Origin of the sequence: Pyxidicoccus trucidator (assembly GCF_010894435.1) — a bacterium.
Classification (GTDB): Bacteria; Myxococcota; Myxococcia; order Myxococcales; family Myxococcaceae; genus Myxococcus; species Myxococcus trucidator.
On the sequence record NZ_JAAIXZ010000016.1, the window covers coordinates 1 to 115,343 of the forward strand.

The 115,343-nt window shown below is 70.7% G+C and carries 71 protein-coding genes (1 of these 71 running past the window's edge); 33 read left to right on the forward strand and 38 right to left on the reverse strand.

What is annotated here, in order from left to right:
* Positions 1–426: 426 nt before the first annotated feature.
* From G4D85_RS35120 to G4D85_RS35130, 3 genes are all read right to left on the reverse strand, one after another.
* Positions 427–5,331, reverse strand: a complete 4,905-nt coding sequence (locus G4D85_RS35120) for a hypothetical protein (protein ID WP_240359678.1) — start codon at positions 5,329–5,331, stop codon at positions 427–429.
* Positions 5,332–5,544: 213 nt separating this feature from the next.
* Positions 5,545–6,807, reverse strand: coding sequence for a saccharopine dehydrogenase family protein (locus G4D85_RS35125; RefSeq protein WP_164018461.1), 1,263 nt, complete (start codon positions 6,805–6,807; stop codon positions 5,545–5,547).
* Between the two features lie 235 nt (positions 6,808–7,042).
* Positions 7,043–7,189: a hypothetical protein gene (locus G4D85_RS35130; RefSeq protein WP_164018462.1), complete on the reverse strand. Its 147-nt coding sequence runs from the start codon at positions 7,187–7,189 to the stop codon at positions 7,043–7,045.
* A gap of 249 nt (positions 7,190–7,438) precedes the next feature.
* On the opposite strand from G4D85_RS35130, the gene G4D85_RS35135 reads away from it, so the two are divergent.
* The 4 genes from G4D85_RS35135 to G4D85_RS35150 all read left to right on the forward strand — a co-directional run bounded on the left by G4D85_RS35135 (position 7,439) and on the right by G4D85_RS35150 (position 13,128).
* Positions 7,439–8,719, forward strand: coding sequence for a lanthionine synthetase C family protein (locus G4D85_RS35135; RefSeq protein ID WP_164018463.1), 1,281 nt, complete (start codon positions 7,439–7,441; stop codon positions 8,717–8,719).
* Positions 8,716–11,895 (forward strand): lantibiotic dehydratase, encoded by a 3,180-nt coding sequence (locus tag G4D85_RS35140; protein WP_164018464.1) that lies wholly within the window; start codon positions 8,716–8,718, stop codon positions 11,893–11,895. Before G4D85_RS35135 ends, G4D85_RS35140 begins: the two co-directional genes overlap by 4 nt.
* A gap of 135 nt (positions 11,896–12,030) precedes the next feature.
* Positions 12,031–12,606 carry a hypothetical protein gene (locus tag G4D85_RS35145; RefSeq protein WP_164018465.1) on the forward strand — a complete coding sequence of 192 codons (576 nt, stop codon included), beginning with the start codon at positions 12,031–12,033 and terminating at the stop codon, positions 12,604–12,606.
* Positions 12,607–13,128, forward strand: coding sequence for a hypothetical protein (locus G4D85_RS35150; protein WP_240359679.1), 522 nt, complete (start codon positions 12,607–12,609; stop codon positions 13,126–13,128). It begins immediately after the preceding gene.
* A gap of 26 nt (positions 13,129–13,154) precedes the next feature.
* On the opposite strand, the gene G4D85_RS35155 is transcribed toward G4D85_RS35150, so the two are convergent.
* Genes G4D85_RS35155 through G4D85_RS35165 form a run of 3 tightly spaced genes read right to left on the reverse strand, consistent with a single transcriptional unit; the run spans position 13,155 to position 24,927 of the window.
* Positions 13,155–17,834, reverse strand: coding sequence for a MupA/Atu3671 family FMN-dependent luciferase-like monooxygenase (locus G4D85_RS35155; RefSeq protein ID WP_164018466.1), 4,680 nt, complete (start codon positions 17,832–17,834; stop codon positions 13,155–13,157).
* A 35-nt stretch (positions 17,835–17,869) separates the two neighbouring features.
* Complete coding sequence (locus G4D85_RS35160; RefSeq protein WP_240359680.1) at positions 17,870–18,694, reverse strand: alpha/beta hydrolase; 825 nt, start codon at positions 18,692–18,694, stop codon at positions 17,870–17,872.
* The gene (locus G4D85_RS35165; RefSeq protein WP_164018467.1) at positions 18,691–24,927 is read right to left on the reverse strand and encodes a type I polyketide synthase; all 6,237 of its coding nucleotides are present in this window, start codon (positions 24,925–24,927) and stop codon (positions 18,691–18,693) included. Before G4D85_RS35165 ends, G4D85_RS35160 begins: the two co-directional genes overlap by 4 nt.
* Before the next feature lie 445 nt (positions 24,928–25,372).
* On the opposite strand from G4D85_RS35165, the gene G4D85_RS35170 reads away from it, so the two are divergent.
* From G4D85_RS35170 to G4D85_RS35185, 4 genes are all read left to right on the forward strand, one after another.
* Positions 25,373–26,455, forward strand: coding sequence for an acyl-CoA desaturase (locus G4D85_RS35170; RefSeq protein ID WP_240359681.1), 1,083 nt, complete (start codon positions 25,373–25,375; stop codon positions 26,453–26,455).
* A gap of 151 nt (positions 26,456–26,606) precedes the next feature.
* Positions 26,607–28,799: a S8 family serine peptidase gene (locus G4D85_RS35175; RefSeq protein WP_164018469.1), complete on the forward strand. Its 2,193-nt coding sequence runs from the start codon at positions 26,607–26,609 to the stop codon at positions 28,797–28,799.
* A gap of 184 nt (positions 28,800–28,983) precedes the next feature.
* The gene (locus G4D85_RS35180; protein WP_240359682.1) at positions 28,984–30,450 is read left to right on the forward strand and encodes a glycoside hydrolase family 6 protein; all 1,467 of its coding nucleotides are present in this window, start codon (positions 28,984–28,986) and stop codon (positions 30,448–30,450) included.
* Between the two features lie 145 nt (positions 30,451–30,595).
* Entirely contained in the window at positions 30,596–32,659 is a 2,064-nt protein-coding gene (locus G4D85_RS35185; protein WP_164018471.1) for a glycosyl hydrolase family 28-related protein, read from the forward strand.
* 119 nt (positions 32,660–32,778) lie between these two features.
* On the opposite strand, the gene G4D85_RS35190 is transcribed toward G4D85_RS35185, so the two are convergent.
* Entirely contained in the window at positions 32,779–33,516 is a 738-nt protein-coding gene (locus G4D85_RS35190; RefSeq protein WP_164018472.1) for an SDR family oxidoreductase, read from the reverse strand.
* 186 nt (positions 33,517–33,702) lie between these two features.
* Here G4D85_RS35190 and G4D85_RS35195 point away from each other — a divergent pair, with 186 nt between their 5' ends.
* Positions 33,703–34,653, forward strand: a complete 951-nt coding sequence (locus tag G4D85_RS35195) for an AraC family transcriptional regulator (RefSeq protein WP_275900340.1) — start codon at positions 33,703–33,705, stop codon at positions 34,651–34,653.
* A 13-nt stretch (positions 34,654–34,666) separates the two neighbouring features.
* Here the strand turns inward: G4D85_RS35195 and G4D85_RS35200 are convergent, their stop codons facing one another.
* The 3 genes from G4D85_RS35200 to G4D85_RS35210 form a co-directional block, all read right to left on the reverse strand.
* Complete coding sequence (locus tag G4D85_RS35200) at positions 34,667–35,455, reverse strand: SDR family NAD(P)-dependent oxidoreductase (RefSeq protein WP_164018474.1); 789 nt, start codon at positions 35,453–35,455, stop codon at positions 34,667–34,669.
* A gap of 173 nt (positions 35,456–35,628) precedes the next feature.
* Positions 35,629–35,832: a YbdD/YjiX family protein gene (locus tag G4D85_RS35205; RefSeq protein ID WP_164018475.1), complete on the reverse strand. Its 204-nt coding sequence runs from the start codon at positions 35,830–35,832 to the stop codon at positions 35,629–35,631.
* Position 35,833: 1 nt separating this feature from the next.
* Complete coding sequence (locus G4D85_RS35210) at positions 35,834–37,897, reverse strand: carbon starvation CstA family protein (RefSeq protein ID WP_164018476.1); 2,064 nt, start codon at positions 37,895–37,897, stop codon at positions 35,834–35,836.
* Positions 37,898–38,395: 498 nt separating this feature from the next.
* On the opposite strand from G4D85_RS35210, the gene G4D85_RS35215 reads away from it, so the two are divergent.
* Positions 38,396–40,447 (forward strand): fused MFS/spermidine synthase, encoded by a 2,052-nt coding sequence (locus G4D85_RS35215; RefSeq protein WP_240359683.1) that lies wholly within the window; start codon positions 38,396–38,398, stop codon positions 40,445–40,447.
* Positions 40,448–40,457: 10 nt separating this feature from the next.
* Here the strand turns inward: G4D85_RS35215 and G4D85_RS35220 are convergent, their stop codons facing one another.
* Positions 40,458–40,790, reverse strand: a complete 333-nt coding sequence (locus G4D85_RS35220) for a MazG nucleotide pyrophosphohydrolase domain-containing protein (RefSeq protein WP_164018478.1) — start codon at positions 40,788–40,790, stop codon at positions 40,458–40,460.
* 275 nt (positions 40,791–41,065) lie between these two features.
* Here G4D85_RS35220 and G4D85_RS35225 point away from each other — a divergent pair, with 275 nt between their 5' ends.
* From G4D85_RS35225 to G4D85_RS35240, 4 genes are all read left to right on the forward strand, one after another.
* Positions 41,066–41,251, forward strand: coding sequence for a DUF6229 family protein (locus G4D85_RS35225; protein ID WP_164018479.1), 186 nt, complete (start codon positions 41,066–41,068; stop codon positions 41,249–41,251).
* Between the two features lie 6 nt (positions 41,252–41,257).
* Positions 41,258–44,143: a type 2 lanthipeptide synthetase LanM family protein gene (locus tag G4D85_RS35230; RefSeq protein WP_164018480.1), complete on the forward strand. Its 2,886-nt coding sequence runs from the start codon at positions 41,258–41,260 to the stop codon at positions 44,141–44,143.
* Between the two features lie 101 nt (positions 44,144–44,244).
* Positions 44,245–46,032, forward strand: a complete 1,788-nt coding sequence (locus tag G4D85_RS35235) for an ABC transporter ATP-binding protein (RefSeq protein WP_164018481.1) — start codon at positions 44,245–44,247, stop codon at positions 46,030–46,032.
* Between the two features lie 2 nt (positions 46,033–46,034).
* Complete coding sequence (locus tag G4D85_RS35240) at positions 46,035–47,477, forward strand: FAD-binding oxidoreductase (RefSeq protein ID WP_240359685.1); 1,443 nt, start codon at positions 46,035–46,037, stop codon at positions 47,475–47,477.
* Positions 47,478–47,526: 49 nt separating this feature from the next.
* Here G4D85_RS35240 and G4D85_RS35245 read toward each other — a convergent pair whose 3' ends face one another.
* The 3 genes from G4D85_RS35245 to G4D85_RS35255 form a co-directional block, all read right to left on the reverse strand.
* The gene (locus G4D85_RS35245) at positions 47,527–48,762 is read right to left on the reverse strand and encodes an SGNH/GDSL hydrolase family protein (RefSeq protein ID WP_164018482.1); all 1,236 of its coding nucleotides are present in this window, start codon (positions 48,760–48,762) and stop codon (positions 47,527–47,529) included.
* 153 nt (positions 48,763–48,915) lie between these two features.
* Entirely contained in the window at positions 48,916–50,814 is a 1,899-nt protein-coding gene (locus G4D85_RS35250) for a DUF4091 domain-containing protein (protein WP_164018483.1), read from the reverse strand.
* Positions 50,815–51,108: 294 nt separating this feature from the next.
* Complete coding sequence (locus tag G4D85_RS35255) at positions 51,109–51,309, reverse strand: hypothetical protein (protein WP_240359686.1); 201 nt, start codon at positions 51,307–51,309, stop codon at positions 51,109–51,111.
* Positions 51,310–51,646: 337 nt separating this feature from the next.
* Here G4D85_RS35255 and G4D85_RS35260 point away from each other — a divergent pair, with 337 nt between their 5' ends.
* From G4D85_RS35260 to G4D85_RS35270, 3 genes are all read left to right on the forward strand, one after another.
* Entirely contained in the window at positions 51,647–52,531 is an 885-nt protein-coding gene (locus G4D85_RS35260; protein WP_164018485.1) for an oxidoreductase, read from the forward strand.
* A gap of 1 nt (position 52,532) precedes the next feature.
* Complete coding sequence (locus G4D85_RS35265; protein ID WP_164018486.1) at positions 52,533–53,537, forward strand: AraC family transcriptional regulator; 1,005 nt, start codon at positions 52,533–52,535, stop codon at positions 53,535–53,537.
* A 71-nt stretch (positions 53,538–53,608) separates the two neighbouring features.
* Positions 53,609–55,027 carry an APC family permease gene (locus tag G4D85_RS35270; protein WP_164018487.1) on the forward strand — a complete coding sequence of 473 codons (1,419 nt, stop codon included), beginning with the start codon at positions 53,609–53,611 and terminating at the stop codon, positions 55,025–55,027.
* 68 nt (positions 55,028–55,095) lie between these two features.
* On the opposite strand, the gene G4D85_RS35275 is transcribed toward G4D85_RS35270, so the two are convergent.
* Positions 55,096–56,253, reverse strand: coding sequence for a hypothetical protein (locus G4D85_RS35275; RefSeq protein ID WP_164018488.1), 1,158 nt, complete (start codon positions 56,251–56,253; stop codon positions 55,096–55,098).
* A 90-nt stretch (positions 56,254–56,343) separates the two neighbouring features.
* Entirely contained in the window at positions 56,344–57,183 is an 840-nt protein-coding gene (locus tag G4D85_RS35280) for a tetratricopeptide repeat protein (protein WP_205525841.1), read from the reverse strand.
* Positions 57,184–57,353: 170 nt separating this feature from the next.
* On the opposite strand from G4D85_RS35280, the gene G4D85_RS35285 reads away from it, so the two are divergent.
* Entirely contained in the window at positions 57,354–58,379 is a 1,026-nt protein-coding gene (locus G4D85_RS35285) for a helix-hairpin-helix domain-containing protein (RefSeq protein WP_164018490.1), read from the forward strand.
* 105 nt (positions 58,380–58,484) lie between these two features.
* On the opposite strand, the gene G4D85_RS35290 is transcribed toward G4D85_RS35285, so the two are convergent.
* Positions 58,485–58,844: a hypothetical protein gene (locus G4D85_RS35290; protein ID WP_164018491.1), complete on the reverse strand. Its 360-nt coding sequence runs from the start codon at positions 58,842–58,844 to the stop codon at positions 58,485–58,487.
* A 447-nt stretch (positions 58,845–59,291) separates the two neighbouring features.
* On the opposite strand from G4D85_RS35290, the gene G4D85_RS35295 reads away from it, so the two are divergent.
* Complete coding sequence (locus G4D85_RS35295) at positions 59,292–61,523, forward strand: zinc-dependent metalloprotease (RefSeq protein ID WP_164018492.1); 2,232 nt, start codon at positions 59,292–59,294, stop codon at positions 61,521–61,523.
* Between the two features lie 127 nt (positions 61,524–61,650).
* Here G4D85_RS35295 and G4D85_RS35300 read toward each other — a convergent pair whose 3' ends face one another.
* The 5 genes from G4D85_RS35300 to G4D85_RS35320 form a co-directional block, all read right to left on the reverse strand.
* Complete coding sequence (locus G4D85_RS35300; RefSeq protein WP_164018493.1) at positions 61,651–62,295, reverse strand: LysM peptidoglycan-binding domain-containing protein; 645 nt, start codon at positions 62,293–62,295, stop codon at positions 61,651–61,653.
* A gap of 166 nt (positions 62,296–62,461) precedes the next feature.
* Entirely contained in the window at positions 62,462–63,604 is a 1,143-nt protein-coding gene (locus G4D85_RS35305; protein ID WP_164018494.1) for an acyl-CoA dehydrogenase family protein, read from the reverse strand.
* 11 nt (positions 63,605–63,615) lie between these two features.
* Positions 63,616–64,821: an acyl-CoA dehydrogenase family protein gene (locus tag G4D85_RS35310; protein WP_164018495.1), complete on the reverse strand. Its 1,206-nt coding sequence runs from the start codon at positions 64,819–64,821 to the stop codon at positions 63,616–63,618.
* A gap of 2 nt (positions 64,822–64,823) precedes the next feature.
* The gene (locus tag G4D85_RS35315; protein ID WP_164018496.1) at positions 64,824–66,002 is read right to left on the reverse strand and encodes an acetyl-CoA C-acyltransferase; all 1,179 of its coding nucleotides are present in this window, start codon (positions 66,000–66,002) and stop codon (positions 64,824–64,826) included.
* Positions 66,003–66,020: 18 nt separating this feature from the next.
* Positions 66,021–68,111 (reverse strand): 3-hydroxyacyl-CoA dehydrogenase NAD-binding domain-containing protein, encoded by a 2,091-nt coding sequence (locus tag G4D85_RS35320; protein WP_164018497.1) that lies wholly within the window; start codon positions 68,109–68,111, stop codon positions 66,021–66,023.
* Positions 68,112–68,262: 151 nt separating this feature from the next.
* Between G4D85_RS35320 and G4D85_RS35325 the strand changes: the two genes are divergently transcribed.
* The 3 genes from G4D85_RS35325 to G4D85_RS35335 all read left to right on the forward strand — a co-directional run bounded on the left by G4D85_RS35325 (position 68,263) and on the right by G4D85_RS35335 (position 73,164).
* Complete coding sequence (locus G4D85_RS35325; RefSeq protein WP_205525842.1) at positions 68,263–68,874, forward strand: QsdR family transcriptional regulator; 612 nt, start codon at positions 68,263–68,265, stop codon at positions 68,872–68,874.
* A gap of 208 nt (positions 68,875–69,082) precedes the next feature.
* Positions 69,083–70,690, forward strand: a complete 1,608-nt coding sequence (locus tag G4D85_RS35330) for a patatin-like phospholipase family protein (RefSeq protein ID WP_164018499.1) — start codon at positions 69,083–69,085, stop codon at positions 70,688–70,690.
* A gap of 176 nt (positions 70,691–70,866) precedes the next feature.
* Entirely contained in the window at positions 70,867–73,164 is a 2,298-nt protein-coding gene (locus G4D85_RS35335) for a zinc-dependent metalloprotease (RefSeq protein ID WP_164018500.1), read from the forward strand.
* Positions 73,165–73,222: 58 nt separating this feature from the next.
* On the opposite strand, the gene G4D85_RS35340 is transcribed toward G4D85_RS35335, so the two are convergent.
* Positions 73,223–73,771: a YceI family protein gene (locus tag G4D85_RS35340; protein WP_164018501.1), complete on the reverse strand. Its 549-nt coding sequence runs from the start codon at positions 73,769–73,771 to the stop codon at positions 73,223–73,225.
* A gap of 128 nt (positions 73,772–73,899) precedes the next feature.
* On the opposite strand from G4D85_RS35340, the gene G4D85_RS35345 reads away from it, so the two are divergent.
* A complete protein-coding gene (locus G4D85_RS35345) occupies positions 73,900–74,820 on the forward strand; it encodes a LysR family transcriptional regulator (RefSeq protein ID WP_164018502.1) in 921 nt (306 codons plus the stop codon).
* A gap of 26 nt (positions 74,821–74,846) precedes the next feature.
* Here the strand turns inward: G4D85_RS35345 and G4D85_RS35350 are convergent, their stop codons facing one another.
* Together G4D85_RS35350 and G4D85_RS35355 are read right to left on the reverse strand one after the other, a co-directional pair.
* Entirely contained in the window at positions 74,847–75,683 is an 837-nt protein-coding gene (locus G4D85_RS35350; RefSeq protein WP_240359687.1) for a LytR/AlgR family response regulator transcription factor, read from the reverse strand.
* On the reverse strand, positions 75,676–76,830 hold the full coding sequence (locus G4D85_RS35355; protein WP_164018504.1) for a sensor histidine kinase: 1,155 nt from the start codon (positions 76,828–76,830) through the stop codon (positions 75,676–75,678). The genes G4D85_RS35350 and G4D85_RS35355 overlap by 8 nt, the downstream gene beginning before the upstream one ends.
* A 99-nt stretch (positions 76,831–76,929) precedes the next feature.
* Here G4D85_RS35355 and G4D85_RS35360 point away from each other — a divergent pair, with 99 nt between their 5' ends.
* On the forward strand, positions 76,930–77,745 hold the full coding sequence (locus G4D85_RS35360) for a hypothetical protein (RefSeq protein WP_164018505.1): 816 nt from the start codon (positions 76,930–76,932) through the stop codon (positions 77,743–77,745).
* Positions 77,742–79,163, forward strand: a complete 1,422-nt coding sequence (locus G4D85_RS35365) for a FlgO family outer membrane protein (protein WP_164018506.1) — start codon at positions 77,742–77,744, stop codon at positions 79,161–79,163. Before G4D85_RS35360 ends, G4D85_RS35365 begins: the two co-directional genes overlap by 4 nt.
* Positions 79,164–79,211: 48 nt before the next feature.
* On the opposite strand, the gene G4D85_RS35370 is transcribed toward G4D85_RS35365, so the two are convergent.
* On the reverse strand, positions 79,212–81,068 hold the full coding sequence (locus tag G4D85_RS35370) for an SBBP repeat-containing protein (protein ID WP_164018507.1): 1,857 nt from the start codon (positions 81,066–81,068) through the stop codon (positions 79,212–79,214).
* Positions 81,069–81,395: 327 nt separating this feature from the next.
* Between G4D85_RS35370 and G4D85_RS35375 the strand changes: the two genes are divergently transcribed.
* The 4 genes from G4D85_RS35375 (at position 81,396) to G4D85_RS35390 (ending at position 87,284) form a co-directional block, all read left to right on the forward strand.
* On the forward strand, positions 81,396–82,757 hold the full coding sequence (locus tag G4D85_RS35375) for a hypothetical protein (RefSeq protein ID WP_164018508.1): 1,362 nt from the start codon (positions 81,396–81,398) through the stop codon (positions 82,755–82,757).
* A 110-nt stretch (positions 82,758–82,867) separates the two neighbouring features.
* Positions 82,868–83,458 (forward strand): class I SAM-dependent methyltransferase, encoded by a 591-nt coding sequence (locus tag G4D85_RS35380; RefSeq protein WP_240359688.1) that lies wholly within the window; start codon positions 82,868–82,870, stop codon positions 83,456–83,458.
* A gap of 313 nt (positions 83,459–83,771) precedes the next feature.
* On the forward strand, positions 83,772–85,490 hold the full coding sequence (locus G4D85_RS35385) for a B12-binding domain-containing radical SAM protein (RefSeq protein ID WP_164018510.1): 1,719 nt from the start codon (positions 83,772–83,774) through the stop codon (positions 85,488–85,490).
* 186 nt (positions 85,491–85,676) lie between these two features.
* The gene (locus G4D85_RS35390; RefSeq protein ID WP_164018511.1) at positions 85,677–87,284 is read left to right on the forward strand and encodes a golvesin C-terminal-like domain-containing protein; all 1,608 of its coding nucleotides are present in this window, start codon (positions 85,677–85,679) and stop codon (positions 87,282–87,284) included.
* Between the two features lie 61 nt (positions 87,285–87,345).
* On the opposite strand, the gene G4D85_RS35395 is transcribed toward G4D85_RS35390, so the two are convergent.
* The gene (locus G4D85_RS35395; RefSeq protein WP_240359689.1) at positions 87,346–87,837 is read right to left on the reverse strand and encodes a hypothetical protein; all 492 of its coding nucleotides are present in this window, start codon (positions 87,835–87,837) and stop codon (positions 87,346–87,348) included.
* A gap of 611 nt (positions 87,838–88,448) precedes the next feature.
* Between G4D85_RS35395 and G4D85_RS35400 the strand changes: the two genes are divergently transcribed.
* Both G4D85_RS35400 and G4D85_RS35405 read left to right on the forward strand, forming a co-directional pair.
* Positions 88,449–90,470, forward strand: a complete 2,022-nt coding sequence (locus tag G4D85_RS35400) for an Ig-like domain-containing protein (protein WP_164018512.1) — start codon at positions 88,449–88,451, stop codon at positions 90,468–90,470.
* A 195-nt stretch (positions 90,471–90,665) separates the two neighbouring features.
* Entirely contained in the window at positions 90,666–91,988 is a 1,323-nt protein-coding gene (locus G4D85_RS35405) for a metal-dependent hydrolase family protein (RefSeq protein ID WP_164018513.1), read from the forward strand.
* A gap of 9 nt (positions 91,989–91,997) precedes the next feature.
* On the opposite strand, the gene G4D85_RS35410 is transcribed toward G4D85_RS35405, so the two are convergent.
* The 8 genes from G4D85_RS35410 to G4D85_RS35445 form a co-directional block, all read right to left on the reverse strand.
* The gene (locus G4D85_RS35410) at positions 91,998–93,740 is read right to left on the reverse strand and encodes an acyl-CoA dehydrogenase family protein (RefSeq protein WP_164018514.1); all 1,743 of its coding nucleotides are present in this window, start codon (positions 93,738–93,740) and stop codon (positions 91,998–92,000) included.
* Positions 93,737–94,510, reverse strand: coding sequence for a thioesterase II family protein (locus tag G4D85_RS35415; RefSeq protein WP_164018515.1), 774 nt, complete (start codon positions 94,508–94,510; stop codon positions 93,737–93,739). Before G4D85_RS35415 ends, G4D85_RS35410 begins: the two co-directional genes overlap by 4 nt.
* 2 nt (positions 94,511–94,512) lie before the next feature.
* Positions 94,513–97,548, reverse strand: a complete 3,036-nt coding sequence (locus tag G4D85_RS35420; RefSeq protein WP_164018516.1) for a type I polyketide synthase — start codon at positions 97,546–97,548, stop codon at positions 94,513–94,515.
* A complete protein-coding gene (locus G4D85_RS35425) occupies positions 97,545–102,644 on the reverse strand; it encodes a non-ribosomal peptide synthetase (protein WP_164018517.1) in 5,100 nt (1,699 codons plus the stop codon). Before G4D85_RS35425 ends, G4D85_RS35420 begins: the two co-directional genes overlap by 4 nt.
* Before the next feature lie 90 nt (positions 102,645–102,734).
* Complete coding sequence (locus G4D85_RS35430) at positions 102,735–105,578, reverse strand: hypothetical protein (RefSeq protein ID WP_164018518.1); 2,844 nt, start codon at positions 105,576–105,578, stop codon at positions 102,735–102,737.
* The gene (locus G4D85_RS35435) at positions 105,575–106,417 is read right to left on the reverse strand and encodes a hypothetical protein (protein ID WP_164018519.1); all 843 of its coding nucleotides are present in this window, start codon (positions 106,415–106,417) and stop codon (positions 105,575–105,577) included. Before G4D85_RS35435 ends, G4D85_RS35430 begins: the two co-directional genes overlap by 4 nt.
* Positions 106,414–106,785 (reverse strand): hypothetical protein, encoded by a 372-nt coding sequence (locus G4D85_RS35440; protein WP_205525843.1) that lies wholly within the window; start codon positions 106,783–106,785, stop codon positions 106,414–106,416. The genes G4D85_RS35435 and G4D85_RS35440 overlap by 4 nt, the downstream gene beginning before the upstream one ends.
* Positions 106,786–106,925: 140 nt before the next feature.
* Entirely contained in the window at positions 106,926–107,363 is a 438-nt protein-coding gene (locus G4D85_RS35445) for a hypothetical protein (protein WP_164018521.1), read from the reverse strand.
* Between the two features lie 59 nt (positions 107,364–107,422).
* On the opposite strand from G4D85_RS35445, the gene G4D85_RS35450 reads away from it, so the two are divergent.
* Positions 107,423–108,250, forward strand: a complete 828-nt coding sequence (locus G4D85_RS35450) for an AraC family transcriptional regulator (RefSeq protein WP_164018522.1) — start codon at positions 107,423–107,425, stop codon at positions 108,248–108,250.
* Between the two features lie 11 nt (positions 108,251–108,261).
* Here G4D85_RS35450 and G4D85_RS35455 read toward each other — a convergent pair whose 3' ends face one another.
* The 3 genes from G4D85_RS35455 to G4D85_RS35470 all read right to left on the reverse strand — a co-directional run bounded on the left by G4D85_RS35455 (position 108,262) and on the right by G4D85_RS35470 (position 114,136).
* A complete protein-coding gene (locus tag G4D85_RS35455; RefSeq protein ID WP_164018523.1) occupies positions 108,262–109,626 on the reverse strand; it encodes a hypothetical protein in 1,365 nt (454 codons plus the stop codon).
* Between the two features lie 541 nt (positions 109,627–110,167).
* Positions 110,168–113,242, reverse strand: a complete 3,075-nt coding sequence (locus G4D85_RS35465; RefSeq protein WP_164018525.1) for a tetratricopeptide repeat protein — start codon at positions 113,240–113,242, stop codon at positions 110,168–110,170.
* Positions 113,243–113,251: 9 nt separating this feature from the next.
* Positions 113,252–114,136 carry a sigma-70 family RNA polymerase sigma factor gene (locus G4D85_RS35470; RefSeq protein ID WP_164018526.1) on the reverse strand — a complete coding sequence of 295 codons (885 nt, stop codon included), beginning with the start codon at positions 114,134–114,136 and terminating at the stop codon, positions 113,252–113,254.
* 425 nt (positions 114,137–114,561) lie between these two features.
* Here G4D85_RS35470 and G4D85_RS35475 point away from each other — a divergent pair, with 425 nt between their 5' ends.
* Positions 114,562–115,343: the start of a right-handed parallel beta-helix repeat-containing protein gene (locus G4D85_RS35475; RefSeq protein WP_240359690.1), read on the forward strand. Its footprint extends 1,096 nt past the window's final position; 782 of the gene's 1,878 nt are visible here — the first part of the coding sequence; its start codon is at positions 114,562–114,564; its stop codon lies off the right edge, out of view.

Here is a 115,343-nt window from a genome sequence, read left to right on the forward strand (position 1 = left end):
CTACCCGCCGCCCGTGCTGCCCCGTACCGCCGTGCTGCCCGCCCTACCCGCCGCCCGTGCTGCCCCGTACCGCCGTGCTGCCCCGCCCTACCCGCCGCCCGTGCTGCCCACCGCCGATGCTGCCGTCCTGCCCCGTCCTGCACCGTCCAACCCGCCGCCCGTACCGCCCTGCCCCCTACCGCGCCGTGCTTCTGCACCACTCCATAGCAGAGCGCGTGCCAAGCCTTGGACGTGACAAAAGCCAAGCATTTCCAGGCACTTGAGGGCAGCCCGCGAGCCTCGTGACTCGCGGCCCGGTAAAAACTCCGGTGCGTCCGTTTCAGCGCAGCGAGCCCAGTACCGCGGCAGGGACGCCCCGGACACCCGCCTCCATGGCGCCCGCGCGAAGAAGCGGGCGACGCTCGCTTGTCGCACCCGAGCGCCGGCTCAATCCCAGTCACGCAGTCCGACGCGCACCCTCCGGACCATCAACTCCCATTCCTGGCGTCGCAGCGTGGCCAGCACCCGCGCGCTGACGATTGCGAGCCCGGTGAGCGTCATCACCAGGAAGCCGACGCGGTGGTCCCTCAGGCCCGCGTTGAGCAGGTTGGCCACCACGTCCAGCGTGAGGAAGAGCGTCCCCAGCGCGAGATAGGCGCGAATCTGCAGGGCCATTCCCACCGCCACGCCGAGCAGGCAGACACCGCCGAAGACGAGCGCGTACGTCCCGTCCGCCGACTCCCCCACCCGCATCGCCAGCTTCGCGGCCGCGGGCACGTACAGCAGCAGTCCTCCGACGACGCGCACCGCGTTACGCGCCGCCTGGGGCAGGCTCGACGTGAACAACTGGCTCAGCATCAGCAGCAGCAATCCGAGCGGCGCCAGGTACACCTCCAGCCCCTCCAGGCCATACGCGAGCGCCGCGACGAGCAACGCCACGTTGCACGCCGCCGCGGCGAAGGCGCCGAACATGCGGCTGCGCTCCACCGCGCCCAGCGCCGCGTACAGCAGGCCCGAGCCCCCCGCGAGCAGCGCCGCCTCGCCTGTCGCGTCTCCGGGAAGCACCAGCGCCACGCCGATGGGCAGCAGCGCCGCGAACCGCCGTGTCGCCGCCTCCACCGGGCGCACCCCGGCCCGCCGCGCCAGCACCGTCACGCCCACCAGCACGAAGCCCAGCGCCAGCGCGAAGAGGGCGTCGTGCTCGGCTCGCAGGCCGGGCGCGTACAGGCCGCGCACCAGCGCGTAGACGCCCACCACCGCCACCTGCACGAAGTAGACGTGCCGGCCCGTGTGCGCGCGCCACGCGCAGTGCAGCGACACCAGCACCGAGAGCCCGATGGCGGAGATGGCCAGCGGCAGCGCCTCCTCCGACGCCCGGCCGCTCGTGGCGACGATGGCCAGCAGCAGCCCGCCCAGCACCAGCCACCCGTCACGCGCCCACCCCAGCCCGTCCGCCACGTCCTCCCGGCCTCGCTGCGTCCCCAGCCACGCCAGGTGCAGGGCGAGGACACTGCCCGCCGTGGCGAGCGCCAGCGCCGCGCCATGCGTCGTGAAGAGCTCCGCGTAGCCCGGCGACACATCCGTGCCGCTCGCTCGCATCACGATGAAGGCCATGAGCGAGGAGAGCACGGCGCTCCCCGCCACGCTGGACGCGCCCCAGGCGACGAGGCCCGCGAAGGCGCCCCGCCACTGGAAGGCCGCCACGAACGACGTCGTGGCGACGAGGGCCAACGTCACCGGGAGCGCGGCGGAGTCCATCCACGAACCGCCCAGGCCCAGCAGCATCCTCCACAACAGGGTGGGCACGGCCAGCACGGGCGATGTCGCCCCCGTCACCGCCAGCGCGTACACCAGCGCGACCACGGAGTAGCCCAGCGCGACCTGGTGCACGCGTACGCGCGTCACGCTCGGGTCCACACCCCGCCGCCTCGTCACCCAGGGACCGAGCACCACCACCGCGAGCCCCACCAGCGCCAGCACGGGGCCCGGCCACGACTCCAGGAAGGACACCCGGTGGGTCTGCGCAAGCACGAGCAGGAAGATGCCCACGCCCAGGACGGCACGTCCCTGCGAGCGAGCCCCTCCCGCGAAGAGCAGCGCGCCCGTCGCGAAGGCGAGCCCGGCCGCCGGCAACCCCGGCTGGAAGAACGCGGCGGCACAGACCAGCCCCACGGCGAAGACGGACCACCGGCGCAGGGCGTGCCTCAAGGGCTCGTGCCGCACCCCGAACACGGCGCCCGCATAGACGAGTCCCGCGGCGGCGACGCCCGCGAACGCGCGCTGCCAGAGGAGGAAGAGCGTGTCTCCCGGCACGAGCCACGTCTCGGGCTGGAGCCAGTCCAGGGCCTGGGACGAGGCGAGCACCGCCGCGGCTGGCACCCACTGCCCGTCAGGAGGAAGCAGCGCGACCAGCCCCGGGCCGAACAGGTCCTGCCTCGCGGCCAGGAGCGCGGCGCCGGGCAGTCCCAGCAGCAGCCCCCATTGCACGATGAGCACCGAGCGGAAGGACCACGCCAGCAGCAGCGACAGCAGCGCCGCGCCCAGCAGCGTGAGCGGCGGCACCACCGCGAGCGCGCGAGAAGGGTCCGGCGCCCCGACACCCAGCGCGCTCTTCAGTTGGACGAGGACCAGCGCGGCCACGCCCGCATGCGGCACCGCATGGTAGAGCCGGCCGTGGGTCGGGTTCTCCAAGAGCCTGCCCAGCGCGGGCCCGAAGCGCCGCGTCGCCAGCGCGAGCCCCCACAGCGCGATGCCAATGAGCGGCATGCGCCACGCGGACAGGTCGGGCGGAAGCGGCCGGCCCGCGCGGTTGAGGACCGCGGTGAGGGCGATGAAGCCGCCCCCCAGGGCCAGCGTCACCACCGAGCCGCGCAGGCGCCACGCGACGAAGCCTCGCGACACGAACGCCACCAGCGCGCTGGCCGTGAGCAGCGCTCCCGCGAGCAGCACCTGGGGCCGCTCGGCGTCATCCGGTACGGGCAGCCAGCTCACGAGGGCGAGCGTCGCGGCCACCACCTGCAAGAACACGGCGCCGGAGAAGCCATCCGTGAAGAGGTTGAGGCCCCGCGCGCCGAGAGGCAGCGGGAGGAAGCCGAGCAGCGTCCGCCCACGGGCACGGGCCACGGGCGTCCCCTCCGGAGGCTGCGCCGGAACAGGACGGCGCAGCGCCGCGAAGACCGCGAAGCCGAGACCCACGGACGCGGAGACCAGCGCGGCTCGCGCCGAGCCGGGCTCGGACACGGTGTCCAGGAACTGCGCCACGACCAGCGCGAGGCCCGAGGCCGCGAGGAAGGCGACCAGCCGGCTCCCGTCCCTTCGAACGCGCAGCAGCAGCAACGTCGACGCCAGCGCCGTGGGTACGCAGGCCAGCCCACCGCTCCAGCGCTCCGCGAAGGGAGCCAGCGCCTCGGGCAGCACCGGCATCACGCCCACGGACAGCGCCACGCCCAGCGACGCCATCGCCAGGGACAGGTCATCCAGGGGCCGCAGCGCGTTGGCGTGCCCTTCGGGGTGGGCCCACGTCCCATGCGCGAGCCCGGCGAGGCCATAGAGCCCTCCCGCCAGCGCGAGGACGGCCAGGCTCGACGCGCTGCCAGCGAGCGCCGGCATGCCCGCGACGTACGTGAGCGCACCAAACAGCATGGCGACGCCGCCCAGATAGTGCAGGCCCCGCCAGCGCCAGCCTCCCGCCACGTGGGCCGCCGCCGCGATGACCAGCCCCGTCAGCGCCTGGGGCCACACACCCTCGAAGGACCAGCCCCACGCCGCGCCCGTGACGACGGGCATGGCCAGGAGCGAGCCGACGACGCCCCACGCCAGCAGCCGGATGCGCGTGCCCTGGGGCACCGTCACCCGCGCCGCGAGCAACAGGCCCGCGCACACCGCCGCGCCCCCGAAGGCCCACCATGCGGGGCCCTCGGGCGCCTGCGTGCGTGAGAGCAGCACGCCCGCCAGCATCGCGGCCATCACCGCGGGATGGACCAGCGCCCGGCGCCGGGGCTCCAGCAGGAAGAAGACGCCCGCGGCCACCACCGGGGCGAGCGCCGAGGCCAGGTCCACCCAGAGGTCACCCACCGGCGCGGAGAACGCGCCCAGCGCGCCAGCGAGCGCACCGCTGGCCACCACCGCGTGCGCCAGCGTCTCCACCACCGGGCCCGCGCGCGGATGCGCGTCCCGCACCGTGTCCGAAGTCGCCGCCGCCACCACCGAGGCCAGCGCTACCGCCCACAGCGTCATGCCCGCGAACAGCGGAGTGCCCGCCTCCAGCGCATCGAAGCCGGACGGCGCGCTGGCCACGCAGAACAAAGCCAGACAGAGCGCCCCATAGAGCGCCGCGCCCACACCGACGAGCGAGGCCAGCCCAGGGCCCGCCGCCCGAGCGCGCCAGGCCGAGACGCCCACCGCCACCACCCCAGCGGACGCACAGAGCGCGCGCAGCCACGGCTCTTCCTGCAAGCCCATCAGCGGCAACCCGGCCAGCAGCGAGGGCCACAGCGCCACCGCCAGCGAAGCACCCGACAGCCCGTGCAGCAGACGTCCCGCCGCCCTCAGCGGAATGAGCCCTACCGCGGCGACGCCGAGCGCGACACCCACGCCCAGGAGCGGCAACAGCGCCACCAGCGCGGACAGCGCGACGAACACCACCGGCAGCAGCGCGAGGCCGATGCCCGCCAGGATGCGTCCGGCCGACAGCGAGCGCCGCGACAGGAAGACACCCAGGCCGATGAAGGCCGCGTGGTAGCCGAAGAGCGCGCCCGTGACGAGGAGCTGCCTCGGCACGCCGCCCAGCGCCCGCCACGCCTCGCGCACGCCCATGAGCGAGCCGCCCAGCACCAGCACCGCGCCGAGGAACCACCAGATGTAGTCGTTCAGGCGGGGCGTGTTCGTGGGGCCGCCGTCGTCCAGCGCCACCACCGCCTCCAGCCCGCCCCCCAGCCCGCCCGTGTGTCCCTGCGCGAAGAGCGCCTGCCCCGAGCCCAGCGCCGCGCCGAGGCCCACCTCGCTGGCGTCCTCCTCGGAGTCGTGCCCGCCATGGGCTCGCGCGCGCTTCCGGGCCGCCAGCTCCCGCTCCGCCTTCGCGGCCTCGTCCAGCGAGTGCGCCAGCGCCGTGCCCCAGCCGGGGCGCCACCCCGCCGCGCGGCGCAGGGAGCCGGCGACGTCATCCGCCCAGGCCTCCACACGGACGGCCTGGGCCTCCGGTGCCGGCTCCAGTGTCGGACTGACGGCCTGTGGCAGGTCGAGCTGGGCCACCGGAGCTTCGTCGAGCGACTGTTCCAGCCGGCCCGCCGTGAGGTCATCGACGAGCCCGTCGTGGCGCCAGCGTTGGACGCGCTGTCGCAGCGTCTTCCGCACGAGGTCTTCGACGTGTGGCCTCGTGGGAGGAACGAGCGCGGTGCCGCACTCCGGACACGCGCCCCCCGGTTCTTCGGCGCGAACCCACGCGCAGCTTGGGCAGATCATGATGGCCCCAGCATAGCGCCTACGGCCCCTCTTCAGCCCGGGGGGCCCCAATCACCTCCGACTCCGCCCATGGGCCGCCCCCCGTTTGTCGGGCCTTCCCCCGTCTCAGGCGCCCTGCTCTTGCACCTCAAACGTCATGCCCGCCTTGCGCAGGCGCTCGACGAGCCGCAGGCCCATGCACGAGGCAGGGGTGAGCACTCCGCCCTGGGTGGGAATCGCGTCGAACGCGAGGCTGAGCGCGGACTCGGCGAGCATGCGTGCCGTGGCCGCGTAGCCCGGGTCTCCCTTCGCCGCCACCTTGCCCTTCAGCCGCACCTCGCTCCCGGTGCGCGGCGAAGTGCCCTCGCCCAGCAGCCGCGCCACGAAGTAGCCCCGCTCCCGCTCCTCCGTGGAAGGCCCCTCACCCGGCGCCGGCAGCACCTTCGCCTCCAGCAGCTTGCGCAGCGGCTTCACCTGCAGCGCGAGGAAGGCGCCACCCAGGCCCGCCGTCATGCTCGTGGCGCGCGCCAGCCCCCTCACCCCGGTGCCGTAGCCCGCCACCTCCGTGTAGCGGAAGTCGCGGCCCCAGGGATAGCCGAGCAGCGCATGGCTGCGCCTCACCACGCGCGTGTTCACCGCGGCCATGACGAAGGGCCCCGTCCATTGCCCCGCCTCCTGGCTGTAGCGCACCGTCGCCACGTCGCGCTCCGCCGGGTTGCGCGGCTGGCGCGGGTCCGGGTCCAGCGCCCGGGGGTTCCCCAGGATTCTGCGCACCGAGGGGTCCGCCGCCACCTCCTCCATCGCCTGCACCACGCTGGCCACCGTGCCGCCACTGGCGCCACCGCGCATCGGGCCCATGTAGAGGCGCACCGAGCCCAGGTGCCCGCCGTGCTTCTCGCGCATGTGCTCCTGCATCATCAGCACGCCCAGGTCCGACGGAATCGAGTCGAAGCCGCAGGTGTGGACGATGCGCGCGCCGCTGGCCCGCGCCTGCTCGTGGTGGGCGTCAATCATGCGCCGCATCCACTGCACCTCGCCCGTCAGGTCGCAGTAGTCCGTGCCCGCGCGGGCGCACGCCGCCACCAGCTCGTTGCCATAGCGCGCGTAGGGGCCCACCGTGGTGCACACCACGCGCGTGCGCGTCACCAGCGCGTCCAGCGAGGCGGGGTCCTTCGCGTCCGCCACCAGCAGCGGCAGCTCCGCGCACGAGGGCGTCAGCGAGGCCAGGCCCCGGCGCACCTCCTCCAGCTTCTTGAGGTCCCGCCCCGCCAGCGCCCAGCGCGCACGGTGGGCATCCTGGTTCCGGGCGAGGTATTCGGCGACGAGGCGTCCGGTGAAGCCGGTGGCACCCCAGACGATGACGTCGAATTCTGCGGAGGACTTGCTCATGGGCCCGGCACTCTGGCCGCGCGTCCCTGCCACCGCAACCCCGGCGTAGCCCCACTGCCGACAAGGATTCACGAGCGGGTCAGGAGGTGGCGGAGCGGTGCTTCCGGCTCGACTCCTGATTCCGCGGGCCACAATCGCTGGCGGCCGGGTCCCTCCAGGAATCAGGCACCCCACCGGATGAGGACTGCGTTTCCCACCCGGTGAGGTTCACCGGCCTATCGGCCGGTCAGGCGTTTCACAGCTCGCAGCGAGGACCGTACTCGGTGCAGACGGGCGTGGTGGCCTCCTTCTTGGCGGGAGAAGCTTCCACGTTCGAGAGGATGCGGACCGTCTCACGGCTCAGGCTCAGCTTCTTGGGCTGCTTGTTGTCGTGCGGGTTCATGGCGTCGCGCTCCCTGATGAGGTTGTGAATCACCGCCAATGAGCGGCCCTCAAATCTTGCAACCCCGTCCAGGGCACCTCATCGCGTTCTCCGCATTCACATACCAATCGTCCAATTCACGACACTGAATTATTACACTCTCCATGCAATGACAGTCAGCGACTGAGAGCGATTTTCGATCCCATCGCGACGCCGACCTGCAAGATGGTTGTCTGGATTCGCGGCAAAAACGGAAGCGAGGAAGACGGCATGCGGAGGACGGTGAGCTGGAGGCCCCTGCTGGAGGGCGCGGAGCGCGAGGCCGCCCTGCGGGCCCTGGGGCACATCCTCGAGGACCTTCCCCGCTTCGCGACCCGGGAGCCCCTGGCCACCTCCCTCGCCCAGGGAAAGACGGGCATGGCGGTCCTGTTCGCCTACCACGCGAGCGTCTGGCCGGACTCCCCTTCCGACGCGAGGGCGGACGCGCTGCTGGACGAGGTCACCGACGCGCTCGCCACCACGACGCTGCTGCCTGACCTGTACGACGGCTTTCCCGGCATCGCCTGGGCCGTCCAGCACGCCCAGGGAACGCCCGAGTCGCCCGACGAGGACCCGCTGACGGACATCGACGCCGCGCTCGCGGACTACCTCCAGACGCACCCCTGGCCCCACCGCTATGACCTCGTGAGCGGGCTGGTGGGGCTGGGCGTCTACATGCTGGAGCGCCTTCCCCGTCCCGGGGCCCGCCAGTGCCTGGAGCACGTGGTGGCACGGCTGGGCGAGCTCGCGGAGCCCGTGGGCGAGGGCCTTCGCTGGAAGACGCCTCCCCACCACATCGAGGCCAGGTCCCGGGAGCGCTTTCCGCGGGGCTGCTACAACCTGGGCGTCGCGCATGGAGTCCCCGGCGTGCTGGCCGTGCTGGCGGGGGCCGTGGCCCACGGCGTCGCGGAGTCCTCCGCGCGGACCCTGCTCCAGGGTGGCTGGACGTGGCTGATGAAGCAGCGCGCGCCCGACTCCGCCACCGCGCGCTTTCCCACGCGGCTGGACGCCAGCGAAGAGCCACGCCACTGGCCGAGCCGTCCCGCGTGGTGCTACGGGGACCCCGGCGTGGCGCTCATCCTCCATGGCATCGCCCGCGCCGTGGGTGACGCCGACTGGGAGCGGGAGGCCCTCGCGCTCTGCCGCGAGACGGTGGCCCGCTGGAGCAGCCCCGAGCTCGTGAGGGACGCGGGCCTCTGCCATGGCGCGGCCGGCCTCGCGCACCTGTACAACCGGCTCTTCCAGGCCACGGGCGAGAGCCTCTTCGCGGACGCCGCGCGCCGCTGGTTCCGCCATGCCCTCTCACTCCGGCGGCCGGGCGTGGGCGTGGGCGGGTTCCAGACGCTGGAGTTCCTCCCCGAGGGCGGCGAGGCCTGGACGGACCAGCCAGGGCTGCTCGCGGGCGCCACCGGCATCGCCCTGGCACTGCTGGCGGCGACGTCCTCGGTGGAGCCCCGGTGGGACCGCCTGCTCCTCATGTCCCTGCGCTCCAGCCCCTCGCTTCAGTCATGACCGCCCCGCTCGCGTCCCTGCCCGGCTACACGACGTCGGGGTTCTTCGTCCTCCGCTCTCCGCTGCTGCCCTTCGACACGCTCCTCGCCTGGAGCGAGAGCGCCGGGGAGGACCGGGCCCTGCTTCGACGTCGCCTCGCGGCCGGGCTCGCGGGCGGAGAGCTTCGCGAGGCCCTGTTCCTCGCCTCGCCCTCGTTGGACGAGGGCATCTCCGAGTGGCTCCGCGCGCCCGACGGCGAGTGGGGACAGAAGCTCGAGCGCTCGCTGGTGCGGTACTGGCAGCGCATGGCCGCGCGCGCCACGCCGTTCGGCCTCTTCGCGGGCGGCTCCGTGGGCCTGCTGGGCCCGAGCACCCGCCTCACCCTGAAGCCCCGGGACACGTACCGCCGCCACACGCGGCTGGACATGGACTACGTCAGCGCGCTGACGGAGCGGCTCGCCCGGGAGCCCGCGCTGCGCGACGTCCTCGACTACCGGCCCAACTCCAGCCTCTACCGGAGCGCCGGGAAGCTGCGCTACGCCGAGTCCCACATGACGGGGCGCACGCGCGCGTACCACCTGGTCGCCGTGGAGCCCACGGACTACCTGGAGGCCACCCTGGAGCGCGCCCGCCCGGGAGCACGCCTCTCCGAGCTGGTCCAGGCCCTCACCCACGCGGACCCCGACGTGTCCCGCGAGGAGGCCGCGGACTATGTCGGCATGCTGGTGGACCACCAGCTCCTCGTCCCCGAGCTGCCGCCCCGGGTGACGGGCCCCGAGCCCCTCGACGAGCTGCTCGCGCGCCTGGCCACCGTGCCTTCCATGGCCGGCTACCACCGGCGCCTGGAGCTGGTGCAGGGCGCGCTCGCGGACCTGGACGCCTCGCCGCTCGGGACGGCGCCGTCGCACTACCGGGTCATCGCGCGCGGGCTGGAGGCGCTGCCCACTCCCGTCGAGGTGAGCCGCCTCTTCCAGGTGGACCTGGTGAAGCCCGGCGCGGAGCTCACGCTGGGGCCCCGGGTGGTGGAGGAGCTGGCCCGGGGCGCGGCCCTCCTCCACCGCATCAGCCCCGCGGCCGAGTCCCCTTCCCTGCGGCGCTTCTGCGAGGCCTTCGTGCGCCGCTACGAGGGGCGCGAAGTCCCGCTGGTGGAGGCGCTGGACGAGGACGTGGGCATCGGCTTCGAGGTGAGCAACCCCATCACCGCCGAGGCCAGTCCGCTGCTGCGGGGGCTCGCCTTTCCCTCCGACGCCGCGCCGGAGCGCCAGCCCTGGGGCCCAGGACAGGCCCACCTGCAGCACCGGTTGACGGAGCTGCTGCGCAAGGGTGGGCAGCAGCTGGAGCTGGACGAGAGCGACCTGTCAGCGCTGGAGAATCCCCGGACGGACCCGCTGCCGGACGCCTTCTCCGTCATGGCGAGCGTGGTGGCCGCCTCCCCGGAGGACATCGACGCGGGGCGGTTCCAGGTGGTGGTGGAGTCGGTGATGGGGCCCTCGGGCGCGCCGCTGCTGGGGCGCTTCTGTCACGTGGACCCGGAGCTGCATCAGCACGTGGCGGAGCACCTGCGCGCGGAGGAGGCGCTGCGCCCGGACGCACTCTTCGCGGAGCTGGTCCACCTTCCCGAGGGGCGCGTGGGCAACGTCCTCTGCCGCCCCGTCCTCAGAGACCATGAGCTCGTGTACCTCGGGCACTCGGGCGCGCCTCAGGCGAAGCAGGTTCCCATCACCGACCTGCGCATCTCCGTCCAGGGCCGGCGCATCGTCCTGCGGTCCGCGAGCCAGGGGCGCGAAGTCCTGCCCCGGATGACCAACGTCCACGACTTCGGCAGGGCCCACCTGCGGCCCTACACCTTCCTGGCCACGCTCCAGCAGCAGGGCGTCTCGCCGGGCCTGCGCTGGTGGTGGGGCCCGCTCGCGGACAGCGCGTTCCTCCCCCGCGTCACCGCCGGCAAGCTCATCCTCTTCCGCGCCCGCTGGCGCCTGCGGGTCCCCACGCTCCGCGCGCTGGGTGCCACGCCCGAGGCGGAGCGCTTCCAGGCCGCGCAGCGCCTCCGCGCCGAGCTGCGGCTGCCGCGCTTCGTGGGCGTCGAGGACCGGGACAACGTGCTGCCAGTGGACCTGGACAACGCGCTGAGCGTCGACACCTTCGTCCACCTGGTGAAGGACCGGCCCCACGTGGTGCTGGTGGAGCTGCTCACCGAGGGGCTCTGCGTCCAGGGTCCCGAGGGACGCTTCGTCCACGAGCTGCTGGTGCCCTTCGTGCGCTCCGCTCCGGCGACCCGGCCGGCCGCGCGCACCTCGCCCAGGCGCGCCGTTCCCATCACCCGCTCCTTCGCGCCGGGCTCGGAGTGGCTCTACCTCAAGCTCTACACGGGCACGGCCACGGCGGACGCCGTCCTGCGGGACGTCGTGGCCCCGGTGGCGCGCGATGCGCTGGCGTCCGGCGCGGCGACGCAATGGTTCTTCCTCCGCTTCGGGGACCCGGACTGGCACGTGCGGGTGCGCTTCCAGGGAGACCCGGTGCGACTCCGCATGGAGGTGCTGGAGCGCCTTCACGGCGCGCTGGCGGCGACGCAGGCCGGGCTCGTCCACCGCGTCCAGCTCGACACCTACGAGCGCGAGGTGGAGCGCTACGGCGGGGACGAAGCCATGCTGCTCGCCGAGCACCTCTTCCACGCGGACAGCGAGGCCGTGCTGGAGCTGCTCGACACGTGCGTGGGTGACGAGGGCGCGGACGCGCGCTGGCGGCTCACGCTGCGCGGCATCGACGCGCTCCTCGATGACTTGGGCCTGGACCTGGAGGCCCGACGCCAGCTCCTCGCGGGGCTGCGAGAGTCCCATGGGCAGGAGTTCCAGGTGGACGGCGCCTTCGAGCGGCAGCTCGGCGAGCGCTTCCGCACCCACCGCCACGAGTTGGAGGCGCTCCTCTGGAACCCTCCGGCCCCCGAAGATCCGCTAGCTCCCGGGCTGGCCGTGCTGCGGCGGCGCTCGGAGCGACACGCGCCGATGATGGAGCGGCTGAGGGCGCTCTCCGCCCAGGGGGCACTGGGGCAGGCCCTTCCCCACCTGGCCGCGAGCCTGGTCCACATGCATACCAACCGGATGCTGCGGGCGGCGGCGCGGGCACAGGAGCTGGTGCTGTACGACTTCCTGCACCGGCTCTACGAGTCCCGGGCCGCCCGCCAGCGCCAGGGGGCCTGACACCGGAGTCACGATTTCCTCCGGGGGCGCGCGTGGCTCCCTCGGGGCGTCGGTGGCACATGGGTTGCTCTGGTCGGGGCCGCACTCCGGCCGTGGCCAGGACGTCCGGACCGGCTTCGAGCGATGATGCCCCCCATGCGCCCCTCCCCTTCCCCCACGCCCTCCCCCTCCCGTCTCCGCCGCCATGCGGCGACCCTCGTCCTGGTGGTGGCCTGCCTCGGCACCGTGGCCACGTCCCCACCGCGTTCCCCGCCCGCCACCGCGACCATCGGCTCTACCCTGCGCCTGACGCAGGACACGCCCAGGAGCACGCGCGGCTTCGTCATCCGGGTCTCCGCAAGGGACTCGTCCGAAGACGTGAGGGGGGAGGTGAATGGGCTCCTGACCGCACGCTGGATGCCGGCTGGCCCCACCACTTCGCCAGCCCCCACGCTCCGGGCGCGGCTGGCCCGGGTTGACGATACCCAGGAGACGGGCCGGACCTTTACCCTCGATACGCCCGGCGCTTCGCAGGAATGGTATGCGGGCAGCGCCTACTTCGACACGTGCACGCTCAAGAAGGGGTGTGAGCTGGAGGTGGAGCTGGACTTCGAGGCCCAGGGCGAGCTCGGCGAGGGCACTGTCGAAGTGGACTGGAAGGTGAACGCCGAGGCGTACACCTTTACGGACGACGCTCCGAAGGGCTTCACCGTGGAAATTCAGGAGCGCTGAGTGTCCGCCTCCGAGCCACGTCCGCCGGAGCCGTTTCCCGGCAGCGCGCTGCTGCACCCGCTGGTGCTTGGCGCGGTGGCGCTGCTCATCCTCAACGACCACGTCTTCAAGGCCCGGTGGCCTTCGTGGTGGACGGGGAAGCTGTCGGACCTGGCCGGACTGGTGATGTTCCCCCTGCTCCTCCAGGCGCTCTGGGAGCAGGCCCGCGCGTGGGGCGGACGCGGCTTCCGTCCTTCCCGCTCCGTGCTGGTGACGTGCGTGCTCCTGACGGGGCTGTGCTTCTCCGCGACGAAGCTCTCCGTGCTCGCGGGCGATGGCTGGCGCTGGGCACTGGGCTTCCTCCAGTGGCCCTTGCGCATGGGCGGAGCGCTGCTCCAGGGACGTGACGTTCCGTCGCTCGTGCCCGTCGCCCACGTGGTGGACATCACCGACCTGCTCACGCTGCCGGGGCTCCTCGTCGCCCTCGCGGTGGGCTGGAAGCGCGCGGCGGTGTCGTCCTGCTGGCCGGGCGCCCGGGTATGACTTCCGGGCGCCCTCCGTCGTGAGCGCTACCGGCGACGACGCTGCGTCATGGCGCGCCGGGCCGCCGCGCGAGCCTCACCGCGCGCCGCGACTTCCTTGAGCGCCTCTTCCTCGCCGCTGTCGCCGGAGAGGAAGCTGGAGAGGGCGCGGATGGTGGGGTAGCGGAACAGGTCCACCAGCGTGAGCGGCTTCTCCACCTTCGCCTTGAGCTTGTCGAGCACCTGCACCATCAGCAGCGAGTGCCCACCCAGGTCGGCGAACTTGTCGTCCACGCCCACCGACTCGAGCTTGAGCACCTCCTGCCAGACGCTGGCGAGCATCGTCTCCGTCTCGCTCTCCGGCTTGGTGAAGGCGCCACGCGCCTGGGCCTGCTCCGGCGGCGGCAGGGCCTTGCGGTCCACCTTCTTGTTCGGCGTCTGCGGGAAGGTGCTCAGCGTGACGAAGGCCTGCGGCACCATGTACTCGGGCAGCCGCGAGCGCAGGAAGTCGCGCAGCGCATCCGCCGCAGGCGGCTCGCCCGGCTTCGCGATGAGGTACGCCACCAGGCGCTTGTCGCCAGGGATGTCCTCGCGCACCACCACCACCGTCTCGCGCACCGCGGGGTGCTCGCCCAGCCGGGCCTCGATTTCGCCCAGCTCGATGCGGAAGCCACGCACCTTCACCTGATGGTCCAGGCGGCCGATGAACTCCACCATGCCGTCCTGCCGCCAGCGCGCGGCGTCACCGGTGCGGTACATCCGCGCGCCCGGCTGCGAGGAGAACGGGTCCGCCACGAAGCGCTCGCGATCCAGCTCCGGCCGGTTGTGGTAGCCGCGCACCACACCCGCGCCGCCGATGTACAGCTCGCCCACCGCGCCGATGGGCATGGGCCGCTGCTGCGCGTCCAGCACGTAGAGCTGCGTGTTGGCGATGGGCGTGCCGATGGGCACCCCGTCTCCCACATTCTTCACCGGGTACGTCGAGGACCAGATGGTCGTCTCCGTGGGCCCGTACATGTTGAGCACGTCGCCGGAGACTGTCTCGGAGAGCTGCCGCGCCAGCGGCACCGGGAAGGCCTCGCCGCCCACCATCATCTTCTTCAGCCGCGTGAGGCCCGCGCGGGCGCGCTCCTCGGCCAGCAGCATGCTCGCCTGGGACGGCGTGCACTGGAGGTGCGTCACCGGGTGGCGCTCCAGCAGCGCGGGCACGGAGCCGTCCAGCTCCTCGCCCTCCACCGGCTTCACGCCCACGCTGGCGTTGGCGCGCTTGAGCACCTGGGCCAGCAGGGGAAGGTGCTCCATCACCAGCGCCGTCGGCACGCCGAAGTCCACGAGGCAGGCCACCTCGTCCACGTCCATGCCCTTCAGCTTGTCGACGAAGGCGACGCAGGTGTCCACGCTGCCGAAGAGGCTGGACGTCTGGAAGTAGCGCTCGAAGGAGAAGTCCAGCAGCGCGTCCATCTCCTCGGGGGAGAGGTTGTCCGTGCCGAAGTTGCCGTTGGACAGGGTCGTCTGCGCCTTGAAGGCCGGGAAGCTCCAGGCGGCCTCCTTGATGAGGCTCACCGAGGACTTGAGGTACGACTTCATCGGCCCGCGCACCACTTCCTTCACGGTGGCTTCGGACTCACCGACGAAGGTGTGCAGCATCAGCGTCACGGTGCCCTTGCCAGGGTGGCCGGCCTTGCGCCACGCCTCGCGGTAGATGGAAATCTTCTGCGCCACCTCCTCGGGCGTCTGGCCGAGCAGGTGCGTGAGCAGGTGGCAGCCCGCGCGCGCGGCCTCCTCGAAAGTCTCGGGGTTGCCGGCGGTGGTGACCCAGATGGGCAGCTCCTTCTGCACCGGGCGCGGCAGGGTGCGCAGCTTCACCGTCGCGCCGCTGCCGCCCTTCGCCTCCAGCGTCTCGCCGCGCCACAGCTTCCGCACGTCCTCAATCTGCTGGAACATGATGCGCTTGCGGTCCGCGAAGTTCTCCGGCCGCAGGGCGAAGTCGTTGGGCTGCCAGCCCGCCGCGAAGGAGATGCCGACGCGGCCGTGGGAGATGTTGTCCACCACGGACCAGTCCTCGGCGATGCGCAGCGTGGGGTGCAGCGGCGACACGAGGCTGCCCGCGCGCAGCTGGACGTTGCGAGTCACCGCCGCCAGCGCGGCCGAGGTGAGGGCCGGGTTGGGGAACAGGCCGCCAAAGGCGTGGAAGTGCCGCTCCGGCGTCCACACGGCGCAGAAGCCGTTCGTGTCCGCGAAGCGCGCGCTCTCCATCAGCAGGTCGTAGCGCCCCTCGGGCCGCTCGCCTTCGTCGCTGGAGAAGTAGAAGAGGCTGAAGTCCATGGCGCGCGTGGCGTGCTTGCCCTCCTGCGCGCCGCCCTGCCGCTCCGCGTGGATGACCACCGTGAAGCCACGGGTGAGCGTCCACAACAGCTCCAGCACGGAGATGTCGAAGTTGAGGCTGGTGACGGCGAGCCACGTGCCGCGCTCCGTGCCCAGGCGCTCGTCCATGCCGAGGCCGAAGTTCACGAAGTTGCGGTGCTCAATCATCACCCCCTTGGGCTTGCCCGTGCTGCCGGAGGTGTAGATGACGTAGGCGAGGCTCTCCGGGGCGCCCGGGGGCGTCTGCGCGTCCGCCGAGGCGGCGATGCGCTCCCACGCCGAGTCCACGGCGAGCACCTGCCGGGCGGCGCCGGGCACGCGCGCGAGCAGCCGCTCCTGCGTGAGCACCAGGTGGCAGCCCGCATCCTCCACCATGAAGGCGATGCGCTCGGCCGGGTACGCCGGGTCCAACGGGACGTAGCAGCCGCCCGCCTTGTGCGTCGCCAGCACGCCCACCATCATCTCCAGCGAGCGCTCCATGAAGATGCCCACGCGCACGTCGCGGCCCACACCCGCGCCGCGCAGGTGACGCGCCAGCACGTCGCTGCGCTCATCCAGCTCGCGGTACGTCAGCGAGGCCCCGCGACAGACGAGCGCGGTGGCGTCCGGGGTGCGCTGCACCTGCGCCCGGAAGAGGCCGTGGAGCGTGGCGTCCGCAGGCAGCTCGCGGCGGGTGTCGTTCCACAGCGCGAGCAGCTTGCGCTCCTCCACGCCCAGCAGGTCGTGCTCGCCCACCGGCTTGGAGGGGGCCTCCTGGAGGGACGCGAGGAACGCGGAGAGCTGGCGCGACAGCTCGGAGACGCGGCCCTTGTCCACCCGGGCGGCATCGAAGATGAGGTGCGCCTTCGCGCCGTCCGCGTCCACGGAGACCGTCAGGGCCGCGCCGGGGACGAGGTGGCCCAGCTCGCCCGGTGCGGAGAGGCGCAAGGCGACGGGGTACGCCACCTCGCCCATGTGGCGAGGCAGGCCGGAGAGCTGCGGCGAGCGGCCGAGCACGTCGCGGGCCATGACGGCCTTCTCGCGAAGCTGCGCCAGCCCCTTGCGGAAGGCCGCGGCGGCGGCGGCCGGCGCGTCCTTCATGGGCAGCTCCAGCCGGAGCGGGAGCTGCGAGGCGTAGAAGCCCTCAACATCCTTGATGCGGGCGCGCGTACCGGCGTCGCTGAAACCCACGTCGAAGCGCGGCTCGGGGGACAGGCGCGACAGGAAGGCCGCGGCGGTGAAGAGCAGCCGCTCATCGGGCGGCAGGTCGCTGGCCCAGCCGGCGGCGAGGTCGCTGGCCGCCAGCGTCAGCGAGTGCGTCCCCTCCTCCTTGGCGCTGCCGCCCAGGAACGGCAGGTCCGGAGGCGCGAGCGTCTCCAGCCGGCCGAGGAAGAAGGCCTCCGCCCTGCCCGCCAGCGGGCCCACCTCGCCCAGGCGCGCACGCAGCTCCGGAGCGGCCGGCGAGAGCGCATCCCCCACCGCGAGGTTGCGCGAGCCCAGCAACTCCGCCCACGACAGCGGCGCACCGCACAGCCCCTTGGGGCCCTTCAGCGTGAGGTCGCCGCCCTGGAACGCCAGCGTCAGCGCGTCGCCTTCGATGGAGACGATGGTGCCGGGGCTCGCGTCGGAGCCCTCCTCCCCCCTGCGCGCCTCGGAGATGGCCACCGGCGCGCTGCCCAGCCACAGCTTGGCGAAGGCGAGCGGGTTGGGATAGCCACCGTAGTCGAGCGCCGCCACCAGCGCGCGCGCGTCCTCCACGTCGCCGTGCAGGTCCACCAGCGCCGCGGCGTCCGGGCGCTGGGCGAGGCCGAAGTAGCTGCGCTGGGCGAAGTCCTGCTCGACGGGCTCGACGCGGCCTTCCACCAGCTCCGCCGCGAGCTCGGCGAAGGTCTCCATGCCCAGCGTGTAGCAGCGCGCGTTGAGGCTGAAGGCCGTCTCGTTGGGGGCGACGTCGAAGAGGCGCTGCTTGAGGATGCGGCCCTTGTCCGCGCCCGACGTCATCTCGTGCCACGTGACGCCGTGCTGCGCCTCGCGGTGCAGCAGCGCCCACGAGGTGACGTTGAGGCCGGCATAGCGGGGCAGCGGCCCGTCATGGAAGTTGATGGCCATGCGGCGGGGCAGCCGCAGCACCTCGTCCTTCACCAGGCTCAGGTTGACGATGCTGAAGAGCCAGTCGAAGGGCCTGGCGGAGAGGAAGGGCAGCACCTTCTCCCCGGGCGGCACGTGGGGAATTCCCTGCTCCTCCGCCCACTTCTGGAGGGAGGGCTCGCGCGTGACGAGGCCGAGAATCCCGACGCCCCGCTCCTGGAGCGCCTGGGCACAGGGGACGACGAGGGTGCCCTCGCCGATGATGAAGCAGGTGGGCGACTCGACTGTCGCGGTCATACGGTGCCTCCGGTCGCTGGCAGCAGCCAGCTGAATTACGGTTCCAATGCCGCGCGCGCCTCGGCGAGGGCGTCGGGATGCTTCAGCAGTTCCGCGTGCCCCACCCCTGGAAAGGTCTGGAACGGCGCCCCCAGCCTGCGGGCAAGTTCCTCTCCATGGGAAGGGGGCAGTGCCGAGTCCGCCTGCCCGTGCAGCACACGGACGGGCGGCAGACCTTCGGCGACGAGCGACAGGTTGTCGTACCGGTCCGGGGTCCGCAGCCGGCCGCGAAGCCCCTTGTCCGTCACGTCCATGCGGGTGAAGGGCGCCAGGAGGACCACGCTCCGCGCCTTGACGCCGTCCCGCGCCAGCGTGTGCGCCGCCGTCAGCGCCGCGTTGCTCCCCATGGAGAAGCCCACGAGGTGGATGGCCTCCGGGCCCGGCCGGTGCGTGGCGACGAGCCAGCGCACCGCGGCCTCGGTCCCGGAGCGCAGGGCCTCCGGCGACGGCCTCCCAGGGGAGCCATCGAAGCCCGGCGGCGCCACCGCGGCCAGCCCGAGCCCGCGTCCGGCGTCCAGCGACTCCAGCACCGAGCGCGCCTCCTCGAGGTAGCCCGGGCCGTTGCCCCCGAAGAAGACCACCCAGCGCGTCTCGCCCGGCGCGGGAGGCCGCGTCAGCGCCCGCTGGCGGTAGGGCCCCTCGACGTTGCCGAGGGTCCACCCACCTGCCTCCAGCCGCGCCGCCGCCTCGGAGGCCAGGGGCGCGCCGTCATAGGGGAAGGGCCCCGGGACCTCCGCCTTCCTGTCCAGCCAGCCGAGCTTCAGCACCGCTGCCCCCAGCGCGCCTGCGAGCGCCATGACGACCAGAGCCTTCCGCGTCACTTCCCGCTCACCTGCTGGGCCTCATCCAGGGCCGCGCGCAGCATGCGCCCCAGGACGTGGACGTTGGGCTCGCGCACCAGGCTGTCATGGTCCCCGGGCACCTCGCGGATGCGCAGCGTCGGCACCAGCGGCTCCCAGCCCAGCGTCTTTCCCATGTGCGAGTAGACGAGGCTGATTTCCTGCGCGCGGAACAGCGTCACCGGCCCGGTATACGGGCGCGGGCTGTAGCGGCTCGCGAGGTACTGGAAACGCGCGGTGAGCTGGAGGTCTCTCAGCTCGATGGGAGGCGCTTCGCCACGCTGCTCGTACCAGCGCAGCTTCAGCTGGCTGATGAGCCGGTTGCCGTCGCGCTCCACCTTCTGGCGCAGCTTGTTGGTGACGTAGGCCGGGCCCTCCTCGCGAATCGCCCGCAGCCGCTCGTTGAAGGACAGCCGCCGCTCCTGGGTGCTGGGGTGGAAGGTGTCCAGGAAGGCGACGAGCGACACCTCCTCGCCCATGGCCCGCAGCCGCTGCGCCATCTCGTAGGCGACCACGCCGCCGCCGGAGTAGCCGCCGAGCATGTAGGGCCCCTTGGGCCGCACCTGCCGGATGCCATCCAGGTAGATGGTGGCCATCTCCTCGATGCTCTCCGCGGGCGGCAGCTTGCCGTCCACGCCTCGCGCCTGCAGGCCGTAGAAGGGCTGGTCCTTGCCGAGCGTCCCCGCCAGCTCGCGGAAGTTGAGGACGTTGCCTCCCGCGCCGTGCACGCAGAAGAAGGGAGTGCCGGAGCCGCCCTTCTGGATGGCGACGAGCGGCGTCCACTCTCTTGGCTGCGCCTTCCCTGGAGTCGCCGTGGCGGCCGGGGCCGCCTCGCCCGGAGCGGCGTCCGGCGTGAAGGGAATGCCGGCGGCCTCGCGCACCAGCGCCGCGCACTGCTCCAGCGTGGGAGCCTCGAACAGCGTGGCCAGCGTCAGGTCCGCGCCCAGCGTCTTCTTGATGCGCGCGAACAGGCGCACCGCGATGAGCGAGTGTCCGCCCAGGTCGAAGAAGCTGTCCTTCAGCCCCACCCGGGGCACGCCGAGCAGCTGCTGCCACAGCTCCGCCAGCTTGCGCTCCACGTCGTCGCGCGGAGAGTCCGCCGCCGCCTGGGCCGGAGCCGCGCCCGGCTGCGGGGCCGCGGAGGCCGCGGGCTTCGCCGCTTCCTGCTGCGGGCGCAGGCGTGCCGCCAGCCCGTGCAGGTCCATGGAGCTGACGAAGAGCGCATTCGTGCCGGACAGGGACAGCGCGCGCAGGAAGGCCTCCTGGCCCTCCGCCGGCTTGATGCCCAGCGGCAGCCACGTCTCCAGCAGCGAGCCCTTCTTCTGCGGTGAGCGGCCGAACCGCTTCGCCTCGACGGAGGCGACGAGGTAGCCCTCGATGGCGCAGAACACGCGACCGTCGGCGTCACAGAGGGTGACGTCGAGCAGCGCCCCGCGTCCCTCCTCCTGGCGCACGCGCACGTGGCTCAGCGCCACCTCGGGCCAGGGGCCCCACACCCGCAGGTGCCGGTAGGAGACGGGCACGTGCAGCTTCCCGGGCTGGCCCGCGTCGGGCAGCAGCGAGAAGGCGAAGCCGGAGGCGATGTCCAGGAGCCCCGGCGGCAGCGCGTACGTCGCCACGTCTCCGAGGAACGCACGCGGCAGCTCCAGCCGGCCCAGGGCCTCGGACGCGCCGAAGCCCGCGGTGCGCAGCACCTTCCAGCGAGGCCCGAAGGCCAGGAGCGAGTCCTGCGGCAGCGACTGCTCGCCCTCGCCGAAGGTGAGCGACCGCGCCGTGCAGCGCGCGCGCACGGCCGCCACGTCCAGGGGCGCGGGAGGCCCGCCCGCCGCCGGGCCGAGCCGCGCGGTGGCGTGCTCCACCCAGGCGCTGCTGGCCGCCCGGCTCGACACGCGGAAGGTGAAGCCGTCGCCCTCGGACGCCAGCACCACCTCCACCTCGCGCACCTCGCCGTCCGGCACGTCGAGCGGCGCCACGAATGACAGGTGGTCCACGTCCAGCGGAGTGCCGGGGCGCACCGTCTCCCAGGCCGCCCGCGCCAGCTCCACGTAGCCCGTGCCTGGAAGCACCGGCCCGCCGCCACGCGTGCGGTGCTCGTCCAGCACCCACAGCGCCTTCGCGTCGTAGATGGCGCGGAAGACGTGCTGGCCCGACGGGGCCTCCACGCGCCGCTGCAGCAGCGGATGGGCCACCGGCTCGCCCGGAGGCAGCCGTGGCGCCACCTGCGCGGCGGCCATGCCCACCTCCTGCCAGACACCCCACCCCAGCGCGAGCGCGCGCTTCGCGGTGCCGGACGCCTCCAGCCGGGCCGCCTGGGCCAGGAGGAACGCGTTGGCCGCGACGTAGTCCACCTGCCCCGGAGGGCCCAGGTGCGCGCTCGTCGAGGAGAAGCTGACGAAGAAGTCGAGCTGCGTGCCGTGCAGCGCCTGCTCCAGCGCGAGCGCGCCGAGCGCCTTGGGCGCCAGCACCCGCAGCGCCGAGTCGCGCGTCTTCGCCTCCAGGGGCCCGTCCTCCAGGCCACCCGCGGCGTGCACCACGCCGTGCAGCGCCCCGAAGCGGGCCTTCACCTCGGCGATGGCGGCCGTGAGCTGGACCGCGTCCGAGGTGTCCGCCTTGAGCAACAGCACCTGCGCGCCCAGACCCTCCAGCATGCGCTGGAGCTCCGCGTGCGAGGGGCTGGCCGCCGACCGGGACACGAGCGCCAGCCGCGCCTTCGCCTTGCGCGCGAACAGCTCCGCCAGCGTCCGGCCGATGCCGCCCAGGCCGCCGGTGATGAGGTACACGCCCTGCTCGCGCAGCGGCGTCGGCGCCTCCTGCAGCGCGGCCCGCTCCAGCACCTGCACCCAGCGGTGCCCGCCGCGCAGCGCCACCGGAGCGTCCACGTCCGGCCGCAGCAGCTCATCCGCCAGCTCGCGGGCCTGCGTCGCCGGGGCAGCGCCCGCCTCGACGTCCACCGCGCGCGCCGACAGCTCGGGGAGCTCCTTCGGGGCCACCAGCACGGGGCCGAGCGCGAGCGCCTGCTCCGGCGACCGCGCGGGCCCGTCCACGCCCATGCCGCCCCGCATCACCCGCACGTAGCGCAGCCCCTGGGGCAGCGACTCGGCGGTGAGGGACTGCATCAGCGCGAGCGGCGCCAGGAAGTGCCGCGACACCGCGCGCTCCCAGCCGCCCTCCGCCGCGTCCAGGCCCGGCAGGTCCACGAGCCTCGGAGGCACGCGCCCGTCCGCGCCCAGCGCGTCCCAGAGCGCCTCCCAGTCCTCGCGCGCGTCGGGCCGCAGGGTGAAGGCGCCATCCGGCCGGCGGCCGAACGTGCCCCCCGGCAGCACGCGCTGCACCAGCGCGCCCCGGGCGCCCAGCTCGCGGGACAGCTCCTCGGCGAGAGGCTCCTCGTCCGCCAGCAGCAGCCAGCGCTCATTCGCGGCCGGAGCCTCCGGCTTCGGACCCGGCTGCTCGCGGAAGCGCGGCGCGTAGCCCCAGCGGGACACGTCCTCCTCGCGCACCAGCGGGCGGTCGCTCTCGCGCCGGGCCATGAAGGTGCCCGCGCCCGGCTCCACCCAGTGGCGCTCGCGCTCGAAGGCGTAGGTGGGCAGGCCGATGCGGCGCCGCTTCTGGCCCTCGAAGAGCACGGCCGCGTCCAGGTTGACGCCCGCCGCCCACAGGCGGCCGAGCGCGAGCTGGAAGAAGGCCAGGTCCGCGACGGTGTCGTTCGGGTGCCGCAGCGACGGCACCAGTCCCTCGGCCGCCGGCTTCTCGACCTGGGCGCGCAGAAGGGAGATGAGCGTCTGCCCGGGACCGACCTCCAGGTAGACGCGCGCCTTGTCCGCCAGCAGCACGCCAGCGCCCTCGGCGAAGCGCACCGGCTGGCGCAGGTGGCGCACCCAGTAGTCGGGCGACGTCGCCTCCTCGGGCGTAATCCACGTGCCGGTGACGTTGGAGACCCACGGCGCCGTGGGCGCGGAGAAGCGCACCTTCGCCAGGTACTCGCGGAACGGCGCGAGGATGGGCTCCAGCATGCGCGAGTGCGCGGCGACGCGGATGTGCAGGCGCCGGGCCTCCACCTCGCGCTCCTTGAGCTGCGCCTCCAGCGCGTCGATGGCCGCCACCTCACCGGAGACGAGGCACAGGCTCGGCGCGTTGTGCGCCCCGAGGTCCAACCCCGGCCCCAGCAGCGGCCTCAGCTCCGCCTCCGGCAGCTCCACGCTGAGCATGGCGCCCGCGGGGAGCTGGTCGAAGAGCCGGCCGCGGCAGGCGACGATGCCCAGCGCATCCTTTATAGAGAGGACACCCAGAATCTGGGCGCAGGCGTACTCGCCCATGCTGTGACCCAGGCACGCCGCGGGCGTCAGGCCGCGCGACTTCCACAGCGCGGCCAGCGACAGCTCCACGGACAGCAGCGCGGGCAGCGCGTACGTGGCCTGCTCCAATTGCGTGCGCGCCTCGGCCTCCTTGCCGGCCTCGGGGAACAGCAGCGGGCGGAGCTGGAGCGACTCGTGCTGCTCCAGCAGCTTGAGGCACTCGTCCAGCGAGCGGCGGAACACGGGCTCCTGCTCGTAGAGCCCCTTCGCCATGCCGGGGTACTGCGCCCCGCCCCCGGGGAAGAGGAACACCACCGAGCGACCCTCGGCCTCGGTGTGGGCCTGCGCGGTGCGCGCCGGCTCGGGCTGCTCCAGCAGACGGATGGCGTCCTCGCGCGAGGACACCACCACCGCGCGGCGGTGCGCGAAGCGGCGGCGGCCGGCCAGCAGGGTGAAGGACGTGTCCCCCAGGTTGGGGGCGTTCTCCTCGCCCAGCCGCTGGGCGAGCCGGCGGCATGCGCGCTCCAGCGCGGCGGGAGACCGAGCGGACAGCCACAGCGTCTCGAAGGGCCGGGCCGCGGACGTCTGCGGCTGCGCCGGAGCCTCCTCCAGGATGACGTGCGCGTTGGTGCCGCCCACGCCCAGCGAGTTCACCGCGGCGCGGCGGGGACGACCGCCCTTCGCGGTCCACTCGCGCAGGGTGGCGTTCACCGCGAACGGCGTGCGGGCGAAGTCGATTTGCGGGTTCGGCTTCTCGTAGTTGAGGCTCGGCGCCATCTGCTTGTGGCGCAGCATCTGGACGACCTTGATGAAGCTCGCCACACCGGCGGCGGTGTCCAGGTGGCCGATGTTCGTCTTCACCGAGCCGATGCGGCAGAACCCGCTCTTCTGCGTCTGGGTGCGGAAGGCCTGGGTGAGGGCGGTGATTTCAATCGGGTCGCCCACCGGAGTGCCGGTGCCGTGGCACTCGATGTAGTCGATGCTGTCCGCCGGGACGCCGGAGACGTTGAGCGCCTCCACCACGGCGTCCGCCTGGCCATCCACGGACGGCGCGAGGTAGCCCACCTTGCGCGCGCCGTCGTTGTTCACCGCGCTGCCCTTCACCACCGCGTAGATGGTGTCCCCATCCGCCAGGGCGTCCTCCAGCCGGCGCAGCGCCACCACGCCCACGCCGCTGCCGAAGAGCGTCCCCTGCGAGCGGTGGTCGAAGGCGCGGCAGTGCCCGTCCGGGGAGAGAATCTCTCCCTCCTGGTACAGGTAGCCCCGGTAGTGCGGCATCTCCAGCGTGACGCCGCCCGCCAGCGCCAGGTCACACTCGCGCGAGAGCAGGCTCTGCACCGCCGAGTGGATGGCGACCAGCGACGTGGAGCACGCCGTCTGCACGTTGAGGCTGGGGCCGCGCAGGTCCAGGCAGTACGAGACGCGGGTGGTGAGGAAGTCCTTGTCGTTGCCCGTGTGCCGCACGAGGAACAGGCCCACCTGCTCCATCAACTGCGGGTTGGTGAAGAGGTTGTACGGCATGTACGCGTTCATGCCGGAGCCGCCGAACACGCCGATGGGGCCCTTGAAGGACTCGGGCGGGTGCCCGCAGTGCTCCAGCGCTTCCCAGCACACCTCCAGGAAGTGCCGGTGCTGGGGGTCCATGATGGACGCCTCGCGCGGGCTGAAGCCGAAGAAGCCGGCGTCGAAGTCCTCCAGCCCCTCGTACACCATGCCGGCCTTCACATAGTTCGGGTCCCTCAGCAGGGACGGGTCCACGCCCGCGCTCAGCAGCTGCGCGTCGGTGAACCACGTAATCGACCCCACGCCGTCGCGCACGCGACGCCAGTAGGTGTCCACGTCCCGCGCTCCAGGCAGCCGGGCGGACATCCCCACCACCGCGATGTCTGGAGACTCCGAAAAACCCTCAACTTCGTCCGTCATGGCAGTAGCTCTTCAACCCAGCGTCTTGGGGAAAACCTATTTCAACACACTCGGGGGAGTGGGGTCGTATGCACCCCGGATCCAGGAGGTGAATCCCCTGCCTGCCCCCCGGGCAGCTGTTCGTCTCGGGCCCCCCCGGCGGGCATCTACGACAAGACGAACGACCTCAGATTCCTTGAAGAACCCGGTGCGATTCCGCAGCCCGTCTTCATCGCATCTCCGACATCGTTTAGCCAACTAGTTGAGGATTTACTCACGGAGGGACGTGGCCTCCTCCGCAAGTGCGGGCTCCGCGGCGACAGCGAGGAGCAATCGAGGCGCCTCGGGATGATGCTCGGAAGGGAGCTGGAACCGTGGCTCGCCTGTGAGCACGCACTTCGCCTGGTGACGCGTCTCCGGGTCCCGTTTCGTGTTGCCCGGCAGGCTCGGCGATGATGGAGGCGTCTTGTCCAGCGCACCCTCATCACCCCTCCCTTCCGCTTCCAGCGCGTCCGGTGTCACGGCCGTCTCCATTCCCACTTCGGCCATGGGGCTCGGAGCCACCGACGCGCCCCTGAGCGGAGCCCGGCGGGCCCTGGTGCTGCTGGTGATGCAGGGGCTGCCCTTCCTCGGCCTGTGCGCGGGCGCATGGCTCTTCGTCCAGGAGGGCATCCGCGCGCTGGACGTCGCGCTGCTGGTGGGGATGTACCTGCTCACCATGACGGGCATCGAGCTGGGCTTCCACCGCCACTTCGCGCACCGGACCTTCGAGACGACACGCCCCCTGCGCGCCCTGCTCCTCGTCCTCGGCTCCATGGCGGGCCAGGGCTCCGCGCTGCTGTGGAGCGGCGTGCACCGCCTGCACCACGCGCACACGGACATGCCGGGGGACCCGCACTCCCCCACGCTCGGCCGGCGCGGCGCGTGGCAACGGGTGCGGGGGCTCTTCTGGGCCCAGTTCCTCTGGTACCTGGATGCGCCAGCCATCCCCCGCTTCGGGCGCTTCCTGGAACGCCACCGCGCATCCCCCGCGAGCGTCCACGCGCAGGAAGAGGACAGCCAGGAGCAACGCCTTGCCCGCACCATTCCGGACCTGCTGCGGGATGACGCCCTGCTGCGGCTGAACCAACGCTACGGCCTCTGGGTGCTGCTCGGCCTCGCGTTGCCGGCCGCCGTGGGTGGACTTGCTACCGGCACGTGGGGCGGCGCGCTGCGGGGGCTCGTGTGGGGCGGCTTCGTCCGCTACTTCCTGGTCCAGCAGGTCACCTTCGCCATCAACTCGGTGACGCACATGGTGGGGACACGGCCCCTGGAGACACGGGACGACAGCCGCAACAACGGGGTGATGGCGGTGCTGACGCTCGGCGCCGGGTGGCACAACAACCACCACGCCTTCCCCGGCTCGGCCTTCACGGGCTTCCGCTGGTGGCAGGTGGACCCGCTGGGCCAGGTCATCCGCCTGCTGGCGCGGCTGGGCTGGGCCTGGGACGTGCGGGTGCCGTCTCCGGAGGCCATCGCCGCGCGCACGCGACGCTCAGCGGCGCCATGAAGTCACAAGGAGGCGCCTGAAGGGTCCAGGAGGTAACGGACGTCCCGACCCGCGTCCCGGCTGTCCTGGCGCGGCGAGTGGCCATGGTCCCCCCGGCACGTCCGCGCCCCGCGCCTGACGAAGCGCCGTGCCGGCACGAGGGGAACCACGGATGCGCAGACTTCTCGCCCTGGGGCTGCTGAGCCTCGCCGCGTGTTCCTCGGAGACCCCGGAGCCCCAACCTCCGCCAACACCCCAGCAGCAACAGGTGACGGGTCGGGTGCAGGGCCAGCTCACCCCGTTCCAGGGCGCGGGCCAGCAGTCCACGCGCCTCCGCGCCTCGCCGCTTCCCGGAGGCCCGTCGCTCCAGGAGCTGTCACGCCTCGTGTCGCGCGCACGGCCCCCGAGACGCGCACGGCCTCCGCTCCCTTCGGCGCTGGCGGCGCCCCTGCCTGGCCCCATCGGTCGTCCCATCGAAGCGGGCGACATCCCCGGCGAGGTCATCTTCCGCTTCGACGAGCCGAACCTGACGCCCGAGCAGGTCCTCCAGCGGGTGGCAACCTCCGGCTACCACGCCGTGCACCGGGGCTATGCGAGCGAGCACCTGCACCTCGTCGCCTTCGAGCGCCTCGACGGGAGCCGCGCGAAGGCCACCGTGGCGGACACGGGCCGGCTGGTGTCGCAGCTGGCCTCCCTGCCCGGGGTGCGCTTCGCGGAGCCCAACCGGCGGGTGAGGCCGCTCGCCGTGCCGGATGACTTCGGCTACTCCTTCCAGTGGCACTACGCCGCGCTCAACCTGCCTGCCGCCTGGGACGTGCAGCTGGGGAACCCGGGCCTGGTGGTGGCCGTCATCGACACGGGCATCGTCTTCCACCCGGACCTCAGCGCGCGCGTGCTGCCGGGCATCGACATGATTTCCGACCCGGAGAACGCCGCGGACGGAGACGGACGCGACGACGACCCGACGGACCCGGGTGGAGACCTGCCCGGCGGCCGCTCCTCCTGGCATGGCACGCACGTGGCGGGGACACTCGGCGCGCTCACGGACAATGGCGTGGGCGTGGCGGGCGTGACGTGGGGAGCGCTGCTGCTGCCCGTGCGCGTCCTCGGCGAGCAGGGCGCGTCCAGCTTCGACATCGCCGCGGCCATGCAGTGGGCCTCCGGAGGCCTCGTCCCGGGCCTGCGGCCCAACCCCACGCCGGCGCGCATCATCAACCTGAGCCTCGGAGGAAGCTCGCCGCCGCAGCGGGTCTACCAGGACGTCATCGACGAGCGCGTGGTGGCCTCCGGAGTCATGTTCGTCATCGCCGCGGGCAACGAGGCCCAGGACGCGGCGGGCTCGTCGCCGTGCAACCAGCAGAGCGTCATCTGCGTGGGCGCCACGTCGCTGGTGGGTCGGCGCAGCAGCTTCTCCAACTTCGGCCTGCCAGTGGACGTGATGGCGCCCGGCGGCGAGCTCCAGGAGGACCTCAACGGGGACGGCTATCCGGACGGCGTGCTGTCCACCGCGCTCGATGCGGCGGGCCTGCCGGGCTACCGCTTCTACGAGGGCACCAGCATGGCCGCGCCCCACGTGACGGGCGTGCTGGCCCTCATGACCTCGCTGCGGCCGGACCTGATGCCCCTGGACGCGGAGCGCATCCTCAGGGAGACCGCCGTGCCCGCGGGCCGGTGCGCCGAGGGCTGTGGCGCGGGGCTCGTCAACGCGCAGGCCGCGCTGCGCGCCCTGCAGGGAGGCCCCGGCGCCGAGCCGCCACGGCTGGAGGTGAACACGCCGAGCCTCTTCTTCCCCGGTGACGCCACCCTTCCGTTGCTCGTCTACAACGAGGGCGGCGGCGAGCTCCTGGTGACGGCCAGCGTCGCCGGCCCCCAGGCGGCCCAGGTGGCCTTCCCCGGAGGAAACACGCTGCTCGTGCCCGCGCTGAGCGCCCGGCCGCTGCAGGTGGCGGTGACGCTGGCCGGACTGCCTCCGGGGGACTACACGGTGCCGCTCACCCTCGCCAGCGCACAGGGCACCGACACGGTGGCGCTGCGGCTGCGCGTGGGAGCGCCCTCCGAGCGCGACGCCCTCGTCGTCTTCGTCTACCAGGACTCGCTGGGCGAATGGCATACGGCGCCGGAGCTGGCGACCGTGGCCCCGGCGGCGGACGCGTACCGCTACGCCATCGACCTGCCTCCGAGGACCTACTACGCGACGGCCGCCATCGACGACAACCAGAACGGCCAGTACTTCGAGGACGGGGAGCGCATCGGCTTCTGGCGCAACCAGGACAGCGTGGAGCCCATCGTGGTGCGCGCGGGCGAGGTGGTGCCGGGCATCGACTTCGACCTCGTCCCGTACATCCCCGTGGAGGCCTCGCCATAGAAAACCCCCAGGCGCACGAAGCGCCGGGCGGTAAGAGTTTGCGGTCACTGCAATACTTGTAAAACGCGAACTCCCTGCCACCATGAAGCGGAGCGACAGACAGGCACCGTCCGTCGAGCTCGACAGGCCCGCGCCAGTCCAGGCGTCACTTCCTGACGTCGGGTCGCGGGTGGAGGTCCGCTTCGTGTCCCTGCATCGAACTGAAAGCCCGCTGTCCCTCCGCCTCCTCGCCTCGTCCGCACTGACGCTCACCACGGCCCTATTCGCCGCGTGTGGCACGGCGCCAACTCCGTCCGTGGATGGGCCCGAAGGCGTCACGGCCTCATCGCTGACGGAGCTCGTCGTCAACGGGACGTTCAGCAGCACCACGACGGCGCCCTGGTGGAGCGGGCCCAACACCGCCTCGCGCGTGGACACGGGCAGGCTGCGCGTCGACGTGGCGGGCGGCACCGTCAATCCGTGGGACGCCCTCATCGGCCAGGACGGAATCACCCTGGTGAACGGACAGGCGTACACCCTGGCCTTTACCGCCTCGGCCACGGCGAGCACCGCGGTGCGCGCGACGGTGCAGCTCGGGAGCGCGCCGTACACCGCGCCGCTGGACCAGCACATCACCCTGGACGGCACGCCCCGGCGCTTCTCGTTCCCCTTCACCTCGTCCCTGTCCACCTCGGGTGGGCAGGTGACCTTCCAGCTCGGCGGCCGGGCCAGCGCCGTCACGGTGTTCCTCGACGACATCTCGCTCAGCACGGGGAGCAGCACCGGCTCCGGACCGCTGGGGATGACGAGCGGCTTCTACGTCGACCCGAACTCCAATCCCGCCGCCTGGGTGCGCGCCAACAGCGGTGACTCGCGCGCTGCGCGCATCCAGTCGGCCATCGCCAGCAGGCCAGGGGCTCGCTGGTTCGGCAACTGGAGCGGGGACATCGCCTCGGCCGTCTCCAGCTTCGTCGCCGCGGCGGACGCGGCTGACAAGCTGCCGGTGCTCGTGGCCTACAACATCCCCGGTCGCGACTGTGGCAGCCACTCCGGTGGTGGCGCGGGCAGCCCCGAGGCCTACCGCACGTGGATAACCGCCTTCGCGTCGGGCCTGGGCAGCCGCCCCGCCATCGTCATCATCGAGCCGGACGCCGTCGCGCAGCTGGACTGCCTGCCGAGCGACACCGAGCGTCAGACGCGACTGGGCCTGCTGCGCTACGCCACGGAGCGGCTGCGAGACCTCGCGCCGAACACGTGGGCCTACCTCGACGGCGGCAACGCCCGGTGGATTGCCGCCGACACCATGGCGCAGCGACTGGAGTCCGCGGGCGTGCGCAACGTGCGGGGCTTCGCCCTCAACGTGTCGAACTTCTACACCACCGCCGAGTCCGCCTCGTACGGCTCGGCCGTCAACACCGCGCTGAACAACCGGTACGGCTACACCCGCGCCTTCGTGGTGGACACCAGCCGCAACGGCAATGGCTCCAACGGGGAGTGGTGCAACCCTGGCGGCCGCAAGCTCGGCACACCGTCGCAGGTGGGCGGCGGCGCGGAGCTGCTGCTGTGGGTGAAGGTGCCGGGGGACTCGGATGGCCAGTGCGGCATCGCCCCGGGCACGCCGGCGGGACAGTTCAGCCCCGACCTGGCCATCCGCCTCATCGACGGCACCTGAGCGCGGTGAGGACGGGGGCCGCCCGTGCCCCCGTCCTGGAGCTTCATCCCGCCGCAGCCGCAGCCGCTGCAGCTCCAGCCCGCCCTGAAGCCATGGCGGCGCGCAGGCCGTGCGGGTTCAACCTGTCTTCCTGGAGGTACTCATCATGACCGTGAGCATGAGCCTGCGTTCGCTGTGTGTCTGGCTGGGAATCGTGCTGGCCTGGGGCAGCCCGGGGCCCGCCGACGCGGCCTGGAGGAGCGTGCTGTACCCGTCCACCTGGACACCGGGCTACACGCAGCCAGGCAACCCCGCCCGGTTCCTGCACGACTTCTCCTACGCCGGCTATCGCATGCGGCAGGTGGAGCCGCCCGTCCGGACGGACCGCGTCCTCGACGTGACGGCGGCGCCGTACTTCGCGGACAACACGGGCACTTCGGACGTCACGGCCATCCTCCAGCAGGCCATCGACGACGCGGGGGCCGTGAGCGGAGGCGGGGTGGTGCTGCTGCCCTCGGGGACGTACCGGGTGGCGCCGCCGACGGGCAAGGCCCAGGCCCTGCTGCTGAACAAGAGCAACGTCGTGCTCCGGGGGCATGGGCCCACCGCCACGTTCCTCTACAACTCGGCGACGAACATGCGGGCCAGGGCCGTCATCCGCGTCGCGCCCCAGGGCTCGTCCCTCAGCTGGAACTCGGGAGCCACCTCCACCGTCTCCATCACCGCGGACCTGCCCGTCCTCGCGACGCGAATCCCCGTGTCCAGCGTGACGGGCTACAGCGTGGGCCACTGGGTGGTGGTGCGCGCGGACCTGACGGCGGCCCTGAGCGAGGAATACAACATGGGCACCACGTGGACCTCGCTGCCCGGGCCGGCGTTCTACCGGAAGGTCACCGCGGTGGACTCCGTGGCGAAGACGCTCACCGTGGACGTGCCGCTGCGGCTGGGCCTGAAGACGCGGGACAACGCGCGCGTGTACAAAATCCCCGCGCACCTGTCCGAGGTCGGCGTGGAGAACCTGGCCATCGGCATGCGGGAGAACGTGACTCCGGGCACGGGGGAGTCGGACTACGCAGTCGCGGGCACCGGGGCCTACGAGATGCACGACGCCTCCGCCATCACGATGAACCACACCGTGGACGGCTGGATTGTCAACGTCAGCTCCTACCGCCCGCCCTCCAACACGCGAGACCTCCACCTGCTGTCCAACGGCTTCGACCTGCTCTACTCCCGGAACATCACCGTGGAGGGCTGCGAGCTGGGCAAGCCCCAGTACAGGGGCGGTGGAGGCAATGGCTACCTGTACTCGATTCGGGGCAGTGACAGCCTCATCAAGGACAGCGTGGCGTACCAGGGGCGGCACAACTTCGACTTCCGCTCCATCCACGCCACGGGCAACGTCCTGTTCAGCAACCGGGCCTCGGACGGGACGCTGGTCTCCGACTTCCACATGCACCTGAGCGCCGCCAACCTGCTGGACAACCTCACCCTGTACCAGGAGAAGTTCGAGGCGGCGGACCGCACGCCCTACGGGACGGTCAGCCATGGCCTCACCACCACCCAGAGCGTGTTCTGGAACACGCACGGGGCGAAGTACCGCTCGGGGACCAGCGCCATCATCCGCTCCCAGCAGTATGGCGAGGGCTATGTGATTGGCGTGCGCGGAGGCGCCACCGGAGTGGAACTCCCGAGCGCCACGAAGACGGCGCCGACCGACTTCGCGGAGACGGCCTCCCCGGGCGAGGAGCTGGTGCCCCAGTCGCTCTACGTCGACCAGCTCAAGCGGAGGCTGGGCAGTACCGTGGAGCATGACGGCAACGTGCTCGTCTACCAGGCGGAGAACCTCAAGCCCTCGAACGCGGGCCAGCGGTCCTCCACGAACATCGAGACCTCCGCCGACAACGGGAGCCTCCGGTACCACAACGGGAGCGCCGTGGGCGACGCGGTCTCCTACACCCTCTACCCGAGGACGGTGGGGACGTTCAGCGTGCGGGTGCGGACGAAGAAGCTGGGAAGCCGCGGGCAGTACCAGCTGGACATCAACGGGGTGAATCAGGGCCCGGTGCGGGACGAGTACTCCAGCACCGCGGTGTTCGCGGAGTCGGACCTGGGGACGGTGACCTTCACGGACCTCGAGGCGAAGACGTTCACCTTCACCGTCGTGGGCAGGAACGCCGCCAGCAGCGGCTACAACGTCGCCGTCGACTCCATCAAGCTCGTCCGGCAATAAGGAGGAAGCCAGACCCGGGCGGGGACATGAAGCCCTTGCGCTTTAGACAAGCGCTTCTATTACCTCCTCATGAAGGGAGGGGCGCCACCGACCCGCGCGAGCGCAGCGCCCTTCCCTCTTCAGTACGGACTGGCCGTTGGCCTGACGATGATTTCACTGACGTCCACATCATCGGGCTGCTCGATGGAGAACAGGATGGCCCGGGCGATGGCGTCGGCGGGAATCGAGATGCGCCGGAACTCCTTCATCCCCTGCTGCGCCGCGGGGTCGCTGATGCTCTCCGCGAGCTCCGACTCGGTGACACCGGGGGAAATCACCGTCACCCGGATGTCGCCACCGACTTCCTGGCGAAGCCCCTCGGAGATGGCCATGACGGCGAACTTGGTGGCGCAGTAGACGGCGGCCGTGGGTGACACCGCGTGGCCTCCGATGGAGGACACGTTGATGAACTGCCCGCGTCCCTGCTGCTTCATCACCGGCAGGCCCGCCGCGATGCCATGCAGAACGCCCCGGATGTTCACATCAATCATCCGGTTCCACTCGTCGACCTTCAGCGCCTCCAGCTTCGACAACGGCATCACGCCAGCGTTGTTGAGGATGACGTCCACGCGGCCGAATTCGGTCCGCGCGTAGCCGATGAACGCCTCCATGTCCTCCAGGCGCGTCACGTCGAGCTTCCGGTAGTGCGCCGAGCCCCCCGCGTCGCGGAGCTCCCCCACGAGCGCCTCCAGCCGGTCCGTGCGCCGGGCGCCCAGCACCACACGCGCGCCGCGTCGGGCCAACAGCCGAGCCGTCGCCTCTCCGATGCCGCTGCTGGCCCCCGTGATTGCGACGACCTTCCCTTCGATTCCAGACATACGTGCTCCCGGTTCCTGGGTCCGGGGCGTGAGTGCCCCGAGGCCTGAGCAGATGTAGAGGCGGGGGTGCCGACGTCGGTAGACCATTCCTGGCGGGTTCTTGCCTGTTCCTGCAAGCGCCCTCGAATCCCGGGCCATGCCCAGGGGCTGGGAGTAGTCTGATACTCCATGGGAACGAGCGTGAGGGTGAAGTCCCCAGGCGGGGTGGGTGGAAGGGGAGTCAGCCAGGAGCTCGCCGGGCGACTGGCCGAGCTGGCCTCGATGATGAAGCGCCTCACCCCGGGTGACGGCATCCACGCGACGGCCCTGGAGCGCGTGGTGCTCATCCGCTCCTCGCGCCCGGGCGAGCCCCTCCGCGCCCTGCATCAGCCCGCGCTCTGCCTCATCGCCCAGGGCGCCAAGCGGGTGATGCTGGGCGAGGAGGTCTACCCCTACGAGGCCTCGAATCATCTCGTGGTGTCGGTGGACCTTCCCGTCACCGGGCAGGTGACGCAAGCCACGTCCCAGGCGCCCTATCTCTGCTTCCGCCTCGACCTGGACCCGGGAGAAATCGCCGACCTGCTGCTGCACGCGAAGCTGCCGGCGTCACCCCAGCGGAGCCCTTCCCGGGGCCTGTTCCTCGATGAGACCACCCCGGCCCTGCTGGATGCGGTGCTCCGTCTGGTGCGCCTGTTGGATTCCCCCGAGGACATCCCCGCGCTGGCCCCGCTGGCCACGCGCGAGATTGTCTACCGGTTGCTCAAGGGGGAGCACGGCTGGCGGCTGAACCAGATAGCCACGGCCAACAGCCAGGCCTGGCGCATCGCCCGGGCCATTGGCTGGCTCAAGGCGCGCTTCGCCGAGCCGCTGCGCATCGAGGACCTCGCGCGCGAGGTCCACATGAGCACGTCCTCGCTGCACCACCACTTCAAGGCCGTCACCGCCATGAGCCCGCTGCAGTACCAGAAGCAACTGCGGCTCCAGGAGGCCCGCCGGCTCCTGCTCAGCGAGGATGTCGACGTGGCGACGGCGGGCTTCCGCGTGGGCTACGAGAGCCCCTCTCAGTTCGGACGCGAGTACAGCCGCCTGTTCGGGGCGTCGCCCGGACGCGACTCGCAACGGCTGCGCCAGCTCCCGGAAGTCCCCGCCGCCACCTGACGCGTCCGGAGCCTTAGAACACGCTGCGGACGAGTCCTCCGTCGATGCGGAGGGCGGCCCCGTTGATGGCCGAGGCGCGCGGGCTGCTCACATAGGTGACGAAGTCGGCAATCTCCTTCGGGTCGATGAGCCGCTCGATGAGCGAGGTGGGACGGTTCTCGCGCATGAAGCGCTGCTCCGCCTCCGCGAGGGGCACGCCGGGGAAGACGTCCTGGACGAGCTTCGCCACGCCTTCCGTCCGCGTCGAGCCCGGCATGATGGTGTTGACGGTGACGGCCGTGCCCTTGGTCAGCTCGGCGAGGCTGCGCGACACGGAGAGCTGCATCGTCTTCGTCGCGCTGTAGTGGGCCATCTCAGGGGAAGGACTGATGGCGGCCTCGCTGGCGATGAAGAGCACGCGGCCCGTCTTCTTCGCCAGCATGCCCTTGAGGTAGTGCCGGGCGAGGCGCACGCCGCTCAGGATGTTGACCTCGAACAGGCGCCGCCAGGCCTCGTCCGTCTCGTCGAAGAAGCCCACGGCCTCGTAGATGCCGAGGTTGTTGATGAGGATGTCCACCTCGGGGAACCGGCGGAGCGTCTCCGCGGCGCCCTCGGCGGTGCCGTTGTCGGAGGCCAGCGCCTCGAGCTTCGCGCCCGGCACCCGCGCGCGGACGTCGGCGATGGCGGACTCCACGCTCGCCGCCGTGCGTCCGTTGATGATGACCCTGGCGCCCTCCCGGGCGAGGGCGGTGGCGATTTCCTTGCCGATGCCGCCGGTGGAGGCGGTGACGAGGGCAAGCTTGTCGTCGAGCTGGAGATTCATGAGAGGGCTGTCCCCGAAGGGAGGTGGGCTTCGGGGCTTCCGCGCCCGGACACTAGAACAACGCGCGTCTTCAGAGCCCCCGAGCCAGGGCCCACCGCCAGCCAGCGGACACCGCCGTGACGACAGGGGCTCACCCTGGTCCTCGCTCCCGGCGTGGCGAGCCGTCCCGACGCTCAGCAGCAGCGCCCTCCGCCCCCCCGGTAGCGAGCCTGGAGCCGCTCGTCGAAGAAGCGGGCGTAGCTCATCACCTCCCGCTCCGGGTGGTGACGGCGCATGTGCTCGACGTAGGTGTCGTAGTCGGGCACGCCAATCATCAGCCGGGCGGTCTGCACCGCGCGGCGCCAGCAGCGCTCCAGCCAGTTCATCGCGGCGGACATGTCAGCGAGCCTCCACGGCGCGTGGCACGTGAGGGGTCTCCTGCGCCGTGGGCACCGGCGAGCGGAGGGCCGCCAGCGCGGCACGGAGGCCGAACAGGACGGTGGCCACCACCAGCAGCATGAAGAGCGCGGTGAGCGTCGCATCCAGGTAGTCGTTGCTGATGATGCGCTCCATCTCCTCCACGGACTTCGCGGGAGCCATCACCCGCCCCTCGGCCAGCGCGGCGGAGAACGCGCGTGCATGGGCGACGAAGGAGACGCGCACGTCGCCCCCGAAGACCTTCTGCCAGCCGGCGGTCAGCGTGCAGATGACCAGCCACACGGCGGGAATCGCGGGCACCCAGGCGTAGCGCTCGCGCTTCATCTTCACCAGCACCACGGAGGCCAGGGTGAGCGCAATCGCCGCCAGCATCTGGTTGGCGATGCCGAACAGCGGCCACAGCGTGTTGATGCCGCCCAGCGGGTCCACGACGCCCTGGTAGAGGAAGTAGCCCCAGGCCGCGACGCACAGGGCGGTGGCCACCATGTTGGCCGCCCAGGACTCCGTCCGCTTCAGGGGCGCGTACACGAGCCCGGCCAGCTCCTGAATCATGAAGCGGCCCACCCGCGTGCCCGCGTCCACGGTGGTGAGGATGAACAGGGCCTCGAAGAGGATGGCGTAGTGGTACCAGAAGGCCATCATCCCCTCGCCGGAGAACAGGCCATGGAGGATCTGCGCCATGCCCACCGCCAGCGTCGGAGCACCACCCGCGCGGGACAGGATGGAGGACTCGCCGATGTCGCGGGCCGTCTGGCTGAGCACCTCCGGGGTGATGACGAAGCCCCAGTCGCTGATGACGCGCGAGGCGTCCAGCACGGTGGTGCCAATCACCGACGGCGGCGAGTTCATGGCGAAGTACACGCCCGGGTCCAGCACCGAGGCGGCGATGAGCGCCATGACGGCGACGAAGGACTCCATCAGCATCGCGCCATAGCCCACCACGCGCGCGTCACCCTCGCTGTCCAGCATCTTCGGCGTGGTGCCCGAGGCGATGAGCGAGTGCCAGCCGGACACCGCGCCGCAGGCGATGGTGATGAACAGGAACGGGAACAGCCCCCCGGAGAACACCGGCCCGCTGCCGTCCACGAAGCGGGTGATGGCCGGCATCCGCAGCTCCGGCGCGACCAGGATGATGCCCACCGCCAGCAGCAGCACGGTGCCAATCTTGAGGAACGTGGACAGGTAGTCGCGCGGGGCGAGCAGCAGCCATACCGGCAGCACGGAGGCACAGAAGCCGTAGGCGATGAGCATCCACGCCAGGGCCTTGCTGTCGTAGTCGAAGAGCGGGCCCCAGAAGGCGTGCTCGGCGACCCGGCCGCCCAGCCAGATGGACAGCATCAGCAGCACGAAGCCGGCGACGGAGACCTCCAGCACCCGTCCCGGACGGACGTAGCGCAGATACACGCCCATCAGCACGGCGATGGGAATCGTCATCGCCACGGTGAAGGTGCCCCAGGGGCTGTGCGTCAGCGCCTTCACCACCACCAGCGCCAGCACGGCGAGGATGATCATCATGATCATCAGCACGCCCACCATCGCCGTCACGCCCGCGGCCGGCCCCAGCTCCATGCGGACCATGTCGCCCAGGGACTTGCCGTCGCGGCGGACGGACAGGAACAGGATGACGAAGTCCTGCACCGCTCCGGCCAGCACCGCGCCGGAGAGAATCCACAGCGTGCCGGGCAGGTAGCCCATCTGCGCGGCCAGGACAGGGCCTACCAGCGGGCCCGCTCCGGCGATGGCGGCGAAGTGGTGGCCGAAGAGCACCCACCGGTCCGTGGGCACGTAGTCCAGCCCGTCGTTGCGGCGGTGCCCCGGGGTGGCGCGCGTGGGGTCCACGCCCAGCGCCGTGTGTGCCACGAAGCGGCCATAGAAGCGGTAGCCGATAAGGAAGACGGAGACGGACGCCACCACCAGCCAGATGGCGTTGATGCGCTCGCCCCGCTGAAGCGCCACCGTCCCCAGGCTGACCGCGCCTGCGATGGCGAGCAGCCCCCACCCCAGCTTCCGAACGACTCCACCCATGAGTCCTCCCCTGGCCGCGCCCGAGCTGCCTACCCGCGCGGCGGGAGCGGGCCCGACCGGGACGGCCATGGCCCGAGCCTCCTCCGCCCCGGGGACAAAAGGGGTGGCGCGGAGGGCGTCCGCCAACTTCCTGACTCAAGCGGTGGGGCAACGGCGCGGCCCCTGTCCGGAGGGTGCCTATCCTCCGTTCCCTTCCACACGGAAGCCCGGCAGGGCTCGAACGGCGCTACGTCGTGGTGGGAATGTCTGTCTTCAGACCCAAGACGAAAGCCAGGGAGAGGTCATTCCAAGGTCTTCCGTCTTTCGATGGGAAAACGAGGCCCCGTCAGACCTGTCGCATTTCCCGCCGGAATTCGAGGCCGTGAAGGACCTTTACCGACAGTCCGGCCTCTCCGCACCACGCGAACGGGAAGTCCGCTGGCCGTGGGAGGCGGGCCTCTGTCATCGTCCCGCCCACGCATGAACGCGCCCCCCCGCCGTCCGACACCGCAGTTGAGCATGCGCTTCCAGCTGTTCGTCTTCCTGGGCTCGTTCCTGCTGTTCCAGGTGGAGCTCATCGTCGCGCGCCTGCTGCTGCCCGCGTACGGGAGCAGCGCGGCGGTGTGGACGACGTGCATGATGTTCTACCAGGGCGTCCTGCTGCTCGGTTACCTGTATGCGGGCCGGCTGTCGCCCCGCGTGCTGGCGGGGCGCTACCGCTGGGCCCACCTGGCCTTCGTGCTGCTCCCGGTGGTGACGTTCCCCTTCCACCTGAGGAGCGTGGAGCTTCCCCCCATCGCCGCCATCATCGTCACGCTGGCGCTCTCGCTCGGCTGGCCCTTCCTGGCGCTGTCCACCACCAGCCTCATGGCCCAGGGCTGGCTGACGCGCACCGAGCACCCGTCCCGGAACGACCCGACCTTCCTCTACGGCACGTCCAACGCCGGCGCGCTGCTGGCGCTGCTGACCTTCCCCTTCCTGGTGGAGCCGGCGCTCGACACGCGCACGCAGCTCGGCCTCTGGTACGTCGCCTACGCCGCCTTCGTGGTGCTCACCGTGCTGTGCATCCGGGCGGTGCGGCCCGCGGACGCGGCCCCCCCCGACGCCTCCCCCGTGACACCCGCCAGCGCGCCCGTCCCGGCATCCCGGGCGAGCGGCACCGCGAGGCTCGCCTGGCTCCTGCTCGCCGCGAGCGCCAACGCGTTGCTGATGGCGGTGACGAACGTCCTCACGCTGGACGCGTCCATGCCCCTGCTGTGGATTGTCCCGCTCACGCTCTACCTGCTCACCCTCATCCTGTGCTTCGCGCGGCGGCCGCTGACGCCCGAGGGGCTCAACCGCCTGTGCGTGGCGGGACTGCTGGTGGCGGCGGCGGCGGCGGTGGCGGCGCTCGCGCGGGTGCAGTCGGTGCTCCCCTCCCTCGCGCTCCACGGCGCGGTGCTCTGGGTGGGCTGCCTGCTGCTGCACGCGAGCCTGGCGCGGTGCCGGCCGGAGGAGCCGCGCCTGCTGGGCTCGTACTACCTGCACCTCTCCGTGGGCGGCTGGCTGGGCACGGCGCTCATCGTCCTGGGCATTCCGCTGCTGCTGGGCTCGCTGGCCATGGCGTACGTGGACTACGGCGTGGCGGGGCTGCTGGTGCTGGCGGCGCTCTTCGCCCGGGACGTGGCGCTGCGAGAGCGGGGAGAGCCCCGGCACCGGCTCGCGCCGCTGCTGGCGGGCGGCGCGGCGGTGGCCATGGCCGCAATCCTGGCGCTCGCGGCGGTGAAGCTCCTGCACAGCCGGGTCGATGGCTCGCGGACGTTCTACGGCCTCTACACCGTGAAGGACGTGGACGGGCTGCGCCTCTTCCAGCATGGCAGCACGGTGCACGGGGTGGAGCGGCGCGCGGAGGAGGCGCTGGGCGAGCCCCTCCTGTACTACCACCGTGGCTCTCCCGTGGGCCGGGTGCTGACTGAGTCCCCGTCGCGAGCGCGCGTGGCTGTGGTGGGGCTGGGCATCGGCAGCCTCGCCGCGTACGGCCGCGGAGGCGAGCGGTGGGACTTCTACGAGTTGGACCCGGAGGTGGAGCGGCTCGCGCGCAGCCACTTCACGCTGCTGGGGCGCAGCGCCGCCGAGGTGCGCGTCGTCACCGGAGACGCGCGGCTGCGCCTCCATGAGGCGGAGGAGCAGGCGTACGACGTCATCATCCTGGATGCCTTCTCCAGCGACTTCGTGCCCACGCACCTGCTCACGCAGGAGGCCATCGACCTGTACCTGCGCAAGCTGCGGCCCGAGGGGCTCCTGCTCTTCCACATCTCCAGCCGGCTGTTCGACCTGGCGCCGGTGCTCACCCGCCTGGGCGCGGCGCTCGGACTGCAATGCGCGGTCAGCGGGGCCGAGTCGCTGAGCGAAGCGGAGCTGGCGCAGGGCCAGTCCCCGAGCCGCTGGTTCGCCCTCACCGCGAGCCCGATTCAGGCCCGGTGGCTGGACGAGCACCTGGGGTGGGACCAGGTGCGTGCCTCCGAGGACCTCCTGTCACGTCGGGTGTGGACGGACGACTACGTCAACCTGCTCCAGGCCCTGCGCTGGTAGCGGCGTCCGGTCAGCCCCAGGTCCGCTGCTGGTTGCGCGCGTTCTTCTCGCGGAACGCCTGCTCCAGGTCCACGTCCACGCGGTTGGCGATGGCCAGGAGGTAGTTGAAGACGTCCACCAGCTCCTCGGCGAGCTGCGCGCGGGCGGCCTCTGGCGGCGTGCCCTCGCCCTCGTCGAAGAGCTTGTTGTAGCGGCGCACCGCCTTGAATACCTCGCCCATCTCCTCGCCCATGAGGAAGCAGTTGTGGACCAGGTCCACCTTCAGCCAGCCATGCAGCGCCTCCAACTCGTGGATGTAGCGCTGGTAGTCCTTCATCGACGCGCCTTCGGGGAGTGAAATCATGGCCCTCCTCCTCGGTGAGGAGCGCCGGCCCTGTCAACGCCTGGAGCCGCCGATGGGCTGGTGGGACAACACAGGCTGGCGGTTCGATTCGCGCGTACACGGTATTTTGAGCTGCATTGATTTACCGGAATGCCGTCGCTATCATCACCATTGTGTTGCAGGAGTGACGCATCAGGGCGGCGTGGACTCATGCAGTTCGAGCAGGTCGGTCGGCGTTCACCCAGGCGCGTTCATCCCTACGGCACGTTCGTCAACCCGAGCCAGAGGAGTGCGTTATGGACAATGTTCAGGGAATCGATCTCGTTGAGCAGTGGCGCAACGACGCTGACATGGACAACCCCGCGGGCCCGCTGTTCATCGGTGGCGAGTTCACCGAGGCGGACATCATCTGTGAGACCACCACCATCAGCGGTCGCTGTGGTACGGGCTGCACGGGCTCGCGGACCCTGATGTGTTGCTAAGTCGTGATGGCGTCTGACACAGGCGCCAGTAACTTCGACGCATCCCTGGGTTGCCTGCTCCTGCCCGCGATGGGGGAGCTGGCAACCTGGCTTGAGCGGGTTACTGGGTTATCATCTGGCGAACGCGACATCGTCGTCGCCGCGACGCGCGAATCGCTCTCCTCTGTTCTCACCCGGAAGCTGACGCGCCTGCTCGTCCTCGAGCTGAACGCCGCGCGCGTGACGGGGCGTCTCACCGGCGAGGACGCGGCCCAGCGTTGGGCTCAGTTCCTGGAGCTCTCCTCCCAGCGTGCCTTCTGGGACGGCCTCGCGAGCCCCTATCCGACGCTGCTGCCCCGCGTCGACCGCATCATCCGCAACCGCTGCACCGCCTCACTGCGCTTCGCCGAGCGCTGGGCCGCCGACCGCGCCCGCCTCGACGTGTTGTGCGGAGGCGCGCCCGGTGAGCTGGAGAGCCTCAGCTTCGGCGCGGGAGACAGTCACTGCGGCGGACAGACAGTCTCGCTGCTCCAGTGCCAGGGCGGGCGGCTGGTCTACAAGCCGCGCTCGCTGGCCATCGACGTGGCCCTGCGCGACTTCATCATCGGGCTGGCCCGGCATCACGACGGTGCCCTGCCCCTCCGGATTCCCAGGGTGGTGGAGATGGGAGAGGCCCACGGCTGGGCCGAGTTCGTCCCGCACCGCTACGCCTCCGGAACGGAGGAGCTGGTCAGCTTCTACCGTGGCATCGGCCACCTGCTCGCCATCATGCGGCTGCTCGGCGGCAGCGACCTGCACGCGGAGAACCTCATCGCCCACGGGGGCAGTCCCGTCGTCGTGGACTGCGAGACGCTGTTCACGCCGAAGCCCCCGCCCTCCCCCTCGGGGCTGGGCCAGGCGCTGGACCATGCGGCCCAGCTGGTGAGTGGCACCGTGCTGTCCATCGGCCTGCTGCCGGGACGCGGCGACGGCCTGGGGTGGCGCGGGGTGGACAGCTCCGCCGTGGGAATGCTCCCCGGACAGCAGCCTCGCCTGCAGCAGCCGGGCGTCGTCAAGGCCGGCACCGACGAAGCGCACATCGGCGCAACCCAGGTCGACGCGCCGGTCTCCCAGAACCATCCCAGCCCGGAGCCCGCCCTGGCCCGGTACTGGCCCGAGGTCCTCGCCAGCTTCGACGAGATGACCGGAACGCTGCACCAGCTGGATTCGACGGGACAGCTGCGGGGCCTGCTGGAGGGCTTCGGGGCCTGCCGCATCCGCGTGGTGACGCGGGCGACCGAGGTCTACTCCGAGCTGGCCCGCATGCTGTGGCACCCGGTGTCCCTGCACAAGGATGCCCCTCCGCGCCAGCGCGCGAAGGACCTGCTGGCAAAGATGGCCGCCAACGTCTCGACCGCGCCTGGAGACGCGGCGGTGATTGAGGCCGAGGTCGAGGAGCTGCTCGACGGCGACATCCCCATCTTCACCACCGTGGCCGGCCACGGACAGCTGGAGGGCCCCCGTGGCACCTCCTGGCTGCCACGCCGGAACCTGGTGGACGCCGCGCTGGAGCACTGGCGCGTCGCGGACTTCAAGCTGGAGCGGAACGTCATCCAGTCCGCGCTGGTCAGCGCCTACATCAACGATGGGTGGAGGCCCGACGAGGTAGCGCGCCGGCCCGAGCGGGTGCGGACGGACGACCTCGACCTTCGCCGTCGGCGCATCGCGGCGCGCATCATGGGGGACCTCAGCTCCACCGCCATTCGCGGCGGGGACGGCACCGTCACCTGGATTGCCCCCATCTTCCGGCCCACCGGCTGGTCCGTGCTGCCGCTGGAGCAGGACCTGTACGGAGGTGCCTCCGGGGTGGCGCTCCTCGTTGGCGCGTACCTGCGCGAGGCCGCGGCCGGCCGGGCCGACCCGGTGGAGGGCCTGGAGGAGCTGCTCGCGGCCACGCTGCGCACGCTGGACCTGGCCGAGGCCCGGCCCGCTGCGCAGCGGTCCCGTGGCGTCAAGCTCCGGCCCCAGGCGCCGGGCGCCTATATCGGCCTGGGTTCGCAGCTCTGGACGCATCTCGTCCTCGCCGGCTGGGGGCTGGACCGGGGCGACGGCGTGGCGCGTGCCGCCGCGCTCGCGGAAGGCATTCCCGAGGCCGCCGCGGCCGACGACATCCACGACGTGCTCACGGGCAAGGCCGGCGCCATCGCGCCCCTCCTCGCGCTGGCTCGCAAGACGGGGGAGAAGCGTCACCTCGAGATGGCCAGCGAGCTGGGCGACAAGCTGTGCGACCTGGCGCAGCGCAAGGGCGACGGCGCCTACTGGGTGCATCAGAGCTGGCCGGAGGGCGTGGGCGGCTTCGCGCACGGCGTCACCGGCATCGGCTGGGCGCTGACGCGGCTCGCCCGGGTGACGGGCGTTCCCCGCCATGCGGAGACTGCGCGCGCCGCCTTCGCATTCGAGGAGTCCCTCTTCGATGAAGGCGAGCAGAACTGGCTGGACCTGCGCCTGCTGGAAGGACTGAAGTCGGCGGCCGCGTGGTGTCATGGCTCGGTGGGCATCGGTCTGGCGCATGCAGACCTCGACCCGAGGCTGGAGAGTCCGCAGACCCGGCTGATTCTGCGCCGGGCCTCCGCGGCGACGTGGCGCATGGGCTTCGGCTGGAACCACTCCGCCTGCCATGGCGACCTGGGCGCGTGGGAGTTGATGAACCGGGCGATTGCCGCCGGTGAGGGCCCCGAGGGACTGACGCGGGAGCACCTGCTGGCCACGATTCTGACCAGCATCGAGGAACAGGGCCCGTCCTGCGGAATGGCGCGGGATGCCTTCGTCCCGGGCCTGCTGCCCGGCCTGGGCGGCGTCGTCTACCAGTTGCTCCGGGCCCACCCGGAGAACGCCCTGCCCTCGATGCTGATGGTCGGGGGTGGGGACCTCTGAGCACGGAAGCAGGCCAGGTCGAGCTTGAGAGACCGTACTGGCGCCTCGACGGGGCGGCACAGCCGGAGCACGGGCTATGGGCGCTCATCCGGCGCGTCGGGATGTCCGTCCAGCCGGTGCTGTCCGTGCTGCGCCGCGCCGCGCCCCGGGCCGCGCTCGTCGTCATCGCCTGCCAGCTGGTCGCCGGAGCGGCCACCACGTGGGGCCTGCTGCTGACCACGAGTGTGCTCGGACAGCTCCTGTCCGGAGGCTCGGGTGCGGAGCGGCTGGAGGCAGCCCTCCCCGCCCTGCTCCTGCTGGGCGGCGTGCAGGCGGTACGGATGGGCATGGAGACGGCCACCTCCGTGTCCCGCGCGTACCTGATCCCCCGCGTGTTCCGGGCCGCCGAGGAGGACCTCCTCCGGGTCAGCCTCCAGGCGGACCTGGCGTCCTTCGACGACCCCGGCTTCTACGACCGGCTGCACCGCGCTCGCGACCGGGGCGTCATGCATCTGGAGGGCGCCACGACATGCCTCGTCGAGGCGCTCCGGGCCGCGTTCTCGGTGTGCGGCGCGGTCCTCGCGCTGCTCTGGCTCCACCCGCTGCTGCTGCCCCTCCTGGGGGTCGCCCTGCTGCCACAGGGCTGGGCGGTGCTCCACGCGGCGAGGCTGCAGTACTCCGGCATGGCGATGACTGTCTCGCTCACGCGCCAGGTCCACATGATGGCGGAGCTCGCGACCCAGCGGGAGTCCGCGCCGGAGATTCGCACCAACCAGGCCCAGGACTACGTGCTCGCCGAGTACCAGCACAGCGCCGTGGCGCTGCAGGACCACCTGGTCCGCCTGGGCATCGCCGAGGCGAGGTCCACCGCGTTCGGGCAGATGCTGTCCGGCATCGGCCTGGTCGCGACCTTCGTCGCGCTGGGGATGATGCTGCAAGCGCGGTGGCTGGAGCTGGCCGTCGCCGGCACGGCGGTCATCGCGGTCCGGAGCGCGAGCGCGGCGCTCACCCTGTTCATGCAGATGGCGCACAGCCTGTTCGAGAAGGGCCTGTACATCAGCGACTACCGCGAGTTCATCGAGCAGTCCTCGCAGCGGGCCCGCCCCGTCACCGGGGTGAAGGCTCCGGAGAACCCGGGGCGCATCGAGCTGCACGGCGTCGGCTTCCACTATCCGGGCCAGGAGGGCCGGCAGGCACTCCGCGACGTCTCCCTCACCATCGAAGCCGGCCAGAGCATCGCCCTCGTCGGGGAGAATGGCTCGGGCAAGACGACGCTGGCCAAGCTGATAGCCGGGCTCTACCCGCCGACCTCGGGCCGCATCACCTGGGATGGCATCGACCTGCGGGAGATGTCACCCGACAGCCTCGCCGACCGGGTGGTCATGGTGCTGCAGGACCCCATTCGCTGGCCTCGCAGCGCCCGGGACAACGTCCGTCTTGGCCGTCACCAGCGGGTGGACCCCGATTCCCGCTTCCTGCTCCAGTCCGCCGAGCAGTCGCGCGCCCTCGAAGTCGTGGAGAGCCTGCCCCAGGGCTGGGACACCCTCCTCTCGCGCCAGTTCCGGGGCGGCCTGGACCTCTCTGGCGGGCAGTGGCAGCGGCTCGCCGTGGCGCGTGGCCTGTACCGGGATGCTCCGCTGGTCATCTGGGACGAGCCGACGGCGCCCCTCGACGCCAGGGCCGAGCATGCCGTCTACGAGTCGCTGCGGCAGCTGGCCCGCAACCGCACCGTGCTGCTCATCACCCACCGGCTGGCCAGCGTCCGCAACGCCGACCGCATCTACTTCCTGGAGCGCGGGTCCGTGGTCGAGCAGGGGCGCCACGAGGAGCTGATGAAGCTGGACGGGCGCTATGCCGAGCTCTATCGCCTCCAGACGCGGCTGCATGGATTGGATGAAGAACCCCACTGACGATGAAGACCTCGACTGAAGCCGAAGCGCGCAGCCAGGACGTGGACTGGGCCCCGCTCCGAGGGGCCCTCCGGGGCGCGGTGATTCTTCCGGGGGATGAGCGACTGCTCCTGGCGAGCAAGCAGTTCGCGGCCGGACGACCGTTGGCGCCTCCCCAGGCCCTGGTGTGCTGCCAGGACACCGCGGACGTCCAACGCACGCTGGAGTTCCTCCTCCGGCACGAGCTGCCCTTCTCGGTGCGAAGCGGAGGGCACTGCTTCGCCGACCTGTCCACCAGCGCGGCGGTCGTCGTCGACCTCTCGGAGCTCAACCCGGTCGAGCCCCGCGAGGGCGTCACCGTGGTTGGCCCGGGCGCCCGCTCCTGCGACGTCAGCAAGCGCCTGGCCTCCGTGGGCCGTGTCGTGCCCACCGGCGGCTGTCCCTGGGTCGCCATCGGCGGCCTCGCGCTCGTCGGGGGCTTCGGCTTCCTCGGGCGCCGCCACGGGCTCACCACCGACCAGGTTGAGCGCATGCGGGTGGTCTGCGCCGACGGCCGCGTGCTCCAGGTCAGCGCGGACGAGGCGCCGGACCTCTTCTGGGCGCTTCGCGGCGCCGGCACCGGCGGCTTCGGCATCGTCACCGAGCTGACGCTGCGCACGGCTCCCCTGGAGGCGCTCACCGTCGTCAACGGCAGGTGGGCGCTGACAGAGGCCGCCGCGTTGATGGAGCTCTGGCAACGGCACGCCCCCGAGGCGGAGGCAGACGTCAATCTGGAGCTTGGCCTCGTCGCGCCGGACGACCCGGAGCTGCCGTGCGGCGTGGAGCTCTTCGGCGTCATCCTCGGCGACGAGGCGAGCGCCGCGAACCACCTGTCGGCGCTGGAGCGCCACCTTGGGCCGCTGGCCTCGGGCCTGCGCACGTGGCGCCTTCCGCCAGCGGAGGCGGCAGACTACCTCGTCGGACTCCTCGACCACGAGACGGCCCCGGCGTGGCTGCCCAGCCTTCCCTACAGACAAACGGGCTACCAGTTCACCCGCTCCAACTTCTTCGATGAGCCCCTGGGCCCGGAGGCCATCCGGGCGTGCGTCGAGCAGTTCCAGGCGGACCGCCGCTATGCGCAGCACCGCGAGCTCGAGCTCATCCCCTGGGGAGGCGCGTATGCGCGCGCCAACGGGCGCTCCAGCTTCATCCACCGGAAGGCGCGCATGATGATTCGCCACACCACGGTGGTGGGCGCCCGGTCGTCGGAAGAGCTGCGCGAGCATGCACGCGAGTGGGTGGATGGCTCGCAGGCCACGGTGCGCCGTCACGCCAATGGCCATGTCTACCAGGGCTACGCGGACCTGCGGCTGGACGACCCGCACCGCGCCTATTACGGGGACAGCCTTCCGCGCCTGCAGCGCCTCAAGCACCAGTACGACCCGCGCAACGTCTTCCGTCACGCCCAGAGCCTCCCCGTTCCGTGACAGCCCCCTGACGCAGCTCGCGCAGGACGGCGCTCGGGCCGGCGGGCCCTCAGCGAAGCACTGTCTCCCGGAGGAACCGCGTCAACGCCTCCGCCATCTTCTGGTGCGTGGAGGCCGACGGATGCCAGTCCTCACCGACGCCATCGACCTCGGGAAGCTGCACGGCCATCAGGTGGCGATAGACGCGGGCATCCCCCGCGCGATTGCGCTCCGCCACCAACTCGGTAATCCACTCGCCGACGTGCACGGACGTCACGGCGCCATTCTGTTCCTGCTGCTTGTAGCCGTCCGTCATGCTGCCCAGGGTGCACACGATGCGTGCGCTCGGGTGCAGTGCACGAAGCCTCGCGAGGAACCTCCGGTACTCCGTCTTGAACGCCGTCTCGTCGGGGAGGAACCCGGCGGTGCCGCTGCCGGCGAAGGCGTCGTTGGTACCGGCGTTGATGACAATTACATCGGGCGAGTAGCGCGCGAAGTCCCAGGCGACGGGATGCCCTGGCACCGCGAGCTCGTAGAGCGCTGGCAGCAACTCCGACGTCGACATGTCCAGGTTGCGGTACACCCCGTGCCCCGAATAACAGACGGTCACCAGCTCCGCGCCCAGGCTCCTGGCCGTGAGCCAGCCATAGCTCAGCCGGGGGTTCTCGTTCTTCGACGTGAAGACCGGCGCCATCCAGGAGGGTGAATCCGGGATGAGCGAAACCTCGCTGCCGTAGCCGCAGGTGATGGAGTCGCCGACCATCTCCATCCGCAGTCCGGGCCTCGGCGGCGGGTCTTCGAGCTGTCCATGGACCTCCAGCGCCACGAACTCGCTGTGGCCCACGGAGGTCTCCGTGCGCTTGACGATTTCGAGCGTGTGGCTGCCCACCGCGAGCCCCGTGGCCAGCGTGTAGAGGGGCTGGCTGCTCCGGACCGCGAGCGGCGTCGGCGGCCCGCCGTCGATGCTCACGTCGAAGTAGTTCGTGGTCGCGTCGCCACCGGCCCCAGCGTCATTGAGCCGCATCCGCACCGCGTCGCCCCGGAAACGGGCGCGAATCGTCACGCCGGGATGGGAGAACACGACTCCGGCGCCGGAGCGGTACAGCCGCCCCGTGTATTGCAGCCGCGAGTCGGACGCCGGCACAGTCACCCACATCAGCGCGTCCTCGGACGGATTCCCGGCATCGCGGGAGGCGCTCGGTACCCCGTTGGCGTCGGCGCTGCCTTCCGGTGAGCGCAGGGGCGCCCTGCATGCCGTCATCGACACGCAGAGTCCGAAGCCGAGTACCGCTTTCCACCAGTTCATGCTCGTTCCTCGTCCAGGCGCGTGACTCGCTCGGAGGAGTGGCTGGAGCCAGGAGACATATCAGGCCCCCCGCGTGGGTTGCAGGCGGCGAACGCGGCGCTCAGGTGCTCCTTCCCGAGCGCCTTCTCCTTGAGCGCCTTTCGAGCCCGGCGACTACCGACCCCGCCGCGCACGGACTGGCACGCGCGCACGGCGGGACGACCTGAACGCGACGCCCAGGAGCCCCAGCATCCCGGCCAGCGCCGTGGGGCCACCGCCCGTGCTGCACCCGCCCTTCGCCGCGGCTTCGGAGTCGACTCCCGCGGCCACGGGCGCCTCCTCCGGCGGAGGCAGCTCGGGCCGCGACTCAGGCGGCGGCCCGGCCACGTCCGAATCCTCCTCCGTGCCACCGGTCAGCTCCAGGTAGCGCTGAATCAGCTTGAGCCGTGCGGCCTCGAAGGCCGCACCATCATCCGAGACGCGCGAGGCGGCCGGAATGAGCTCCCGCGCCACCCGCCGCGCGAAGTCCGGGTCTCCCGCATCGCTCACGGCCTTCAGCCACTCGAAGTCCTGCACGCCCAGGCGGATGAGCTTCAGGCGCAGCGACGCCACCGGCACGTCCGTGCTCCCGCCAATCCTCGCGGGCGTCCCCGGATAGAAGAGCGTCCCGTCGCCGTTGCCGTTGAAGCGGAACTGGTCCGTCCACGCCGACGTGAGCATCCCCACCGTCTGGTAGTACAGCTCGCCCGTCCCACCTGCCAGGAACGTCACCCACTCCATCGCGCGCGCCTTCGCCGCCGAGCGGTCCACCATGTACGAGGGCCAACCTACCCCCGGCTTGTTCTCCGGCGCGTTGGTGCCATACGCGCAGCCGTGACTCATGCAGCTCTGGTACAGCCACAGGTCCGCGCCGGGCCGCTTCAGGAAGTCCGCGTACGCCGTCCGCTGGTCTCCCTTGAACGGCCCTTCCGCACCGTCCATGTGGTTGACCAGTGGCACCGCCAGGTCGATGAGCCCCTCCAACTCGTGCCGCTTCAGCTCACGCGCGTTCGTCGTCACCAGCGTGCGCAACCCCGGAGCCGCCTGCCGCGCCAGCTCCGCGCGCGAGCGCACCTCCGCGAAGGGCGTGCCGTACGGCGGCTCGTCGCCCACGTAGTCATACGCCCGCTCGAGCCACCCACGAGCGCGCAGGTGCGCGGCGAAGTCCGCCAACCCCTCCGCCGTGGGCGGCCCCACATACTGGATGCTCGTCATGCGCGCGCCGGGCAGGCGCGACTCCACGCTGCCGTCCAGGTACGGGCCCCACGTCGCCTCGAAGGCCTTCCAGTCCGGCGGCCACGGGCTGCGAGGAAAGAGGCTCGACAGGGTGATGCGATGCTCCAGCGCCATCAGCTGATAGCGGGTCAGCAGCGGCTCCAGCTCGGCAGGAGTGCAGTCCTCGCGTCCGAAGTGCGCGCGACACACATGCGGAGGCCATAGCAGGAAGGCCGTGGCCAGAGACGGCGTGCTCGGCAACTCCGCGTCCACCACCGTGAGGCGCACGGCCACCTGGGCGCGGAAGCCCCCATCCGCCTCCACCGCCACGGTGCCCACGTAGTCCCCCGGCGGGCTGACGTCGGGCACGTGCACGTCCACCCAGATGGCGCGGGCCTCGCCAGGCGTGACGTCGAAGGGGAAGGCCCGCCGAGCCTCGCCCGCCACCTCATCCGTATCCGGAACCAGTGCGTCCGGCCAGCGCCCCAGCTGGGCTTCCGGAACGGAGCGGCGCGTGGTGGTGAGGAAGTCCTGGCGGTACAGCGTCACGTCCGTGCCGCCGATGCTCGCGGGGCCCTCCAGACCGGGCAGCGACGCGCGCACCCCACGAAGCCCCGAGGCCCCACCGTGCAGCGCCACCTGGAAGGACACGAACTCATTGCGTGCCGCGGTGAGGTGGACCTCGGCCTGGGTGCGCGGCTCGGCGTCCGGACGCACCTTCACCATGGCCCCCTCTCCCCAGACGGTGGGCTCGGCTGCGAAGGCCGGTACGGCAAGCAGCACCAGGAGGCGCACGAAGCTTCGGAAGGCGGAGAGCATGCGGGTGAAACTGGCTACACACCGGCATGGCATCCCGTACGGCCCTCGCGGCCATTGAACGCCTGTCCGTGGCCCGAGCAACCAGCCGCCGCTTGCCACTGTGACAACGCCCACCCACCGGGCGAGCAGGCACGGCCCCCCGTGCGACTCCGGACCGCTAATTCATCATCGCCCCGCAGGAGATGAGATGTCGACCTTCTCCTGTCAGCGATGGGAATGAAGAAAGGCCCCTGGTTCCGCGAGGAACCCGGGGCCTTGAATCCAGGCGAAGTGCTCCTGCCTTCTGCTGCAACGCTAGAAACAGACGCTGTTACAGTACGGCGCGCCGTTGGGCTGCGTGCAGCAGGTCTGGGTGGTGAACTGGCAGGTGCCGTTGACGCAACTGGGACGGCAAAGGCCCTCGTTCGGGTCATCCGGGAAGTAGGCGCAGGTCGTGGTGCCAGGGCAGTAGCCGGTGCCCGTCACACAGGCGAGCCCCTGACGGCGGGTCTCCAACCCTTCGTCGACCTCGACGGACTCCGTACCGCAAGCCGTGAGCCCCACACACAGAGCCACAACACTCAGAAGTCGCAACAAGGGAACCTCCAGTTTGGTCAGGCGGGAAATCCCGGGTTCTTGCAGCTGCAACAAGTGACGGCAATCCCGCCTCTCCAACCACTGTTCAGAACGCGAGAGCCATCCGCGCTTCGTCGGACGGCCCGGCACCCTCCCAGTCCCATGACCCGGAGGTGGCGCAATCCGATGATTCTTTGGCGCCATCCGATTGGCACGGCGGCGCGCCGCTCGTGACTCTTGGCGTGCCGGAGTTCCGGCACGTCAAAGGATGGTTCCCATGTCGAAGGTCTGGTTCATCACTGGAAGCTCTCGCGGTCTCGGTCGCGACCTCTCGAAGGCCGTGCTGGCAGCCGGCCACCGTCTCATCGCCACGGCACGCAAGCCGGAGCAACTGCGAGAGCTCATCGAGCAATACGGCGAGCGGGTACTCCCGGTCGCGCTCGATGTGACTGACGCCGCCGCCGCGCGTGCGGCCGTCGCCAGGGCCGTCTCCGTCTTCGGTCGCATCGACGTCGTCGTCAACAACGCGGGCTACGCGAACCTGAGCTCCATCGAGGACGTGGCGGAGGACGACTTCCGCGAGCAGTTCGAGACGAACTTCTTCGGGGTCATGAACGTCACGCGCGCGGTGCTGCCCGTGCTGCGTGCCCAGCGCGACGGGCACATCCTCCAGGTCTCCTCCATCGGCGGGCGCACGGGGAGCCCCGGGCTCGCGTCCTACCAGGCCGCGAAGTGGGCCGTGGAGGGCTTCTCGGAGGTCCTCGCGAAAGAGGTCGCTCCGCTCGGCATCCGGGTGACCATCATCGAGCCCGGCGGCTTCCGCACCGACTGGGCGGGCGCGTCGATGCGCGTGGACACGGTCAGCGACGCGTACAAGCCGACCGTCGGTGCGTTCATGGAGAATGTCCGCAAGCACGCCGACGCCATTCGCGGCGACCCCGCGAAGGCCGCGCGGGCCATCCTCCAGCTTGCGTCGGAGCCGCAGCCCCCGCTCCGGCTCCTCCTCGGCTCCGACGCCGTGTTCCTCGCGGAAGTCGTCGCCGCGCAGCGCGCGGAGGAAGATGCCCGGTGGAAGACGCTCAGCCAGTCGACGGACTACGATGGCCTGGTGGACTTCGCCGAAACCCCCGTCGCCAGGATGCTGCTCACGAAGAGGAGTTGACGTGCGCGCCGACCTCGTCCCCGTACCGAGCGGCCTGATTGACCGCTTCGCGGCGCTCGGCATCGACATCGAGCGTCTACTGCGGCATGCCGGCATCCTGCTCTCGCGGTTCCAGGAGCCCAAGGCGCACCTGACCACCCGCGAGTTCATGGCGTTCTGGCATGCCGTGGAAGCCGTCGGGGGCGGGCGAGACGTCGGCCTGCGGGTGGGTTCCGAGGCACGGTCGCACCAGTACGACGTCGCGTCGATGGCCGCGCTCCACTCGCCGACCTTCGGAGAGGCGATGAAGAAGTTCGCACGGTACAAGCGCGTCGTCTGCCCGGAAGAAGTCACCGTCGAGGTCGACAAGGGCGAGGCGCGGCTCCGCTTCCATTGGGTGCTGGCCGAAGGCCCATTGCCGATGTTCCTGGTGGATGCCACGTTCGCCTCGACGCTCACGCTCGCCCGCCGTGGCACGGGCAAGCCGCTCGTCCCGCGGCGTCTCGAGCTCGCGAGGCGTCACTCCGACGCGGCGCTGCTCACCCGCCACTTCGGGTGCGGCGTCCGCTTCGACGCGCCCGTCGACCTCCTCGTCTTCGACGCGCAAGCACTGGACGAACCGTTCGTGACCCACAACGCGGACCTGCTGACGCTCCTCGTGCCAGGGCTCGAGGCCGCGCTGAACGAGCGACTGGGACACCGTACGCTGGCGGATGACGTCCGGGCGGCGCTCCGTCGGGGCATGAGTGGCGGACGCCCCTCCGTGGACAAGCTGGCCAGGGAGCTGCACCTGAGCCCCCGCACGCTCCAGCGCCGGCTCGGGGAAGGAGGGACGACCTATCAAGGACTGCTCGACGAGGTGCGCCACGAGTCCGCGCGTCGGCTTCTCGCGAGCACCGACCTCGACGCCAGCGAAGTTGCGTTCCTGCTGGGCTACGAGGAGCTGAACTCGTTCGTCCGTGCGTTCCACGGGTGGGAGGGCACGACGCCTGGCCGCTGGCGTGGGGCCGAGCGCAGTCGAGCCTGAACACGCCAGACCCACCGAGCAACGAGCCACGGAGCAACGGGCCACCGTCGGCGGGCTATGCTCGGCGGCCCATGCGCCCTTCCCCTCCTACGGATGAAGCCGGAGCCCGGCCAGGCGAGTCGCGTGACGGCTATGCGCGGCGCGTCGGCCTCTTCTCGGGTGTGATGCTCGTCATCGGCGGCATCATCGGCTCGGGCATCTTCCTCAACCCCGCCATCGTCGCGCAGCGCGTGCACACGCCGGGACTCACCCTGGGCGTGTGGTTGCTCGGAGGCGGGGTGGCGCTCATCGGGGCCTTCGTCTACGGAGAGCTGGGGCAGCGCATTCCGAAGGCGGGAGGCAGCTACGTCTACCTGCGCGACGCCTTCGGCCCGCTGCCGGCCTTCCTCAACGCCTGGGGAATGATGCTCATGATTGCCACCGGGGCCATCGCCGCGGTGGCCGTGACGTTCGCCAACTACACCCTCGCGCTGACGGGCCTCGGGCCCGACTACCGGTTCCCGCTCGCCGTCGGAGCCATCGTCCTGCTCTCCGGAGTGAACTACTTCGGCGTGCGCCCCGGGGCACTCACGCAGAACGTCTTCACCGTGCTCAAGCTGGTGGCGCTCGCCGTGCTCGTGGGCGCGGGCCTGTTGATGACCGTGCCCGTTCCCGCGGTGGTGGAGGCAGTCTCCGCCCCGGAGGCCCCTGACTCCATCGTGCTCGCCATGGGCGCGGCGCTCGTCCCAGTGCTGTTCAGCTACGGCGGGTGGCAGCAGACGAACTTCGTGGCCGAGGAGATGGTCAACCCGGAGAGAAACCTGCCACGCGCGCTCCTGCTGGGGGTCATCGGAGTGGTGGCGGTGTACCTGCTGGCGAACCTCACCTACCTGCGCACGCTCGGCGCGGCGGGGCTCGCGGCGAGCAGCGCCCCGGCGGCGGACGCGCTCGGCCAGCTCCTGGGCCCCGGCGGGCGCACGTTCATCACGGCGGGCGTGGCCCTCTCCACCTTCGGGTTCCTCAACCTCGTCATCCTCGTCTCGCCGCGCGTCTATCAGGCCATGGCCTCGGACGGGCTGTTCTTCCCCCAGCTCGCCCGGCTGCACCCGCGCTACCGCACGCCCACCACGGCCATCCTCTTCCAGGCCGTCTGGGCCATCCTCCTCACCGGCACGGGGACCTACGGAGAGCTGCTCGACTACGTCGTCTTCGCCGACTGGCTCGTCTTCGGCGCCACGGCCGCCACGCTCTTCGTCTATCGCGCCCGCGAGCGGCAGGGGCTCGTGCCCCGGGTTGCGTACCGGGTGCCCGGCTACCCCGTCACTCCGCTCCTCTTCATCGCGGCGGCGCTGTACGTCGTGCTGGGCTCGGCGGCCTCCAACCCTCTCAACGCGCTCAAGGGCACGCTGCTGCTCGGTGCGGGCGTGCCCGTGTTCCTGTACTGGCGTCGCCGCAAGGGCGAACGGGCCGAGACCCCGGCAGTGAGCGTGAAGGCCGTGGGAGAGCCGTAGCGCACCAGCCGGACCTGGCACGGGGCGCGATGTCGAAGGGGCCCGCCGTCATCCAGGCCCCGCGTGTTTCACGGCCGGGCCTTCAGCTCGAACCAGCGGGCCTCGTTGTAGAACCCGACCCAGAACCCCTTGCCGTCCGACGGGGCGATGACCGCGTAGGGCGGGTCCTTCAGCTCCCACGTTCCTCGCAGCGAGCCATCGAAGCCGTACCGCCGGACCCGCCCGACATCCGACCCGCCCGTCTCCGGCGTCACCCGCTCGGCCAGCAGGAAGCCTTCCCCATCCGCGGTGGGCTCCACGATGGCGGCGCCAATCCAGGACAGGCCCTTGAAGAACACCGCGGCCTCGCCCGTGGCTACGTTCCGGATGTCCAGCAGGTCGTCCGGCCGGCCGTCCTGCGTCGTCCCCTGGTCGATGCAGGCGAGGTGTCGACCGTCGGGGAAGAACGACACGGACTCGATGTCGCGGCCCGGAGCGACGTTCATCGTGGAGCGACCGAGCTCGTCCGGCGGCCACGCCTCCAGGCCGTACCGGGCGAGCACCACCTGCCCGCCTCCCTTGTCATCGACGTCCTGGACGCAGGCGACGAGTAGCTCCGTGCGCGTCTCCACGACGTCACACTTCTCGCGCTCCACTGGGAGTGGCATGGCGACCTGACGGCCCGCCGCCAGATCAATGACCTCCAGCTTGTCGAACACCGGGAAGTCCGGCCACGCGTAGATCCTCCCGGTGGTGACGCCCACGTGGACGCGCACGCCGCCGCGCCTTGCGCTCAGCAGGTAGCTGTCCGGCGGCACCCTGCCCTTCAGCGGGATGCCCTCCTGGCGCTCGAGGTCGAGGACACACGAGGCGGTAACGCTCCGGCCCGCATGGCCGAACAGGTCGAAGCCCCCCATATTGCTCTGCTTCGAGAACACGACCGCCCGCGTGCCACCGGAGAAGAGCTCGAAGACCTGCGAATAGGAGAGGCTCCGCTCCGGGATGCAGCCGAAGCGCGCCAGCGGGATGCGCTGCTCCACTTCCCCCTGCCTTCTCACCAGGTCAGTGCCGTGCAGGTAGACCAGCGTGGTCCGGCCCGCATCCGCCCTCAGCAAGCCATCCGACAGCTTGAGCCTGGGCGCGCAGCCGGCCACCGCGAACAGCAGCAGCAGCGACAGTCCCTCCCTCGCTCCCGCGCGTGCGAGTCGCCGGAACAGGGAGGAACGAGGCGAGGGAGCTGGACCCATGTGTCCGAGCCTGGAACGACGGCACGGCCAGGGCAAGAGCCCCACTGCTCGGTCTCCCATCACGCGGCGGCGCCGCGACGCGTGCCGTGCTCAGGGCATGTGGGCGAGAATCGCCAGGGCCAGGATCCAGTCGAGGCCCAGCTCCACCATCATGTACGTGGAGCCCAAGCGCGAGCCTCCCACGGCGACGCCCAGATGCCCCAGCGGCCCGGAGAAGAGCTTCATCCCCGCCTCCACTCCGACGTTGAACCGTGCGCCCCTGGAGTTCAGCTGAGGTCCCGAGAGCAACCGCGCGTAGGGCGCCGCCCAGTCCGACACGAAGTACTGGTAGCCGACGAACCCGTTCAGGTCCACTCGTGACGAGTATGTGGTCGACACCGTCATGTTCACGCCCACGTTGAGGCGCCGCGCGAGGAACGCCATGGGCTGCACGTTCACGTCCATCGCGACGCCACTGCCACCCCCCATCCCGAAGCGGTACCCCAGGACGAGCTCCACCACGGACTTGTCGATGGAGAGCGCATCGTCACGCAGGCGGGCCGCGCCCGCGTCGTCACCTCGCGCCAGCTGGAGGTCCGCCAGGGCGTACGCGCCCTCCTGCATGTTGTCGTCGTAGGACTTGCGCAGCGGCGGCTCCGCTCCGTCCAGGTCGCCGTGCTCCATCCGCAGCCGGCCTTCCGTCAGACAGGCCCTCGTGTAACCCCGCTGGCAGGCCCGGCCATAGGCCGCCGCTGCTTCTTCCCGTCGGCCTTCGCCGAGGAGCTGCTGGCCCCAGGCCTCGCAGGCGCTCAGGTCACCGGAGTCGCAGAGCGACGGGAGATCGGGGGGCGCCTCCACGCCCGAAGAGGAGGTGGTGGCGCAGGCCGCCAGCACACAAGGCAGCAGCGTCACCCACCAGCGTACGGCAAGGAGTGCGCCACGACGGGCCACGGAGGTATCCATTCGCGGGTATTCAATCACGGCTGACGCCTGGCTGTACTCAAGGTTGTTCACCGCGCTGTGACACGGAAGTCCGGCCAGCGGTCCCACCCTCGGGATGAGTCAGAGCAGTCTGGTGTATTGAGCCGGCTTTTTTGTTGTTTCCCCCTGAGGAGTCCCCGATGCGTCATCTTGGCTCAGCCCTTCTTGCTGTGAGCATGCTCGCCGGTTGCGGTGGTGTTGAATCCGAACCGCCCTCCGAGTCCCTCGAGTCCTCCTCCGTCGAGCGCCAGCAGTCGCCGCTCACCACCACGGACGTGGATGTCGCCCCGGAGTGCCAGGGCATCATCAACTTCGTCAACGGCGCGTCGTTCCAGACGCTGGATGCGTACCTGCCGAGCGACGTCGCCACCAACCTCATCGCCCGGCGCACGGTGTCGCCGTTCGTGACGCTGGCGGAGGTCTCCGCGGTCTCGGGAGTCGGTCCGGCGCGTCTCGAGCAGCTCGAGGGCGGCGCACGCGCCCAGAGCTACATCGGCCCCAGCTGCGTCGGCATCATGGACGAGCTCGCGGTCTCCGCCGACGACGCCGCGGCCATCGTGTCGCTGGTCAACAGCGTCCCCGACTCGGAGCTGCACGACATCCTGCCGGACGCGTGGAATGGGGCCGCGAGCCTCCTCAACCTGCGCCCCTTCTCCTCCGCCCAGGCCATCTCGAACGTGGCGGGGATTGGCGAGGTGAGCCTCCGGAACATCCGCAACTCGGCCACGCTGAGCCGCCCCCTGGAGGCCCTCATCGCGGCGGTGAACGCGCTGCCGCAGCCCGACTACGGCGCGAAGATGGCCCGCCACTTCGACTGGTGGGAGGTCGTCACGGGCCGCTACTACCGCACCGGCGGGCTGGAGTGCTTCGGGCTCGAGCCGAGCAGCGTCCCGTATGAAGCGACCGTCCGTCCGTACCTGGCCAACGCCGCCGAGGTACGCGCCGAAGTCGTAAGCACGGTGAACACCGCCAACCGCAGCAACCAGCTTCCCAGCAGCGTGGTCTCCGCCGGTCTGGCGAACCTCGACGAGCGGATCGCGGGACGCGCGTTCAAGGGCTGCTACTTCAGCTACTCGAACGACCCCTGGAGCGGACACAACATCGCCATCTTCGTCGACACGGTGAACGGCTTCAGCGTGATGACCGAGACCTACTGGAGCGAGTGAGTCCACCCTCGCCCTGATGAAAGGCCCAGGTTCCTCTCCGACCTGGGCCTTGAAGCGCGGCGCGACACCCAAGCGGCGCCGGAGGCGCTCGGCGGCCGTCCCGGGCTACCCGCAGCAGGAGTAGGTCGCGGAGACGTCCATCCGGAAGCCATCCAGGCGGCTGGAGCCCAGCGGCTCACACTCGCCCAGGGTGTTCACGACGTTGCACGTGCCCGTCGGACACCGCGACGCCATGCTCGACGCGAGCAGGCTGCGGGCCTGGGTGGCCGCGCTTCCACAGGTGGCGCCCTCGCCATACCGGGTGCTGGTGTACCGCGTCGTGCCGCAGACCGTGCACACCGCGGCCTCGGAGCTCCCGAGCATCTCCTCCTCGTCCGGCTGGAGGTCTCCCGCGTTGCATGCGCCCAGTCCCAGGGTCGCAATCACCAATGCACAGCGCCACATCCAGCTCGGTCGTCGGTTCATCCAGGCAGCGTAGAATCAAATGTAATTCAGTATCAACCCACCCGGTCCCACTGCGCGGCAGCGCGCAATCGGTAATCACGCAGTCCGGCACCGGAGCGCCTCTGCCGCTAGTAATGGATGCGGGCGCTCATGCGAGGACGACCTTCTTGTTGGCGATGAGGTCCGTGAAGGCCATGCGCACGCCAATCGAGCGCGCCTGGGTGTTGGCGACGCATGAGCCGTTCGCACCCTTGTAGACCTGCCACGTCGCCCGCGTGCCGGAGAGGGGCTGCAGGCGCCCGGTGAGGAATTCAGGCTCGGACCTCTATGAGGGCCCGACCCGGACGCCATCTCAGGAATTCGTACCGGCAGGTCCTGCTTCGTCGATATGCCTCCCGGCGGCACGGCATTCATCGGAGACCGCACTGCCTGAGCACGGCATCCATGCTCGGTACTGAGGGGGACTCCATGTCGATACGAACAGCGGCCGCGCCACGCGGCCTCCTGTGCATCTTGTGTGCGCTGTCCTTGTTGGCCAGCGCCTGTGACAAGGGAACGGGAGTCGCTGAAGAGCACGCCGGGCAGGTGCTCGAAGGCCCCTTCGTTTCGGTGCCGCGCGAGCTGAGCGCCGAGTCGTGGGAGCGCCTGCGCCTGGGCCTCGGCGTGACTCCGGACGCGCGCCGCGCGGGCGGCGATGGAACGTTCTACCTGGCGCTCCGCAAGGCGGAGTTGGGCAAGCGCTGGTTCATGTCCGTCTACCTGAAGCAGGAAACCCCTTCGTCCGAGTTCGGCAACGTCCCCAGCGCGCTGGGCGTGCGCGTGGTGTCCTTCCAGGTACAGAACGGCAGGCTGTATGCGTTCGACGTGGATGACACGAAGGTGCGCACTGACCTCTTCAAGCCCGACGAGGTCATCGAGGCGTGGCCCATCATCACCGACGAGCCCGCCTTCAACCGACTGTCGGGCTCGGAGGACTACATCCTCTTCGACCCGGCCGCGGGCCTGGACCGCTTCGTCGGAGTGAACAGCCTGGGGCCAAGCTACGGCCCCAGCTTCGAGGTGGAGCTGGCCTTCGCCCGGCGCTTCCGGCGGCTGGACACCGGCATGGCCTTCGAGAAGCTCGTCACCGGCCATGCGACGTCCTTCGAGAGCCCGGGCTCCGCCTACCCCTATCGGGTCACCGCGACGCTCTCCGTCGAGCTGCGGCGCTACCAGGAGGGTGAGGGCTACACGGTGCCACCGGAGCCGCCGCTCGCGTACTACTTCCTCAGCAAGCCCCGGATCATCCCCAACAGCGGGCTCCACACCGCACAGGTACCCGTGAAGTGGAACGTCCGGCCAGGGATGCAACCCATCACCTGGGTGATCTCCGATACGCTGGTGAAGCTGCAGCAGGATCCGCGCTACAGCGACTACGACTTCCTCGGCGCGGTGAAGCGGGGCGTGGAGCTATGGAACGAGGCGTTCGGCTTTCCGGCGCTCTCCGTTCGACTGGCGCAGCCAGGGGAGTCCGCGGGCGACCTGGACCGGAACTTCATCCTCTTCGACCCGGACCGGACCTACTCCGGCGCTTTCGCGGACCTCCGCTCCAATCCGAACACCGGAGAAATCATCGGTGCCAATGTGTACCTGTCCATCGTCTGGCTGGACGTGGCGGTGTTCATCGGTGGGGCGGCGCTCGCGACACCCGAGGTGGAGAAGACGCCCGGCACCCGGCTCACGCTGGGGTGGAACGGCATGGCACCCGAGCGGCTGTGCGAGCTGGAAATCCCGAATGCGCTGGCGGGGCATGAGGAGCACATGTCCGCGCTCACGGATACGCTGCCGCCCATGACACCCAAGGAGCGTGTAGAGCGCATCATCACGAATGTGATGATGCACGAGATTGGCCACACGCTCGGCCTGCGCCACAACTTCAAGGGCTCGCTGACGTTCCCCGCTTCCTCGGTGATGGAGTACGCGTACCCGCCGGAGCAGGCCTACCGTGGTGGAGCGGTGGGACCGTATGACGTGTCCGCCATCCGCTACCTCTACGGACTGTCCTCCAGCCCACCGGAGGAGGCGTTCTGCACGGACGACGACACCTCACTGGACGCGGACTGCAACAGGCATGACACCACGGCCAACCCGCTCGAGCTCTTCTACGGGACGATGTATCAGGCACAGCTCCGCGCGGCGCTGGAGACGGGAGCACGGGCTCCGGACGACGAGAACCTCAACGGCGTGCTGCAGTACGTGCGCTCGGGTCGCTCCAGCCAGGAGAAGCTGCTCGCCTGGAACATCGCCACCGAGGGACTGCTCGCCCCCATTGCCCCGGAGACCCTGGCGGCCTTCCCCGGCTATGGCGCCAGGGCGGATACCCAGTCCCGGCGCGTCCTCCAGCGACTGTACCTGGACGACAGGTTCGCCCGGGGCTACTACTTCACGCAGGACCCGCGGCCGAATGCGCTCTTCACGCCGGCCCTGCTGACACAGCTGCGCGGCAACCTGCTCAACCTGGACGGCGTGCGCAGCCGGGCCACGCGCCGCGTGGCCATCGACATCCTGAAGAAGCTCCAGACCTACGACGCCTATACCGTGCTGCGCGAGGCGCGCGACGCGGTCGAGGTGTCCCTGCCAGGGCTCTCCGGGCAGGCGCGACTGGACGCGGAGGACCTCGCCAGCCGCCTGCGCCTGGCCACCTCGCCGTACTTCAACTGACGGACTGTCGCGGCCGCTCCTGGAGGAAGCCCACGGTGTGACTTCCTCCGGGGGCGGACATGACAACGCCCCCGGGAGACAGCCCCGGAGGCGTTGATTGCGACGGTGTCCCGCGGTGCTGCCGGAGCTACATCGTCGGCATGAAGATCTTCAGCCCGGAACGGCCACCGGCATTCAGCGTGTTGCGCTCGATGAAGTCGCTCACGGAGGAGCGGCCGTCGCCGGTGGTGATGGCGGTGTGGCCGTAGATGCTGCCCAGGCGCGACGAGGTCTTCTCCCAGGTGAGGACGAGGCCCGGAATCTTCAGCGCCTCCTCGAGGGACATGTTGACCTGCTTGAACTTGTCCTTCGGCAGGTTGTTGTCAATCTGGTTGCCGTTGCCCCAGACCTTGAAGCCGAAGGCGTTCTGGATGGCCCGGCTCACGCCGGTGGCGCACAGGCCCTGGCTGTTGTACCCGCCCATGCCCAGCGCCGCCGCGCGGCCCGCGTTCGCGAGCTTGCGCATCGCGGGAGTCGCGCTGCCAGGGCTCGCGCCATTGCTCCCATTGACCTGCCCGCCGCCCTTCGTGCCGCCGGTCCCCTTCGTGCCGCCGCCCTTGGAGGGCTCGAAGCTGTCGCTCCGGGAGTGGCCCGGGATGCGCAGGGTCCTTCCCGCGTAGATGAGGTTCGGGTTGGCAATCTTGTTGGCGCGCGCCAGCTCGGAGACGCTGGTCTTGAAGCGGGCGGCGAGGCCAGAGAGGGTGTCGCCGGGACGGATGCGGTAGTTGGACATGGGCGGGGGGTCCCTGAAGAGAGCTTTGACCCATTGTCGCGACGTCCCTTGCGGAGTTGCGCCCGAATTTCCCAATCTCTTGGAATTCCCCCGCGCCCTCGGACGCAACCCGAGGAATTCCTAGAAAAATCGGGTACATGGGATTCAGCGGGTCATCCCTGGCCCCTCACGCGACCAGCAGTCCGTCGCTCACCTGTGCGAGATGATGGTCCGCGTCCCCGAAGGTGGCGTTGATGACCGTCAGCCGCTTGAAGAGGTGGGCCGCGCACAGCTCCTCCGTGACGCCCATGCCGCCGTGGAGCTGCACGGCCTGTTGCCCCACGTAGCGCGCGGACTGCCCCACGAGCGCCTTGGCCGCGGACACCATCCGCCGCCGCTCGGCGGCATCCTCGGACTGCACCTTCACCGCCGCGACAATGGCCATGGACCGGGCCTGCTCGGTGGCAATCAGCATGTCCGCCATCCGGTGCTGGAGCACCTGGAACTTGCCGATGGGCACGCCGAACTGCTTGCGCGTCTTGAGGTACTCACGCGTCGTCTCGACCAGCGCGTCCATGGCGCCCACGGCCTCGGCGCACAGCGCGGCGATGGCCAGGTCCACCGCGCGCTCGATGACGGGCAGCGCGCCGCCTTCCTGTCCGAGCAGCGCGTCCGCCCCCACGTGCACGTCCGACAGCTTCACCTCCGCGGCGCGCCCGCCGTCCTGAGTCACGTAGCCGTGGACGCTCACGCCTGGGGCCTCGCGGGGCACCAGGAACAGCGAGAGCCCCGCCCTGTCGCGCGCGTCCCCGGCCGTCCGCGCCGAGACGATGAGCTCCCCGGCCTGTGCCCCGGAAAGGACCAGGGACTTGGTCCCGCTCAGCACATACCCGCCCTCCACCCGCTTCGCCGTGGTGGCGACGTGCTCGAGCGCGTACCGGCTCCCCTGCTCGTAGTGGGCGAAGGCCATCACCCGCTCGCCCATGGCGATGGCGGGAAGCAGCGCCGCCTGCTGCGCCTCCGAGCCCGCGTCGCGCACCAGCCCCGCGCACAGCACCACGGTGGGCAGGTACGGCTCCACCACCAGGGCGCGGCCGAAGCTCTCCATGATGAGCATGGTGTCCACGGGGCTGCCGTTCATCCCCCCGTGGGCCTCGGGGATGCCGAGCCCGAGCACGCCCATCTCGGCGAGCGTCCTCCAGTGCTCCTTGCTGTAGCCCGCGGCGGAGCGCGAGATGTGGCGCCGCTTCTCGAAGTCGTACTCCTTCGTCAGGAAGCGGCGGAGTGAGTCCTGAAGCGCCTGCTGTTCCTCGGTATAGCTGAAGTCCATGTCCGGTCGCCTCACAGGCCCAGGAGCATCTGGGAGATGATGTTGCGCTGAATCTCGTTGGAGCCGCCGAAGATGCTCAGCTTGCGCATGTTGAAGTAGTCACCCGCCGCGGCCGCCGCGTGCTCGCCTCCGACCCGGAGCCCCGAGTAGTCCGGCTCCAGCGCCTCGGGCAGGTACGCCAGGGCGTCATGTCCACAGGCCTGCAGGGTGAGCTCGAAGATGGCCTGGCCAATCTCCGTGCCCTTTATCTTCAGCACCGAGGCCACGGGCCCCAGCCCCTTCTTCGCGTCCTTCGCCTCCGCCGACAGCACGCGCAGCAGCGTCACCTCCAGCGCGAGCAGCTCCACCTTCAGCTGCGCCAGCTTGTCTCGGAAGCGCGCCTCTTCGATGAGCGGGCGCCCGCTGGAGGCCGTCTCGCGGCGGGCCACCTGCTCCAGCCGCTTGAGCAGCCGCTTCCACTGGCCCACGTTGGCCAGCCCCGTGCGCTCGTGGCCCAGGAGGAACTTGGCGTACGTCCAGCCCCGGTTCTCCTCGCCGACGAGGTTCTCGACGGGGACCTCGACGTCGTCGAAGTACGTCTCGTTCACCTCGTGCTCACCGTCCAGCATGATGGTGGGGCGCACGGTGATGCCCGGGCTCTTCATGTCGATGAGCAGGAAGGAGATTCCCTCCTGGGGCCGCCCCTCCGTGCTGGTGCGCACCAGGCAGAAAATCCAGTCCGCATGCTGCCCGAGCGTCGTCCAGGCCTTCTGGCCGTTGACGACGTAGTGCTGGCCCTTGCGCTCGGCGCGCGTGCGCAGCGAGGCCAGGTCCGAGCCCGAGCCCGGCTCCGAGTAGCCCTGGCACCACCAGTCCTCACCGCTGAGAATCCCGGGCAGGAAGCGCTCCTGCTGCGCCTTGCTGCCGAAGGCCATGATGACCGGCGCCACCATCCGCAGCCCGAAGTCGAGCTGCCGGGGCGCGCCCGCGTCCGAGGCCTCCTCCTCGAAGATGTGCTGCTCGATGGCGCTCCAGCCGGTGCCGCCGAACGCCTTCGGCCACCCCGGAGCGCCCCACCCGCGCTGGTGAAGGATGCGCTGCCAGTGGACCGTGTCCTCCTTGCCGAGCCGGAGGCGGTGCTGCACCTTGTTGCGGATGTCCGGGGGAAGACTGGCCGCGAGGAACGCGCGAACCTCGCGCCGGAAGGCTGCCTGCTCCGCCGTGTCGTTCAGGTCCATGTTCAGGCCACCTCGAAGAGACCGGCTGCGCCCATGCCGGTGCCGACGCACATCGTGACGACCACGTGCTTCACGCCTCGGCGTCTGCCCTCGATGAGCGCGTGCCCCACCAGGCGCGCGCCCGTCATGCCGTAGGGATGTCCCACGGCGATGGCGCCGCCATTCACGTTGAGCCGCTCGTCGGGGATGCCCAGCCTGTCCCGGCAGTAGAGCACCTGCACGGCGAAGGCCTCGTTCAGCTCCCACAGGCCGATGTCGTCCACCTTCAGCCCGGCCCGCTTCAGCAGCTTCGGCACGGCGAACACCGGGCCGACGCCCATCTCGTCCGGCTCGCACCCGGCCACCGCGAAGCCGCGGAAGTAGCCCAGCGGCTTCAGGTTTCGCTGGGAGGCGAGCTTCGCGTCCATCAGCACGCAGGCAGAGGCGCCATCGGAGAACTGGCTCGCGTTGCCCGCCGTCACCACGCCACCGGGCACGGCCGAGCGGATGCCCGTCACCCCCGCGAGCGTCGTGTCCGGGCGGATGCCCTCGTCGGCGGCCACCGTCACCTCGCGGGTGCCCAGGGCGCCCGTGGCCTTGTCGGCGGTGCCCATCAGCGTGGTGAACGGGACGAGCTCCTCGCTGAACCGCCCCGCCGCCTGGGCCGCCGCGGCGCGCTGCTGGCTCCGCACGCCGTATTCGTCCTGGGCCTCCTTGGAAATCTTGTAGCGGGCCGCCACCGTCTCGGCGGTCTGCAGCATGCTCCAGTAGAGCTCGGGCTTGTTCCGGGCCAGCCACTCCTCCATGAGGTAGCGGGTGTTGAGGTTCGCCTGCACGGTGGAGATGGACTCCACCCCGCCGGCCACCATCACCCCCGCCCCGTCCACGAGGATCTGCTGGGCCGCCATGGCGATGGCCTGCAGCCCCGAGGAGCAGAAGCGGTTGACGGTGACGCCTGCGACGCTCACCGGCAGGCCGGCACGGATGGCTGCCATGCGCGCCACGTCATTGCCGGTGGAGCCCTCGGGCAGGGCGCAGCCGAAGATGACGTCCTCCACCTCGGCCGGGTCCACGCCCGCACGCTGCACGGCGTGCTGGATGACGTGGCCCGACAGCGTGGCGCCATGGGTCATGTTGAAGCCGCCGCGCCAGGACTTCGCCAGCGCGGTGCGGGCGGTCGATACGATTGCGACGTCGTTCATGGATTTCTCCCGCGAAGGTCAGTTGAAGGTCTTGCCCTCGGCCGCGAGCCGGGCGAGCAGGGGCGCGGGCTGCCAGAACGCGCGGTGGCCGCGAGGGTTGGCCGCGAAGCCCTCCATCGTTCGCACCACGTTCATCAGCCCCACGGAGTCGGCGTAGAGCATCGGGCCGCCACGGAAGACCGGGAAGCCGTAGCCCGACAGGTAGACGAGGTCGATGTCCGAGGCGCGCTGGGCAATGCCCTCCTCCAGGATGCGCGCGCCCTCGTTCACCAGCGCGAAGACGCAGCGCTGGACGATTTCCTCGTTGCTCAGCGTGCGCGGCGTGACACCGAGCTCCTTGCGGCACGCCTCGATGACGCCGTCCACCACCGGGTCATGCAGGGCGTCGCGGCGGCCGGGCTCATAGCGGTAGAAGCCGGAGCCGGTCTTCTGGCCGAAGCGGCCCTGCTCGCACAGCCGGTCGGCGATGAGCACGCGGCGCATGTCCGGGCGCTCCGCGTACTGGCGCTTGCGGATGGCCCAGCCGATGTCGCCGCCCGCCAGGTCCGCCATCTTCAGCGGCCCCATGGCGAAGCCGAACGCCTCGATGGCGTCATCCACCTGTTGTGGGGAAGCGCCCTCCTCCAGCATCAGCAGCGCCTCGCGCTGGTACATGGCAATCATGCGGTTGCCGATGAAGCCGTCGCAGACGCCCGACACCACCGCGGTCTTCTTGAGCGTCTTGGCCAGCTGCATGACGGTGGCGAGCACGTCGCTGCCGGTCTTCTCTCCACGGATGACTTCCAGCAGCTTCATCACATTGGCGGGGCTGAAGAAGTGCGCGCCCACCACGTCCTGGGGCCGCCGCGTGAAGCCGGCAATCCGGTTCAGGTCGAGCGTGGAGGTGTTGCTCGCGAGGATTGCGCCGGGCTTGCAGACCTCGTCCAGCTTGCGGAACACGGCTTCCTTGACGGCCAGCTCCTCGAACACCGCCTCGATGACGAGGTCGACCTCGCGGAGGTCGTCGTAGGACAGGGTCGGCTTGAGCAGTGCGAGCCGCTGCTCGGCCTTGTCGGCCTTCAGCTTCCCCTTGACCACCTGGCCTTCGTAGACCTTCCGGATGGAGCCGAGCCCCCGCTCCAGCGCGTCCTGCTTCGTCTCCAGGAGCACCACCGGGATGCCGGCGTTGAGGAAGTTGATGGCGATGCCGCTGCCCATGGTGCCGGCGCCGATGATGCCCACCGTCTGGATGGAGCGGACCGGCGTATCCTCCGCCACCCCCGCCACCTTCGAGGCGGCGCGCTCGGCGAAGAACGCGTGCCGCAGGGCGCGCGACTCGGAGGTCTGCATGAGGTTGACGAAGGCCTCTCGCTCCACCCGCAGGCCCTCCTCGAAGTCCTTCGTGGCGGCGGCCTCCACCGCGTCCACGCACTTGAGCGGCGCCGGGAAGTTCTTGGACGCCGCGCCGACGGCCGTGCGGGCGTACAGGAAGAACGCCTCCGGCTTCGGGTGAGTCACGGTGAGGTCCCGCACCCGCTTGAGCGGCCGGACCTCCTCGACGACGACCCGGGCGAAGGCGAGCGCGCCCTCGAGCAGGTCTCCCTCGACGAAGTGGTCGAAGAGGGGCGTGCCCTTGAGCTGCTCGGAGGGCACGGTGGCGCCGGACACAATCAGGTTGAGCGCTGCCTCCACGCCGATGAGGCGCGGCAGCCGCTGCGTGCCGCCCGCGCCGGGCAGGAGGCCCAGCTTGACCTCCGGCAGCGCAATCTGCGCCCCGGGCCGCGCCACGCGGTAGTGGCAGCCGAGCGCGAGCTCCAGGCCCCCGCCCATGCACGCTCCGCCGATGGCGGCGATGACCGGCTTGGAGGACGACTCCAGGTAGTGGATGACGGTGCCGAGGTTGGGCTCGGCGAGCGCCTTCGGCGTGTTGAACTCCCGGATGTCCGCGCCGCCCGAGAATGCCCGCTCGGAGCCGATGAGGAGGACCGCCTTGACCGCCGCGTCCGCCTCCGCCTTCCGGAGCCCCTCCACGATGCCGTCGCGGACCGCGTGCCCGAGGCCGTTCACCGGCGGGTTGTCCAGGCGGATGACGGCCACACTGCCGTGCTGCGCGTAGTGGGTGCTGCTCATGTCAGCTCCTCTCTCGCAGCCGCGCGCCGCGAGCCGGGTGAGTCATTTACCCAAAGTGACTCACGTTGAGTTTTCCTGTCAAGGCGGCTATTAACGATTCATGAAGTCATCTCGACCCAAGCCCGCCGGAAGGAAGAGGCACGCGCCTCCGGTGGCGACCCGGCTGGCGCGGGAGCTTGCGGGGAAGGGGGCGAAGACGAAGGCCACGCCCCTGGACGCGTTTCAGCTGGCGCGGAAGAAGTGGCTGGCCGGAGAGCGCATCGACATCGGGGCGCTCGCGAAGGAATTGGGCGTGGGCCGGGCCACGCTGTTCCGCTGGGTGGGCAGCCGCGAGTTGCTGCTCGGGGAAATCATCTGGTCCATCCAGTTGCCCTTCATGGAGCGGGCGCGGGCCGAGGTGAGGGCGACTGGCGCGCGTGGCGCGGCTTTCGAAGCGAGCGTCAGCGAGCGGCTGATGGAGGCCATCCGCTCCTTCCCCCCGCTGCGCCGCTTCATCGAGAGCGACCCCGAGTACGCGCTCCGGATCCTCACCTCGAAGAGCAGCACGGTGCAGAGCCGCAACGTCGAGCTGTTGCGCGCCTCGATTGAGGAGCAGGTGGCGAGCGGGCACCTCACCCCGCCCCTGCCGGTGGACACCCTCGCCTACGTCATCGTCCGCATCGGCGAGGCGTTCGTCTACGCGGACGTCATCAGTGGCCGCGAGCCCGCCATCGACCAGGCCGCCGCCGCCATCCTCGTGCTGCTCGGCGGCAAGGTGAAGTAGCGGGACACGACGCGCCTGGGGCGGGCCCGCCCGAGGGCCTCCTGTGGGGGGAGGTGCGACCCTGAAACCCGCCCCGCGGCGTACGTGCGGGAAGCACCGCGTTCCAGCCGCACGCAGGCCCCCGGGCATCACCGCGCCCTACCCTGCGTGGCTCCAGGTGGAGGGGAGCAACTGCTAACGTGGCATGCACGTTGCTGAAAGCCCCCACATGAGCCCTGAATCCACGCCTCCTACCTCCGGGCCTCACGGTCCGCTCGGCCCCCTCGCGCTGTCGCTCTCCGGCGGCGGCTATCGCGCGGCGGCGTTCCACCTGGGAACGCTGCGGTTCCTGAACGGCGTGGGGCTGCTGCCCGACGTCGTGGGACTGTCCACCGTGTCTGGCGGCACGCTCACCGGGCTGGCCTGGGTGGTGAGCCAGGTCGACGGCAAGTCCTTCCCGGAGTTCTACGACGCCTACTCTGCGTACCTGAAGCGGACGAACGTGATTGGCGAGGCGCTGGCCGGGCTCACCTCGAACCGTGAGCACGACAGCCATGACTGGGTCAGCCTCATCCGCTCCGCCGCGGACGTCTATGCCCGGCCCGACTTCCTCGGGGACCGGCGCTTCGACGAGGTCCTGGGTGCGGGTGGGCTGCAGCTCCAGGAGGCCATCTTCAACACCACCGAGTTCCACACCGGCCTGGACTTCCGCTTCCGGCGAAGCAGCAAGCCGGGCGCGCTCCTGGGCAACAAGAACTACAAGCTGCCGCGCTCCGTGGCCCAGCATGTGCGGCTGGCGGACGTGGCGGCCGCGTCGTCCTGCTTCCCGGGCGGCTTCGAGCCGCTGGTCTTCCCGCAGCAGTTCCACTGGCCCCAGGAGTTCCCGGTCAGCGCCGCGCTCGAGGAGCTGGGGCCGGGCTTCAACGGGGGGCTGCCGCTGATGGACGGCGGCATCTACGACAACCAGGGCGTCGACAGCCTGATGCTCGCCTTCGGAGAGTCACCCACCCCGCCCACGCTGATCATCTCGGACGTCAGCACGGAGGAGACCGAGATGTACAACGTCCCCGAGAACCCGACGAAGCGGGGCTGGGTGACGCTGAACGGAGTCTCGTGGATTGGCTGGGGGCTGTTCTTCCTGACGCTGGCGTCCGCGGCCATCCTGGCGTGGCGTGGGTTCGAGGATGCGCGCGCGGGCACCTGGGGCCCCCGGGACTACTTCCTGTATCTGGTGCCCGGCGTGCTGACCGCGGCGGTTGCGGCGGCGCTGGTCTGGGTCCATCGCCGCCTGCACGACGTCAACGCGATGCTTCGGAAGCAGCTGGACCTGAACGCCTGGCCGTCATTCCAGAAGCTCACGGTGGTGGAGTTCGCGCAGATGCTGGTGCTGCGAGGCACCTCGCTGCTGGCGCTGACCTCCAGCGTGTTCATGAAGCGGGTGCGAGGGCTGGTCTACAAGCGCGTGTACGAGAACCCCGCCTTCAAGGACCGGCGGGTGTCGAACCTCATCTACGCGCTCACGTTGAACCGTCCCCGCCTGTTCTCCGAGCAGCCGTGGCTGCAGCCTGGACCGCACCTGGTGGCCCTGTCCCAGCAAGCCTGCCAGATGCCCACCACGCTCTGGTTCACGAACTCCAGCCAGTTCACCATGCTGGAGTCCGCCGGAGAGGCCACCGTCTGCTACGTGCTGCTGCGCCACATCGTCGAGCACCACCAGGGGCAATACGAAGCAGAGGGGCAGCCGCTGCACGGCCTCTTCCAACGGCTGCGGCAGGAGTGGGCGGTCTTCAACCAGGCCGACCGCCAGCCTGAAGCCCGGCGCCCCGTGGCGGCGTAGACGGGTGGAAACGGTGCTGAACGCCTTCCCATGAAAGGCATATCGGGAACCGGCGGATTCGTTGTCCGCCGTGAGGTATTCGCACGGCCGGGAATGGGGCGGAGAGGCCCGCGCGCGCGCGCCGTTTGTCCGGATGCGGGATGCGATGGACGCATCCCCGACCCGGAGAACCCCTCATGTGGAGAAGTCGATTCGCCTCACGGCGCGCCTGGCTGAGCGCCGCATCCCTGGCCGTGGCCCTGGCGCTGAGCACGGGCTGCGGCAGCCCCACGAGCACACCACCTTCCGGTGTCTCAGAAGCGCCTGACACCACGACGCCGTTGGAGCTGGAGGGCGCCTTCGTGGCCGTGCCTCGCGCGGTGAGCGCGGAGCAGAAACGACAGGCGGAGCAGAAGCTGAACGGTGTGGTGGCGGACTCCGGCACCAGCTTCTACCTGGCCATCCGGCGCAGCGAGCTGGGCCAGCGGTGGTTCCTGTCCGCGTACCTCAAGCAGAAACATCCCGGAGGCGTGGGCTTCGGCGCGGCGAACGTCGTCGGCACCCGGGTGGTGAGCTTCAAGGAGCAGAACGGCAAGCTCTTCGTCCTGGACGTGGATGACCGCAAGGTCACGAGTGACGTGTTCGACCCGGACGTGGTGGTGGAGGCCTATCCGGTCGTCACCGACCATCACCCGTTCAACCGCACTCGTGGCTCCAGCCAGTACGTGCTCATCGACCCGACCGCGGGGCTCAACCGCTTCGGGGTGATGGGAGACACGTTCGGCGCTCGCGGTGCCCGGTTCCAGGTGGAGCTGAGCTTCGCGCAGCGCTTCCGGCAACTGGTGGACGGCATCGCCTTCGAGCAAGTCTTCGCCGGCTACCTGGACGTGCCCGACGACCTTGCCCAGGACTACCTGGAGAACAACCCATTCCGGAGCTCGGGCACCCTCGCCCTCGCCCTGCGCCGCTACGCGGAGAGCCCGGGCTACACGCCCACTCCGCTACCGCCTCGGGAGCACTACTTCCGGAGCGCGCCGCGCTTCATCCCCAACACGGGCCTGACCGAGCAGGTGGTTGCGAAGTGGAACATCCACCCGGGCATGCAGCCCATCCGGTGGCACATCACCCCCAGCATCCTCACGGTGCAGAACGACCCGCGCTATCAGGGCTACGACGTGGTGGGCGCGGTGAAGCGCGGCATCGAGGGCTGGAACACGGTGTTCGGCTACAAGGTGCTGGAGGCCGTCATCGCCGACGACACGTCGGGCTTCGCGGACGACGAGAAGAACACCCTCCTCTTCGACACGGACGAGAGCATCCCCTTCGCCTTCGCCGAGTGGCGGACCAACCCCAACACGGGGGAGATTCGTGGCGCCAGCATCTATGTCCCCGCGCTATGGGTGTGGTGGGCGGATTTGCAGTTCGGTGACGACGCCACCGCGCGGGTCTCCGCGCCGCCGACACGCCGTCCCCTGCCCCTCTCCTGGGCCGGCATGCAGGGCGGCGCGCTGTGCGAGCTGACACCGTGGGTGGCGCGGGAAGAGGCGCGCGAGCCGGGGACGCCGGCCCCGCAGCCGAAGGTGGCGGAAGCCACCACGTCGCTCACCAAGAAGCAGAAGGTGGAGGCGTACCTCACGAATGTGGTGTTGCACGAGATTGGCCACACCCTGGGCCTGCGCCACAACTTCATGGGCTCGCGGCTGGACGACGGCAGCCCCACGAGCCCTCCCGCGTCCTCGGTGATGGACTATCTCGAGGATGAGGAGGCCATCCACATGGTGGCCCCTGGGCCGTATGACGTGGAGGCGGTGCGCTACCTCTACGGACTGTCCCCGCTGCTTCCCACCCATGCGTTCTGCACGGACGCCGACACGAGGGTCGACCCGTACTGCAACGCCAGTGACCGCTACGATGACCCGCTCAGGAAGTTCTACATCCCCCGGTTCCACGAGCGGCTCGACTTCTGGATGCGCGGCTCGAGGCCCATCTCACAGCAGCTCCGCAACTTCGACTTCCACGTCAAGTTCCCCTTGCAGTTCGTGCGGGCGGGCGATGCCCAGACACGGGCCGACGCGTATCTCCTGGCCCTGGCCCCTCTCCGGCCGCCGCTACAGGTCCCCGCCAACGCGCCGGCGACGTATGCCGCCCACGCGGACGAGCTTGCATGGCGCACCCTCTCGCGCCTGTACCTGGACCCGGTGGAGAGCCGCGGCACCTTCACCGCCAATCCGCCCAACTCGCCGGAGCTGCTGCCGCGGGTGATTGCGGACGCCAAGGCCATCCTGCTCAACACGGACGGCGTCCGGAGCTACACCGCGCGACGCACCATGGTGGACATCCTGAAGGTCCAGCAGTCCCTGGCCTCCTACGTGGCCCTGCGCGAGGCGCATGACACGCTCGTCGCACAGCTCCCGTCGCTGGGTGGCGAGGACCGGCTGCAGACCGAGGACCTCATCGCTCGCAGCTCCGCGGCCGTTTCGCCCTACTACCGCTGACGGGGCCGCTCGCGCCGGTGGTGCGTCCAGCCCACCGGCGCGGGTTTCCCTAGAGACCTCATGCCGCCTGCGCGGCCTGGGCCTTGACCGCCTGGACCTCGAGGGCGATTTCAATCTTCTCGCCCACGAGCACGCCGCCCGCCTCCAGCGCCTGGTTCCACTTCAGCCCGAAGTCCCCGCGGTCAATCGAGGTCTTCGCCTCGAACGCCGCCTTGACGTTGCCCCACGGGTCCTTGCCGATGCCGAGCTGCTCCGCCTCGAGCACCACCTCGCGCGTAATGTCCCGGATGGTCAGCGTCCCCGTCACCCGCAGTCCGCTGCCCGAGGTCTTCTCCACCTTCGTGCTCTGGAAGGTGATGGCGGGGAACTTCTCCACCTCGAAGAAGTCCGCCGAGCGCAGGTGGGCGTCGCGCTGCTCCACGCCGGTGTTGAGGCTCGCCGTGTCGATGCTGACGGAGACCGAGGAGGCGGTGAGGTCCTGCTCGTCCAGCGACACCGTCCCGCTGAACTTCTGGAAGCTGCCCCGCACCTTCGCGATGACCATGTGGCGGACGCTGAAGTGGATGCCGGAGTGGGTGGTGTCGATGTTCCAGTTCGTGGTGGCCATGTGCGTGTTCCCTTTCGTGTGCCGTTGTTTGATGAGTGAAAGGTAGCGACCGGCAGGCCCCCGGATTAGATGGGTCCGGCTGGAAGAACTGTTCCACCCATGGAACAAACCCGGCACCAGGAACCGCCATGGACCTCAATGAGCTCCTCGTCTTCGCCAAGGTGGTGCAGGCCGGCAGCTTCACGGCCGCCGCCCGCGCGCTGCGCATGCCCAAGTCCACGGTCAGCCGGAAGGTGTCCGAGCTCGAGGAGCGCATCGGCGCCCAGCTCCTGCAGCGCACGACGCGCCAGCTTCGCCTGACGGACGTCGGGCAGGCCTACTACGAACACTGCGCCCGCATCGTGGCCGAGGCGGAGGAGGCCGAGCTCGCCGTCACGCGCATGCAGTCCGCCCCTCACGGGCTGCTCCGCGTGACGACTCCGCTCACCTTCAGCTTCCTCGGGCCGCTCGTCGGGGAGTTCCTGAAGCGCTACCCCGAGGTCCAGGTCGAGATGGTGTGCACGGACCGCTCGGTGGCGCTGATGGAGGAGGGGTTCGACCTGGCCATTCGCGCGGGGCGGCTGGCCGACTCGGCGCTCATCGCCCGCCGGCTCGGGAACATCGAGCGCATCGTCGTGGCGGCCCCCAGCTACCTCGAGGCGCACGGCATGCCCAGGACGCCCCGGGACCTGGAGAAGCACGACGGCCTCGTCTTCGGTCCGACTGTCGAGGGAGCCGTCTGGACGCTGCACTCCGGCGGGAAGTCAGTCGACGTGCAGGTCCGTGCGCGCATGGCCGTCAACGAGCCGGACATGCTGCGCGCGCTGTCGCTGGCGGGCGCGGGCATCGCCCTCTCCCCCGACATCCACTACGCCGAGGACATCGCCGCCGGACGCCTGCGGCGCATCCTGCCGGAGTGGAGCTCCACGGAGACGCCCGTACACGCCGTCTACCCGGGCACGCGGCACCATGTGCCCAAGGTGATGGCCTTCGTGGACTTCCTGCGCGAGCGCTGGCCCGTCCACACGCCAGGGCCTTCTCCCCGCGGCGAGCGCCCACGCAAGGACTGAGCCCTGCATGGGCGCCAGGTGACGCCTCAGAACGTCTGCCGCAGCAGGGCCTCCACCACGGCCTTCCGGCCGGGGCTCAGGCGCAGGCGCGTGCCGTCGCGCAGCACCACCACCCAGCCCTTGTCCACGTCGGGCTCCAGCTCGCGGATGCGGTCCACGTTGACGAGCGTGGAGCGGTGGACGCGCACGAAGCGGCTCGGGTCCAGCAACTGCTCCACCCGGTTCAGCGTCTCCCGGAGCATGGGGCTACGGCCCCCCGCGTGCAGCACGACGTAGTTGCCCTCGGCCTCGCACCAGTCCAGCTCCTCCACGGGCAGCAGCAGCACCTTGCCGTCCGTCTTCACCGCGATGCGCTCCACGTAGCCCCCCTCGGGAGGCCCGGAGGGAGCGGGCGCCCGCTCGGGCTCCTGCCCGCGCCCCCGGTGCGAGTCGAGCAGCGCGGACAGCCGCTCCAGCATGGCCTTGTCCCTCCCCTGCTCCCGCTGGCGCCGCGCCCGCTCGAGTGACTCCTGGAAGCGGCGGTCTCCGAAGGGCTTGAGCAGGTAGTCGAGCGCGTTCGCCTCGAAGGCTCGCACCGCGTACCTGTCGAACGCCGTCACGAAGATGACCGGCGGCATCCGCTCCGGCCCTACCTCACGCAGCACGCCGAAGCCGTCCAGCTCCGGCATCTGCACGTCGAGGAAAACGAGGTCCGGGCGCTCGCGGAGAATGGCCTCCACGGCCTCGCGCCCGCCCTCGCACTCGTGCACGGCCGTGACGTCCGGCGCGCGGGCCAACAGGTGCCTCACGTTGTCCCGCGCCAGGGGCTCGTCGTCCACGACCAGCACCCGCCAGCCTCCGCGCTCCAGGTTCGCCTCACTCACGGCCCTGCCCCTCTTCATGCGACAGCTGCGTCCGGGACTCCACGAAGGGCAGCTCCACCCGCGCGAGCACCCCACCTTCCGGCAGGTCCATCAACGTCAGGCCATACTCTTCGCCATGGAGCTGCTGGATGCGGTCGCGCGTATTGGCCACGCCGATGCCCGTGCCCCCCGCCCCGCCCGACTGGAGCCCCGGTCCATCATCCCGCACCTCCAGCCGCAGCCGGTCCCCCCGACGCTCGGCGAGGACGTGGATGTGGCCCCGGGTCGCCCGGCGCGCGGTGCCATGCTTGATGGCGTTCTCCACCAGCGGCTGGAGGATGAGGGCGGGCACGCGCGCCCTCAGCGTCCCCGGCTCCGGCTCCAGGCGTACCTCCAGGCGGTCGCCGAACCGGAGCTGCTCGATGCCCAGGTAGCGGCGCACCAGCTCCAGCTCCTCCTCCAGCGTCACCTCGTGGTCTCCCCGTCCCTCCAGGCTCGCGCGCAGCAGGTGCCCCAGCTCCACCAGCGCCTCCACCGCTTCCGGGTTGCGCTGCTGGCGCACCAGCCCCGTGACGGCGTTCAGCGTGTTGAAGAGGAAGTGAGGGTCCAGCTGGGCCCGCAGCGCCTGGAGGCGTGACTCCGCCAACCGCGCCGCCAGCCGCGACTCCGCCAGCTCGCGCTCGCGCAGCCGTCGCCCCGCCCGCAGCGCCGTCCACGCGGCCAGGAAGAGCAGGTACTCCAGATACGCCACGGCGCCACGCGCCAGCAGCAAGTCTCTCAGTCCCTCCAGGAAGGACACGCCCCGCGCGCTCCACTGGAGGAGCACGGCCATGGCGGGCGCGAGCAGCACCACGTGAATCCAGGCGAGGCCCGCTCCCGCCACCAGCAGCACGCCCAGGTGCCGGGCCAGCCGTGGCCCTTCCAGGGGGACGCGCTGGAAGACGGCCAGCACCAGCGGGCCCAGCAGCGCCCAGGCGCTGTACGGAACCAGCTCCAGCGCCAGATTGAAGAAGAAGTCGTGCGGCTCCTGGGCATACGCACGCAGGGCCTGGGGCAGCGCGCCCAGGGTGCCCGCCGCCATCCCGAGCAGCCAGATTCTCGGAGCCGTGGGCCGCCGGGCAAGGCGTTCCGGGACGCTCGTCAGCCTCCAGGCTCCACCGTGGCTCATGACGTCCCTCGTACCATCGGCCGCGCAGCGTAGCGGATGAACCGCCTGGCGCGGCGGCTCCAGGGCGTGGCAGCCCTTGCGCTATGCTCTCGCCGCGCCGTGACCTTCCGCTCCCAGGGCTCCGAGCCCGACGATGACCCACCTGCCCCACCCACGCCCTCATCCCGGGTGCGAGGGGGCACGCTGTACGCGGCGGAAGTCGACGACGCCCCGGAGCCCTCACCTGCGGGCCGCCGGGCCGGACGCGGCTTCCGTCCCTCCACGGTGCTCACCGCCCTGATGGTTGCCGCGGGGCTGGCGCTTCCCGGAGTCGCGGCCTTCCTGCTGCGCCCGGCGGTGCCTCCTCCGATGGAGGAGCCCATGTCGTCCCCGCATGAGCCGCAAGCTCCCGGCGAGACGACGGCGCTTTCCTCCCTGGAGCGGAGTGACGCGCCCACCCGCGAGGCACGGGAGGAAGCGCGGGAAGGAGTCCCCGCCGCGCGGGCGCCGGTGCGCGTCTGCGTGCTGCGCTTCCGAAGCCTCGGGGCCCACCCGGAGCTGGTGTCGCTGGAGGAGGCCCTCGCCGAGGCCGTGGTGACGGACGTGGGGCAGCACCCGGGCCTGCGCATCATCGAGCGGACGCAGGTCGACCTGCCCATCCGGGAGCTGGACTTCTCCCATGGCCGGTACGTGGACCCGGAGACGCGGGCCCGGCTCGGGCGCATCGCGGGCGCGGAAGTCGTGGTCCTCGGCAGCCTCCAGCGCGAGGGCAACATCGTCCGAGCCGCCGCGCGCTTCGTCCACGTGGAGACGGGCGAGGTGCTCGACGCCGCGCGCGTGGAGGCCCCCGCCCAGCGTCCCTTCCTGCTGCAGGACCTGCTCGCCGCCCGCGTGCGTGAGCTCCTCCCCGGGCTTCCCCGAAGGCTGCGCCCATGAGCACCGTCCTCGCGCTGCTGCTCGCGAGCCTCGCCGCCGCCGCGCCGCCAGCGCCCCCCCAGGGGCCCGTCGCGGTGATGCCCTTCCGCAACCTCAACAGCGAGCCGGAGCTGGACTGGCTCGGGCGCGGCATGGCGGAGACGCTCGTCTCGGACCTGCGCGCCAGCGGGCGGCTGCGGGTCGTGGAGCGCGAGCAGCTCGCCCCGCTGCTCGCGGAGCTGACGTCGCGGGAGCAGGGCGAGCTCTCGGAGTCCACCGCCGCGAGGGTGGGCCGCATGGTGGGTGCGCGCACCCTGGTGCTCGGCAGCTTCCAGCGCTCGGGCAGGCAGGTGCGCATCAACGCGCGCTTCATCTCCGTGGAGACCGGAGAGGTGCTCGGCACCGCGAAGGCCACCGGCGCCCTGGACCGCATCTTCACGCTGCAGGATGAAGTGGTGGCGCGGCTGCTGGGGCTGCCGCTTCCCGCTGCCGCGAAGCGCCCCTCCGGCCCGGCGGCGGTGCGGGCCTATGAGCGCTATGGGCGCGCGCTCGCCAGCACTTCCGACGACGAGCGGGCCCGGCTGCTGCGCGAGGCCCTGGCCGAGTCGCCGGGCTTCACCTACGCCCAGGAGGAGCTGACCCGGCTCGAGCGGCGCCTCGCGGAGTACGCGCGCCATGCGCAGCCGCTCCTCGACTCCCGGGACGCGGAGCAACGCGCGGTGCTCGAGGACCTGAGCCGTCCCGCGGCGGAGCGCTCGGCGGCGGCGCTGGCGCTGCTCGACGCCTACAACTCGCAGGGGCGCTGGCGCTCGCTGGCGCGCCACGCGGAGCGCATCTTCCAGCTGGACCTTCCCCGTCACGAGGGGCGCCTCCCGGCAGAGGAGGCCGGCTGGGCCTGGGTGAGGAGCCTGGGCACCCTGGGCAGCCACGCGAGGCAAATCGAAGCGGGCGAGGCCTTCCTCCGGCGCTTCCCGGAGAGCCCCCTGGCGCAACCCGTGGACACCCTGGTGCGAGGCACCGCGGCGATGGTGGCCACCGAGGAACGTGCGCGACGGGACATGTGGGACTCGCTGAAGAAGCTGGAGGAAGAGGTGGAGCGGAAGCGCGTCCGGCTCGAAGGCCGTGGCGAGCCCACCACCCGGCTGCGCTGGGAGCTGGCCCGCAGGCACTGCGCCGAACCGGCGATGGGGCAGTTCCATGACGTCTCCGTCGTCACCTGCCGCGCCTTCCTCGATGCCTGGTCGCCCGGAACCACCCCGGCGGAGCGCACCGTGGTGCGAGACGCCTGGACCGCGGAGATTCTCGCGCTCGTCAGGCTGCGCCGCCACGCCGAGGCCCGCGAGCGCCTCGCCGCGTTCCGCGCCGCCGACCCCGAGGGCGAGCGGGAGAGCCTGGCCCGCGCCACCATCCTCCGCATCCCGGCCGGTGCGGAGGAGTGACGGCGCGGCGGGCCCTGCGTCGAAGACCCGCCGCGCGGCCCATGCCCGCTACGGCTTCGGGAGCTTCGTCACGAAGCCGTCGGGGTCCCCCATCACCGTGTTCCTGTCGAAGTGGCCGCTCGTGAAGCCGCCGACGTAGAGGTTCCCGGCGGCATCCACCGTCACCCCGTTGCTGTACACGCCCTCGTGCGCTCCGTTGAGCAGCGCAGCATCCTGCTGGACGACCCACTGCCGCAGGCCGGCCGTGTCGAACTTCGCGACGAAGTTGTGCACGCCCGGAGCGCTCGCGCCCGTGGGGTTGCCGATGTCACCCGCGCCACTGCCGGTCAGGTACACACCGGTCGCGTCGATGAAGAGCCCCGTGCCCCAGGCGCTGCCCGAGCCGCTGACCTCCCGGGTCCACTGCTTGACGCCGGAGGCGTCGAACTTCGTGACATAGGGGTCTCCGCCGGCCGTCGGGTTCGGGTTGCCGTCCAGGCCGCCCGCGCTGGAGCCCGTCAGGTAGATGCTGCCCGCCGCATCCGTCCCCGAGCCATACAGGGAGACGGCCGACGTCGGCGACCCGAGCTGCCGGGTCCACAGCTTCGTGCCGGCGCCGTCGTACTTCACGACGAAGAAGTCCTGTGTCCCCATGCGGACGTTGCCGTCCAGGGCGCCATCCGTCCAGCCGGAGACGTAGACGTTCCCCGCGCCGTCCGCCGAGGCGCGCCGTCCATGCGTCCGCGTGCCCGCCGCGCCCATCCGCCGCGTCCACAGCCGGTTGCCCGCGCTGTCGTACTTCGACACGAAGGCGTCGCTGGTACCGATGCGGGCAGTGCCATCCAGCGCGCCCTCGACCGTTCCGGCCAGGAAGACGTTGTCCGCGGCGTCCACCGCGGCCGCATACCCTTCCGTGCTGGACCCCACGTTCCCGAGCTGCCGCGTCCACTGCCGCACGCCCGTGTAGCGGGTCTTCATCAGGAAGGCCTCCCGGTAGCCCGTGCTCGGGGTGCCGTCGATGGACCCGTCCACGAAGCCGGCCACGTAGATCTCCTCCCACGTCCGGTTGTGCGCGACGCCGTAGCCCAGCGCGATGCCGCCGGGCGCGCCAATCTGCGCGGACCAGATCTTCGCCCCGTTCCAGTCCCGTGCCTGGAGGAAGCCGTCCAGCAGACCGACGAGCGGGGTGCCGTCCAGGCCCGGCTGCGTCATGCCCGTGACGTAGGTGCGCCCGGCCGGGTCCCCGGTGATGTCATGCACGCGGGTGAAGCCCGCGGGCGAACCGGTGGTCCGCGTCCACGTCGCCTGCGTCACCGGGTACGTCGCGGTGACGCAGTTGAGCAGCTCGAGCTTCCCCAGGGACACCACGACGATGCCGGCGCGCGTGTCGTTGTCGTCGGTGATGTGCAGCCGGTAGCGGGTGTACGCACCCGGCGTGGTGACCGCGAACTCGCGCCGCTCATGGCCCGCCCAGTTGACCTGGTTCGTCCGGGTATCGACCACCACCCAGCCGGAGCCGTTCCAGCCCTCGAGCGTCCAGTGCTTGGGCGCCCGTGTGGTGATGGAGCCGTTGGCGTAGTTGATGGCGTAGCGGTGGACCGTCTTCGCCCCGTTGAACCACTGGTAGCCAAGCCACGCCGGCGTCTGGTTCTCGGCGGAGATCCACAGGGTCGCGGCACCGCTGTCGAGCGCCTGCCAGGCCTCGTAGGACGTGCTGTAGACACCGGAGCGAGTCACGAGGCCCGAGGGCGTGGTCAGCCCCGTCATGGCCGGCACCACGTTCTCACAGGCCAGGCCCTGGGTCTGGGTGCCCAGCATCTCCCCGGCCTCGGGAAGGGGGGACTGCTCGCTGCCGCAGCCCGGCGCGGTCGTCAGGAGCAGCGCGCCCGACAGGAAGATGCTTCGAAAGGGATTTTGGATTCTCAAGATCTCTCCTCGGTTCCGTGCGTTGAAGGCACGGAGACTCCGGAGCCAGCCGTGTCGGCGGCTTCCGGGTGGCATCGTTGATACCGGCGCCTGCCCGCACGCCCGGGATGTATGTGATGAAATGGCCGGGGCTGGTGACGAGCCTGCCCCTGGCCGGGACGAAGCGTGACGGAGCGGCGGCGGGCGGTACGCAACTTTTGAGCAGTTCCACGGATAATCCACCTCAAGCTGGCTGGAGGCCTCTGCGTGTCATCCATCTCCCCGACTTCTTCTCGCCCTGCCGAGCTTCGGCCGCAGTCCGTTACTCCCCAGGAGGCCCCGGTCCCGGTGGCGCCCCAGGAGCCCCAGGCTCCTCCGGCGGCGGAGACGCCCCGTGCCGACCCCACCCAGCGCTACGTCGACGGCATGGAAGCGGAGACCGATGCGCGGCGACGTCAGGCCGAGGCGGCGGTCAGCGCACAGCCCACGGCACCGGTAAGAGACCCGAACCCGGTACGGACGCTCGACGAGATTTCCCGGGGCATCGGGGAGCGGACGGGCACCCTCCAGCGCGCCAATACCCAGGTCGAGCGCCTGGAGCGAGACCTGCAGCAGCAGCTTCGTGAGCGTGGCCCCGCCCTCGGTGAGGCCGAGCGCGAGCAGCAGCGCACCGCGTTTCGCACCCGCCCCGAGAATGCCCGGCACTATGCCGAGGTGGACCGCGCGGCCGTCGAGCTGAGCGGCTACATGGCGCAGAACGCCGGCCGGCTCCGGGACGCGACGGCCAGCCTGCAGCAGGCGCAGGGGCCGATGGCCGGACATGCCGCCCTCCGCATGGCGCAGGCGAACCAGGCACTCGCCGAGGCGCGCCCCCACACGCCGGAGGCCGCGAGCACGGTGCTCAAGAACCTCGGCAATGCGGCGGACGTCCTTGGCGGTGGAGCCTCCGCAGGCGCGGAGGTGTTCGATGGCTTCGCGGCCGCGTCGCGCCGGCTGGTCTCGAACGCGGGAGGCGCACTGGGCATCGCGGGAGGCGTGTTCAGCGGCGCCGACCGGCTGAGGACTCTCGGCGAGGGACGTGGCAACGCGGGGGACGTGGCGGGGCTGGTGGGCGACGGAGTGGGCATCGCGGGAACCCTCGGGGGCTGGGGCGCGGCGGCGGCGGAGCAGGCCGGACTTCGCGGCGCGGCGGCCCTGGGCCTGGCCTCCGGAGTGGCCGCGGTCGGAGGCTTCGCCGTGAGCGTCGGCGGGTCGCTGTACTCCAACCATGTCGAGCGCCAGCGGACCCAGGCGGACGCGGAGCGGACCCTCCGCGACGCCGGGCATGACCCGGCCACCGCCAACGGCATCGCCTACGCACAGCCGCGCACCCTGCGGGCCTACGAGCAGGCGGGCTTCAGCCCCGAGCAGGTCCAGGCGCTCGCCCGTAACGCGCCCGACGCCCTGCGGCTCACCGGCGACGTGAGCCAGCGGTTCCTGTCGGTGGCGCGCGGCGCGGGCCTGAGCAACGACGAGATTGGCAGCCTCCTGCGCGCCGCGGGCAGCAGCGCGGTGCCGCTGGTGATGCGCGGCTCGGAGATGGCCTCCGACGGCGTGCCGACCTCCCGCGAGGCCTTCCTCGGGCAGCTCGGTACGCGCAGCTTCCATGGCGATCCGCAGCAGCTCGCGCCCGCCATCGAGTTCCTGCGCGGCCTGCCCATCCGCCCCTGAAGCTCAAGATGACTCTCCTTCGTGCGCCTGCAACGCCCCGTCGTCTCGCATGGCTGTTGCTCTGCCTCGTGACGGCCACGACAGGCGCATGTCGCTGTGAGGGCGGCGAGGTGACGCGTCGCGAGCCCGACCGGATGTCGATGGAGGCTTCCGCGCTGGAGCAGCCCGTCCCACTCCATGGGGTCGGCGGGGTCGAAGGCGTGCAACCCGCGTATGACCAGTCCCGGCAGCCGGCCAGGTTCATCGCCGCGCTGGAGATTGCCCCGGGACAGCGGATTGCCGATGTCGGAGCCGGTCTTGGCTACTTCACGCTGCGACTCTCGGATGCAGTCGGTCCAGCGGGACAGGTGGTCGCGACCGACATCAACGATGAAGCCCTCGCGAGGCTTCGCGCGCGTGTGTCCGAGCGGAAGAACGTCGTGGTGCGGAAGGTGGCGCCGGACGAGCCAGGCCTCGAACCCGGCGCGTACGACCTGATACTTCTTTCCGAGGTGGACCACTTCCTCGCGGACCGGAAGGACTTCCTGACCAGGCTGCGTGCCGCACTCACTCCGAATGGCCGTGTTGCGGTGACGCACCTCCGGGCGATGCGTCCACCGCTTGTCGCCGCAGCCCAGGAGGCGGGCTACTCCATCGTGTCCGAGTACGACGGCCTTCCGGACCACTACCTGCTCTTCCTGCAACCCTCGTCCAGCCAGTGACCCTGCGTGGTCAGGCGTGCGTGCGTCAGCACCCAGGCTCGGAGGATGCGGCAACTCCTCGCCCATTCGCTCTGTGAAGCTCAGGGCCTCGCGCCAACAGCGTCATCGGCATCCCAACCAGGCGCGGGCAGGCGACAGGCCCCCTGGCGGTTGCCCGTCAGGTCGCCCCCTTCCACCGCTTTCATTGGCCAACCCGCCGGCCGTGGTGTTGATGGTGAGGGCGGCGGCGAGAGCGCAGGACGGCTCACACGCCCGTACGCCTCGGCGCGGGAGCGTTTATACTCGCGCCATTCGGAAGGTCGGGTTTCGTCTCATGCATGGCCGTCGCGTCCTCTCTCCAGTCCTCCTTGTCGGCGCCGGAACCGGCGAGGCCACCTGTGGAATCCTCTACCTCGCGAGCTATCTGCGACGGGGAGGAATCGAGGCCTTCGTCCGGCTCTTCGACGGGGACGAATCCGAAGACGAGGTGACCCGCTCGCTCGAAGCCATGGTGGCCCGAGTGCGCCCCCGGCTCGTCGGCATCAGCCTCAAGTGGTTCCACCATGTCCACCGCGCGCTGCTCCTGGCCCGGACGCTGCGCAAGATCGACCCCGAAATCCGAATCGTCCTGGGCGGCAACACCGCGTCGTACTGGTGGCGGGAGCTGGAGGCGTTCGACTGCATCGACCACATCGTCCTGGGCGACGGCGAGCTGCCGCTGCTGGCGCTCTGCCAGGGCGACCCCTCCCCGCCCAACTGCGTCTCCCGGGCGCCGGACGGCACCCCGCGACGGTTGCCGCTCGCGTACGTGCAGGGCGCCACGAACAGCGAAGACGTCTACTACTCGCACTTCAACGACATCTTCCTGAGCCACCAGGACCGCCACGCCTTCTCGGGGTGGGTCGCGCCCGGCAAGGGGTGCGGCGAGAACTGCCTCTATTGCGGCGGGGCGCGCGGCAACCAGAAGGCGGCCTTCGGACGCGCGAAGCCGTTCCTGCGGTCCGAGGAGAGCGTGCGCCGCGACCACCAGGAGATCGTCAACCGGACGTGGCAGCTCCGCTATGACTTCTCGGGAAGCTCGGCGGCGTTCCTGCAAAGCACCTGGGCGGGGGTCGACCTCTCACGCCACTCCTGCACGTATTTCCTGTGGGGGGTAGCCCCGCCCAAGCTCGTCGACGCGCTCGCCGAAACCTTCGAGCAGGTCTACATGGTGCTCGACGTCGGCTGCTTCTCGGAACAGCAGCGGCACGAGCAGATGCGTCGCGGCCTGCTCAAGCCGTGTGCCTCGGACCAGCAGCTCCTCGAGCTCATCGAAAGCTGCCGCCGCCATCCGAACCTGGGCATCGAGGTCTCCGGAATCGCGGGCCTCCCCTTCGCCAGCGCCGCCACTCTCGAAGAGGAGGTTCGCCTGGTGGAGCGAGTCATCAGCCTCGACTGCGTGGTGGGCTACCAGCGACTCGAAGCGCAGCCCGGGGCGCTCGTCACCGAGCACCCCGCGCGGTTCGACATGGAGACCGAAGCGCGAACGTTCCCGGAGTTCCTCGACTACTTCGAGCGACGCGAGCCAGGAGCGGTGACGGTGCCGATGCTGCGCTTCCGCGACGCGGCGCTTGAGAAGGAAGTGCAGCGCACCTCGGACCACGTGGATGCCCTCGCGTGGGCGCACAGGGACGCGAGGCGAAGGATTGCCATCAACGGACGCACGCGCCTGTTGAACACCGCCCCTTCGACGCTTCAGTTCAAGCTCGGTGATTGGTTGGGACCGCACCGGGTCCCCGCGAAGGTGGCGCAGGAGCAGGTGACTGTCGTGCGGTCGGTGGATGGAACGGGCATGGTCTGCGCACCGTCGCTCAACCCGCGAAGGTTCACCGACCCGACGCTGGACCAGGGCGAGGACGGGAAGATTCTCCTGACCACCCTGGCCGCCTTCGAGCGCCCGACGACGGTCGCCACCGCCGTGGAGCAATTGAGGGCGAAGGTGAGGCTCGACCCGGGCTCGGCGCACGAGGTCATCGAGCATCTCGTCGACGGGCGCTTCCTGCAGCCGGCGTAAGGCACCCGGCGCCTTGATGCCGGGGCTGCGCTCGTAGAGCACGGAGCCTCCGAAGGCGCCGCGCACGCCCTGCGGATGGCTATTTCAAGAAAATACTGATTTTCTTGGGATACAGGAAGAGCATCCTGCCTCTGTCTCCAGGAGGGAGCCGTCACTTCACCTCCCCCCTCGCAAGGAGTGCCGTGCATGCATCCGTTCCGTAAGCCCCTGGTCACCCTGACCGCCGCGCTATCCCTGGCCGCCTGTGGTCCGCAGGAATCCCCTCCACCCGAGACGCCGGCAGCCGTCGAGGACGCGCGCACCCCCACCCAGCGCGAGGCAGAGCGCACCCCGTACGCGCTGGACGCGGCCTTTGCCCAGGCCGCCAGGGAGTCTGGCGTCCCGGCCGACCTGCTCAAGGCCTACGCCTACGCGGAGACCCGGTGGGAGATGGTGCAGGGCCATGAGGAGTTCGCGGGCCTGCCCGCGGCGCACGGCCTGATGGCCCTGCGCGGCTCCCAGGTCTCCGAGGGTGCGCGGCTGGCCGGACTGTCCGAGGAGGCAGTGCGCACCCAGCCCGAGGCCAACATCCGGGCCGCCGCCGCGCTGCTGTCGGCGTACGCGGACGAGCTGGGTGTGGACCGCTCGGACGTGGGCGCGTGGGCTCCGGCCGTCGCGAAGCTCAGCGGCATCTCCGGCACCGAGGCGCAGGCGCAGTTCATCCATCAGGCCGTGTATGGCGTGCTGCGTGAGGGCGCGGAAGCACGGACGCCCGAAGGGCGGGTGGCCGTGTCGCTACCGGCCACCCAGGTGCAGGCGCGGTTCGTCTCGCCCGGCGTGCACGCGATGGCCTCGGGCCCGGACTACGCGGCCTCCATCTGGCGCCCTTCGACGAACTTCAACGCGCGTCCCGCGGGCACCGACATCTCGATGGTCGTCATCCACACCTGCGAGGGCGGCTATTCGGGCTGCTGGGGCTGGCAGGTCAACCCCGACTCCGATGTCAGCGCGCACTACACGGTGAACGAGAGCGGCAGCGAGGTGTCGCAGCTGGTGCGCGAGACGGACCGCGGCTGGCACGTGGCGGCCCCCTACGACTGCGGCCTCAACGGCAGCGTGCTGTGCGGCCTCAATGGGGTGTCGGTGAACAACTTCTCGGTGGGCATCGAGCACGCGGGCTACGCCAGCCAGACGTCCTTCCCGGCCGGGCAGATTGACGCCTCGGCGAAGCTGACGTGCGACATCACCCGCGACCGGACGGTGGTGCGTGACAGCTATCACATCGTGGCGCACGGCCGGCTGCAGCCGAACAACCGCACGGACCCGGGTCCCAACTGGCCGTGGACCACGTACCTCAACAAGGTGAAGTCGTACTGCGGGGACACCACCTCGGGCGTCATCATCGACAGCAACAACGCCAACAACGACATCAGCCAGTATTACGTCGAGGTGACGGGCACCAACTGGGTCTCCTCCACGAACGTGGGGGGCTATTACGGCTCGGGCTACTTCGTCGCCACCACCGCGCCGGTGTCGGAGCCGGTGACGTTCTGGTTCCACCTGCCGACGGCGGCCACCAGGACGGTCGACGGGTGGTGGACCTCGGCCACGGACCGCTCCACGCAGGCGCCCTTCAACGTCTTCAACGCGTCCAACACCAAGCTGGGCACGGTGTACGTGAATCAGCAGACGGGCGGCAGCGCCTGGAACACATTGGGCACCTTCAGCTTCTCCGCGGGCTGGAACAAGGTGCAGGTCAGCCGGTGGACGGCGTCCGGCGCCTACGTCGTCGCGGACGCCGTCCGCGTCCGGTAATTCCGGCCGAGCAGGGCTCCGGCGCCAGGAGGCTCCATGCCCCTGGCGCCCATGGGGCCAGTCAGAAGGTGGCGCCGAACCGCAGGATGTCCAGGTTCAGGTCCACGATGCGCTGGTCCTTCCACTCGTTTGCGCTCGGCATTCCGTACAGAGCACCGAAGTCGAACTTCTCGCGCCGCTGGTTCCAGGCGTAGCCCACGCCCACGCCGATGACCGGGGCGAGGAAGGAGCGCGAGCGCGCTCTCGTCTTCCGGTATCCCACGTCGAAGCCGAACGTGACTTGTCCCCCCGTCTCGTTCCTTTCGTCGCCCTCCTCCACTCCTCCCGTCAACTCCGTCCCGCGTGCCGCATCGTGGACCCACATGCCAGCCACCCGAGGCTGGATGAACAGCCCGTCGCCCCGCTCACCGGGCCAGGGCGTCCAGGCCACACCCACGGAGGCCTTGAGCGCCCGGACCGTGCCGCAGCGCGCGGGGGTGCCGTGCAAGACGCTACAGGGGTCTCGCATCAGCATGGGCGTGACTTCGAAAACCCAGTCAGTCGTGTCCGACAAGCGCAGGTTCAGGCCCACTGGAAGCGCGACATGAAGGCCGAGGCCCAGGGGCGGCACCAATAACATCAGCGACCAATGCCCGATCGGCGACTTGGTCCAGATGGCATGCGCGGCTCGCGCCTCCTTCGGCTTCGCTGGGGCCACTGGAACATCCAGCCCCTGGGCCCGTGCCGTTGCAGCGAAGAGAAGAATCGCGGCCAGTATCGTCCTGTTCAAACGTGTTCTCCCGTCTGGAGTCGCGCCGGGCCTTGCAGATGCCATACCCGCGGACAAGCACAGGCGCCCACCGAGTGGAACAGACAACGCCCGGTAGAGGAGCGTGACAGGCCTGTCGTGCCTCGCGGGAGCGGATGCAGGACGCCGATGTCACGGCTCGCATCCCACCTCCGCTACGAGGATGACGGCTCACCGGATGAGCCAGCGCCACACACGACGCACCTGGTCATTTCCGCGTCAGGGAACGCACGTTGACATGCTGACTTTCAGGCAGTTACTTTGTTCGGGCAACAAACAAAGTCACCCACGGGCGCTGAGGCACCATCGAGGACCTCGCCCCGTCCTTCACAGCAGCCTTCGCTGAACCACATCCTCGCTGGAGCGTGAGTTGAGTGATGCCCCCACAAAATCGACTGTTCGCAACCTCCCTCCTGCTGCTGACGGTGCTGGTACAGACGGCCTGCGGCTCGGATGACCCCAACCCCAACCCCAACCCGACTCCCACGCTGAGCAGCGTGAGCGTGGCGCCAGCCACCGTCACGCTTGCCGGCGGCGCCACCCAGCAGCTCACCGTCACCGGCACCTACAGCGACGGCACCACGAAGAACGTCAACGCGTCCGCGACCTTCGTCTCCGACACGCCAGCTGTCGCCACGGTGAGCAGCACGAGCGGCCTGGTGACCGCCGTCGCGGCCGGGACGGCGCGGGTCACCGCCACGGTCTCCGGAAAGAGCGCCTCCACCACCGTGACGGTCAGCCCTTCGGCGGAGCCGACGCTGTCGTCCATCGCCCTCGGCCCGAGCCCGGCCACCGTGGCCCAGGGGGGCACGTTGCAGCTCACCGTGACGGGCACCTTCAGTGACAGCTCCACCCAGACGCTGACCTCGACCGCGACCTTCAGCTCCAGCGCGGACGCGACCGCCACCGTGAGCGCCTCCGGCCTCGTCACCGGCGTGGCGACAGGCAGCGCCACCATCACCGCCTCGGCGAGCGGCAGGACGGCCACGCTGGTCGTGACGGTCTCCGGCGTGGCGACCCAGCCCGACGCGAACCAGGTCGTCTTCTACGACGGCTACGGTACGGACGTGTCCTTCCGGGACTTCGGCGGCGCCGTCAACAACGTCACCATCGACGCCACCGAGACCTTCAACGGCCGCAAGGTCATCAACTTCCAGGTCACCAGCCCCAACGGGTACTCCGGCGGCGCCTGGGTCACCACGACGCCCCGCGACCTCTCCACCTACAACGCGCTGACCTTCTGGGCGAAGGCGAGCAAGGCCGAGACGCTCAACGTGAGCGGCCTCGGCAACGACGCTGGCGTCGGCTCCGGGACCGGCTTCGGCAGCGAGCGCACCGCGCTCGCGCTCACCACGGACTGGCAGAAGTTCACCATCCCCATCCCCAACCCAGCCAGGTACAAAGATGTGGGCGGCCTCTTCCACATCGCCGACGCACCGGACGGCTACACCCTCTACCTCGCCGACGTGCTCTACGAGAACCTCGGCGCCGGCGTCCTCGGCGCGGGCGTGGCCTCCGTCGCCAACGGCACCTCCGCCACGGGGTCGGTTGCGACGGCCGGGACCTACACCATCGACCCGGGCCAGAACCAGGTCGTCTTCACCATCGCCGGCGACCCGGCGAGCCCGGTCACCGTGAAGCCGGTTGCCAACGCCTTCTTCGACTTCACCTCGTCGGCCCCGGCGGTCGCCACGGTCAGCGCCAGCGGCGTCGTCACCGGCGTTGCCGCGGGCGGCCCGGCGACCATCTCCGCCACGCTGGGTGGCGTGGCGGCCACCGGCTCCTTCGCCATCACCGTGACGGGTGTACTCGGCGAGCCGACCACGCTGCCTCCCGCGCCCACTCATGCGCCGGGAGCGGCCGTGTACTCGCTCTACAGCTCCGTGACTGGCGGCTACACGGGCACGGTCTCCGACCAGAGCTCCAAAATCGACACGTGGCGGACGGACTGGAGCGCTGGGGCTGGCGGGGCGACGTTCCCCATCAGCGCCGGTGGCGGCAGCGCGGCACCGCGCAAGTACGTCTTCACCAACACGACCACCTATATCGGCATCGAGTTCTACGGCACCGCGGGCGTCAACCAGATCGACGCGGCGGGACTGGGGCTCACCAAGATTCACCTGGACCTGTGGACGCCGGACAACGCGACCAACTTCCAGGTGAAGCTGGTCGACTTCGGGGCCAATGGCGCATTTGGCGGTGGCGACGACACCGAAGGAACCGCCACGCTCACGGCCGACTCGACGCCGCCGCTCTCCACCGGGGCCTGGCTTTCGTATGAGCTGACGCTGGCCAGCGACTTCCAGGGGCTCGCGAACCTGCACCATCTGGCCCAGATGGTCCTGGTCGCGCCCAACGGGGGCACGGTGTTCATCGACAACCTCTACTTCCACCAGTAGCCACCGCGGATGCCGGCGCCGAGCCTCGACAGGCTCAGGCGCCGGCAGTCACGGGAGCGAGGCAGCCGAGCGCCAGGGCGCCCGGCCACGGTGAGCGCCCCTGCACGGTGGCGAGCGGTTGCCACCGTGTAACGCGGACACACGGGCAGTGCGGGTGGCTTGACTCGGGGAGAGCCCGGGCGCCAATGAGACGTCATGCGACTCGCCCTCCTGCTCGGCTTGTTCCTCCTGTCCCTGTCCGCCCTCGCCGCGGAGCCCTCCCGAGCCCAGGTCCTCAAGGCCGCGCGCCTCTTCGATGCGAGGACGGGGAAGGTCATCACCCCGGGCGTGGTGGTGGTGGCGGAGGGCAAGGTGGTGGGCGTGGGACCGAAGGCGCCCGTGCCGGAGGGCGCGAGCGTGGTGGAGCTGGGCGACGCCACGCTGCTGCCGGGCTTCATGGACGCGCACACGCACCTGACCGTGGAGCCCGGACCCGACTGGCGCAAGGACGTCATCGACAGCTTCCAGCGCACGATTCCCGAGCTCACGCTGGACACGCTGCCCTGGGCACGCACCACGCTGCTGGCGGGCTTCACCACGGTGCGCAACCTGGGCGCGGAGGACTTCATCGACGTGGGCCTGCGCAACGCCATCGCGCGCGGCGTCGTGGTGGGGCCGCGCATCCTCGCGGCGTCGTCCAGCCTGAGCTCCACGGGCGGGCACTGCGACTACGGCAACTCGTGGCGCAAGGGGCTGCTGGCCCGGGATGCCAGCCCCGGCGTGGCGGATGGCCCGGACGCGCTGCGCGCCCGCGTGCGGGAGACCCTCAAGTACGGCGCCGACCTCATCAAGGTGTGCGCCACGGGGGGCGTGATGAGCTTCAACGCGGAAGCCGACGCGCCGCAGCTCACCCAGGCGGAGCTGGACGCGGTGGTGGACGAGGCCCACGCGCACCGGCGCAAGGTGGCCGCGCATGCCCACGGCGCGGAAGGGGCGAAGCGCGCCATCCGCGCGGGTGTGGACTCCGTCGAGCACGGCACCCTGATGGACGACGAGGCCCTGGAGCTGATGAAGCGCAAGGGCACCTGGTACGTCCCCACGGCCTTCGCCTTCCACGGGGTGAAGGAGCTGGCGGACAAGGGCAACCTGCCGCCGGACAACGTCCTCAAGCTCCGCGCGGTGGACCAGCGACGGGAGCAGGTGCTGCGCAAGGCGATTGCCCTCGGGGTGCGCATCGCCTTCGGCACGGACGCGGGCGTCTTCGTCCACGGGCGCAACGCGGAGGAGTTCGCGCTGCTGGTGGAGGCCGGCCTTCCGCCCGCCGAGGCGCTGCGCGCCGCCACGGTGAATGCGGCGGAGCTGCTCGGCGTGTCGGACCGGCTGGGGACGCTGGAGCCAGGGAAGCTGGCGGACGTCGTCGCCGTGCCCGGCAACCCGCTCCAGGACATCCGCGCCACCCAGAAGGTCTTCTTCGTGATGAAGGAGGGCGTCATCCACCGCAACGACGCGGCACCGCCCTCCCCCACCCTCAAGCGCTGAACGCGGGCCTCACGGCCGCGTGAGCACGTCACACAGCAGGAAGTCGAGCTCGCTCCCGGACAGCCAGCGGGCGCTCACCCCCGCGAAGTCCGGCTCCGTCTCGGCGTCGGCCTGTCGCCAGAGGTCGCCCAGGCGGTAGCGCGCGGCGGTGCAGTAGATGTCCGCCAGTTCACCAGCGTGCGGCTGGCCTCGCGAGGCCAGGGCCGAGGCATGAGCCAGCGTAACGGACATGGTGAACAGCTCGTTGCAGAGCTGGTTCAGCAGGATGAGCGTCCGCTCGCGCGCATGGAGCACGGCCGCATCCGGGTAGCGGCGCGACAGCTCCAGGCACCTGCGGGCGAGCCGGTGCACCTCCTGGGCGGTGTGCTGGAGGTGCTCGCGGTTGCGGGCCGACAGGTGCGCCTCCACCGGAAGCGGCGCGGGGGGAGCATCGAGCTCCGCGGCATGCGCGGGCGACGGGTAGTAGAGGGAGAAGAGGCCCTCCCGCGCGGCCTTGTGGTCCACGAGGAAGTCCACGCCGCCCGCCACGCGGAAGGCCCGGGCGTCGCGCAGGGCGCGCTCCAGTGGAGCCGGCACCGCGCCCCGTGCCGCCTTGCTCTCCGCCGTCTCGTAGCCCTCGGCGGCGAGGAGCGACAGGGTCCGGTCCGTGATTCGCGCGCAGGCCAGGGAGGCGATGTTCTTCGCCGCCACCTGCTCGAACCAGCGCACGGGCAGGTTGTCCGCCGTCACACCCGTGAGGCTCCACCGGGCCACGCTCTCCATGGCGAAGACCTCGGCCGCGGTGGTGGAGACCTGCCGCTGGATTTCATCGAAGTCGCCGAGCGCGCGTCCCTGGGCGAGGCGCCGGTGGAGGAAGTCGCGCGACCACTGCAGGCACTTTTTCGAGAGCGCCAGGGACGCAGCAACGATGATGTACATGCGGCCCAGCGCGCTGAGCGGCTCCAGCAGCGGCGTGTTTCGCCAGTGCTCCTGCGACATCGCCAGCATCCGCTCCTTCGGCACCCGCACGTTGTCGAAGCTCAGCGCGGAGATGGGCAGCCCGCGCAGACCCATCAGCCCGTGCTCTGCCCGGACACGGAAGCCGGGGCTCGTCGTCTCCACGAAGAAGAGGCTGATCTGCTCCTTGCCGCCTTCGCAGAGCGTGGCCGTGACGTTCAGGAGGTCCGCGATGGAGCCGTTGCCGATGTAGACCTTCTCCCCGCTCAAGACATAGGCCGTCCCATCTTCCGTGGGCGTGGCCGTGGTGGACGCGCGCCGCGCGGAGGCACCGGTGGGCTCGGTGTCGGCCCAGCCGGAGATGGCCCCCTCGGCAATCCGGGCGCGGACATAGTCCCGGAGCGGACCGGCCTGGACCGCCTCGATGATGGCGCCCGCGCCCAGGCCGCTGTGGATGGCCAGCGTGTAGCCCACCGGGAGGCACCAGCTCATCACCGCCTCGATGACGCGGAAGGTGTTCAGCATGGAGAGCCCCCGGCCACCCAGCTCCCGCCCCACCTGCAGCTTGTAGTAGCCCCGCTCGCGCAGGGCCTCGCGCAGCTCCGGAGCAATGCGTCCCGTGCGCTCCACCTCGTCCGGGTCCACGTGCTCCTTCAGGAACCGCTCGACCTCGGTGATGACGGCATCCCCCTGCCGCCGCTCCTCCGGGTCCTGCTCGGGGAACGCGCGGACGAGGTCCCAGCGGAGCTTCCCCGCGAAGAGCTGGCCCAGGAAGCCCTCACGGCTGCGCAGGGCGGGGTGCAGAGGCTCGTTCATGGCTTCAGGTCCCTTCTGGAAATGGTGTCGGGGCGGCCCTGCCGCAGTGCCCTCCCGAGGAGTTGCAGGAGCGTGTCCTTCTGCTCCCGCAGGTAGAAGTGGCCACCGGGCAGCAGGTGGAGCTCGAAGGACCCGGTGGTGTGGGCGCGCCACGGCTCCAGCTCCTCACGAGTCAGGTCGTCCTGTGAGCCGCCCGTGACAGTCATCGCGCAGTCCAGGGGCGCTCCGGCCTCGTGCTGGTAGGACTCCACGAGCGACAGGTCCGCGCGCAGGCCCGGCAGGATGAGCTCGCGCAGCTCGGGGTCTTCCCGGAGCTCCACGGCCAGCTCGCCGTAGGTGGGTTCGAGCGCGGTGAGCAGCCCGTCCTCGTCCAGGTGGCTTGCGGGAATGCCCCGCGGAGGAAGCTGCGGAGCGGGGGCCGCGGAGAGGAACAGCCAGCCCGGTAGCGCCCGGCCCAGGCCACGCAGGCGCCGGGCCGTCTCGAAGGCCACGAGCGCCCCCAGGCTGTGCCCGAAGAACGCGAAGGACGTCCCGAAGTCCACCGCGCCCACCAGGGTGTCCACCAGCTCGCGCATCCGGCTGAGCGGCGCCTCCTCTGCCCGCGCGCCACGGCCGGGAAGCTGCACGCCCCACACCTCGACGTCCGGGAGCAGGTCCGCCCAGCGCACGTACTCGCCCACGGAGCCGCCGCTGTGGGGAAAGCAGAAGAGGCGCACGGGGGCCTCGGGGCGCCGCACGCGGCAGGCCAGCCAGGGAGAAGGCAGCGTCATGGTCATTTCGAGGAGGCCCCTGGGGGCGGGCTGGTGTCGGACGAGGTCTCCTCGAGGTAGCGGGCCAGCCGGGCCACGGTGGGAGCGCGGAAGATGGCCTTCACCCGCAGGGGCGTGGAGACATGCGGGCGCAGCCGCGCGATGAGCTGCGCCGCCATCAGCGAGTCGCCTCCCAGCTCGAAGAAGTTGTCGTGGAGGCCGACCCGAGAGAGCCCCAGGACCTCCGCGAAGGCGGTGGCGATGCGGTGCACCGTCGGGTCACCCGTCTCGGGCAACTCTGGCCCGGTGGCGGTGGGCACGGTGGCCGCGTCACTCCGGGGCGAGGCGGGCAGGCTCCCCTCCCCTGCCTGACCCGACACGGGAGCGGGTGTGTCCGGCGCCTCGACCAGGTAGCGCTGGCGCTCGAAGGGATACGTCGGCAGGGGCACCCGCTGGCGTCGCGCGCCCGCGTGCAGTCCCTGCCAGGAGAGCGGCACGCCCGCGGCCCACAGGCGCCCGGCCGCGGTGAGCGCACTGACCAGGTCCGAGGTGTCGTCCGCGGGGTGAGGGAGGGTGGCCACCGAGAGATGCGTTCCCTCGTCGGGGTGCTGGCGCGCCAGCGTCGCCAGCGTCCTTCCCGGGCCCACCTCCAGGAAGATGCTGGCCGGGCCGGCGAGCAGCGTGCTCAGCGCCTCGCCAAAGCGGACGGTGTGGCGCAGATGCGCGGCCCAGTACGCCGGGTCCACGGCCTGCTCCGCGGAGACGGCGGCTCCGGTGAGGTCGGAAATCCACCGGAGCTGAGGGGGACGTCGCTCGACGCGCTGGACGCTGGCGCTGAACGCGGCCAGTGACGGCTCGACGAGGTGTGAGTGCCCGGCGCCAGGGATGCGCAGCAGGCGCGACTCCACGCCGCGCGCCGTCAGCCGGGCCTGGAGCGCTTCGATGTCCGCCACCGGGCCGGACACCGCGCATTGCGCGGGCCCATTCACCGCCGCCAGGGAGAGCCCGGCCTGGAGCAGCGGCACCAGCTCGGACTCGGGCAGCGGCACGGCGAGCATGGCGCCCGCGGGCAGGCTCGCGAGGATGCGCGAGCGCTCCAGGACCAGGTGCAGGGCATCCGCCAGGGAGAACACGCCGGCCACCGTGGCCGCGGCATATGCCCCCAGACTGTGTCCCACCACTGCAGCGGGCTTCACGCCCCAGCGCTTCCATAGCCGCGCCACCGCGTACTCGATGACGAAGACGGAGAGCTGGCCGGTGACGAAGTCCCCCATCCGGGCGGAGGCCCGCTCGCGCGCGGCGGCGTCCGAGGGCTCGGGATGGAGCACCGCCCGGAGGTCGAACCCCAGGAGGGGCGTCAGGTGCTCGCGGCACTCGTCCACGGCCTCGCGGAAGGCAGGCTGCGTGGCATACAGCTCCCGGCCCATGCCCACGTGCTGGCCACCGTGGCCGGGGAACATGAACACCACCGGGCGTTCTCCAGGCTCCAGCCGCGCGTCGCCCGGGGAGCCCTCCTGCTCCGCCAGCACGCGGAGGACCTCGGTGGAGTCACAGCCCACGGCGAACCCACGGTGCGCGTGCGCGGGACGTCCCACCTGGAGCGTCCAGGCGATGTCGCCGAGGGAGACCTCCGGATGCTGGCGCAGGTGGCCGCCGAGTCGGTCCACGGCCCGGGCCAGCGCGGAGGGGCCGTGGGCCGACAGCACCAGCAGTTGCGGGGTGCGCGAGCGCTCCGAGACGGGCTGCTCGGGCGCCTCCTCCAGCACCGCGTGGGCATTGGTGCCGCCGATACCCAGCGAGCTGACGCCGGCCCGCCGGGGAAGACCGCCGGTGTCCCAGTCCCGCAGCTCCGTGTTCACCCGGAAGGGACTGTGTTCGAAGTCGATCTCCGGGTTGGGCTGCTCGAAGTTCAGACTGGGGGGCAGCTTCCGGTGCTCCAGTGCCAGGACGGTCTTGATGAAGCCCGCCACGCCGGCCGCCGCGTCCGTGTGGCCGATGTTCGTCTTCACCGAGCCAAGCCAACAGAAGTGTCGCTGACGGGTGCCGAAGGCCTTCGTCAGCGCGGCGAGCTCGATGGGGTCTCCCAGCCTCGTGCCGGTGCCGTGGGCCTCGATGGAGGTGATGCTCTCGGGCTCCACCCCGGCGGCGCGCAGCGCGGTCTCGATGACGCGAGCCTGTCCCTCCACGCTCGGCGCGGTGAAGCCAATCTTCCCGGCGGCGTCGTTGTTGATGGCGGAGCCCCGGAGGACGGCGCGAATGGTGTCCCCGTCCTCCAGCGCGTCCGCGAGCCGCTTGAGCACCACGAGCCCGGCGCCGTTGCTGCCCACGGTGCCCTGCGCGCGCGCGTCGAACGCACGGCAGCGACCGTCTGGAGACAGCGGCCCGCCCTCGCTGTAGTGGCCGAACCGAGGCGGCACGTGCACCGACGCACCTCCGGCCAGGGCGATGTCGCAGTCCCCCGAGAGCAGCGCCTGGGCGGCCAGGTGGATGGCGACCAGGGACGTGGAGCAGGCCGTCTGCACGGTGACCGCGGGGCCGCGCAGCCCGAGCTTGTAGGCCACCCGGCTGGTGAGGAAGTCCACGCCCGTGGCCAGCCGAAGCTGCCAGTCGCTGGCGCCTGCCAGCAGCTCCCTCCGGGCGCGGAGCGTGGACAGATAGGACGTCTCACTCCCTCCGGCGTAGAGCCCGATGGCGCCGCGATAGCGCGCGGGGTCATACCCGGCGTCCTCCAGCGCCTCCCGCGCGCACTCCAGGAACACCCGGTGCTGCGGATCCAGCATGAGCGCTTCCAGGGGCGAGCAGCCAAAGGCCGCCACGTCGAACCTGTCGGCGTCCGCCACCAGGCCGAAGGCGGGCACCTCCTCGCCCACGGCGCTCTCTCCGGGCGGCTGCTCACGAGGGCGCCCGTCCGGACCGAAGAAGGTGATGGACTCGACGCCGCCGGCCAGGTTGGACCAGAACTCCGCGGCGTTGGCGGCACCGGGAAACCGGCACGCCAGTCCCACCACCGCGACGTGCGCGGAGCGCTCCTCCTCGTCCTGCGCCAGGAAGGCACTCACTCCGCTTCCTCCCGGGTGCCGTCCGTCGCCAGCCGTTCCCGGCGGCCCAGCAGGCGCGCGCGCCCGCTCCGCCGCTGCTCCTGACGCTGCTCCCGCTCGGCGGCCGCCTCCCCACCATCGTCCTGGCCCTGGAGATACCCGGCGAGTGCCCGGACGGTGGGGAACTCGAACAGCTTCACCATGGGCATGTCGTGCCCCAGGCGGCTCTTCAGGAGGTATTGCACCTGCGCGAGCAGCAGGGAGTGTCCGCCGAGGTCGAAGAAGTTGTCCTCCGCGCCCACGCGCTCCAGGCGCAGCGTCTCGCACCAGAGGCCGGCGAGCCGGCGCTCCAGCTCGCTTGCGAGCGGAGCCTGAGGCGCTTGCGTCGCGGCGCTGGGCTCGGGCAGCGCCCGCTCATCCACCTTCCCACCGTGGGTGAGCGGCAGCGTCCCCAGCTCCACGTAGGCGGAGGGAATCATGTAGGCCGGCAGCTCGCGGGCGAGGTGCTCGCGCAACCGCGCCGGTGAAGGCATGGCCTGTCCGGCCCGGGGAACGAGGTAGCCGACCAGTCGCGCCTCTCCGCCCGGAGCGCTCCACGCACGGACGTGGGCCTCGGCGAGTCCAGGACACGTGCGCAGCAGCGCGGAGACCTCCGCCGGCTCCACCCGGAAGCCACGAACCTTGACCTGCGAGTCCATGCGGCCCAGGAACTCGAGCGCGCCGTCCGGACGGGAGCAGACGCGGTCTCCCGTGCGGTACAGGCGCGCGCCAGGGCGCGAGGAGAACGGGTCGGGGATGAAGCATCCGGCCGTGAGGTCCGGGCGGTTCAGGTAGCCCCGCGCCACCCCGGCACCGCCGACATACAGCTCTCCCGCGACGCCCGGCGGCACCGGCTGCAGCTCGGCATCCAGGACATACGCCGTGGCACCGTCGATGGGCTGGCCGATGGCGGGCAGCGCCTCGTTCGGGCCTCCGGGGAGTACCTCGCAGGAGGTGGCCGTCACGGTCGTCTCCGTGGGGCCGTACTGGTTGAACAGCCGCCAGGGCAGCCCGGGTGCCGGACGCGCGTGGAGCCGGTCTCCGCCCGCGAGCACCGTGCGCAGCGCGCACGCAGCGGGCCATGCCAGGGCCAACAGCCGCTCGGCGAGCGCCGTGGGCAGGTCCGTGAAGGTGATGCACTCGGAGAGGAGCCACGCCTGGAGCCGCTCCGGGGACAGGCGCACGTCCTGTCCGGGGACATGCAGCGTCGCGCCGGCCGACAGCGCCGGCCAGACCTCCGCGGCGGACGGGTCGAAGGCGGGAGAATAGAGGAGCGTGGTGCGGCTGTTCGCGTCCAGGCCGAAGGCACGCCGGTGCCACCCGACGAGGTGGGCCAGCGAGCGGTGCTCCACCATCACCCCCTTGGGCCTGCCCGTGGAGCCGGAGGTGTACATGACGTAGGCCAGCTGGCCGGGCCGCACGCCGGTGGGAAGGTGGCCGCGTGGCGTGCCGGGGGCGCGAAAGTCCCCGACGCACACCCGCTCCAGCGCGGTGGGAAGCCGCTCGACAAGGGCTCCGGTGGTGACCACCTGGCGGACGCCTGCATCGGCGAGGATGAGCGCGAGCCGCTCCGCGGGGTGCTCCGGGTCCAGGGGCAGGAAGGCGGCTCCGGCCAGCAACACTCCCAGCTCGGCTGTCACCAGGTCGGCGCCACGGGGCACGCAGACGCCGACGACCGGGTCCACGTCCGTGCCCTGCTGGCGGAGGTGCTCGGCCAGCAGCGTCGCGCGCCGGACCAACTCCGCGTAGGTGAGGCTCCCTGCCTCGTCGTCCACGGCCACTGCGTCGGGCGTCCGCAGGGCCTGCTCCAGGACCTGGTGATGCACCGGAGGCTCGGAGCCACGCGCGGAGGGGACGTTGCGCTCCACCAGGAGGGCGTGGCGCTCCGCATCGGTGAGCATCGGCAGGCGCGACACAGGAGTGCCGGGGCTGGCCACCGCGGCCTCGAGCAGCCGCAGGAAGTGGGTGGACATCCGCTCCATCGTCGCGCGGTCGAAGAGGTCCCGGTTGTACTCCCAGATGAGCGAGATGCGGGCATCACCGCGCGCCGGGTCGCCCAGGTGCCGACCGGCATGCGGAATGGCGACGACGTCCAGGTCCACCTTCGAGGAGCCGTTGCCACGCTCGAAGATGGTGCATGCGGCACCGCCGAGCTGGGGACTGGGCACGGCCGAGTCGTGGAAGCTGAACATGGCCTGGACGAGCGGGTTTCGACTGGGGTCGCGCTTCACGCCCAGGCCCTCGACCAGCTTGAGGAAGGGATACGTCTGGTGCTCCGCCGCCGCGGCGGTGAGGTCCCTCACCTGGCGGACCAGGTCGCGGAACGACGGCGCGCCGGAGACGTCACACCGCAGGACGACGGCGTTGACGAACATGCCGATGAGGTTCTCGACGTTCCGGATGCCGGCCCTGGCGGCGAAGGCCGAGCCGATGCACAGGTCGCGCTCCCCGGTGTAGCGGTGCAGCAGCGTGGCGAAGGCGGCGAAGAGGGCGTTGAAGAGGGTGACGCCCTCCTGCTGGCAGAAGACCCGCAGGGCGCCGGGCAGCGCGGGCGGCAGCTCCAGCCGGAGGAGGTCGCCGTTGAAGCTCTGCACGCGCGGGCGCGGGTGGTCGGTGCGCAGCGGCAGCACCTCGGGCGCGCCTGCCAACCGCTCGCGCCAGAAGGCGAGCTGGGCCTTCATCGCCGGGGAGTCGAGCGTCGAGCGCTGCCAGGCGGCGAAGTCGGCGTATTGCACCGGCAGCTCCGGCAGCGGCGATTCTTCTCCGCGCAGGTAGGCGTTGTAGAGCGCGTCCAGCTCCCGCATCAGCACGGAGAAGGACGCACCATCGTGGACGACGTGGTGCTCGACGAGGACGAGCTCGTGCTCGTCGGGAGCCAGGCGGATGGCACTCCAGCGGGCCAGTGGCGGCTCGAAGAGGGAGAGCGGTCGCCGCAGCTCCTCGCGGATGGACTCCTCCCTCCGGCGCTCCCGCTCGTCCCCGGACAGCCCACTCAGGTCGAGCAGTGGAACCTGCACGGGCGTCACCGGCCTGACGCGCTGCCATGGCCGGCCGTCGACCTCCTCATAGGTCGTCCGTAGCAGCTCGTGGCGCCGCGTAATCTCCGTCAGGGCACGCTCCAACACCGCCAGGTCCAGCCCGCCCAGCACGCGGAGGGTCGTCTGCGCTTGATATGAAATGCTGCCGGGCGACAGCTTCTGGAGGAACCAGACCTGCTCCTGCTGCACGGAGAGCGGCGCCCGCTCTCGGCCGGCGGCGCGGACCACGGGCGGCAGCACGTCCTTCGCAGGAGTAGCTCGCCGCGCCTCCAGCACCTCCGCCAGCTGTGCGATGCGCGGGTGGGCGAAGAGCTCCCGCAGTGACAGGGGGAGGCCCAGCGCGTCCTCAATCCGGGTGGTGATCTGCGTGGCGAGCAGGGAGTGGCCTCCCAGCTCGAAGAAGTCGTCCTCGATGCCCACCTGCTCCAGGCACAACACCGCCTGCCACACCCGCGCGAGCCCGTGCTCCAGCTCCGTGCGGGGCGCGACGTACGCACGGCTCCGAGGCGCGTGGACGGCGGGAACAGGGAGCGCCTGGACGTCCACCTTGCCGGTGGGGCCGAGCGGAAGCGCGTCCATCACGACGAACGTCCGCGGCATCATGGCCTCGGGAAGCCAGGCCCGGAGGTGCTCGCGAAGCTGCTCCGTCCCAGGGACGGCGCGCGCATCCCTCGGCGCGAACCACGCGACGAAGGAGACGTCCGGGCCAGCTTCCGGCGTTCCGGTGAGGGCCCCGGTGCTCCGCGCCATGACGTGCGCGGCGCCGACGTGCGGATGGGTCAGCAGCGCGGCGGTGACTTCCGCGGGCTCGACACGAATGCCGCGCACCTTCACCTGCGAGTCGATGCGGCCGTGGAACTCCAGCGAGCCATCCGGCAACCGGCGTCCGAGGTCGCCCGTGCGATACAGGCGCTCGCCGCCAGTGAGGGAGAAGGGGTTGGGAATGAAGCGCTCGGCGGTGAGGTGCGGTGCGCCCACGTACCCGCGAGCCAGGCCCGGCCCTCCGATGAAGAGCTCCCCCGTCTCCCCGGCGCCCACGGGCCGCAGCTCCGCGTCGAGGAGGTGGAGCTCCGCACCGTCGATGGGACGGCCGATGGACGGCAGGCGCTCCTCGCGCGACTCCTCGCCGGGCGGGACGATGCCCGAGGTGCAGTAGATGGTGCACTCGGCCGGGCCATAGCCATTCACGAGCTGGAAGGGCAGCCCGGGCCTGGGTCGCACGTGCAGCCGGTCTCCCCCGGTGAGCAGCAGGCGCAAGGCACAGTCCTCCGGCCAGAGAAGCGGGAGCACGCGCTCGGCGAGCGGCGTCGGCAGGAAGACGAAGGTGATGCCCCGGGCCAGCAGCCACTCCTGCAACCTCCGAGGCGACAGGCGCGTCTCCTCGTCAGGCGGCAGCTCCAGGCGCACGCCCGAGGCCAGCGAGGGCAGGATGGACATGACCGACGCGTCGAAGCCTGGCGAGGCCACCACCCCGGCGCAATCCGCCGACGACAGCGCGAACGTGCCGCGGTGGTACGCCGTGAAGGCGGACAGGGCGCGGTGGCTGACCATCACCCCCTTGGGAAGCCCCGTGGAGCCCGAGGTGTGGATGACGTAGGCGAGGTGGTCCGGCAGGACGTGCACGCCCGGATTCACCGCCGGGAACGACGCGAGCTCCAGTCCCGAGGGAGAGACGACCTGGGCGCCGTCCAACGCGAGCCGCTCCACGGCAGCGCCCGTGCCGATAACAAGCTTCACGCCCGCGGAGGCCACCATGTATCGCAAGCGCTCGGGCGGGGTGGACGGCTCCAGCGGAAGCCAGGCGGCTCCCGCCTTGAGTACGCCCAGGATGGACACCACGAGCTCGGCGCTTCGAGGGAGGCAGATACCGATGATGGAATCCGGCCCGGCCCCCCGCGCGAGCAGCGCCTGCGCCAGCCGGTTCGCGTGCTCGTTCAGCGCGGCATAGGTGAGGGTCTCACCCCCGTGGCTCACCGCTACATGGAAGGGAAGTTCGGTCGCTTGTTGCTCGACGAGTTGGTGGACGAGGGGGAACAGCAAGAGGCCTCCGGCCGGCGCCGTACGTTCGCGGAGTGCCCGCACCGGCGGGTTGGAGCTATCAGTTGAGTCTGTCCTGGTGCTGCGCCCGCATCAGGCGACGACGTCGGGGTCGGGCAGGGGCTTCGCGGGGAACACCTGCACGTTCCCCTTCTTCTTGAAGTACGTCACATCGTCGCTTGAGGGGACATCCGTCGTGCTCGTCGCGGCAATCACGGCCCCCAGCTTCTGGAGCCGTCTGTTGCATGGGTACTTGCCATGGGTCGGGCACCCCGCAGGGTATAGATACTTGGAATGCGCCGCATCACTGCACTTGAACAACACGACTCCCGCGCTGAGGGAGCTTGCGTCACGATCACAACGGGCGCCGTTGATGCCAGTCTTCGTCGCGTGGGTGTCGCACGAGTACGTGCCGTCGCACGTCCGAGCCACGGACTCCATGCGTGAGCCGTCGACGTTGAAGATGAGGCCACCCGGCAGCGCGCTCACCTCCTTTCCGGCGTCGCTACCGCCGATCGACATGCCCCACGAGGGAATGAGCTGGACCTGCACCTTGGGATCGCCCGCGCGCTTGTTCGGCCCGTTGTAGAAGTTCCACAACCGGTCCTTCGCGTGGTCGAGGCACACTTCCAGACCGAATGTGACCCCGTGCATGGTGAAGACGCTGCCGCCCCCGGCCCCCGACAGGTTGATCTCCGAGCCCACCACACTGCCCGGACGCCGCTTCACGTTGGGGTTTGCCCCGACGAGGTCACTCGAACCGTCGGTCGGCAGGACGGGGCGGTCGTCCGTGTCGTCGATCTTGACCTTGCGGTTCACGCCGGTCTTCGCGTGGAAGGCAAGGTTCGCGTCGCGGATGAAGTCGATGGGCGAGATGTTCTCTTTGTAGGTGACGACCTCGCGCAAGCTCCCGTCGCCGAGGAGCGGTGCATGCCAGCCCTTCTGGACCAGCGCGACGTTGAAGACCTCTGTCGCGACCGGCTCCAGCAGCGTGAGCGGCCTGCCCTTCTCGTACGCACCTCCCGGCGACAACGTCAGCCAGTAGAAGCCCTCCGCCTCCTTGAAGTCGACCTTGGTGATGTTGCTGGTGATGCCATTGCTCACGGCCTGCCAGCGTTCACCGGCGACGGTGACGACTTCCTTCGTGCCAGGGTCGATCGGGATGCGGGCGCAGAACTTGGACGCCACCTTGATCTGCGTCTTCGTGCCGACGAACGGCGGCCACGTGTCGGCGATCGTCATCACGGGCTCGATCATCTCCGTGTCATCGCCATTGGCCAACCCGGCGGTGCTGTCGAGCATGAGCGCGAGCGTGGTGCCGCCGTCGGCCAGGTCCACGACACCCGCACCGACGGGGTCCGCGGAGATCTTCGTCTTCGTCGCCCCCTTCTGGAAGACCCACCCCCTCTTCGGAGCCGACCAGATCTTGGCCGTGATCTTCGTCGCGGAATCGACGGTGACGACCTTCACGGCATGAATCGACTCGCCGTGGGCGAGCTTCCCCCCCGCGTCTGACTCGTGCAGCTGCCGGCCAATCACCGTCCCGAAGACGAACATCCAGTCGAGGTACTGGTGCTTGTCGGTCTCGGCGCGGAGCTTCGGAAGGATGGTGGAGATCTCCTCGACCGGATAGGCCCCGTCCTTTCCACGGAAGTAGAACTCGGGCGCGACGAACACCTTCAGGATCTTCCGGTTCGCGTCCGTATCCACATGCGCGCGCTGGATGGCGTCGATCATCACCTCGCAGCGCTTCCTGATATCGGTGGCGGTGACATATCTGCCGAGGTACTCGTCTCCGGCAGCGTTGGTGTCGTTGCGCACATTGAAGCCGATGAGCTGCACCTGCTCATAGGCGAACACGGGCACTTGCGTCGGCATGGTCGCGAGCGCCAGGCCATTGTCCTCGTCGCCGTCGCTGTGGGCCTGGAGCTGGACCCGATACGGCATCTTCGTCGGGTCGACCCGGGCCTTGTCCCACTTCACGGGGCCCTTCAGGAGGTCGTAGCTGCCAGCGGCGAGCTGCTCCTTCGTGAGCACCGTGAAGAAGGCGACGGCGCCGTCCTTGTCGTGCACCGAGAGCTGACCGACCTTGAGCTTGGCCTTCGAAGAGGCCTCTGCCTCGAGCTTCCAGGTCACCACGAGCGACGTCTCTTCGAGCTCGCGCCGGGCCCTCCCCGTGAGGCGCCAGCGCGGATAGAAGGGCTCGAGCTTGAGGCGAGCGTCCTTGTCGGTGTCGTCCTTGTAGTAGCGAATCAGCACTGCGTAGGGCGCGCAGCGCGAGGTGATCTTCGCCGGGCTCTTGAGCACGCCCTCCGTGGCGTTGCTCGTGCCGTCCCACGTAATCGTTTCCATCCCTGGCGTGGCCGGCAGGGAGTTCCTCACGAGGTGCGTGTGTGACGGCTCGTCCACGTCGTCTGTTCCGCAGGGCTTCTCCACCTCGACGGTGCCGGCACCCTCGCGATCCTTCACGACCGTGAAATAACCTGTCGCGTGCACCTCGAAGTCGCGCTTGTCGGCGCGGGTGTCCGCGCCTTCAAACCGGCAGCGCGCCGTGCAGGTCTCCGTTGCGGGGTCGAAGAAGGCCGTGAGCTCGGTGATGGCAACGGCGGTAGGCGGGAGCCGCCGCTTCACCTTGACCGTATGCACCTTCTCGACGGCGAGCGTCGGCGTCCATGGCACGGGCTTGAGGAGTGGCTGCTTCGTGCCACGCCCCGGGTCGAGGACGGAGTCGAGCGGATCCACGGCGACGCTCGAGCAGCCCACGAGCTCCACCAGCGCGCGGTTGATCTCCGCGGGGTCCTTCGTCCCCCAGTTGTAGAGCCCCACCGTATCGAGCTGGCCATCGAGCCCGTTCGCCAGGAGGAGCTGGCGGAGCGTGTGCCCCTTGGTGATGGTGAGCTTGGGAGCGTCCGAGCGCGGACCGTACGCGATGCTCATACCGAGGTCACCTCCACCACTTCGTAGACGGCGTCGGTCGTGTCGGGGGTCAAGGACACGACGTCGCAGGTCTTCAGTTGCTCCGGCTTCCCGACGGGAATGACGAACTTCGCGACCGACTTCGCTACCTCGATGGCGGTCGGGCGCTCCTGCTCCGGATCCCTCAGCTTCACGCGAGCGTCCACGAGCTCCTCTACGGCTGCGCCGACCTGCTTCTGGACGTGGAAGGTCACCAGACTCCTCTTGATCTTCAAGGTCTGGGGAGGCGGCAGCGACAGGTCGACGCGACTCGTGGCGGTTCCCCGGTCGAAGACGAGGTAGCTGACGCCACCGGGAAAGACCGCCTGGATGTCGTAGAAGTACGGGCGCAGGCGCTGGTCCCAGGTCGCGATTCCCAGGTCACTCGTCGTGCGCTTCGGGGCGCCGCTCTTCTTGATCTCGAACTCGACACCGGCGACTGGGCTGTCGTCATGGTCCCAGACGAGCTTGATTCTGGGGATTACACCCGTGGGCATGTGCAGCGCGCGGATGGGGCACTCGGCCCGGTTCACCTGGACCTGCTCGTCGTCCGGGGCAATCAGCTCCGGCGAGCCGTCAGGGCGGACGACGTGCACGGTGTGGTCGCCCTCAACGATGGGGATGAAGCGCGCGAGACCGTTCGCGCCGGTGTCCATGGGATTGCCATCCACCGTGACGCGCACATTGGGGAGCGCGTCGTCGTTGTCACCGCCATACACGAGGACGATGAGACCCGTCTTCTCGACCGGACAGGTCGAAACGCCGCCCGCGAGGGCCCTCGCGGCCTCGTTGGCAGCGGCCAGCGCAGCCTGGAAGTTCATGGGCGACCTCCCCGGGACGCGAGCTCGAGACGGGTATAGATGACATCCATCTTCTCACTCTCCTCGAGGCTCGAATCGCGCAGGAGCCGCTCGATCCAGGATTGGCCTTGCCGCGACTCGAAGCCGGGCCCCTGGTCGAACACGAGGTAGATGAACAGCAGGAGCTCTCGTTCTCGCGCGAGGTCGTACTCGTTCGCGCGAGAGATCGCGTCGTGGATGAGCGCGCGCATCGCCTTCTCGTCGGCAAGGCGTGCGTCGTCGGGGAAGAGCTTCGCGAGGCTGCGAAGGGCGATTCCCACGAAGGTCTCGCGCTGCGGGGCGGCAAGAGTCTCCAGCTGCACTCTGCGGATGGTGAGCATCAGGCGCAAGCGTAGCATGCCGGCCCGGCCCGGCGGACGCAGCCGGCGAAGGGCACCTACGCTCGAGGTTGTAGGCCCCATCCAGCGGGTCCTGGTTCCCCGACTGCGCCGCCCTACCGCGCGCCCGCTCGCTCGCTGCTCCGTCCGGGTCAGGACGTGATGGCGCCCCAGAACAACACCGCGAAGCCTCCAAGCTCGCCGACGACCAGCGCGACCATGGAGCCGACCATCACCGCGGGTGGAAGCTCGCCTCGCCCGAGCTTGTGGGGACGCGCGAACTGGTTGTCCGTGTCCTGCAAGACGCCGTGGACGACGTAGCTCGACAGGCCGAACGCGAAGAAGCCAATCACCGAGAGGACCGCGACCAGCTCGACGGTGGCGTCCAGCGTGCTGAGGATGACGAAGCGCTCGACGACCAGACACGCGAACGAATACAGCAGCGCGGCCCGGTGGGCGATGTCGACGTAGGGTGTGGCCTGGGCCTTGGGGCTCCGGGCAATCTGGGCGTACTTCCAGACGCCGAACAACAGGCCGGCCAGCAGGAAGCCGCCGGCCGAGAAGACTGCGATGCTCTGGGCAAGATTCATGGCGCGAGTGTGGAGCTTCCGCACCACCGGGGATTGTACGAACCGGCTACGCTGGGTGGATGCTTCGTGCACGCGTCGACCTGTGGCAGGACCGGGTGCTGTCCATCGCACGGCTGGGTCGCGTGGCCATGCATGCACACACGGGCGCGGCGCTGCTCGTGGGAATCGACGGCCGGTTCGGCTTCCGCCTCGGGCACCCCGCCTCGAGGTGGCAGGCCGTCGAGCACCTCGTCATCGCGCCCGGCTGCCTCCATGAGCTGGACTGCGGCGAGACGCTGATGGGAGTCGTGCACCTGACCCCGGGCCAGGTCGACCACCGGCAGCTCTGCGAGCAGGCCGAGCTGCCCGCCTTCGAGAGCGTGCACGTGCTCGGCACACCCCGGCGGCGGCAAGAGGAGCTCAGGGCCATCTTCGCGGGCGAGTTCCCGGTTGCCGAGCTCGAGGCGTGGGTGCGGCGGCAGGTCGGGCCTCCTCCGGGGCGGTATGCGAGCGACGCCCGGGTGGAGGAGGTCGCGGCGTTTATCTCCCGTCAGCCGGAGGCCATCTGGCGGCTCGACACGCTCGCCGCGCGCGCGGGCGTCTCCCCTTCCCGGCTGCAGCACTTGTTTCGCGCCGAGCTCGGCGTCACGCCCCGGCAGCTGCGGACGTGGCAGCGCCTGCGCGAGGTCAGTCGGCGGTTCGCCGCGGGCGAGAGCCTCACGCTGGCGGCGCATGAGGCGGGGTTCGTCGACTCGGCGCACATGAGCAAGGCGTTCCGGCACTTCTTCGGGATTGCTCCCTCGCGGGTGCTCTCGGGCGGGACTCACGTGCGGGTACATGAGTCCCCCCGTCCCCTGACTGAGCAGACCTTGCTTCCGCGTCAGTACAGCTCGGCGGTCGCGAGGTAGGGAGTGGGCAACTAGCGCTTGGCGATGGGCTCGCCGGGGTGGGCCTCGTTGTAGAGCGCCACCCACTTCTCCAGTTCGAAGTGCGAGGCGTCCTCGCCGAAGGGCACGACGTTGCCCTGGGCATCCGTGGAGGGCGTGCCCCAGGGGGCGGGGGCATCCGGCGTGGCGGAGTAGGCCCAGCGGACGAGAGTGGCCAGGTCCGAGGGAGTCATCTTGTTCCAGCGCATGGCATCGCCCACCATCCCGCCGAAGTTGCCATTGCGCACGTCGCCCAGGTTGGTGTTGGCGTCTCCCAGGGAGCCGTGGGCATGCTGGACGCCATTGCCACCGGCGAGGCCCTGGGCCAGCTCGATGAAGGCACTGAAATGATGTGTCACGGTGCTGGCGTGCGGAAAGTTGCTGTCGATGACGGAGGAGTTGAAGCCCTCGTCGGCGTTCTGCAGCGTCCCACACAGCGCGTAGAGCGTCTCCTCGAGGGAGGAGCCGGCGCGGTGGCCGTGGCGTCCGGCGAGGTTCTCCCCGCTGAAAGGGCCCGGCGGCTCGCTGGCGAACGAGAACGTGACGAGATGGCGGAACAGGCCCGTGTCGTCTCCGGCGATACGGGCCGCCTCGTCCATGATGGAGAACATGTAGTCAGCGGGAGAGAGCGTCCCGGCAGCGACCTGCCCCAGCTGGCCGACCGCGAACTCATACATGCGCAGCTCGTTGCCATTGAGGCGGCGGATGTCGGCCAGCTCGGACTCGGAGAGGGGCAGCAGGCCGTTCTGGGTTCGCAGCTCCAACATCCGGGAGATGAGCGCCTCGGCGTCGGGGGCGTCCGCCACCAGCCGGTTCGCCACGGGCCCCAGGCCCAGGGACTGGATGAGGGCGTCGCGGCCAGGCCCCGGGGGCGTCCCCAGCACGGTGGCGAGCTTCTCCCGCGGCACCGACAGCGGCTGGCCGTATTGGGGGTGGGAGGACTGGTAGGCCAGCAGGTCCGGGAAGGTGCGCTTCGGGTCATTCGGGTCGACGATGGAGCCGTCGGGGTTGCGGACGACGGCGTGCCCGACCCCGTCGCGCGAGTCGGTGAGGAAGACGACGGAGGCTCCGGGCTGGGCCAGCGCCATGGCGCGCTCGAGGCAGTTGCTGTTGCCGTCCCCCAGCCGCTCATTGCGCAGGGTGGTGGCCGCGCCCTGCGGAGTGCTCGTGGGCACGCCAATCGTTCTCAGGGCCTGGTCCTGGCTGGCCACCTGGGCCTTCGACAGGAACTCCGTCTTCCCTGAGCGAGACACCTTCGGGGCGGCCTGGACGGGAGGCGGGGGCGGGGGCGGCGGAGGCGGCGCGGGCTTCACCTGGGGAGCAGCGGGCGCGGCGGACTTCGGGAAGTGGATGTTCATGGCCTTCTCCATCGAGTTCGAGGCGGAAATTCGTGCGTCTTGAACCGAGGACAAAGGCACGCGGCCGGACGTCGCGAAAAATCGCCCGGACCCGATTCGGAGAAGGGCTGCACACATCCACCCACTCAACGCCTCGGTCATCTGGACGCCCTGAACGCCAGAGGATGAATCGAGCGCAACTTTCCAGTGTGCGTGCCGATAACTAGGATGGGTCGCTCACGACCAACGAGGGGGGAGCAGATGTCGAATCGGATTTCACAGGGGAGCCCATTCCAGCCCGCGATGCTGAAGGGGCCTGACGCGCCTACCGCGCCCGCGGTGGCAACACGCCCGCAGCCTCAGCCGGCACCGGCACCGGCGCCACCGCCGCCCGTCGACGAGTTCGTCCGCACCGAGGTCCGCGACTTCACACGCGTGGTGGGGGAGGCCGGAGCGACGGCCTCGGCTCGGGGCAACGGAGACATCATCGTCAGGGGCGACGACGGGGGGAAGCACTCCGAGCCCACCATCCACAATCCAGGAGGCTTCACGATCTGCTAGTTCAGCGCCGCGGGGTGTGCTCCGACAGCCACTTCGCCACGTCGGCGGCGTCCAGCTCCCGCCGCTCTGACGACCGCCCGTAGTCCGTCGCCGCGCCGCGCGCCTCATCCAGCGCGGCCTTGCGCTGCCCGTTGAGCCACAGCGCCCGGGCCAGGACGAAGCGCGTCTCCGCGACATTGGCGGGGTCGGCGCCATGGGCGGCGCGCAGCTCCAGGGCCCGCCTCGCGGTCTGCTCCGCCGCGGGGCCCCTGCCCTGCTCCACCTGTGTCAGCGCCAGCCCGGTGAGGATGTCCGCGAGTGCTCCGGAGCCCGTGGCGTCCGCCGCCTGCTTCGTCCGGGCCGCTGACTCGAACAAGCGCTGCGCCTCCGCCCACCGCCCGCGCGCCGACAGCGCGTGCGCGAGCGTGGACTCGTAGAACACGAAGTCCGCATGTCCCGCGGGGAGCTTCGCCCGCGCCAGGTGCAGCGCGCGTTCCCCATGTTCGAGCGCCTGCTCGAAGCCACGGCTGCGCAGCTCCAGCAGTGACAGCTGGGCGTAGGCATCCGCGACCTCCAGGCTGTCTTCGCCAGAGCCCCGGCGCGACAGCGCGAGGACGCGGCGCAGGTCCTCGCGGGCCTCGTCGAACCGCCCCAGCCCCTGGAGCAGGATGGACCGGTTCGTCAACGGGACGGCCAGGTCCGGGTGCTCCGGGCCGTCCAGGTCCTCCAGCAGCCGTATCGCGCGGTCGTAGTACGCCCGTCCAGCGTCGGCGTCGCCCTGCCGCCGGGCGACGCGGCCCAGGCTGGTGAGGGGGGACACCACCCCGGGATGGCGCGGTCCCACCGAGCGCTCCATGGCGGAGAGCGCCTGCTGGAAGACCACCTTCGCCTCCTCGTCGCGATTCGCGGAGTAGAGCAGGTTGCCCAACTGGAGGAAGGCTCGCGCCGTGTCCGGGTGGCTGTCGCCCAGCAGCCGGCGGTAGGTGGCGACGGCCTCCGCGTTGAGCTTCACCGCGGCGTCCGCGTTGCCCTCCGCCGACTCGAGCGAGGCGCGGTTGGCGAGCAGCCGCGCGGCGAGGACCGGCTCACCGCCCACGCGCTCGAGCGCCGCCGCCGCGAGCTCGGCGCCCAACCGGGCCTCGTCGAAGCGCTTGAGCCGCCGCCCCGCCGCGAACACCAGGTCCGTCCACGCCCTCGCCGCGAGCAGCTCATGCCGCCCCGCTTCCGCCGCCACCGCCGCGCGCCGCAGCGTCTCCACCGCGTCTCGGACGAGGCCCGAGTCGTGCTGCGCCAGCGCGTGCAGGTGCAGCACCTCCGCCTCCACCGGCCGGTAGCCGAGGGCCTCCACGTCCTTGCGCAGCGCCTGGACGGGCTCCATCACCTGGCGGAAGCGGCCGGCCTCGCGCAGCGCGCGCAGCTTCACCAGGGCCAGGCGCGCCTCCTCCACCTTCGTGCGCAGCGCGGGGTGCGACGGAGGCGGCGTGGGCGAGGCGGTAAGCACCGCCACCTCGCCACAGGAGGCCAGCTCCGGCAGCGCATGGGCCATGCTCAACGCGCGGGAGACGACCTCACGGTCCGCCGCGAGGTACAGCGAGGAGAGCGACTTCAGCGCCTGCAGGCCGCGAGCAAGGCAGCGGTCCTGCAGCCAGAGCGTCTCTTCCGGCAGCCGGTCCACCACCGCGGCGCGGCACACCTCCCGGCGCAGCTGGAGCCACTGGTCCGCGTAGGCGCCCGCCACGTCCCGCGAGGCGCCCCAGGCCGCGTCCGCATGGGGCAGCCCGGTGGCAGCGAAGGCCTGGGTGATGGCTCCCTGGGCCGTCGCGTCCCAGATGCCACCCAGCGCCTGCTGTTGGGAGTCGCAGGCGGCCAGCCGGGTGTGCTGGGAGTACTGCGGCGCCGCGAAGGCGGTGGCGGCGCCGAGCACCACCACCCCGGCGACCGCGAGCCGGGCACGCCGCTTCCCCGCGTCCCGCGAGAGCTGCTGCAGCAGGACGCGCATCGACGGGTGACGGCGCGACGGCTCATGGGCCAGCCCCCGCAGCACCACGGTCTTCAGCCAGCCGGGGACCCTGGCCCCCCTGCCCGCCGGGACGGGGCTGACCCTGCCGAGCGTGATGTTCTTGCAAACCTCGTCCACGCTCTCCCCGGTGAAGGGACGCTCGTCGAAGAGGGCCTCGAACAGCGACGCGCAGAAGCTGAACTGGTCCGAGAGCGCGTCGACGGCGCGGCCCTCGAGCTGCTCGGGCGGCATGTAGGCCGGCGTCCCCATGATGCGCCCGGGACGGGTGAGCTTGACGTCCAGCGCGCCACTGCTGGCAGCGGTCACCGCGAGCTCGGGGCGCGCGGCGCGAGCCCCCGAGGCCTGTAGCACCAGCCCGAAGTCGGTGAGGCGCGCGCGGCCGTCCTCGCCCACCAGCAGGTTGTCCGGCTTGATGTCGCGGTGAATCAGCCCGTGGGCGTGCGCCGCCTCGAGCCCTCGGCCGACCTGCACGAAGACGTCGACCACCTCGCGCCAGCTTCGAGGCGCCTGGCGCAGCCACTCGCGCAGGTTCCCACCGCGCACGTACTCCATGGCGATGAACAGGCCTCCGTCCCACATGCCCACGTCGTGGATGCCCACCACGTTGGGGTGCTCCACCCGCGCCATCGCCTGGGCTTCGCGCTGCAGCCGGGGTTGCGCCTCGGCCCCCAGCAGCGCGACCAGCTCGCTTCGCAGCAGCTTGAGGCACACGGTGCGGTCCAGCTCGGGGTCCCACGCGGTGTAGACCACTCCCATGCCGCCCTCTCCCACGGGCCGCAGCACGACGTAGCGGCCCACCCGCGTACCCTGCGCGAGGCCTCCACGCTGAGGCGTCGAGGGCTGGCTGGGGGGCGCGGTGTCCGGCCCGCCATGGCGCGCGCGCTTCGGCGAGAGCGGCACCGTGCGTTCCGGGTCCCCTGTATCGCCCACGTCGTCGGCGCCAGCGTTCAGCCACTGCGCCAGCAGCTCTCGGCAGGAGGAACAGGAGGCGACGTGCGCGTCGAGCTCCGCGCGCATGGCTTCAGGCAGGTGGCCACCGGCGTAGTCCAGCAGCGCGTTTTCATCGAGGCAGCCCATGGCGCGAGCTCACTTCTGGAACAGCTGACTCATGCGCAGGTCCAGGTTGCTGCGGAGCAGGCGGATGACGCTCTGCAGCTCCGCGGGACTCAGCTGGTAGCGCTCCTTCATCAGGCGCAGCGTGTGCTTTACCATGGCCTCACGGGCGTTACCCAACCGGCGGCTCAGGGTGGCGCGGTGCACCTGGTAGTACTGCGCAAGCTGCTCCACCCCCACGCCATCCGCGAAGTGGAGCCGCAAGAGCGTCTTGTCCTGGGGGTCCAGCGCCTCCAGCGCGGCCCGGAAGCACTCGGCGAACTCGCGCTGGTGACGGCGGCGGAGGTAGTCGAGCTCCGGGTCCGCGCGGTCCGACGGGAGGTTGAGCAGCGCGTCGTCGCCCTCCTGCTGGCGGGCGGGGCCTCGCAGGTTCAGGGCGTCACGGAGGACCGCGGCCCGCACCCAGCCCATCAGCGGGCCGCGGCCCGAGTAGTCCAGGATGCGGGGTCGGTCGCCCACGAACAGCTTCTGCCGGAGCTGCTGGGTGAGGTCCTCCAGGAACGCGGGCGACTTGTCCATCCGCTCCGCGGCCCTGACGGCTTGCGAGAGGATCTTCTCATCGAAGTGGCGCAGGGCGAGAGGCTCGTTCCGCGAGCACGCGAAGGCGAGCAGCAGGTCTCCCACGTGGAGCGCCTCCAGGCTCTGCTCCACCGAGGTGCCGGGCAGGAGCCGCTCCGCCAGGAAGGCGACGAAGCCCTCCACGGGAACCTCCAGGTCCGGCCACGCCGCTGCCGCCTGCGCGACACGGGCCTGGAGCCGAACCTCGAGCGCCGCGCCGTCAAGGCCGGTGGCGGCAACACCTTCCGGGAGGTGTTCGACGAAGACGGCTGCCAGGTTCGAGGGCGGCGCGGGGAGCACGGCCGCATTCTAACATTGCTACGCCCCCACGACCTTCTTCGCCAGGTACGACGCGAGCGGCCCGAACAGCTGCGTCAGGTCCTCGGGCAGGGGCTGGCCCCAGAGCCGGAAGGCCTCGGCCACGGGCGCACCGAGCCGATTGCGAAACCGCGTTGCAAGTATCCCGACTCCCATGCTGAGTTGATTCGCGGGTTCCGGTGCACGAATGGCGTGCCAGGCCGAGGCCCATCCCAGTCCGCGGCGAGCCTCCATTCGCCGCTTCGCGAGAGGGTATGAATCATCAGGCGCATCGAATGCTGGGGTGGGCGGTCGGACTGTTGGTGTGGGTCGGGTGCGGAGGAGAAGTAGGAGCACCGCCGGGTGTTCCCGACACGCAGGCGCCCTCCATCCCGGGCGTGCTTCGCGCCGATCCCGTCTCGAGCTCGATGGTCGTCCTGGCCTGGACGGCGAGCACCGACGCCGTCGGCGTGACGGGCTACCGCGTCGAGCGGTGCACGGGCGAGGGCTGCACCGACTTCGCGGTGGTGGGGACCCAGACGGGGCTCGCCCACCAGGACCCGGACCTCGCCGCCAGGACGCCCTACCGCTACCGGGTTTCCTCCTTCGACGCCGCGGGGAACGTCAGCGAGCCTTCCGCCGCCGCGCAGGCGACCACCCTGGATGCCGTCGTCCCAGACGGCGGTACCAGCAATGACGGCAATGCCACCGTGGCAGGCGCGGTCAGCCTTCCATACCCGACGCTGCATCACCTGACAGTCGAGTGGGCGTTCAGCGGAGACGCCAACGCCAATGGCCTCGTGACGGTGCGCTACCGTCCCTCGGGCACCACGCCCTGGCGCGAGTCGCTGCCGCTGCGCCGCGTGCCCGGCGACAGCAACGAGGATTTCAGCTGGGCCAGTCGCCACTCGGGCAGCGTGTTCGACCTGCAGCCGGGGACGACCTACGAGCTGGAGCTGACGCTCACCGACCTCGACGGTGGCACGGCCACGCGCACGGTGAGCGCCACCACCCGCGCGGTGCCGGCTGCCATGGCGGGCGCCCCCATCAAGGCGGTGACGCCCGCCACGTTCGCCACCGTCGCCGCGAGCGCCCAGCCGGGTGACATCCTGCAGCTCGGCGCGGGGACCTACAGCGGCTTCGACTGGTCCCGGAGCGGTGCTGCCGGAAGGCCCATCGTCCTCCGGGGAACCGCGGGCACCGTCGTCAA

What these genes read in the sequence shown, in the direction of transcription:
- G4D85_RS35125 (WP_164018461.1), bottom strand. Translation starts at nt 6,807, where the DNA reads ATGAGCAAGTCCTCCGCAGAATTCGACGTCATCGTCTGGGGTGCCACC.
- G4D85_RS35130 (WP_164018462.1), bottom strand. Translation starts at nt 7,189, where the DNA reads ATGAACCCGCACGACAACAAGCAGCCCAAGAAGCTGAGCCTGAGCCGT.
- G4D85_RS35135 (WP_164018463.1), top strand. Translation starts at nt 7,439, where the DNA reads ATGCGGAGGACGGTGAGCTGGAGGCCCCTGCTGGAGGGCGCGGAGCGC.
- G4D85_RS35140 (WP_164018464.1), top strand. Translation starts at nt 8,716, where the DNA reads ATGACCGCCCCGCTCGCGTCCCTGCCCGGCTACACGACGTCGGGGTTC.
- G4D85_RS35145 (WP_164018465.1), top strand. Translation starts at nt 12,031, where the DNA reads ATGCGCCCCTCCCCTTCCCCCACGCCCTCCCCCTCCCGTCTCCGCCGC.
- G4D85_RS35155 (WP_164018466.1), bottom strand. Translation starts at nt 17,834, where the DNA reads ATGACCGCGACAGTCGAGTCGCCCACCTGCTTCATCATCGGCGAGGGC.
- G4D85_RS35165 (WP_164018467.1), bottom strand. Translation starts at nt 24,927, where the DNA reads ATGACGGACGAAGTTGAGGGTTTTTCGGAGTCTCCAGACATCGCGGTG.
- G4D85_RS35175 (WP_164018469.1), top strand. Translation starts at nt 26,607, where the DNA reads ATGCGCAGACTTCTCGCCCTGGGGCTGCTGAGCCTCGCCGCGTGTTCC.
- G4D85_RS35185 (WP_164018471.1), top strand. Translation starts at nt 30,596, where the DNA reads ATGACCGTGAGCATGAGCCTGCGTTCGCTGTGTGTCTGGCTGGGAATC.
- G4D85_RS35190 (WP_164018472.1), bottom strand. Translation starts at nt 33,516, where the DNA reads ATGTCTGGAATCGAAGGGAAGGTCGTCGCAATCACGGGGGCCAGCAGC.
- G4D85_RS35200 (WP_164018474.1), bottom strand. Translation starts at nt 35,455, where the DNA reads ATGAATCTCCAGCTCGACGACAAGCTTGCCCTCGTCACCGCCTCCACC.
- G4D85_RS35205 (WP_164018475.1), bottom strand. Translation starts at nt 35,832, where the DNA reads ATGTCCGCCGCGATGAACTGGCTGGAGCGCTGCTGGCGCCGCGCGGTG.
- G4D85_RS35210 (WP_164018476.1), bottom strand. Translation starts at nt 37,897, where the DNA reads ATGGGTGGAGTCGTTCGGAAGCTGGGGTGGGGGCTGCTCGCCATCGCA.
- G4D85_RS35215 (WP_240359683.1), top strand. Translation starts at nt 38,396, where the DNA reads ATGCGCTTCCAGCTGTTCGTCTTCCTGGGCTCGTTCCTGCTGTTCCAG.
- G4D85_RS35220 (WP_164018478.1), bottom strand. Translation starts at nt 40,790, where the DNA reads ATGATTTCACTCCCCGAAGGCGCGTCGATGAAGGACTACCAGCGCTAC.
- G4D85_RS35225 (WP_164018479.1), top strand. Translation starts at nt 41,066, where the DNA reads ATGGACAATGTTCAGGGAATCGATCTCGTTGAGCAGTGGCGCAACGAC.
- G4D85_RS35230 (WP_164018480.1), top strand. Translation starts at nt 41,258, where the DNA reads ATGGCGTCTGACACAGGCGCCAGTAACTTCGACGCATCCCTGGGTTGC.
- G4D85_RS35235 (WP_164018481.1), top strand. Translation starts at nt 44,245, where the DNA reads ATGTCCGTCCAGCCGGTGCTGTCCGTGCTGCGCCGCGCCGCGCCCCGG.
- G4D85_RS35240 (WP_240359685.1), top strand. Translation starts at nt 46,035, where the DNA reads ATGAAGACCTCGACTGAAGCCGAAGCGCGCAGCCAGGACGTGGACTGG.
- G4D85_RS35245 (WP_164018482.1), bottom strand. Translation starts at nt 48,762, where the DNA reads ATGAACTGGTGGAAAGCGGTACTCGGCTTCGGACTCTGCGTGTCGATG.
- G4D85_RS35250 (WP_164018483.1), bottom strand. Translation starts at nt 50,814, where the DNA reads ATGCTCTCCGCCTTCCGAAGCTTCGTGCGCCTCCTGGTGCTGCTTGCC.
- G4D85_RS35260 (WP_164018485.1), top strand. Translation starts at nt 51,647, where the DNA reads ATGTCGAAGGTCTGGTTCATCACTGGAAGCTCTCGCGGTCTCGGTCGC.
- G4D85_RS35270 (WP_164018487.1), top strand. Translation starts at nt 53,609, where the DNA reads ATGCGCCCTTCCCCTCCTACGGATGAAGCCGGAGCCCGGCCAGGCGAG.
- G4D85_RS35275 (WP_164018488.1), bottom strand. Translation starts at nt 56,253, where the DNA reads ATGGGTCCAGCTCCCTCGCCTCGTTCCTCCCTGTTCCGGCGACTCGCA.
- G4D85_RS35285 (WP_164018490.1), top strand. Translation starts at nt 57,354, where the DNA reads ATGCGTCATCTTGGCTCAGCCCTTCTTGCTGTGAGCATGCTCGCCGGT.
- G4D85_RS35290 (WP_164018491.1), bottom strand. Translation starts at nt 58,844, where the DNA reads ATGAACCGACGACCGAGCTGGATGTGGCGCTGTGCATTGGTGATTGCG.
- G4D85_RS35295 (WP_164018492.1), top strand. Translation starts at nt 59,292, where the DNA reads ATGTCGATACGAACAGCGGCCGCGCCACGCGGCCTCCTGTGCATCTTG.
- G4D85_RS35300 (WP_164018493.1), bottom strand. Translation starts at nt 62,295, where the DNA reads ATGTCCAACTACCGCATCCGTCCCGGCGACACCCTCTCTGGCCTCGCC.
- G4D85_RS35305 (WP_164018494.1), bottom strand. Translation starts at nt 63,604, where the DNA reads ATGGACTTCAGCTATACCGAGGAACAGCAGGCGCTTCAGGACTCACTC.
- G4D85_RS35310 (WP_164018495.1), bottom strand. Translation starts at nt 64,821, where the DNA reads ATGGACCTGAACGACACGGCGGAGCAGGCAGCCTTCCGGCGCGAGGTT.
- G4D85_RS35315 (WP_164018496.1), bottom strand. Translation starts at nt 66,002, where the DNA reads ATGAACGACGTCGCAATCGTATCGACCGCCCGCACCGCGCTGGCGAAG.
- G4D85_RS35320 (WP_164018497.1), bottom strand. Translation starts at nt 68,111, where the DNA reads ATGAGCAGCACCCACTACGCGCAGCACGGCAGTGTGGCCGTCATCCGC.
- G4D85_RS35330 (WP_164018499.1), top strand. Translation starts at nt 69,083, where the DNA reads ATGAGCCCTGAATCCACGCCTCCTACCTCCGGGCCTCACGGTCCGCTC.
- G4D85_RS35335 (WP_164018500.1), top strand. Translation starts at nt 70,867, where the DNA reads ATGTGGAGAAGTCGATTCGCCTCACGGCGCGCCTGGCTGAGCGCCGCA.
- G4D85_RS35340 (WP_164018501.1), bottom strand. Translation starts at nt 73,771, where the DNA reads ATGGCCACCACGAACTGGAACATCGACACCACCCACTCCGGCATCCAC.
- G4D85_RS35345 (WP_164018502.1), top strand. Translation starts at nt 73,900, where the DNA reads ATGGACCTCAATGAGCTCCTCGTCTTCGCCAAGGTGGTGCAGGCCGGC.
- G4D85_RS35355 (WP_164018504.1), bottom strand. Translation starts at nt 76,830, where the DNA reads ATGAGCCACGGTGGAGCCTGGAGGCTGACGAGCGTCCCGGAACGCCTT.
- G4D85_RS35365 (WP_164018506.1), top strand. Translation starts at nt 77,742, where the DNA reads ATGAGCACCGTCCTCGCGCTGCTGCTCGCGAGCCTCGCCGCCGCCGCG.
- G4D85_RS35385 (WP_164018510.1), top strand. Translation starts at nt 83,772, where the DNA reads ATGCATGGCCGTCGCGTCCTCTCTCCAGTCCTCCTTGTCGGCGCCGGA.
- G4D85_RS35390 (WP_164018511.1), top strand. Translation starts at nt 85,677, where the DNA reads ATGCATCCGTTCCGTAAGCCCCTGGTCACCCTGACCGCCGCGCTATCC.
- G4D85_RS35400 (WP_164018512.1), top strand. Translation starts at nt 88,449, where the DNA reads ATGCCCCCACAAAATCGACTGTTCGCAACCTCCCTCCTGCTGCTGACG.
- G4D85_RS35405 (WP_164018513.1), top strand. Translation starts at nt 90,666, where the DNA reads ATGCGACTCGCCCTCCTGCTCGGCTTGTTCCTCCTGTCCCTGTCCGCC.
- G4D85_RS35410 (WP_164018514.1), bottom strand. Translation starts at nt 93,740, where the DNA reads ATGAACGAGCCTCTGCACCCCGCCCTGCGCAGCCGTGAGGGCTTCCTG.
- G4D85_RS35415 (WP_164018515.1), bottom strand. Translation starts at nt 94,510, where the DNA reads ATGACGCTGCCTTCTCCCTGGCTGGCCTGCCGCGTGCGGCGCCCCGAG.
- G4D85_RS35430 (WP_164018518.1), bottom strand. Translation starts at nt 105,578, where the DNA reads ATGAGCATCGCGTACGGTCCGCGCTCGGACGCTCCCAAGCTCACCATC.
- G4D85_RS35435 (WP_164018519.1), bottom strand. Translation starts at nt 106,417, where the DNA reads ATGAACTTCCAGGCTGCGCTGGCCGCTGCCAACGAGGCCGCGAGGGCC.
- G4D85_RS35445 (WP_164018521.1), bottom strand. Translation starts at nt 107,363, where the DNA reads ATGAATCTTGCCCAGAGCATCGCAGTCTTCTCGGCCGGCGGCTTCCTG.
- G4D85_RS35450 (WP_164018522.1), top strand. Translation starts at nt 107,423, where the DNA reads ATGCTTCGTGCACGCGTCGACCTGTGGCAGGACCGGGTGCTGTCCATC.
- G4D85_RS35455 (WP_164018523.1), bottom strand. Translation starts at nt 109,626, where the DNA reads ATGAACATCCACTTCCCGAAGTCCGCCGCGCCCGCTGCTCCCCAGGTG.
- G4D85_RS35465 (WP_164018525.1), bottom strand. Translation starts at nt 113,242, where the DNA reads ATGGGCTGCCTCGATGAAAACGCGCTGCTGGACTACGCCGGTGGCCAC.